Origin of the sequence: Cyclobacterium sp. (genome assembly GCF_014762705.1) — a bacterium.
Classification (GTDB): domain Bacteria; phylum Bacteroidota; class Bacteroidia; order Cytophagales; family Cyclobacteriaceae; genus Cyclobacterium.
This window is the reverse complement of record NZ_JABURL010000123.1, coordinates 1-83561: the sequence shown is the minus strand read 5'-3', so window position 1 is coordinate 83561 and position 83561 is coordinate 1. Positions and strand designations below refer to the sequence as shown.

The 83561-nt window shown below is 42.6% G+C and carries 75 protein-coding genes, 2 tRNA genes and 1 other RNA gene; 38 read left to right on the top strand and 40 right to left on the bottom strand.

The genetic code is table 11. From position 1 onward, the window contains the following. The first annotated feature begins 572 nt into the window (after positions 1-572). The 8 genes from lepA (at position 573) to HUJ21_RS24570 (ending at position 14889) form a co-directional block, all read left to right on the top strand. Entirely contained in the window at positions 573-2366 is a 1794-nt protein-coding gene (lepA, locus tag HUJ21_RS24605) for a translation elongation factor 4 (RefSeq protein ID WP_166151411.1), read from the top strand. Between the two features lie 109 nt (positions 2367-2475). Further along, a complete protein-coding gene (folD, locus tag HUJ21_RS24600) occupies positions 2476-3375 on the top strand; it encodes a bifunctional methylenetetrahydrofolate dehydrogenase/methenyltetrahydrofolate cyclohydrolase FolD (protein ID WP_291373686.1) in 900 nt (299 codons plus the stop codon). A gap of 56 nt (positions 3376-3431) precedes the next feature. After that, a complete protein-coding gene (locus HUJ21_RS24595; protein ID WP_291373684.1) occupies positions 3432-4061 on the top strand; it encodes a 7-carboxy-7-deazaguanine synthase QueE in 630 nt (209 codons plus the stop codon). Positions 4062-4067: 6 nt separating this feature from the next. Beyond that, on the top strand, positions 4068-5987 hold the full coding sequence (locus HUJ21_RS24590; RefSeq protein WP_291373682.1) for an OmpA family protein: 1920 nt from the start codon (positions 4068-4070) through the stop codon (positions 5985-5987). Positions 5988-6145: 158 nt separating this feature from the next. Beyond that, positions 6146-9121: a TonB-dependent receptor gene (locus HUJ21_RS24585; protein WP_291373681.1), complete on the top strand. Its 2976-nt coding sequence runs from the start codon at positions 6146-6148 to the stop codon at positions 9119-9121. A gap of 13 nt (positions 9122-9134) precedes the next feature. Then, on the top strand, positions 9135-10562 hold the full coding sequence (locus HUJ21_RS24580; RefSeq protein ID WP_291373679.1) for a RagB/SusD family nutrient uptake outer membrane protein: 1428 nt from the start codon (positions 9135-9137) through the stop codon (positions 10560-10562). After that, entirely contained in the window at positions 10562-11386 is an 825-nt protein-coding gene (locus HUJ21_RS24575; RefSeq protein ID WP_291373677.1) for a DUF4843 domain-containing protein, read from the top strand. Before HUJ21_RS24580 ends, HUJ21_RS24575 begins: the two co-directional genes overlap by 1 nt. Before the next feature lie 68 nt (positions 11387-11454). After that, positions 11455-14889 (top strand): S8 family serine peptidase, encoded by a 3435-nt coding sequence (locus HUJ21_RS24570; RefSeq protein WP_291373675.1) that lies wholly within the window; start codon positions 11455-11457, stop codon positions 14887-14889. A 381-nt stretch (positions 14890-15270) separates the two neighbouring features. Here HUJ21_RS24570 and HUJ21_RS24565 read toward each other — a convergent pair. Both HUJ21_RS24565 and HUJ21_RS24560 read right to left on the bottom strand, forming a co-directional pair. Further along, positions 15271-15346: transfer RNA gene (locus tag HUJ21_RS24565), tRNA-Lys, on the bottom strand. Positions 15347-15490: 144 nt separating this feature from the next. After that, positions 15491-15564, bottom strand: a tRNA-Arg gene (locus HUJ21_RS24560). A 162-nt stretch (positions 15565-15726) separates the two neighbouring features. Here HUJ21_RS24560 and HUJ21_RS24555 point away from each other — a divergent pair. Together HUJ21_RS24555 and HUJ21_RS24550 are read left to right on the top strand one after the other, a co-directional pair. Next, on the top strand, positions 15727-17181 hold the full coding sequence (locus tag HUJ21_RS24555) for a DUF294 nucleotidyltransferase-like domain-containing protein (protein WP_291373673.1): 1455 nt from the start codon (positions 15727-15729) through the stop codon (positions 17179-17181). A 100-nt stretch (positions 17182-17281) separates the two neighbouring features. After that, entirely contained in the window at positions 17282-18613 is a 1332-nt protein-coding gene (locus HUJ21_RS24550; RefSeq protein WP_291373671.1) for an MATE family efflux transporter, read from the top strand. 170 nt (positions 18614-18783) lie between these two features. On the opposite strand, the gene HUJ21_RS24545 is transcribed toward HUJ21_RS24550, so the two are convergent. The 4 genes from HUJ21_RS24545 to HUJ21_RS24530 all read right to left on the bottom strand — a co-directional run bounded on the left by HUJ21_RS24545 (position 18784) and on the right by HUJ21_RS24530 (position 22597). Continuing rightward, positions 18784-19230: an Hsp20/alpha crystallin family protein gene (locus HUJ21_RS24545; RefSeq protein ID WP_291373670.1), complete on the bottom strand. Its 447-nt coding sequence runs from the start codon at positions 19228-19230 to the stop codon at positions 18784-18786. A gap of 219 nt (positions 19231-19449) precedes the next feature. Further along, positions 19450-20133, bottom strand: coding sequence for an ABC transporter ATP-binding protein (locus tag HUJ21_RS24540; protein ID WP_291373668.1), 684 nt, complete (start codon positions 20131-20133; stop codon positions 19450-19452). Position 20134: 1 nt separating this feature from the next. Beyond that, entirely contained in the window at positions 20135-21394 is a 1260-nt protein-coding gene (locus HUJ21_RS24535) for an FtsX-like permease family protein (RefSeq protein WP_291373666.1), read from the bottom strand. A 120-nt stretch (positions 21395-21514) separates the two neighbouring features. Beyond that, positions 21515-22597: an efflux RND transporter periplasmic adaptor subunit gene (locus HUJ21_RS24530; protein WP_291373664.1), complete on the bottom strand. Its 1083-nt coding sequence runs from the start codon at positions 22595-22597 to the stop codon at positions 21515-21517. A gap of 197 nt (positions 22598-22794) precedes the next feature. On the opposite strand from HUJ21_RS24530, the gene HUJ21_RS24525 reads away from it, so the two are divergent. From HUJ21_RS24525 to HUJ21_RS24515, 3 genes are all read left to right on the top strand, one after another. Beyond that, positions 22795-23760 carry an ATP-binding protein gene (locus tag HUJ21_RS24525; RefSeq protein ID WP_291373662.1) on the top strand — a complete coding sequence of 322 codons (966 nt, stop codon included), beginning with the start codon at positions 22795-22797 and terminating at the stop codon, positions 23758-23760. A 432-nt stretch (positions 23761-24192) separates the two neighbouring features. Further along, positions 24193-24618, top strand: a complete 426-nt coding sequence (locus tag HUJ21_RS24520; protein WP_366483844.1) for a response regulator — start codon at positions 24193-24195, stop codon at positions 24616-24618. A 3-nt stretch (positions 24619-24621) separates the two neighbouring features. After that, the gene (locus tag HUJ21_RS24515) at positions 24622-25632 is read left to right on the top strand and encodes a PAS domain S-box protein (protein ID WP_291373659.1); all 1011 of its coding nucleotides are present in this window, start codon (positions 24622-24624) and stop codon (positions 25630-25632) included. A 13-nt stretch (positions 25633-25645) separates the two neighbouring features. On the opposite strand, the gene HUJ21_RS24510 is transcribed toward HUJ21_RS24515, so the two are convergent. Both HUJ21_RS24510 and HUJ21_RS24505 read right to left on the bottom strand, forming a co-directional pair. Continuing rightward, on the bottom strand, positions 25646-26146 hold the full coding sequence (locus HUJ21_RS24510; RefSeq protein ID WP_291373657.1) for a GNAT family N-acetyltransferase: 501 nt from the start codon (positions 26144-26146) through the stop codon (positions 25646-25648). Positions 26147-26208: 62 nt separating this feature from the next. Then, positions 26209-27015, bottom strand: coding sequence for a 3'-5' exonuclease (locus HUJ21_RS24505; protein WP_291373656.1), 807 nt, complete (start codon positions 27013-27015; stop codon positions 26209-26211). Between the two features lie 306 nt (positions 27016-27321). Here HUJ21_RS24505 and dnaB point away from each other — a divergent pair, with 306 nt between their 5' ends. Then, on the top strand, positions 27322-28902 hold the full coding sequence (gene dnaB, locus HUJ21_RS24500; RefSeq protein ID WP_291373655.1) for a replicative DNA helicase: 1581 nt from the start codon (positions 27322-27324) through the stop codon (positions 28900-28902). A 268-nt stretch (positions 28903-29170) separates the two neighbouring features. Further along, entirely contained in the window at positions 29171-30169 is a 999-nt protein-coding gene (locus HUJ21_RS24495; RefSeq protein ID WP_291373653.1) for a zinc-binding dehydrogenase, read from the top strand. 54 nt (positions 30170-30223) lie between these two features. Here the strand turns inward: HUJ21_RS24495 and HUJ21_RS24490 are convergent, their stop codons facing one another. Then, positions 30224-30550 carry a tetratricopeptide repeat protein gene (locus HUJ21_RS24490; protein WP_291373651.1) on the bottom strand — a complete coding sequence of 109 codons (327 nt, stop codon included), beginning with the start codon at positions 30548-30550 and terminating at the stop codon, positions 30224-30226. Positions 30551-30606: 56 nt separating this feature from the next. On the opposite strand from HUJ21_RS24490, the gene HUJ21_RS24485 reads away from it, so the two are divergent. From HUJ21_RS24485 to HUJ21_RS24470, 4 genes are all read left to right on the top strand, one after another. Next, on the top strand, positions 30607-31338 hold the full coding sequence (locus tag HUJ21_RS24485; protein WP_291373649.1) for an electron transfer flavoprotein subunit beta/FixA family protein: 732 nt from the start codon (positions 30607-30609) through the stop codon (positions 31336-31338). 13 nt (positions 31339-31351) lie between these two features. After that, entirely contained in the window at positions 31352-32320 is a 969-nt protein-coding gene (locus tag HUJ21_RS24480) for an electron transfer flavoprotein subunit alpha/FixB family protein (RefSeq protein WP_291373647.1), read from the top strand. A gap of 3 nt (positions 32321-32323) precedes the next feature. Continuing rightward, on the top strand, positions 32324-32935 hold the full coding sequence (locus HUJ21_RS24475; RefSeq protein ID WP_291373645.1) for a bifunctional nuclease family protein: 612 nt from the start codon (positions 32324-32326) through the stop codon (positions 32933-32935). A 119-nt stretch (positions 32936-33054) separates the two neighbouring features. Further along, positions 33055-34338, top strand: coding sequence for a nucleoside transporter C-terminal domain-containing protein (locus HUJ21_RS24470; RefSeq protein WP_291373644.1), 1284 nt, complete (start codon positions 33055-33057; stop codon positions 34336-34338). Positions 34339-34356: 18 nt separating this feature from the next. On the opposite strand, the gene HUJ21_RS24465 is transcribed toward HUJ21_RS24470, so the two are convergent. Continuing rightward, positions 34357-34791 (bottom strand): peptidylprolyl isomerase, encoded by a 435-nt coding sequence (locus tag HUJ21_RS24465; RefSeq protein WP_166151351.1) that lies wholly within the window; start codon positions 34789-34791, stop codon positions 34357-34359. A gap of 114 nt (positions 34792-34905) precedes the next feature. Between HUJ21_RS24465 and HUJ21_RS24460 the strand changes: the two genes are divergently transcribed. Next, positions 34906-36501, top strand: coding sequence for a peptide MFS transporter (locus HUJ21_RS24460; RefSeq protein WP_291373641.1), 1596 nt, complete (start codon positions 34906-34908; stop codon positions 36499-36501). Between the two features lie 68 nt (positions 36502-36569). On the opposite strand, the gene HUJ21_RS24455 is transcribed toward HUJ21_RS24460, so the two are convergent. From HUJ21_RS24455 to HUJ21_RS24440, 4 genes are all read right to left on the bottom strand, one after another. Next, positions 36570-36716, bottom strand: coding sequence for a hypothetical protein (locus tag HUJ21_RS24455; RefSeq protein WP_291373639.1), 147 nt, complete (start codon positions 36714-36716; stop codon positions 36570-36572). A gap of 135 nt (positions 36717-36851) precedes the next feature. After that, the gene (locus HUJ21_RS24450; protein ID WP_291373638.1) at positions 36852-37037 is read right to left on the bottom strand and encodes a hypothetical protein; all 186 of its coding nucleotides are present in this window, start codon (positions 37035-37037) and stop codon (positions 36852-36854) included. Positions 37038-37092: 55 nt separating this feature from the next. Beyond that, complete coding sequence (locus HUJ21_RS24445) at positions 37093-37578, bottom strand: hypothetical protein (RefSeq protein ID WP_291373637.1); 486 nt, start codon at positions 37576-37578, stop codon at positions 37093-37095. A 71-nt stretch (positions 37579-37649) separates the two neighbouring features. Beyond that, positions 37650-38027, bottom strand: coding sequence for a response regulator (locus HUJ21_RS24440; protein ID WP_291373635.1), 378 nt, complete (start codon positions 38025-38027; stop codon positions 37650-37652). Positions 38028-38251: 224 nt separating this feature from the next. Here HUJ21_RS24440 and HUJ21_RS24435 point away from each other — a divergent pair, with 224 nt between their 5' ends. Next, the gene (locus HUJ21_RS24435) at positions 38252-38734 is read left to right on the top strand and encodes a dCMP deaminase family protein (RefSeq protein WP_291373634.1); all 483 of its coding nucleotides are present in this window, start codon (positions 38252-38254) and stop codon (positions 38732-38734) included. Between the two features lie 220 nt (positions 38735-38954). On the opposite strand, the gene murB is transcribed toward HUJ21_RS24435, so the two are convergent. Continuing rightward, positions 38955-39998, bottom strand: coding sequence for a UDP-N-acetylmuramate dehydrogenase (murB, locus tag HUJ21_RS24430; RefSeq protein WP_366483840.1), 1044 nt, complete (start codon positions 39996-39998; stop codon positions 38955-38957). 115 nt (positions 39999-40113) lie between these two features. Here murB and HUJ21_RS24425 point away from each other — a divergent pair, with 115 nt between their 5' ends. Continuing rightward, complete coding sequence (locus HUJ21_RS24425; protein ID WP_291373632.1) at positions 40114-41079, top strand: succinylglutamate desuccinylase/aspartoacylase family protein; 966 nt, start codon at positions 40114-40116, stop codon at positions 41077-41079. On the opposite strand, the gene HUJ21_RS24420 is transcribed toward HUJ21_RS24425, so the two are convergent. After that, positions 41073-41675, bottom strand: a complete 603-nt coding sequence (locus HUJ21_RS24420) for a hypothetical protein (RefSeq protein ID WP_291373630.1) — start codon at positions 41673-41675, stop codon at positions 41073-41075. The two genes, HUJ21_RS24425 and HUJ21_RS24420, sit on opposite strands and share 7 nt — an antisense overlap. 158 nt (positions 41676-41833) lie before the next feature. On the opposite strand from HUJ21_RS24420, the gene HUJ21_RS24415 reads away from it, so the two are divergent. Then, a complete protein-coding gene (locus HUJ21_RS24415) occupies positions 41834-43930 on the top strand; it encodes a tetratricopeptide repeat protein (protein ID WP_291373628.1) in 2097 nt (698 codons plus the stop codon). After that, positions 43924-44670, top strand: a complete 747-nt coding sequence (locus HUJ21_RS24410; RefSeq protein ID WP_291373627.1) for a LytTR family DNA-binding domain-containing protein — start codon at positions 43924-43926, stop codon at positions 44668-44670. The genes HUJ21_RS24415 and HUJ21_RS24410 overlap by 7 nt, the downstream gene beginning before the upstream one ends. 8 nt (positions 44671-44678) lie before the next feature. On the opposite strand, the gene HUJ21_RS24405 is transcribed toward HUJ21_RS24410, so the two are convergent. After that, entirely contained in the window at positions 44679-45485 is an 807-nt protein-coding gene (locus HUJ21_RS24405) for a hypothetical protein (protein WP_291373625.1), read from the bottom strand. A 395-nt stretch (positions 45486-45880) separates the two neighbouring features. Between HUJ21_RS24405 and HUJ21_RS24400 the strand changes: the two genes are divergently transcribed. Then, positions 45881-46753 (top strand): SDR family oxidoreductase, encoded by an 873-nt coding sequence (locus tag HUJ21_RS24400; protein ID WP_291373623.1) that lies wholly within the window; start codon positions 45881-45883, stop codon positions 46751-46753. Positions 46754-46764: 11 nt separating this feature from the next. On the opposite strand, the gene HUJ21_RS24395 is transcribed toward HUJ21_RS24400, so the two are convergent. From HUJ21_RS24395 to ffs, 6 genes are all read right to left on the bottom strand, one after another. Beyond that, the gene (locus HUJ21_RS24395) at positions 46765-47289 is read right to left on the bottom strand and encodes a hypothetical protein (protein ID WP_291373621.1); all 525 of its coding nucleotides are present in this window, start codon (positions 47287-47289) and stop codon (positions 46765-46767) included. Between the two features lie 69 nt (positions 47290-47358). Continuing rightward, positions 47359-47544, bottom strand: coding sequence for a CPXCG motif-containing cysteine-rich protein (locus tag HUJ21_RS24390; protein ID WP_166151326.1), 186 nt, complete (start codon positions 47542-47544; stop codon positions 47359-47361). 175 nt (positions 47545-47719) lie between these two features. Beyond that, positions 47720-48433: an ATP-binding cassette domain-containing protein gene (locus HUJ21_RS24385; protein ID WP_166151324.1), complete on the bottom strand. Its 714-nt coding sequence runs from the start codon at positions 48431-48433 to the stop codon at positions 47720-47722. Between the two features lies 1 nt (position 48434). Then, the gene (locus tag HUJ21_RS24380; RefSeq protein WP_166151322.1) at positions 48435-48638 is read right to left on the bottom strand and encodes a fructose-6-phosphate aldolase; all 204 of its coding nucleotides are present in this window, start codon (positions 48636-48638) and stop codon (positions 48435-48437) included. An 87-nt stretch (positions 48639-48725) separates the two neighbouring features. Next, positions 48726-49382, bottom strand: a complete 657-nt coding sequence (gene fsa, locus HUJ21_RS24375) for a fructose-6-phosphate aldolase (protein ID WP_291373616.1) — start codon at positions 49380-49382, stop codon at positions 48726-48728. An 82-nt stretch (positions 49383-49464) separates the two neighbouring features. Beyond that, positions 49465-49557, bottom strand: an RNA gene (gene ffs, locus HUJ21_RS24370) — signal recognition particle sRNA small type. A gap of 157 nt (positions 49558-49714) precedes the next feature. On the opposite strand from ffs, the gene HUJ21_RS24365 reads away from it, so the two are divergent. The 6 genes from HUJ21_RS24365 to HUJ21_RS24340 all read left to right on the top strand — a co-directional run bounded on the left by HUJ21_RS24365 (position 49715) and on the right by HUJ21_RS24340 (position 55716). Continuing rightward, a complete protein-coding gene (locus tag HUJ21_RS24365) occupies positions 49715-50044 on the top strand; it encodes a hypothetical protein (RefSeq protein WP_291373615.1) in 330 nt (109 codons plus the stop codon). A 365-nt stretch (positions 50045-50409) separates the two neighbouring features. Then, positions 50410-51756: a Gfo/Idh/MocA family oxidoreductase gene (locus HUJ21_RS24360; RefSeq protein WP_291373614.1), complete on the top strand. Its 1347-nt coding sequence runs from the start codon at positions 50410-50412 to the stop codon at positions 51754-51756. Positions 51757-51787: 31 nt separating this feature from the next. Continuing rightward, entirely contained in the window at positions 51788-52399 is a 612-nt protein-coding gene (locus HUJ21_RS24355) for a DUF1080 domain-containing protein (RefSeq protein ID WP_291373613.1), read from the top strand. Between the two features lie 162 nt (positions 52400-52561). Further along, the gene (locus HUJ21_RS24350; protein ID WP_291373612.1) at positions 52562-53701 is read left to right on the top strand and encodes a 1-acyl-sn-glycerol-3-phosphate acyltransferase; all 1140 of its coding nucleotides are present in this window, start codon (positions 52562-52564) and stop codon (positions 53699-53701) included. A gap of 58 nt (positions 53702-53759) precedes the next feature. Further along, entirely contained in the window at positions 53760-54635 is an 876-nt protein-coding gene (locus HUJ21_RS24345; RefSeq protein WP_291373611.1) for a carbon-nitrogen hydrolase, read from the top strand. Beyond that, positions 54625-55716, top strand: a complete 1092-nt coding sequence (locus tag HUJ21_RS24340; RefSeq protein ID WP_291373690.1) for an agmatine/peptidylarginine deiminase — start codon at positions 54625-54627, stop codon at positions 55714-55716. The genes HUJ21_RS24345 and HUJ21_RS24340 overlap by 11 nt, the downstream gene beginning before the upstream one ends. A gap of 192 nt (positions 55717-55908) precedes the next feature. Here HUJ21_RS24340 and HUJ21_RS24335 read toward each other — a convergent pair whose 3' ends face one another. From HUJ21_RS24335 to HUJ21_RS24270, 14 genes are all read right to left on the bottom strand, one after another. Then, on the bottom strand, positions 55909-56277 hold the full coding sequence (locus HUJ21_RS24335; RefSeq protein ID WP_291373610.1) for a hypothetical protein: 369 nt from the start codon (positions 56275-56277) through the stop codon (positions 55909-55911). 3 nt (positions 56278-56280) lie between these two features. Continuing rightward, a complete protein-coding gene (locus tag HUJ21_RS24330; RefSeq protein ID WP_291373609.1) occupies positions 56281-56901 on the bottom strand; it encodes a hypothetical protein in 621 nt (206 codons plus the stop codon). A gap of 84 nt (positions 56902-56985) precedes the next feature. Then, positions 56986-57567 (bottom strand): Crp/Fnr family transcriptional regulator, encoded by a 582-nt coding sequence (locus HUJ21_RS24325; protein WP_291373607.1) that lies wholly within the window; start codon positions 57565-57567, stop codon positions 56986-56988. A 746-nt stretch (positions 57568-58313) separates the two neighbouring features. Next, positions 58314-58763, bottom strand: coding sequence for a hypothetical protein (locus tag HUJ21_RS24320; protein ID WP_291373605.1), 450 nt, complete (start codon positions 58761-58763; stop codon positions 58314-58316). Between the two features lie 81 nt (positions 58764-58844). After that, positions 58845-59342 carry a Crp/Fnr family transcriptional regulator gene (locus HUJ21_RS24315; protein ID WP_291373604.1) on the bottom strand — a complete coding sequence of 166 codons (498 nt, stop codon included), beginning with the start codon at positions 59340-59342 and terminating at the stop codon, positions 58845-58847. A 369-nt stretch (positions 59343-59711) separates the two neighbouring features. Then, positions 59712-61169, bottom strand: a complete 1458-nt coding sequence (locus HUJ21_RS24310) for a TolC family protein (protein WP_291373602.1) — start codon at positions 61167-61169, stop codon at positions 59712-59714. 17 nt (positions 61170-61186) lie between these two features. Further along, the gene (locus HUJ21_RS24305) at positions 61187-64354 is read right to left on the bottom strand and encodes an efflux RND transporter permease subunit (RefSeq protein WP_291373600.1); all 3168 of its coding nucleotides are present in this window, start codon (positions 64352-64354) and stop codon (positions 61187-61189) included. 21 nt (positions 64355-64375) lie between these two features. Further along, entirely contained in the window at positions 64376-65608 is a 1233-nt protein-coding gene (locus tag HUJ21_RS24300; RefSeq protein WP_291373598.1) for an efflux RND transporter periplasmic adaptor subunit, read from the bottom strand. 179 nt (positions 65609-65787) lie between these two features. Beyond that, complete coding sequence (locus tag HUJ21_RS24295) at positions 65788-66156, bottom strand: hypothetical protein (RefSeq protein WP_291373596.1); 369 nt, start codon at positions 66154-66156, stop codon at positions 65788-65790. 285 nt (positions 66157-66441) lie between these two features. Beyond that, positions 66442-68016 carry a solute:sodium symporter family transporter gene (locus HUJ21_RS24290; protein WP_291373594.1) on the bottom strand — a complete coding sequence of 525 codons (1575 nt, stop codon included), beginning with the start codon at positions 68014-68016 and terminating at the stop codon, positions 66442-66444. A gap of 71 nt (positions 68017-68087) precedes the next feature. After that, positions 68088-68969: an inositol oxygenase family protein gene (locus HUJ21_RS24285; protein ID WP_166151285.1), complete on the bottom strand. Its 882-nt coding sequence runs from the start codon at positions 68967-68969 to the stop codon at positions 68088-68090. Between the two features lie 81 nt (positions 68970-69050). Continuing rightward, the gene (gene menD / locus HUJ21_RS24280) at positions 69051-70754 is read right to left on the bottom strand and encodes a 2-succinyl-5-enolpyruvyl-6-hydroxy-3-cyclohexene-1-carboxylic-acid synthase (RefSeq protein WP_291373592.1); all 1704 of its coding nucleotides are present in this window, start codon (positions 70752-70754) and stop codon (positions 69051-69053) included. Further along, positions 70751-71953 carry a chorismate-binding protein gene (locus HUJ21_RS24275; RefSeq protein ID WP_291373590.1) on the bottom strand — a complete coding sequence of 401 codons (1203 nt, stop codon included), beginning with the start codon at positions 71951-71953 and terminating at the stop codon, positions 70751-70753. Before HUJ21_RS24275 ends, menD begins: the two co-directional genes overlap by 4 nt. 6 nt (positions 71954-71959) lie before the next feature. Continuing rightward, the gene (locus tag HUJ21_RS24270) at positions 71960-72379 is read right to left on the bottom strand and encodes a hotdog fold thioesterase (RefSeq protein WP_291373589.1); all 420 of its coding nucleotides are present in this window, start codon (positions 72377-72379) and stop codon (positions 71960-71962) included. Between the two features lie 53 nt (positions 72380-72432). Here HUJ21_RS24270 and HUJ21_RS24265 point away from each other — a divergent pair, with 53 nt between their 5' ends. Continuing rightward, positions 72433-73062: a histidine phosphatase family protein gene (locus HUJ21_RS24265; protein ID WP_291373588.1), complete on the top strand. Its 630-nt coding sequence runs from the start codon at positions 72433-72435 to the stop codon at positions 73060-73062. Here the strand turns inward: HUJ21_RS24265 and HUJ21_RS24260 are convergent. The 3 genes from HUJ21_RS24260 to HUJ21_RS24250 form a co-directional block, all read right to left on the bottom strand. After that, a complete protein-coding gene (locus tag HUJ21_RS24260; RefSeq protein ID WP_166151275.1) occupies positions 73052-73462 on the bottom strand; it encodes a hypothetical protein in 411 nt (136 codons plus the stop codon). The genes HUJ21_RS24265 and HUJ21_RS24260 overlap by 11 nt on opposite strands. A 91-nt stretch (positions 73463-73553) precedes the next feature. Then, a complete protein-coding gene (locus HUJ21_RS24255) occupies positions 73554-74321 on the bottom strand; it encodes a C4-type zinc ribbon domain-containing protein (protein WP_291373585.1) in 768 nt (255 codons plus the stop codon). 3 nt (positions 74322-74324) lie between these two features. After that, complete coding sequence (locus HUJ21_RS24250; RefSeq protein WP_291373583.1) at positions 74325-75425, bottom strand: Nif3-like dinuclear metal center hexameric protein; 1101 nt, start codon at positions 75423-75425, stop codon at positions 74325-74327. A gap of 44 nt (positions 75426-75469) precedes the next feature. Here HUJ21_RS24250 and lpxK point away from each other — a divergent pair, with 44 nt between their 5' ends. The 6 genes from lpxK to HUJ21_RS24220 form a co-directional block, all read left to right on the top strand. Further along, positions 75470-76537 (top strand): tetraacyldisaccharide 4'-kinase, encoded by a 1068-nt coding sequence (gene lpxK / locus HUJ21_RS24245; RefSeq protein WP_291373581.1) that lies wholly within the window; start codon positions 75470-75472, stop codon positions 76535-76537. Then, complete coding sequence (locus HUJ21_RS24240; RefSeq protein WP_366483836.1) at positions 76527-78449, top strand: putative porin; 1923 nt, start codon at positions 76527-76529, stop codon at positions 78447-78449. Before lpxK ends, HUJ21_RS24240 begins: the two co-directional genes overlap by 11 nt. Before the next feature lie 8 nt (positions 78450-78457). Beyond that, a complete protein-coding gene (locus HUJ21_RS24235; RefSeq protein ID WP_291373578.1) occupies positions 78458-79069 on the top strand; it encodes a tRNA-(ms[2]io[6]A)-hydroxylase in 612 nt (203 codons plus the stop codon). A gap of 112 nt (positions 79070-79181) precedes the next feature. After that, the gene (locus HUJ21_RS24230; RefSeq protein ID WP_291373577.1) at positions 79182-80426 is read left to right on the top strand and encodes an ABC transporter permease; all 1245 of its coding nucleotides are present in this window, start codon (positions 79182-79184) and stop codon (positions 80424-80426) included. 10 nt (positions 80427-80436) lie between these two features. Further along, positions 80437-82125, top strand: coding sequence for a GMC family oxidoreductase (locus HUJ21_RS24225; RefSeq protein WP_291373576.1), 1689 nt, complete (start codon positions 80437-80439; stop codon positions 82123-82125). Between the two features lie 512 nt (positions 82126-82637). Then, positions 82638-83561: hypothetical protein (locus HUJ21_RS24220; RefSeq protein ID WP_291373575.1), on the top strand; the 924-nt coding region annotated here is incomplete at its 3' end.

Here is an 83561-nt window from a genome sequence, read left to right as displayed (position 1 = left end):
GAATCCTTTGTGCCCACCACGGATTAGAACAGAGAAAATCAAAAACAGCTCCACTTCTATGTTCTTCTATTCCTTATATGGTTCCCTTTTTTAGAACCATATAAGACATATAAGGAAATATAAGGTTTAGGCTACAAAAAAAAATCTGTGGTAATCTGGGTTTATCTGTGGGGAATCCTTTGTGCCCACCACGGATTAGAACAGAGAAAATCAAAAACAGCTCCACTTCTATGTTCTTCTATTCCTTATATGGTTCCCTTTTTTAGAACCATATAAGACATATAAGGAAATATAAGGTTTGTAGAAAATAGCTCCTGGTGATTTGGTTTTTTATCCAAAAGAGCAATAATTAAAATGTTGCCTTCAATGAAGGTACCCCATCTATGGCCACCTTCTCCTAATAAGTTTTCTTTTTTGTTAAACTTTAAAAGACATTTATGGGACTTGGATGAGTACCTAAGAGGGAGTATGCTACTATTAAACCTATCCCTGATTGGAATGGGGTCTTATCTTCCAATTAATATCAGCAAATCATATTAAAACGCCGGGGATTTACTATTTTTGCACCTAGTATGAATATGCAAAAAATAAGAAATTTCTGTATAATTGCCCATATTGACCATGGCAAAAGCACATTGGCTGATCGGCTTTTACAATTCACCAATACAGTGACTGAAAGGGAAATGCAAGACCAGCTTCTGGATAGCATGGACCTGGAAAGAGAGCGGGGGATCACCATAAAATCCCATGCCATCCAGATGAAATACCCTTATAAAGGAGAAGAATTCACGCTGAACCTTATCGATACCCCGGGTCATGTGGATTTTTCCTATGAGGTGTCCCGGTCTATTGCTGCTTGTGAAGGCGCCCTATTGATTGTTGACGCTTCCCAAGGAATTGAAGCGCAAACCATTTCCAATCTTTACCTGGCCATAGGGCATGACCTGGAAATAATACCTGTATTGAATAAAATTGACTTGCCCGGAGCCCAGCCTGAAGTAGTTGCGGATGAAGTCATGGAAATGATTGGTTGTGAAAGGGAGGATATCATTCTGGCATCTGGAAAAGAAGGAATAGGCATCGAAGACATTCTCAATGCGGTGGTAGAAAAAATACCAGCGCCCAAGGGAGACGAAGAAGGTCCCCTTCAAGCCATGATATTTGACTCTGTTTATAATCCTTTCAGAGGTGTAGAAGTTTTGTTTCGGATATTTAATGGGACCATAAACAAAGGTGACCGAATCAAGTTTGTGAATACCGGAAAGGAATATAATGCCGATGAAATCGGGATTTTGGGTATTCAGCAAAAGCCCCAACAGCAATTGCAAGCTGGAAATGTAGGCTATCTCGTTTCTGGCATCAAAGTGGCTAAAGAAGTGAAAGTTGGTGATACCATTACGCATGTTAAGCGACCCTGTAGCAAAACTGTACAGGGCTTTGAGAATGTAAAACCAATGGTATTTGCAGGGATATATCCTGTGGAGACCACCGATTTTGAAGAGCTCCGTGCTTCCATGGAAAAACTGCAGCTCAATGATGCATCCTTGGTTTGGGAGCCGGAAACATCCGCTGCACTGGGCTTTGGTTTTAGATGCGGCTTTTTGGGTATGCTTCATATGGAAATCATCCAGGAACGCCTTGAAAGGGAATTTGACATGACTGTGATCACCACAGTACCTTCTGTTCAATTCCGAGCACTGATGAATAACGATGAATACCGTCTTGTAAATGCGCCATCTGACATGCCTGAGCCCAATTTGTTCAAGCACATAGAGGAGCCTTATGTAAAGGCAGCCATCATTACGGCAGCAGATTATATAGGTCCGGTAATCCAACTTTGTATGGATAAACGGGGACAGATTAAAAATCAGGTTTACCTAACATCTGATAGGGTGGAGCTTACCTTCGATATGCCTTTGGTGGAAATCGTATTTGACTTTTTTGATAAACTCAAAACCATTTCCAGAGGTTATGCTTCTTTAGATTACGAACTGATCGGATTCAGGCAATCGCATATGGTAAGGCTGGACGTGATGTTGAATGGAGAGCCGGTAGATGCGTTGTCAGCTATTGTTCACCGGGAAAAGGCCTACGAATGGGGAAAGCGCCTTTGCGAAAAGTTAAAAGAGCTGGTTCCGCGACAAATGTTTGAAATTGCCATACAGGCGGCCATTGGTACAAAAGTAATTGCCCGTGAGACAGTTAAGGCATTAAGAAAAAATGTGTTGGCCAAATGTTATGGTGGAGATATTTCCAGAAAAAGAAAGTTACTTGAAAAACAAAAGAAAGGGAAAAAGAGAATGAGACAGGTGGGTAATGTGGAAGTGCCCCAGGAAGCCTTTATGGCCGTGTTAAAATTGGATTAACAGCTCCGGTATCAGGGAAGGGAAGGGGGATTAACCAGCTTCCAATGTTTGACCGCCCTCGCACCCATTGCCTTAATGTCAATATTGAGCTCTTGGTAAAATAAAATCTATGGAAAAAAAAGAAGGATTTCTCAAAATCGATGGAAAAAAAGTTTCGGCTACTATTAAGGAAGAGATAGCAGAAGCAGTAAAAGAATTAAAAAAAGCAGGTGAGAATCCCCCTCATCTGGCTGCAATACTGGTAGGCGAGGATGGAGCCAGTCAGACCTATGTAGCTGCCAAAGTGAAAGCCTGTGAACAAGTAGGCTTCGAATCTACACTTGTCCGTCTGGATGAGCAGGTAAGCGAGGAAGAGCTGCTTAAAGAGATTCAGAAAATCAATGACAATCCCGAAATTCATGGATTAATTGTACAATTACCCCTTCCAAAGCATATTTCTGTAGAAAAAGTAACAGCACAAATCAGACCCGAAAAAGATGTGGATGGCTTTACCCCTGCGAATGTAGGTCGGATGACGCTGGGATGGCCTGCCTATATTTCTGCTACTCCTAACGGTATAGTGGAATTACTGAAACGGTATGAAATTGAAACTTCAGGAAAGCATTGTGTGGTGATTGGAAGAAGTCATATTGTAGGTTCACCAATGAGTATTTTAATGGCCAGGAATGATCATCCGGGAAATTGTACCGTAACGCTCACCCATAGCCGTACCCAAAATCTCAATGAAATAGCCAGAAGTGCTGATATTCTGATCGTGGCTATTGGCAAGGCTGGATTTGTCACTGCTGAAATGGTAAAACCAGGTGCTGTAGTGATAGATGTCGGCATACACCGCATCCCAGATGATAGCAAAAAAAATGGATACAGGCTTATTGGTGATGTGGTATTTGATGAGGTTTCAAAAATAGCATCTGCTATCACTCCGGTGCCGGGGGGAGTAGGTCCCATGACCATTGCTTCGCTTTTGCACAATACCCTATTGGCTGCACAAGAGAAAATTTATTCATAATTACAGCGTTTAACAAATGTTCATCAGCGGTTCAATAACCCGCTTAATCAAAAATTATGAAAGAACAACAGGAATTGATTCAAAAAGGGAAGCTTTTGCCCTTGATGGAGGCCTTTTATACCATACAGGGAGAAGGATTGTTTTCAGGTCAACCAGCGTATTTTATTCGGTTGGGAGGATGTGATGTAGGATGTGTTTGGTGCGATGTAAAAGCCTCCTGGGAAGCAGGTGATTGGCCACTGGTTCCTGTGAACCAGATTGTTGAAGAAGCCGCAGCATACCCTTCAAGGTTGGCTGTCATCACAGGAGGGGAACCCATGATGTACGATTTAAGCTTGCTCACCAGGCTTTTAAAAGAAAAAGGTTTCCAAATCAATCTGGAAACTTCCGGCGTATACCCCTTAACCGGAAGCATTGACTGGGTTTGTTTTTCACCCAAGAAGTTTAAAGCTCCTGACCCGGGTATTTATAAGCGGGCAAATGAAATGAAAGCGATTATTTACCATAAAAGTGATTTTGATTTTGCTTTGAAACATGCCAGTTTGGTCAACAAAAATTGCCATCTTCTCTTGCAGCCTGAATGGTCCAAGGCGGAGGAAATGACGCCATTAATTATTAATTTTGTTAAGGAAAACCCTTCCTGGAGGGTCTCATTGCAAACCCATAAATTCATGGAGATACCCTAAATCGATATGCTGAGGTTCCTGCTGTTTAGTTTGCTTTTGACGGCTGTCTTTTTTCAAGGGCGGGCTCAGGATTATTCAATAATTGACAAGCGGGCCATCAGGTATTTTGAAGAAGGTGAGGGTTACCTGCTACGAAGGCAGCTTCCTGAAGCCAAAGAAAAGTTTAAGGAAGCCTACCTAAGGAGTAAGGATTTTTATGAAGCTTATATCCGGCACGCACAGATCTTATTGAGTAGCGGGCAAGCATCAGAAGCTTTGGAGGTGTTGAAAATGGGTCAAAGCAGGCTTGCCATCAAAGAAAGTGATTTTTTCAAGGGAAAGATGGCCTGGCTGGAGGGGCAGATCTACCTTCAAATGGGAGATTTCCCCCAAGCCTTAAAGACAATCAGGGAAAATCAGGCTTTTTTCACCCCTGAATTTCTGGAATCCGAAGCCTATCAAAAGAAAAAACGTCAACTTGAAATCATAGCAGAAGGAATTAAAAATCCATTGCAGTTGAAAAAGGAAAAATTGCCCGCTCCCCTTAATCAATTCAGGTTACAATATTTCCCGGTGTTGACTGCAGACGGTCAGCGGATTTTTTTTACAAAAAGAGATGGTATATCCCCACGAGACCATGAAGATATATATTTTTCCAATTATGAAAATGGCCATTGGACTTCCCCCGAACCCATATCCGTTTTGATCAATACCCGATATAATGAGGGGACCTGTACCATTTCTGCAGATGGCAACCTCCTTATATTCACCTCTTGTGACACGCCTGATTCCTTTGGAAGTTGCGATCTATACCTAACGGAAAAAATTGATGGTACCTGGCAAAAGCCCGAAAACATGGGTAAGGAGGTTAATTCCAGGTTTTGGGATTCTCAGCCTTCACTTTCAGCTGATGGCAGCACCTTGTTTTTTTCATCCAATAGACCAAATGGAGAAGGGGAAAATGACATTTGGTATGCAGAAAGGCAAACAGATGGCAAGTGGTCTGAAGCAAAAAATATGGGAGAAAAGGTAAATACCTCCGGAAACGAGGTTTCTCCCTTTGTTTTTTTCAACAATACCATTCTCTTTTTTGCATCTGATGGACATGATGGGTTTGGGGGTAAAGATATTTTTTTGAGCAGGTTTGGTCCTAAGGGCTTTGAAAAACCTGAAAATCTTGGGTATCCCATTAATGATCAGAAAGACCAATTGGCCTTGTTTATTACTGCCGAAAAAGATTATGCATACTATACAGAAAATAATTATTCACTGGACAGGGTGGATAGTTCTTTTTTGTACCGGTTTGATTTCCCGCAGGAAATTGACCTCGGAGAAAAAATTATCGTGACTGAGGGAAGGGTAATCAATGAAGAAACAGGTGAACCAGTAGATGCCATGCTCTCCCTGGTAGACCTTGATAAGGACAGTACTTTATACAGATTTAAGGCAGAAGGCATAGATGGTACATTTACCATGATTTATCCGGATCAAGCTTTTTCAGGGCTTTATGTTGAGAAAAAGGGATTTATGCCAAAAATCTATAATGTTGATCGTGATAGTTTGAAGAACAGGAAAAACCTGGAAGTAAAGTTGGAACCTATAGCATCTGGTAATTACTTTGTCTTTGAAAATGTATTTTTTGATTTTGATGAAACCAGTCTTAAACCAGCCTCCGAAAGTTCACTCAATAGATTGGTGAAATTTTTAGAAGATCACCCCTCTGTGGCCATTTTGATTGCAGGCCATACGGACAATGTAGGCAATGACACCTATAACGTTACGCTTAGTAAAAAAAGGGCCGAAAAGGTAAGGGCCTTTCTGATCGATGCCGGAATTGCAGGAGAAAGAATAAATACCGTAGGGAAAGGGTCTTCAGTACCTCTCCGGCCAAATGATACAGAGGAAAATAGATCATATAATCGAAGAATAGAGGTTGAAATTCAATAGTTTCCTTCAGAAATAACCCTTTTAAAAAAACTGATTTGGATTTTAAGCGTTATTAATCTGTTGGAATTCCTTATTCATCCGCTTTACTTCCTGTCATTGATTGGAATATCCACGGAATTTGTATAAAATTGATTGATTGTTAACCTCAAATCAAATTTATGAATAAAGCCCTACCACTGGTTTTGATCTTATTTTCCTTCTCCACCTTGGCCATGGCACAAAGCAGGATGGTATCCGGAATCGTTACGGATGCAGAAGCTGGCCTTCCTATTCCCGGAGTTACGGTCCTGGTAAAGGGTACAAATACCGGAACAGTTACAGACATAGATGGGAACTACCAAATCGAGGTATTCGAAGGCGAAAACACATTGGTTTTCCGGTTTGTAGGTTTGCAGCCTCAGGAAGTGAATGTCGGAAACCGGAATAAAATAGACGTTGTATTAAGCCCCGAAATTACAGCCCTTGATGAATTTGTGGTTACTTCTTATGGTGACCAGACCCGAAGGGAAGTCACTGGGGCAATCGCTTCGGTAAAGGGAGAAATATTTCAGGACCTTCCCATGCAATCTTTTGACAGGGCCATGCAGGGAAGGGTCGCCGGGGTACAGGTGACTTCTGGTTCCGGTCAGCCAGGCGGCACACTAAATGTTCAAATCAGGGGAGTGGGTTCCATAAATGCAGGCACCCAGCCCTTATATATTGTGGATGGAGTGCAAGTGGCTTCCGGCGGATTATCCGGTCAGGGCCCTCAAAATGCACTTGCTTCAATAAATCCCAATGATATAGAATCCATAGAGGTGTTTAAAGATGCTGCAGCGGCGTCTATTTATGGGGCGCAGGCTGCAAATGGAGTGGTATTGATCACGACCAAAAGGGGAAAGCAGGGTCAGACCAAAGTAAGGGTCTCAGCTCAGGAAGGACTTGTGCAGCCTTTAGCATTCTATGATGTGATGAATTCCAATCAATTGGCTTCTATCAAAAGACAGGCCTATATTAATGCAGGATTGAATCCACAGGATGCAGAAAATATTTTTGGTAGTCCTTCTGATACCGGCCTGCAAAATTCAGACTGGTTGGGAGAATTATTCCGGGATGGAAGAATGAGTGTGTATGATGTTTCCTTATCCGGTGGAGATGCGGGAACACAGTTTTTTATTTCCGGATCACATACCTTTCACCAGGGACAGATTATCATGTCTGATTATACCCGGACAACGGGCAGAATGAATCTGACACATAAAGTCAATGATAAATTCAGTATCAATGCCAACCTTTCCCTTTCCAGGCAGATGACCAGTGGTTCAATTGACAGAGGTAATTTTGTCAACAGCCCTTTCGTTGCCGGATATGTCTCCAGGCCAAATGTACCTATTTATAATGAAGATGGAAGTTTCGCAGAATATCCCTCCGAACATTTATTCGGTTATAATATTGTTCAGGGCGTCAGGCAGGAATTAAGGAAAGGTATTAGTTATCAATCTGTTTCAAACATACAATTAAACTATAAATTCCTTCCCTGGCTTGGATTTACGACTTTTGGAGGGATAGATTTTTCTGACAACAGGGATGAAAACAACAGGCCTTCTACCATACCTGCATTTGCAAGCTATGGGGGATCATCCACATTTACAGACCGAAGGATTGTCAACTCCAATGCCAACGCCAATTTTAATGTAAACAAGGAATTTGACGAAATTCATACGGTTTCAGGAATTCTGGGGTATGAATATAAAATGGAAACCCAGGAAAATACTTCAGCTACGGGGAGGGGGTTTCCCAACCCCGTGTTAAGGTACCTTCAAAATGCTGCCCAGCCTTTTCAAGTGGGCGGTTTTTACACAGAATATATCAGGTCTGGATTTTTTGGTCAAGCCAAATATGATTACGATGACAAGTACACTTTCGATTTGACGGTCAGGCGTGATGGGTCTTCCAGGTTTGGAACAAATACCAGATGGGGGAATTTTGGAGCAGTTTCTGCAGGCTGGAGAATTTCCTCAGAGAGGTTTATGGAGAATGCACTTTGGGTGGATAACCTCAGACTAAGAGCTTCTTATGGAGTCACAGGAAATTCCAATATCGGGAATTTTGAGTCCAGGACCCTGGTAGGCTCTGCCGGACAGTATTTGGGCGGGGGAGCATTGCGTTTTGTGCAGTTGGGAAATGATCAGTTAACCTGGGAGGAGTCTGTTTCCCTTAATTTTGGGGTGGACGGGACTTTTTTTAATGGGCGTATCATTGCAACAGTGGATGTCTGGAGGAAGGATTCCCGCAAGTTGCTTTTTGAAACACAATTGCCCATAGATTCAGGCTTCGGATCCATTACCCGAAATACAGGAAAGGTTCGCAATCAGGGAATTGATTTTGACCTGCAGACCACCAATATTATTTATGGAAAGTTCCGCTGGACTACTGCTTTTAATACCTCCCTATTTTCCAACGAATTGTTGGAGCTTTATGAAGGATTGGATCGGCTGGGCAATGACCTGATCGTTGGAAAACCCATCGATTTTTACTATGCCTATGAATATGCTGGTGTTAACCCCGCTAATGGTGCTCCCATGTATTATGATGAAAATGGGGAATATACCTACCTGCTCAGTGACGATGATCAAAAATACATAGGAAGTGCCTTGCCCTGGACCTATGGAGGCCTTTCCAATACCCTTTCTTTCGGACCGGTAAGCTTGGAAGTTTTTTTTCAATATCAGTATGGCAACCTGGCATTTAATCAGGATTTGTACAATATGGCACAGGCTGGTTCAATCGGACAGGACAATCAAACAACAGATCAATTGTATTTCTGGAGAACTCCGGGTCAGATCACCAATGTGCCCAAGCCCTATGAAGGGGGAAGAATCCCGGGTCATTCAGGTTACCAACAGTTTTCCACCAAGCAGATTTCAGATGGTAGTTATATTCGGCTAAAACAAATCACCTTGAATTACAACCTACCCAGAACCCTGTTGTCCAAAGCAAGAATAGATGAAATGAATGTATTTGTCCAGGGATTGAATCTATGGACACTCACGAAATACAATGGTTTGGACCCTGAAGTAAATTCCATAGGAGATACCTATGGTACCTATCCTATAGCCAGACAGGTAACTGCAGGTATCAATCTTACCTTTTGATAAAGAAATGAAAATGATCAGAAAATATGTCCTTTATTTAGGTTTAGTATCCGTAATTTCTTGTACAGACCTGAATACTACGCCAAGGCAAAGTCTTACCCCGGAAGTAGCTTTTAATGATGTGTCTGGTTATCAATCTGTAGCCAACTCTATGTACAACAGGGCGACCAGTTTCAGCTACTATGGTCAAACCATGATGATCGCACCGGAAATATTAGCAGATAATTTAAGACTGGTGGCCAATACAGGAAGGTATCAGGGGGAAGAATCCAACGGAGACCGGGATCACATCGCCATTTGGAATGGTGTGGTTTATGGAGGAATCAACGATGCCAATCTCATCATAGAAAGCATTGACGATGAAAGCGTATCAGGAGATGAACAGGAAAAGGCCTTTATCAAGGGAGATGCCTACTTTATGCGCGCACTGTTTTATTTTGATCTGTGCCGGGTGTATGGTTATGAACCCGGTAGGGAAGTGAATGGGTTTAATTTAGGCCCCATTTTACGGCTAACACCTACATTGGTAGCCTCAGATGCGGATTTCAGATCCAGATCTACCGTTGAGGAGGTTTATCAACAGATTGAAAGTGATTTACTGGAAGCCATTCCACTAGTTGGTGCCGTACCTATAGGATCTGAAGGGGTATATTACGCCAACGCTGGAGCCGCCCTTACTCTGCTTGCCAGACTTTATCTGTATTGGAACCGCATGGAGGATGCCGAGGCTGCGGCAACCTCTGCCATGGATTTTCTGGGACTGAGAACCAATGGGGATGGGTTGTTGGAATCAGGTCAATACGTACAGGGATTTTCAAGGGCACCACATCCTGAATCCTTATTTGAGCTTGAACTCCGGCAGGTGGACTGGAGCAGCGTGGATGGGGTAAACAATTCCCTCAATTCTTTGGTGGCCGATAATGAGCCGGCGGCTCAATTTATTATAGGTGCATCCAATGAGTTGATGTCAGCCTATGAGCAGGGAGATGTGAGAAGAGATTGTTGGAGAGAAACGACAAGAGAGGGTATTGAAGGGCCCGTTTACGCCAGTAGAAAATGGACTGGATATAAAGGTGATTTCCTGGAAAATATACCCGTTATCAGGGCAGCGGAATTGTACCTGATCCGAGCAGAGGCAAGATATCAAAACAACCCCTCTGGAGCAAGAGAAGACATCAATGCCTTGCGTTCCAAAAGAGGTTTGGGTCCCATTGACAATGTCCTTTCAGGCGAGGCTTTGTTAAACAGAATTCTTTTGGAAAGAAGGCTCGAATTTGCCCTTGAAGGGCATCGTTTTTTTGATTTAAAAAGAAACGGAAGGGATATCAGCAAACATGGGGAATTTTTGGAGGTGCCTTATACAGATTACAGGGTATTAGGAAACCTGCCTTTGGCCCAGATTCAATTAAACGAAAACCTTGAGCAAAACCCAGGTTATTAATGCATATGAAAGCAGTGAAAAAGATATTTATTTTGACCATTATCCTGGGATCCTCCTTGTGGATTACAGCTTGTATGGAAGAATCCGGGTTCAATATTGTTTGGGAAGGGCTGGAAGTTGAGTTTGAGGACGCATCAAGACCCAATGGTACCATCAGAAAGATAATGACCAAAACCAACGATAATCAGGTGGATCAGGAAATGGTAAGAGTAAACCTGGTTGGCCGGCAATTATCAGAACCGGTTAATATTTTGGTGGGGGTAGACCCTGAATCAACAGCCATAGCTGGTGTACATTACCGTTTGGTTAACGATGAGGTCACCATTCCTGCCAACAGCAGCTTTGTGGATATACCCCTGGAGATATTGACCGGTAACCTTGGAGCAGAGGAAATGCCAGACCTTACCTTAACCATATTGGACGCCGGTAATACCAAAATCAGTACCAATTACAATCGATTGACCATAGAAATCAGGTTGTCCTGTCCTTCTGATTTGGCAGGGGAATACAGTACGGTAACGGTTGGTACCGGTGGAACGGTAAATTACCAGGTTGTCATCACCGAATTGGAACCTTTCACCTACAGGATATCAGATATTACAGGAGGCGTTTATTCTCAGGTATTTGGAGCAGAGGACAACCCCGCCGTCTTTACCGAGTTATGTGGTGAAATCACCATTACGGACCAGCCTGACCTTGTTTTTGGAGGTGATACTTTCAATGGTACCGGTAGGGTAAATGAAGATGGCACCATTAGGATCAACTGGAGGACCGAAGAGACGGAGGAAAGTGGAGTTACTACATTGACCCGGGTGATAGAATAAAGAAAATCCGAGGTGTATTCAAGGAATTTTCCCTACTTATCACCTCCTGAATAAATTGTAGAAATCGGATGAAAAAAACAGCTATTTTGGCCATCTTCCTTTTGGGTGCAAATCTGGGTTTTGCCCAGGTCCAGGGAGGACTGCAAAAAGTCAGATCAGAAGTCTTTCAGAGATTGCAGGATAACGTCAGGCAGTATAGTTTAAAACCTGAAGAAAAAGCAGTCATAGCGGAGGAATTGGGGATTCCACTCACCATGAATCTTCCCGGAGAAAGAGTGGCTGTATTTCAATATCTCGATGAGGTAAACCATCCGGTGTATTACACCACCCATAACCTGAATGCTGCTGCAGCTACCAGGACCAACGCTTTACAGGCAGGAGGTAATTTGAATTTGAATCTGACAGGAGCAGATATGGTCATTGGCATATATGACCAGACAAGACCTAAAGCCAATCATAATGAATTTGGCAACAGGGTCACTCAGATAGATGGGTCCACAGAAGAAATCAGTAACCATGCAACTCATGTCACGGGGACCATTTTAGCAGCAGGTAATAACAGGAATGCTGCGGGAATGGCAAGGGAAGCCATTGGTTGGGCTTTTAATTGGGATGCGGATATTTCTAAAATGACTCAAAACAGTTATGATCCTGATATAAATCCGGACGGACATCTCATTTCAAATCACTCGTATGGTTTTTTGATGGGTTGGTACAGGGATAGCAACAATAACTGGACCTGGGCAGGTAATGAGGGTATCAGCTCCAGCGAGGATTATAGGTTTGGCTTTTATACCAACAAATCCAGGCAAATAGATGAGCTGGCATTCGCCAAACCATTCTATACCATTATCTGGGCAGCCGGAAATGACCGCTCTGATGTGGGTGATGGATCAAGGGATGCAGATGGTCCGGAGGACTCGATCGGACCGGAAGGTGTGGCCAAGAACAGCCTTACGATAGGGGCTGTAAGTCTGTCAGGCCCTTATAATGACCCCTCAGATATTGCCATGAGCTCGTTTTCCAGTTGGGGTCCCGTGGACGACGGAAGAATCAAACCTGACCTTGTTGGGATGGGTGTAAATGTATTTAGTTCAGCAGTGCTAAGTGAAAATGGGGCCGACAGCTATGCCACGCTTAGCGGAACATCCATGGCCACCCCAAATGTTTCAGGTTCACTCTTGCTGCTTCAGGAATTGTACAATGACAGGAATGCAGGAAGGTACATGCATTCATCAACCCTTAAAGCCCTGTCCATCCAAACGGCAAAAGAAGCTGGAATGAATCCAGGCCCCGATTACATGTTTGGATGGGGTCTTTTGGATACAGAGGCTGCGGCAGAAATGATTATTGACGAAGATGGTAGTTCTAAAATCATCAGAGAACTAAATCTACGGGAAGGAGAAACCTATGAATTCGAATTTATTTCCAACGGAGTAGAGCCTATCAATGCGACTATTGCCTGGACAGATCCTGCGGGAACATCGCCCTCTCCCAGTGTAAATCCCACAGACTTAATGCTCGTTAATGACTTGGATTTGAGGATTTTTGATGAAAGTGGCAACACTTTTTTCCCCTGGAGCCTTAACCCCAGAGATGGTTCCAGTGCTATTGCCAGTAACAGTAGTGACAATTTCAGGGATAATGTGGAGCAGGTATCAATAGAAAACCCCAGCCCACAGAGGTACATCGTCCGTGTCAGTCACAAAAATAACCTGACCAATTCCCAACAGCCCTTTAGTTTGATTTTTTCTGCAGGGGTATCCGATGGACAATCAAACACTTTGTATTGGATTGGCAATGACGGAAATTGGGACAACCCCAATAACTGGTCTGAAAACAGCAATGGCCCAAGTGCAAACCTTATACCTGACGAAGGAACCAGAGTGGTGATTGACAGGCCTGTGGCTGGCCAGACGATCAGTCTATCTGGTGATACTGATGTTTTTAGCTTGAATATTTTCGGGCAAGAACCGCTGGTTTTGGATTTAAACCAAAATGAGTTATTGATAAGAAATGGGTTCAGATCCAGCAACAACCTGACGAATGTAAGAAACGGACTCATTCATTTTGAAGGTAGGGATCAAAACGAAAATATCCTCGACTTTGGTCAACTTGGTTTTTCGGGCATCAATGTTTTATTTGATGAAGGCAGGTGGAGAGTGCTATCCATGCCTGAAATTAATTTGCTGGAAATCAGTGGTGCTGATGTGGATTTTGGTATGGAGAGACTCATCGCAGATGAGGTGGAGTTGTCTTCGGGTGCCAGGCTCCGCGGTGAGTTGTCTATCCTGGAATTCAAAGATATTTTGAGATTTGATGAAGGGGCAATCATAGAAGAATCGCTAAATATATTATTTTCCGGGGAAAATGGAATTTATGAAAACCTATCATCCACCGAAATTCGAAGCCTGGTAAACGGAGGAGGACTATTGGCAATTAATGCCTCAAGTAACATCCAAAAACTGGTTTTAAATGGGGAAACGCAAGTTAACCAGGATATGACCCGTGTTGATTCTCTGGATATAGGAGCAGGAGCAGAATTGCTTCTGTCCGACGGATTTTCCTTTATCGTAAGTCAAAATATCAGTCACGCAGATGCTCCCGGAGCGCAGTCTGTTATTCGTTCACCTGGCAAGTCAGTTTTGATGCATGAGCCTTACCGGAAGTATTGTTTTGAGGGCTTAAGTGTGCTGAACGTTGATTTGCAGGGTGAGTCGGTCATTAACCTGGACCCCCTTTCTACAGCAATTAATTCAGCCAATTGGAGTAATATCTCCTGCGAAAATGTCTTGTTGGCCAATTTTGATGTAGCTTTCAATTGTGCCGGTGGATTGTCTGAGTTTGTGAACCTTTCCGAAGGGAACATCACTTCTTATGAATGGAACTTTGGAGGTTTTGGATCCTCCACTGCTACAAATCCCACCTTTGTTTTCAACAACCCCAGGACATACCTGGTTTCCCTGGAGGTTAACGGACCTGGAGGAACAAAACGCTTTGAAAAAAATATCACCGTTACTTCCAATTCCCTGAGAAGACCAGAAATTGTAGCCAATGGATCTCAATTAAGTTCTCAGATTCCAGCAAGCTCCTATCAGTGGTACAGAGACGGGCAAGTCATTGAAGGTGCTACAGGAAGAACTATCATGGTGGAAGATGGAGGTAGATATCAGGTAGCCATAATAGACGATCAGTGTAACAGGCTTTCGGCCGTGGTGGTGGTTTCCAGTTCGGGAGATGGTACTTTTGCAGGTAGGTCAGGCTATGCCATAGGCCCCAATCCTGTTACTGGAAAGCTTTCTTTATTCATCAATAATGGGTACCGTGGAGATCTATCGGTACGGGTTATTGATGGTTCGGGCCGGTTAAAACAGCAGACGCATTTCAATAAGGAAGTGCAGGGGGTGGAGTATGTAATGGATTTCGAATACCCAAAGGGTCTGTATTTGATTCAGGTTCAGGCAGGAAAGGAGATGCAGGCTTTTAAGGTGATGAAAGAATAAATTCCCTGGTATTGGAAAAATACTCGTTTCGGTGAGCGGTCAACCCTTCAGTTGTTTTCTGAATGAGTATTCCAGGGTATTTGGCTTCCCCGACTTGAGTTCCTTTTGTTGGCCACCGGAATGATAATCTGCGCTACCATGAAAGGCTTTTAAACAAAAAAACCTCGCTCCGAAGAACAGGGTTAAAAATAATTACGGACCTACCCTGCAGTCTGGCCCAAGCCTAAATATGTCCTAAGGGACATTTTATAAACAGCTTGTCCTCCTCGCTGGGGTTCCCCGAATCCTCCCACAAGCCAGCCCTGCTTTGGGATAAACTTCTCACCCAAGCAGGGTTTTTAAACAAAAAAACCTCGCTCCGAAGAACAAGGTTTTCAATCTTGGTGATCCCGCTGGGGTTCGAACCCAGGACCCTAACATTAAAAGTGTTATGCTCTACCAGCTGAGCTACGGAATCAATAATTGTATTTATTATCACCAAATGGCCTTAAACTGGTTACAAATGGCCATTGTTGTGATCCTGTCAGGACTCGAACCTGAAACCTTCCCGACTTTGGGTCGGGATGCTCTATTCAGTTTCGCTATTTAATCACTCCCAAAGTGATCCTGTCAGGACTCGAACCTGAAACCTACTGCTTAGAAGGCAGTTGCTCTATCCAGTTGAGCTACAGGACCTTTATATTACAAATAGAAACAGGCTTTTCAGCCTGTTTCTTGATGCTTTTTCAAAAGCTTGTGCAAATGTAAGGCGGTTTTTTTTAATTACAAACTGTAAATTGTAATTACTTATTTATTTACTCGAAATGATTGCTCATCTTTGCAAAAAAAACTGTTTTCATGCCTTCTGAGCCATTGACTGTTTTAGATGATTTTTATGTCAGGACCATTGGTGAAATCCCACTAAAGGAAATATTGTATTGTGTGCCGGAAACTTCCATAGCCATCGCTGCGCAAATCATGCGAAAGGAAATGTCCAGCTGTCTTTTTGTGGGTCGCGACAAGACTCATATCCATGGTGTAATCACTGATATTACCTTAAGAGATAATGTTTTGGCACAAGGTGTATCTCCTGAAAGACCCATAGCCGAAATCATGGATAAAACCCTGGTATCTATTCCTAAAGATGCATTCGTTTATGAGGCCCTGTTGCTGATGTTTCGCACCAAGACCAGGTACCTGCTGGTTTCTGAGGCAGGTAAATATATAGGAGTGACCAGCAGGAATAAGATTTTGACCATTCAGTCACAATCTCCCTTTGTATTTATACAGTCGGTAAAGCTTGCCCTGGATAAGGATGAATTAAAAGTTAAGTGGAAACAGGTACCAGGTATTGTGGATCAATTGATTCAGCGTGGGGTCAGGGCGGAAATTATCAATCAGATCATATCTACAATTGCCGATACCATCGCCCTGAGAGTGATTGAACAGGTGGTAAAAGAGCGTGGAAAACCGCCAGCCAATTTTGTGTTTTTTGTGTTGGGTAGTGAAGGAAGGAAAGAACAAACCCTGAAAACAGATCAGGACAATGCCATTATCTATGAGGATAAGGCCAATGAGCAGCGTGCCCTGGTAAGGGATTACTTTTTGGGTTTTGCCAAAGAAGTGTCCGATAGACTCCATGATATTGGATTCAATTATTGTAAAGGGGGATATATGGCAAGCAATCCCAAATGGACCCATTCTCTTTCCCATTGGAAGAGAAATTATGCTGCCTGGTTTCAGGAATCCTCTACCGAAACGGTAATGAGTTATGGGACTTTTTTCGATTGCAGACCCATATATGGGGATTTTTCTTTGCTAAATGACCTGAAAACATTTATGGATGGGCAGCTACAATATCCTTTGGAGCGGTTTTATTATAATATGGCACAGAATGCCTTGCAATACGATACCCAGCTTACCTGGTTGAGGAATATCAGGACTTTTAAAGTTGACAAGGAACAGGTTTTTGATATAAAGAAAGCCATGACACCTATGGTAGATGCGATCAGGCTTTACGCCCTGGCCAATAGGATTTTTGAAACCAATACGGGAAAAAGACTGAAAATCCTTACAGAGAGGGGCATTTTTACAACCATTGCATCTGACGAGCTGTATCAGGCATATTATTATTTGATGGGCTTGAGACTGGAAAAGCAGGCAGCCACTGTAATCAAAGAAAACAAAAAACCTGTCAACTATATAAAAATCAACACATTAACCAAAGTTCAAGTGGTGACTATCAGGGAAATTTTCAAGGTCATCCGGGATTTGCAGCTGAAAGTAAAGATTCAGTTTACCAAAACTTTTTGAGACCTTCCTGTAATATGGGTTTATCCATTGAAATAAAATGGGTACTTTGCCCCGATAAACCCAATGCTTAGTTTTCCTGAACATTGGGAATTTACATTATATGGAAAAAAACAACCATGCTTTTGGTCATTCCCCAATTGGTAAGTTGCTGGTCCAACAGGCGGTTCCGGCAGCGGTAGGGATTTTGGTTTTGTCCATTTATGGTATTGTGGATACGATATTTGTGGGTCGCTTCGTAGGCTCTCTTGGAATTGCCACAATCACCGTGGTTTTACCCATTACTTTTCTGATTTCCAGTATTGGCATGTCCATAGGTGTGGGTGGAGCATCCATCATTTCCAGGGCATTTGGAGACAACAATAATGTAAGGGCTTTTGCCACATTTGGGAATCAGATTGGCATGACCCTGACCCTGGCCTTGTTTTTTGTAGGCATGGGGTATGTGTTTTCAGAAGAAATCCTGAAGCTTTTTGGTGGGAAAGGGGATGTTTTACAACCCGCCAAGGATTATTTTACCATTATCCTGATAGGTATTCCTTTTTTGGCCTGGGCCATGATGAGTAATAATGTGATCAGGGCAGAAGGCTATCCAAAAGTGGCCATGTACACCTTGATTGTTCCAGCAGTATTTAATATTGTTCTGGATCCTATTTTTATTGTATGGCTGGATATGGGCCTAAAAGGAGCGGCATGGGCTACCACTATTTCATATATAGCGAGTGCAGGCTATACATTGTGGTTTTTCATGTTCGGAAAATCCATTATGAAAGTTAAAGCTTCCTGGTTCAAGCCCGATCTGGCTATTGCCAGGGAAATTTCAGCTTTGGGAGCGGTTACTTTGGCCAGACAGGGGACGGTGAGCATTTTGGCCATAGTCCTGAATAACGAACTCTTTACCTATGGAGGGGAGATGGCCTTGTCTGTTTTTGGGGTGATCAACCGGGTCATGATGTTTGCAAATTTCCCGGTACTGGGCATTACCCAGGGTTTTGTGCCCATAGCAGGGTACAACTACGGCGCAAGGTTCAAAGATAGGGTGCATTTGGCCATCAGGCTTGCCTTGAGGTCTTCCAGCTTGATAGCACTTGTCATTTTTATTTTGATCATGAGTTTTACAGGTTCTTTGGTCCAGGTTTTTACTGAAGATGAAACCTTGATTCTGGAAAGTATTCCGGCCATGCGAAAGGCATTTCTGGCTACCCCGCTACTGGCCTTTAGTTTGATAGGGAGTGCTTATTTTCAGGCCATAGGCAAACCCAAATCCGCTTTACTTTTGGCCTTGAGTAAACAGGGGATTTTTCTGATTCCTTTAGTCATCATTATGCCCCTGTTTTTTGGTTTGGAAGGAATCTGGTATGCATTTCCTCTCGCGGATACGGGTGCTGCTGCCATTTCTTATTTTTACCTCAAAAAAGGTACAGATGCGTTGTAAGGAAACCGTATTTGATGTTTATTTCCTATTGTCAAGGCGGTATCAGTATTTGGAATTCATTTGAGGAAATGTTTAATCGGTTAATCGCTTAACTGTTTAATCCCAATCAGTCCTGATAAATAGGAAATAAAAAAAGCCCCGATCAAGTGTTCGGAGCCTTTTTACTAGACCTAACCAACTTTAATTTCTTTTTTCGCAGGGGCAACAACCTGCTTGAGTTTTGGGATCTCAAGCATAAGGATGCCATTTTCATATTTGGCAGCAATCTTGTCGCTTTCTGCATTTTCAGGAAGGCTAAAGGATCTTTTAATGGAGGCATAGGAAAATTCCTGCCTTTTGATTTGTTCTTTATCCTCTTCCTTCTTTACTTCTTTTTCGGCTTGTATGGTTAGCACGCCTTCAGAAGACTCAATTTTAAAATCCTTCTTTTCAAATCCTGGTGCTGCCACCTCTACCTGAAATTCCTTTTCCGTTTCTTTGATATTTACGGATGGGATCTCGAATTTTTGTTCCCAATCATAAAACCGAGTGTCAAATTCCGGCCAGTTATCGGATCCCAGAAGATCTGAGATTGCCTTTGGCCAGAAACTTCCGTTTCTTTTTCCTAGTGTTAACATTGGCTATCTGAATTTTATAGGTTATGTTATTATTACACTACCAAGGTAATTTAATACCCTTAAAAAGGGTATGATCCCTATCATCCCAAAACATGATTTTTATCAAAACCAGCCCTGAAGGGTTGGATGCAGGCAAAAGCGTTCCATCCCTATTTATGCGGCGATGGGATGACAATAAATAAGCTGGAGTAGATCTATAAGTGGGTAAGGTGCTCGCCTTTATTGGGAAATGATCCTTCCGTCCTCCATTTCAATGATCCTGTCTGTACCTTCAGCGAATTCATGATCATGGGTTACGATCAACAAGGTTTGGTGATAGGTGGTGGCCAGTTCTTTAAAAATCCCAAAGACAATATCACTGTTTTTTTTGTCCAGGTTTCCGGAGGGTTCATCCCCCATGATAATTAAAGGATCATTGATCAATGCCCTCGCAATGGCTACCCTTTGTTTTTGTCCGCCGGACAATTGATTGGCTTTTTTAAGGGCATGGTCTTCCATACCAAAAATACGGAGTTTTTCCATGGCTTTGTATTCCAATTCCTTTCGGCCCATTTTTCCTAGTTTGAGCCCAGGAATCATTACATTTTCAAGTACAGAAAATTCCGCCAATAGGTAATGGAACTGAAAGACAAAACCGATTTTTTCATTCCTGATCCGGGAAAGAAAGGATTGAGATCGACCGGTTACAGGGCTTTCATCTATCAGCAACCTGCCCTGGTAACTGGTGTCCATAGTAGATAAAATATAAAGTAAAGTGGATTTTCCGCAGCCAGATTTCCCCATAACCGATACAAATTCCCCCCTTTTGATGGTGAAAGTGATATCTTTCAGCACTTGGGTTTCTACAAGATTATAGAAAAATTTATTGATGTTTCGGGCTTCCAATACAGGTATTTCCTTCATGTTATTTTCCTCTTATGATTTCTACCGGATCTACACTGCTCGCTTTTTTAGCCGGGAAATAACCGGCCATGTAAGTGGTCAACAAACTAAAAACACCACCAATAATGTAATACCGGGGATTAAAGTCTACAGGGAATGTCTTGATGGTGGGTAAGGCCTCAGTTTCAAAGGGGAGTTGATCAATGCCCATTCCTGCCAGATAACCTAAGATTAATCCTACCGCTCCACCCACTATTCCAATGATCAGAGCGATCAGGGTAAAAACGATGTTTACATCTCTTCCTGAAAACCCTGTAGCCTTTAATATAGCTATGGTATCCATTTTTTCATAAATCATCATGTTCAGAATATTGTAAATCCCAAATCCTGAAACGATAAGCAGGGTAATGCCAACCGCATAGCTGATTAGGTTTCTTATTTCTGTGCCGGTTTCAAACTGTGCATTGACGGTTTGTATGTCATCTGCTTTTATCTCAAATAAATTCCCATAATCGATGGCCATGGAAGGGGCCAGTTCCAGTGATTTCAACTTTACCTGTATGTCCGTAATAAATGAAGGAGGTTCGCCCAATATTTTTTGGGCCGTTTCCAGGGATGTATAACTTTGTACATTGTCCAGGTCACCTAAACCAGATTGATAATATCCCACCACCTTTAATCGTACGGTATTCCCTTGGGCCGTAGTGGCCTGAATCACATCCCCAATCTGGGCCAGCATGCGGTCGGCGGCACCTTTGCCCAATATGATGCTGTTATTGATGTTTTTCAGGTCATCGCTGTTTCCTGCAGTGACATAATCTTCAAAACTAAAAAGTGCATTTTCTGCATCTACATCGATTCCATTTATGGATCCCGTTATATCTATGTTTCCGATGTTGTAAAACACCTGGGTGTTTACTTTTGGGGCTACTCCCAAAACCCGCTCATCGTTTAGCAAGGTATGGATCATGGCAGTACTGTTATAGATACTTTTGCGGCTGCTGTTGGGTTTGATGGACCTGATGGTATTGTTATAGCTGCTATAGGTATCAGACATGTCAACAGGTTGGTTGGGGTTTGGCTTGATTTCATTGTAAAAGCGGATATGAGGTGTTCTGTTCAGTACCAATCCATCCAGCATCATGTTTAAACCATTCATAAAGCCTAAAAGTGCCACAAACATGGTAATACTAAAAGTTACTCCTACAGCGGCGACCAGTGTTTGTTTGAACCTGGCAAGCATGAGTTTTTGGGCTATTTCCAGTAATAAACCGAATTTCATGTGTTTATAATTTGTTTTCTAAGGCCATAACTTGTCCTGTACTGAAGGATTCCGACACTCGGAAAAATCTCGGATGATGAATAATTGCCCCTTGTTTTTACAGGATCTTTCTGCCAGATTTTAAGGTTTAATCAATTCAGTTGTTTCTTCAATTCCACTTAATATTTCTGTATTTTGGTAGTTTTTAATGCCGGTTTTGACTCCAACGGTGTCTCCTTCGATATTGATGACATACTGATCCTGAATCAGATAGGAAGACGGAATCAGAAGGGCATTTTCTTTTGTTTGAAGGATAATGTTAGCCTCCAAAGTCAAATTGGGGTACAACTGCGGGGGAGAGTTGGTGAACTCAGCTTCAACAACAAAACTTTTGGTTTTGTCATCCATAATGGGATGGATTTTGGTAACGGTAGCATCAAAGACTTCTCCACGGTAACTATCCATGTTGATTTTAATTTTCTGCCCCGCCTTGATTTGAGCAATGTCATATTCGTCTACCAAAAGCTCTAATATGAACTCCTCCCCATTACCCAACACGGCAAGTTTGCTTTGTTGGTTCACTAGTTCACCTGTCTCTTTCAAAAGGGAGTAAACCTTTCCATCTATTTTACTCTTAATTTCCAAATCATTCGCCAGGGAACTGGCTATTTCAAAGTTTTTTTGAGCATTTTCAGCATTGAATTCGATTTCCCTGATCAGGGTTTCCTGGTTAAGTTGCAGGGCTTTGAGTTCCGTTTCGGATTGGGAATACTGCAACAGCCGCTGTTCAAGGTCAAGATTTGTCCCAATTCCTTTGTCATGCAGTTTTTTTTGTCTTTCCCATAATAAGGAGTCATGGGTCATTTTTTCCTGAGCCAGTTTTATTTTTACCTCCAAATCTTTCAGCCTTGCGGTGTTGTTTTCCTTTTCCGCAAATGATTTGGAGAGGCTGGCCATGTCCTGGTTCAGTTCGGTGGCCTCATTGGACAAAGAAAACAAAATATCCCCCTTATTTACAATATCGCCCTCGCTGACAAAGATTTTTTGGATGTATCCACTACCATTTGGCTGTACCTCATATTGATTTTTGCTCAATACTTTTCCTGAAGCATAAACCGAAAGGCTGATATTTTGCCTGTTGGGAGTAATTTTTTCAGTGGAAGTAGAGCAGGAAATAAAGATGACCAGCAAGCTGAAAATAGTAATTTGAGAGATTTTAAACATGGTTAATTGTTTTTAACTATCAACTTTTTTCACTTCACCAATTTAAGGCATTTTGATGAATGGATTTGTACTTGAAAATAAAATTTAATTCGTTAAAATTAATTGGTGTTGAAATCTCCGCTAATCAATTTTGTTTCGTAATTTAATCATTTGATATGTAGCATTGAGAGATAGGGTAGGATGAAGAACCAGCATAAATGAAAACGAGTTTAAAAATAGCCATTCTTTATGTAGTTGTAGGGATACTATGGATTTTTGCAAGTGATACTTTGATACTTTATTTTTTCCAGAGTACAGATGTTTCAATATTAACAAATTATCAATCTTTTAAAGGGACAGCATTTATTTTTTTGACAGGGATTTTGTTGTACTATTTAATGGAAAAACATTACCTGTATTTGGATAGTAAGGTCAAAGAGCTTGAAAAAGCCAATTTAAAGATCGAAAAGGAACGGAAAAAATCCGATCATGCCAAAAATCAATTGGATCAGTTTATTTCCGTGGCATCCAATGAATTGGTTGAGCCAGTAAGACAGAGTCATGGTTTTTTGGAGCTATTTATCCGGAAAAACAAAAACAGTCTTCCAGAAAAATCTATTTCCTTTCTGGAATTGACATTAGATAATTTCTATAAAATTAAAGATGTGATTCAGGATTTGGTAGAGTTTTCACAATTGACAAAGGAAAGGGAAGCTTTGCAGATTGTAGATCTGAATGAAGTTTTGGAAAAGGCTATTCATTTGAATTCCAGGAAATTCGGGGTAGGAAAAATCGATTTGAAGAAAGAAGATTTGCCGAGTATCAAAGGTGATTACAAAAGGTTTTTGCAATTATTTGATCAGCTGTTAAATAACGCATTTAATTTCAGGGATTCATCAAGACCACTGAAGATTGAAATCAGTGTTTTCAAAGCTGATGGTTTTCAAACCATATCCGTAAAAGATAACGGTGTAGGCATAGCCTCTCAAAACCTGGACAGCATATTTTATATTTTACAGCAATATGATCAAGGCCTCATCAGGAGAGGTTCAGGTATGGGCCTGGCTATTTGTAAAAAAATCATAGAAGATGGAGGGGGTAAAATTTGGGCTACTTCTGTTTTAGGAGAAGGTAGTGCCATCCATTTTACCGTAAAAGATGCGGTTTCCAGAGAAAAAGTCTAGCCTGGAAAAAAGGTATCGGGAAGCCCGATTTTCGCTTTCATCTGATGTTTTCAAAAGGTCATAAAAGTTTATATATATTCCTTGGGATGCCTTAATTTAGCCTATCCTCCAGGGGCAGGTCAAAGGGAAGCAGTTTTCGCCTTTGAGCCATCACTTCCTGACAAAAAAAACCTTTTACAACTATTTCGTTCATTGAACTTTTGCCTGCTTCAAAATATACCCTAATTTAAGCTTTAACGTTATACAATTGGAATAGGATAATACAAATCATACCTTTCCAATAGAATAAATTTTACCCATTCCATACTTGTGAGGTGTGTAATTTCTCGTTCAATCTTTGGAATTAAATAATTTTTATACTTATTTCCTTACATGACCTGAGAAAAATTACGGGTTAAAGATTCTAACCAAGTTAAGTTGCTGATCATGAACATGTTGAATATATTTTTGATCGAAGATAATGAAGGAGATGTTTTATTGATTTCAGATGCTTTGGAGGAACTTAATATACCGCTACAAATCAGTTATGCAAAAGATGGTCATGAAGCAGTGGAGTTTTTGGAAAGTTGCTTGTGTGTAAACGACAACAATATTCCTGATCTGGTTTTGCTGGATATTAATTTACCTAAAAAGAACGGTCAGGAAGTGTTGCAATTTATCAAAAGCTCAAATGGGTTAAAGCAAATACCCGTAATCATGCTAACTACTTCCTCCAGTGAGACGGATATCCTGGAATCTTACAAAAATCATGCAAACAGTTACATTTCAAAGCCTATGGGGCCGGAAAGCTATCAGGATATCTTGCAAAAGATTGAAAGCTTTTGGTTCTCATTGGTAAAACTCCCTTCCAGGGTATAAGGTATGTCCTCAGAGGAAGATATTCAACGGATCCTCATTATCGAAGATAATGAAGGGGATTATATTTTGGTGGCAGAGGCCCTGGAAGAAAAATTCCCCACATCCAAAATTGATTGGGTGGCTACCTACAAAGATGCTGCTGCACAAAATTTTGCGGATTTTGACATCATACTTTTGGATCTTAGTCTCCCGGATAAAAGCGGAGAGCCATTGATCAAAGAAATTTTGGCCATGGCTGCCAGGATTCCCATTGTAGTTTTGACCGGTTATGCGGATAGGAATTTTGCTGTCAAATCTATCAGTTTGGGCATGTCTGATTACATGGTTAAGGATGAGCTTCACCCGGATATATTATTTCGGAGTATCATTTACAGTATAGAAAGAAAGAAAGTATTCAATAGGTTAGAAGAATCGGAACACCGGTACAAAGAACTTTTCCATCTCAGCCCTTTGCCCATGTGGGTATACGATCAGGTTTCATTTGAATTTTTGGATGTCAATGAAGCAGCCATTCAATCTTATGGTTTTCCGAGAGAAGAATTTCTTGGCATGACCATAGCGGATATACGGCCTGAGCAGGAAAGAAATAAGCTGCTAATCGCTGTAGAAGAGGGTAAAAAAAATCCTGGCTTTAAAAATGCAGGAACTTTCCTGCATTCAAAAAAAAACGGGGAGATCATTACGGTGGAAATCAGCTCTAATCCGATCAACTTCAGTGGTCGCCCTGCCAAGTTGGTACTGGCCAACGATGTCACTCTAAAAAAGGCTTACATTGAAACCATAGAAGAACAGAACAAAAGGCTCAAAGATATTGCATGGATTCAGTCTCATGTGGTTAGGGCTCCCCTTGCCCGTTTGATGGGCTTGGTAAGTCTGCTGGAAGTTGAACTAGAAGGTTTGTCAAAAGATAAAAAGGAATTGTTGGATCATGTTTTGGTTTCTGCTTCAGAATTGGATGATGTGATCAAGGATATTAATTCCAAAACCAGGAAAATTGATTTGCCCGATGAGTAATGTTTATTAGTAATTAAATTTTTTTATTCAGGGTAAAATCATCCATCACATAGCCATTTCCGATAGGGATAACCTCATCCCTTATCTTTGTAAATCCCCGCTTTTCATAAAATTGGATAGCTTTACTATTGTATTTGTTGACATTCAGCACCAGGTTCTTCATGCCGGTTTTTTCCCCTTCCGTTTCAAGGTAGGTTAGTATTTTCTTGCCGATGCCACTGCCTTGTGCTGTAGGCAGTATATACAATTTATGGATTTTAAGCTGAGGCAATCCAAGGTAATGAAGTTCATAGGAGGCAAAGCCCAAGGATTCCTTTCCCTTGGAAGCGATAAGGAATTTGTGGGCTTTTTTTCCCATTTGCTCTTGAAGGGAGCCTTTGCTGTACATCATGTCCATCATGTAGGCCAATTGCTCGGAACTAAGAATTTCCCCAAATGCAATGGGCCAAATGATTTTGGCCATATCCTGAATTAGTGGGATTTGTTGGCTGTCTGCCTGGTAAATTTTAATCATCGGTTCAATCTTATGACCGTCCACGCCGACCTTTTATAGGAAATACAGTGCCAAAAAAACCATTATCTCTGATTAAACCCCCGGAGTTTTACCTGAGTTAGTTTTCTTTTGGTGTCCAGCGGAAAGTCTCCCTTCATCATCCAGTCGTAATAACCGGGTTCTTCTTTTAAGACCTGCGTAACAGGTTTTCCTTTTTGTTTTCCAAAATTAAAGCATTCCTCCCCTTTGTCATTGAAAACAAATCTCCCTGCTAAATCCACCATTTTTTCATTGATCATGCTGTGGATTTTTTTCATATCATTTTCCATAACACCCACGATGTTTCCCTGGAGGTCTTCCATTTGCTCTCCCGCATACCTATCTATCTGGGCCTTGAACACCTCATAAGTAGCCAGCGTATCTGCCTCGGCACTATGGGCATTTTCCAGGACCTTTCCGCAATAAAATTTATAAGCAGATGCCAGGTTTCTTTTTTCCATCATGAAAAAGATCTTTTGGGCATCCAGCAGGTTTCTCTTTTCCAGATCAAAGTCAATGCCCGCTCTTAAAAATTCCTCGACCAATAAGGGGATATCATATTTCAATACGTTAAAGCCTGCCAGGTCCGCTCCCTCAAAAAACTGCTGCAGCTCCCGCGCCACATCCTTAAAAACAGGTTCATTGACCACGTCCTTGTCATAGATGCCATGAATAAGGGAGGATTCCAGCGGTATGGGTACCGTAGGATTGATTTTCATGGTTTTGATTTCCTCCTTGCCATCGGGATAAATTTTTAATACAGATATTTCTACAATTCTATCTGTAGATATGTTGACTCCTGTGGCTTCAAGATCAAAAAATGCAATCGGATTCTTTAAATTCAATTTCATTGGAATTTTTCTTTGTATATGAAAAAGGTTAGGTTCAAAATTGAGTGTACGACGTTTCCTGGCCCTTCCTCCTACCTGAACTTTTTTTGGAGTATTGTTAGTTAAACCAGGATTGCAAATATAGGAATTTTTACGGGTTTAATTAATCAACCGATTTTTGCTCTGGAGCTGGTAAAAAAATAATTTCACATCTCTGGAATAGATTTTGTCCCCAATGGGTTGTATAAGTAATGGTTACAGGCTTGTGGATAATAAAGTGTATAAATTGTTCAAAACCTTTGACCTTAAAGGGGTACTTTTGTTTGTATGGCAGATAAAAACAGCAATAAAACTGAACGATTAGGGACGTTAAGGAGGCGATCAGGTGATCCTGCAGCTGCATTGGGCAAATTGCCTCCCCAGGCCATTGACTTGGAAGAGGCCGTCCTGGGAGCATTGATGTTGGAAAAAGATGCCCTGACGGCGGTGGTTGATATTCTTTTGCCAGACAGTTTTTATAAAGATGCCCACAAGATGGTCTATGAGGCCATTCTGGATTTGTTCAATGCAGGGGAACCCATTGATTTGCTTACCGTTACAAATCAACTCAGAAAGAACGGGAAGTTGGAATTGGTAGGCGGAGCTTACTTTATCACAGAGCTTACCTCAAGGGTTTCATCAGCCTCAAATATTGAATATCATGCCAGAATCATCACTGAGCAGGCCATGAAACGGGACATGATCAGGATCGCTTCTGATATACAAAAGGAGGCTTTCGAGGATACCACCGATGTCTTTGAACTTTTGGATAAGATGGAGCAGTCCCTGTTTGAAATCTCCGAAAATAATATCAAGAAAAACTACGTGGACATGCGCTCTATCATGCGCGAGGCCATAATTGAGTTGGAGAGCAAAAAGGGGCAAAAGGATGGACTTACAGGTGTGCCCTCTGGTTTTACAGCCCTGGACAGAGTCACCTCTGGTTGGCAGAAATCAGATTTGGTGATCATTGCTGCACGTCCGGCAATGGGAAAAACTGCCTTTGTGCTATCGGTTTTGAGAAATGCTGCGGTAGACCATGATCGACCGGTTGCCATTTTTTCATTGGAAATGTCTTCCATTCAGCTGGTCAATCGATTGATCAGTTCAGAAGCAGAACTGGATTCTGAAAAAATTAAGAAAGGAAACCTGGCAGATTATGAATGGCAGCAGCTGATCCATAAAACCGGAAAACTTACTTCAGCACCCTTGTTTGTGGATGATACCCCGGCTTTATCTATTTTGGAATTAAGGGCCAAATGCCGTCGCCTCAAGGCCCAGAATGATGTTCAGTTGATCGTAGTGGATTACCTTCAGCTTATGTCCGGAGACAGTAAGGGAAATAATGGAGGCAATCGGGAACAAGAAATTTCAAGTATTTCCAGGGCCCTGAAAAAAATAGCCAAAGAACTTAGCGTTCCGGTAATAGCCTTGTCGCAGCTTTCCAGAGCCGTGGAGACAAGGGGAGGAGACAAAAGACCTCAATTATCCGACCTTAGGGAGTCTGGAGCCATTGAGCAGGATGCCGACATTGTCATGTTTTTATATCGTCCGGAATACTATGGGATTACTGAGGATGAAGATGGAAACAGTACCTCTGGCGTAGGTGAAGTCATTATTGCCAAGCATAGAAACGGCTCGCTGGAAAATGTGAAGCTCAGGTTTATTGGCAAGTACACCAAGTTTACCGATTTGGATTTGAATGTTCCCTACCAGGCCCAGGATGCGCTATATGGAAGTCGTTTTCCTAGTAGTGCAGGGGGTAAGGGTTTTGATGAAGGAGGAATGGTTAGGATGGGAAGCCGTGCCAATGGAGATGAGCAAGGGGAGAACCCCTTTCCTGGTGGAGAAGACAAAGCTCCATTTTAAATATTGGCAAAATATTTAAATCCCTGAAATTGAATCTTTAAAGCAATAGACAGCTTTCAGCCTTGCGCTGTTGTCTCTATGGAACGGGATGCACCAATCGACCTGAATTGAAAGAAAGTTCTTATATTAAGAAATCGAACGTGTTGAAGGGGACAAACAGCGAGATGATTATAATCACCTTCCTGCCGGAAGGTGCGAGATTCTCCCAAAGAACAGGAACCTTCGGTGCCAGTCCAGTTTCGACCTTAGAAAATCAAAATATAAACAGATGAAGTGTATCGTTTTAAATAGTAATCACCCCGAAGGGATTTCCCTGGTGGATTTAAAAGAACCAGTTCCGGGTCGGCAGGAAATTAAAATAAAAATAAAAGCTGCAGCCTTGAACCATAGAGATCAATGGTGCAGGCAAGGGAAATATCCCAATTTAAAGGACGGTATTATTTTGGGTTCGGATGGAAGCGGAACAGTTGTAGAAGCAGGAAAAGGGGTAGATCCGGATTGGATAGGAAAAGAAGTGTTAATAAACCCTGCCAATAATTGGGGGAATAATCCATCCGCCCAGGGAGCTGATTTCAGTATTCTGGGTATGCCCAATCATGGAACCCTGGCCGAATATATTTGTGTAAAAATGGACAGGGTTCACGAAAAACCCTCCCATTTGGATGATTTTCAGGCAGCGGCTTTACCATTGGCAGGACTAACAGCGTTCCGGGCCCTGGTCTACCAGGGACATTTGCATAAGGAAGACAAGGTATTGGTGACTGGTTTTGGAGGAGGGGTAGCCCAAATGGCCGTTCAGATTGCCCTGAGTTCCGGAGCAAAAGTCAGCGTGAGCAGTGGTGAGCACTGGAAACTTGAAAAAGCCCTCGAAATGGGCGTTGGAGCCGGATATAACTATAAAGCAGATTGGGTCAATGAAGCTAAAACTGCCGAAATGGGTTTTGACCTTATTATAGACAGTGCCATGGGAAACACATTGAATGATTTAATCGAAGTGGCCAGACCAGGAGGAAGGATTGTAGTCTATGGAGCCACTTTGGGAAATCCTGGTGAAATTGATGCCCGTAAAATATTCTGGAAACAGCTGAACATACAAGGCTCCACCATGGGGTCTGATTTAGATTTTAAAAAGATGCTGGAATGGGTAACGCTTCATAAAATCATTCCCCTTGTAGACGAAGTATTTTCTCTGAAAAATGCTGTGCCTGCCTTTGATAAAATGAAAAACAGCCAGCAGTTAGGAAAGTTGGTTTTGAAAATAGACTGATTTGTACCACTACAGTTTTGGAATTCAATAGGATCCCCGAAAGGGCACGCCGGTCTAATCTCCATCAACCTGAAAATTGAAATAAGCGTTTTGCAATTCCTTTTTGGCATGTGCATCGTTTTGGGTATTTGCCAGGGCAATGCCATCAAGGAATGTTTTTTCTGCTTTTTCAGGCTGATTAAGTTCCATAAACAGTAAGGCAGCATGATAATAGGTAGGAAGATAGCTTTTATGTTCTTCCAATAGTTTGTTAAAATAAAAAGAAGCCTTTTCTTTGTCTTGATTTTGGTATTCCAAAGCCAGGGCATAAATGTTAAAAGGATCATTAGGTTCTTTTTCAATGTATTGTAAAAGTTCCTTTATCCTGTCAGCATGTTTCATGGTAGGGGAATTGCATTTATTTTTAAGAATTGTGAACAAAGTTAATTAAAAATTACATGAATATATTGGTATGTATCACGCATGTGCCTGATACCACTTCAAAGATCAAATTCACAGCTGGAAATACACAGTTGGACAAAACCGGTGTTCAATTTATTATTGGGCCCTATGATGACTATGCGCTGGCAAGGGCGGTGGAACTTAAAGAAGAGACTGGCGGCAGCATTACTGTGCTCAATGTTGGCGAGGCGGAAACTGAACCTACCCTGAGGAAGGCGTTGGCCATTGGTGCAGATGAAGCCATACGTGTAAATGCATTTCCCAAGGATGCCTATTTTGTGGCGGAGCAAATTGCCCATCAGGCCAAAGAAAAGGATTACGACATGATCCTAATGGGAAGGGAATCGATTGATTTTAATGGAGGTATGGTACATGGCATGGTGGGTGAATTATTAGGTATCCCCTCCGTTTCCCCTGTAATGAAACTGGAATTAGAAGGTAAGACTGCCAGATTGGACCGGGAAATCGAAGGCGGGAAAGAATTTATTGAGGTAGCCTTGCCTTTCATAGCAGGATGCCAGGAACCCATAGCAGAATGGAAAATCCCGAATATGAGAGGGATCATGTCTGCCAGAACAAAGCCATTGAATGTGGTGGATGCTGTCTCAATGGAGCAAAGGACAGAGACCAGGATTTACGAACTTCCTGCGCCGAAGGGTGAGGTAAAGATTGTGGAAAATGTGGATCAGTTGGTGGAATTGCTGAAAAATGACGCCAAAATACTTTAAATAGCCAAAGAAAATGTCAATATTAGTATATATAGAACAAGATCAGGGAAAAATCAAGAACTCTTCTTTGGAAGCTGTTTCCTATGCATCCGCTCTGTCAGAAAGATCCGGAGGAAAAGTCAGTGTTTTGGGATTGGGTACGATTGCAGAAGAGGACTGGGAACTGTTGGGTCAGGCAGGGGCAGAGGCCATTTATCATGTGGCTGATGAGCGATTAAATTCCGGAGTCATTCAGGCTCATGCCCATATGATCGCTTTGGTTTATCAACAGGTTAACGCCAGTACTCTTGTCCTGGCAAAATCTGCTTTAGGTGATGCAGTAGCAGCAAGATTAGCTGTTAAATTGAATGCAGGTTTGGTTTCCAATGTAGTTGGTTTGCCTGAACTTTCGGATGGCTTTGTAGTAAAAAGAAGTATTTTCACGGGAAAAGCTTTTGTGGATACTGCCATTACAACAGAGAACAGGATATTGGCCATAAAAAAGAATACCCAGCCTATCAAAACGGATGGTACGGCTGTTACTGTTGAGAAGTTGACCTTAGAGTTGCCTGAGTCCGTTTTTGCCGCCAAAATAACCGGGAAGGAAAAGGCTAGCGGGGAGGTTTTGTTGCCCGAGGCAGATATCGTCGTATCAGGGGGGCGGGGCTTGAATGGTCCGGAAAACTGGGGGATGATAGAGGATTTGGCTGATTCCCTTCATGCAGCCAGGGGATGCTCCAAACCTGTTTCGGATTTGGGGTGGAGGCCCCACCATGAACATGTGGGTCAAACCGGAGTGAAGGTGGCTCCTTCTTTGTATATAGCTATAGCGATTTCAGGGGCGATTCAGCACCTGGCTGGAGTGAACGCCTCCAGACATATTGTGGTTATAAACAAGGATCCAGAGGCTCCTTTTTTTAAGGCAGCGGATTATGGTATAGTAGGGGACGCTTTTGAAATAGTCCCAAAGCTGACAGAAGCGATTAAAGCATTAAAACAATAAACTGTGGATAATACAATTGAGTTAGAAATCCTGGGCTTGTCTTCGAATAGCGCACAATCGGGTTCTTTTACCCTGATATTGGGTGAATCTGAAGGAAAAAGAAAGCTTCCTATCGTAATTGGTATGTTTGAAGCTCAGGCTATTGCCATAGAAATTGAGAAAATCATTCCCAATCGGCCTATGACACATGATTTATTTAAATCTTTTGCTTCGAATTTTCAATTTTCTGTGGATCATATTTTGATCTCAGACATGAGAGAGGGAGTGTTTTATGCCAAAATTATGTGCCACAGTTCTTTCAAAAAAGTAGAGATTGACGCAAGGCCATCCGACGCCATTGCGATAGCAGTAAGGTTTGATGCACCCATATTTTGTGCCAGTTCGGTAATGACGGAGGCAGCGATAGAGTTTACCGAGGAAGATGAAAAAAGAGAGCAGGAAGCATCGGCAAGTGGCGGAACTGGTAAGGGGGCTAAAGAAAAGAGCAAATCTCAGGAAGCCTCCTTGAAGGATTTCAGCCTGGATAAATTAAACCAGATGCTTGAAAAGGCCATCAGCAATGAGGATTATGAAAAGGCTGCCCGGTTGAGAGACGAGATCAATAGAAGAAATTAAAGCCAGCACGGACATGTTTTTCTTCCCTTTACACAAACCATTATTTTAATTTGAAAGGCTTACCATGGCAAATCCGGTATCAGTTCGGCAAGTGATGTTTGTGAAATGAAAGGACTGGTATGGATTATTTAAGAGGTGTATTTGGGATTTTGGTCCTGGTAGTTTTTGCTGCCCTATTTTCTTTAAATAGAAAAAAAATAGATTGGCGATTAGTGGGCATAGGTATAAGCCTACAGGTGATTTTTGGTATTTTGATTACAAAGGTTGATTTTGTTGCCGGGCTTTTTTCCAAAGTTAGTGCGGGTTTTGTAACTTTTTTAAGTTTTTCGGAAGAAGGGGCTGAGTTTTTATTTGGAGATCTGGCTACCAGTTCTTTTGGATTTATTTTTGCATTTCAGGTTTTGCCTACCATTATCTTTTTTTCTACTGTTTCTGCAGGGCTTTATTATTTAGGTATTCTTCAAAAGGTCGTTTTCGGTATTGCCTGGGTAATGGCAAGGACAATGCGGCTATCCGGTGCAGAGAGCTTGTCGGCTGCTGGAAATATATTTTTGGGTCAAACGGAGGCACCTCTATTGGTCAGGCCATTTATTCCTACCATGACCAGGTCTGAGCTGATGTGTTTGATGACGGGCGGAATGGCTACCATTGCCGGGGGGGTATTGGCTGGCTATGTTGCTTTTTTGGGGGGAGATGACCCTGTTGAAAAAACCCGGTTCGCCACTTACCTGCTTGGGGCAAGTATTATGAATGCCCCTGCTGCAATTGTAATCTCTAAAATAATCATCCCTGAAGAAAACAAGGATATCATCAATGATAATTTACAAATCAGTGATCAGATTCCTGATGTAAACCTCATAGACGCCATGTCAAGAGGAGCTGCTGAGGGATTGAAACTGGCCCTTAACGTTGGGGCCATGTTGTTGGCTTTCATTGCCGTGATCGCAGCCCTAAACTATTTACTTTCCGAAATTGTAGGCGATTTCTCGGGACTCAATGCATTGGTGGCATCAGGAACCGATGGAACATTTTCCGGTTTGTCGCTTGAATACCTTTTGGGGCAGGTTTTCAGGGTTTTTGCCTGGGTTATAGGTGTAGAATGGAAGGATACCCTGGAGGTAGGGTCTTTACTTGGGCAAAAAACCGTAATCAATGAATTTGTGGCTTATTTGGGACTGGCAGAAATGAAGGCTGCAGGTTCGCTGTCTCAAAAATCCATTGTGATAGCTACATATGCGCTTTGCGGTTTTTCAAATTTCAGTTCCATTGCCATTCAGGTAGGTGGGATTGGAAGTATAGCACCCGGACAACAGGGTAACCTTTCCAGGTTGGGTATGCGTGCTTTACTGGCCGCTACCATTGCCTGTCTGATGACTGCCACTGTTGCCGGGGCACTATTTTAGCTTTTGCCGGACCTATCCTTAATCATGGATAATGATTTTTGTGATTTTATCCCCTTGTTTTAGCTGGTCCAGGGTCTCTATTCCTTCAGTCACTTTTCCAAAGCAGGTATGGTTTCTGTCCAGATGTTGTGTGTTGTCCCGATTATGGCAAATGAAAAATTGGGAGCCTCCTGTATTCCTTCCTGCATGTGCCATGGAAAGCACCCCCCTGTCATGGTATTGTAGCTCCCCATCCAACTCACAGTCGATGTGGTAGCCTGGTCCACCTGTACCGTTTCCCTTGGGGCAGCCTCCCTGTACCATAAAATTAGGGATAACCCTATGGAAAGTTAGCCCATCATAAAACCCTTTTTGGGCAAGTTGGATAAAATTTTCTACAGTTTTGGGGGCATCTTCATCATAAAAATTAATTTTCATGGTACCCTTTTCGGTATGAATTTCACCTGTTTTCATATAACGATCATTTGTTTTTTTGCAATAATACTGAAATAATGGTAGTATCATGTTATAATTGTACTCAATCCATTACCCATTTTATAAAATACCACCACTTACACTGCATTTGATTTGAAAAAAGAAGACAAGTTTTTAGGAAAACACAATGCCCCGGAAGACATTCTGGAATACGAAGGCCCCCAATTATTTGGTCACCCCAAAGGCCTGATGACCCTTTTCTTTACAGAAATGTGGGAACGATTTAGCTATTATGGCATGCGGGCCCTGCTCATTTTGTTCATGACAGCACCTATTGCCACCGGAGGCCTGGGTTTTGATGATCAGACCTCTGGGGCCATTTACGGTTTGTATTCTATGGGGGTTTATCTGCTGGCTCTTCCGGGAGGCTGGATAGCAGACCGCCTTATCGGTCTCAAAAAATCCGTCTGGATCGGTGGAATCATCATCACCATAGGGCATTTTACCATGGCTTTGCCGGGTCTATTTCATTGGCTATCTGGAAAAGAAGGCACTTCCAATCAGCTTTCGGGCATAGACTTGCCTTCCTTCTTTTTGGGCCTTGTACTGATCGTTTTGGGTACAGGTTTGCTCAAACCGAATATCAGTTCAATTGTTGGGCAGTTGTATCCGGAAAACAGTTCAAAGAGAGATGCTGGATTTTCCATTTTCTACATGGGGATCAATTTGGGGGCATTTTTGGCTCCCATAGCCTGTAGTACCCTCGCTGTATACAACTGGCATCTTGGATTTGGACTTGCCGGATTCGGAATGTTGATGGGGCTGGTGCAGTACAAGCTCACAGGAGGATATTTAAAAGGAATAGGAGAAGCTGTTTTGCCACAGGATCCTGGGGAAAAGGCAGCACAAAAGCGTGCTTTTAAAGGGATGTGGCTCATATTGGGCCTGACTTTTGTTTTGATAGTACTGTTCTTTTTACAAATCATCCGACTGGATCCCGTGGCTATTGCAGAAGTTTCGAATACCGTAATCGCTATAGTGGCACTGTTGTATTTTGGTTATGTATTACTGTTTGGGGGATTGGACGCGGAGCAAAAAAAGAAGGTTTTGGTGATCATGATACTTTTTGTTTTTTCCGCGATATTTTGGTCCGGATTTGAGCAGGCCGGATCATCTCTGAATTTATTTGCAGAAAGGTTTACAGATAGGATGATGTTGGGCTGGGAAATTCCTGCGGGATATTTTCAGTCTGTAAACAGTATATTTATCATTATTTTCGCTCCTTTTTTTGGAGCCATGTGGGTGGGGCTGGCCAGGAAAAAAATGGAGCCTAGTTCCCCATTGAAATTTTCGTTTGGGCTTATCTTATTGGGGATAGGATTTTTGGTCATGTATTTTGCAGCCAAAATTGCCGCTTCAGGTGATCTGGCAGCTCCTACCTGGCTGGTGATTACTTACTTGTTTCATACCTTTGGTGAGCTAAGTCTTAGCCCGGTGGGATTGAGTTTGACCACCAAACTGGCGCCGAAGAAGTTTGCCGGCCAAATGATGGGCATGTGGTTTCTTTCCATCGCTATGGGTAACCTTGTTGCAGGGAGAATTGCCGGAAGCGCCAGTGGAGGTACCAGCGAAGCATTGGCTGAAATGCCCCAACAGTACCTTTTAATCGTCTACACTGTAGTAGGCGCAGGATTGGTGCTAATGGTTTTATCCGGCCCCATAAGAAAATTAATGGGCAAGGTCCGATGAAAAAAAATATCGTAACGGCAGAAAAACTAAAAGTAAAAAAAAAGCCGGTCAGTGTGACCGGCTTTTTTTTAATGATCTTTCTCTTCTTTTTTAAACACAGTGCTTCTAAAATCAATGGCAGACAAGCCTGCTCCCAAGCCAACCAGGATGGCCACAATCAACCAAAAAACCTGGGCTCCGGACGCTATCGGAGAACTGAATATTTCTAATAACATATACAAAATGGTTTTGATATCAAAATTGAACGCAATTTAGGAAGCAAAAAACGGATTACAAAGGATTTATCCAAACCAATACCGGTAAAGCCTCAATTTTATGAATCCACTAAATGAGTTTAATCCACAAGAGTATTATTCAAACTCATCGTCTTCTGAAAAGTCTTCCTCCAGTTCATCGAAATCATCTTCATCAAAATCCATGAAAACATCATCCTCCAGTCCATTGTCTTCTTCTTCATCGAAAACCAAATCGTTGAATTCCTCATCGAATTCATCATCAGGATCTTCTTCAAAATCGTTGTCAAAGTCTTCATTCATAAGCCCCAGGTTTTTTATCTACGTTAATTTTGGCTAATTAATGAAATTTTCGGAATTAACTCAAGGCCTCTGAATAATTTATTTTCCGGCCTACAGAAAGGACCTGTACGGGCTGAGCAGCAGCCCATTGTGTTTCCAGAATCTGAGTCCAGGTTTCCAGATAAAGAATTACATCCCCAATGTGATTTTTAACCATTTTATCCCTCCGCTCTTTTGGGATATGGGACAATATTTCAGGGTCTGACAACTTTTCCAGGTGAATCAGATCATCTCTTTCCAGCCCTGAATCCAACAGTTTTGAAATCATAAGGTCCATGGGCATGCCACTACTCGGACAATAGTCTACCAGCTGTTCGCTCCAATCTCCGGAACGCTGCATGGCCAGCCTATGAATTTCAGCCTTACTTATCTGAATGATTTCCTGTGCCAGGTTTCCACAATTACAGGCACCCATGTGCCCCCATTGGTAAGTTGCACCTTTCTTTAATTTTTCTACTGTTTTACGCAGTTTAAATATCAGGTTGGGATTCGCTTTTGCCATGGTTTTATTTTTTATGTATAAACCAATTTCAGCAAAAGTAGTTTCTGCTTAGCCTAAAAAAATTATTTTTTTCAGTGGGAATCCTGTCCGGATTTGCCAAAAATCAAATTGATATATTGCTTAATAAGTGGTTTGGAGAGGTATTTCTTTACTTTATCATATTGATTGGCCTTCATGATATCCCGTTCATCAACGGAACTGCTTAAAATATAAATCTCAGGATCTGCTTTGACAGGATTGAAAACTTCCAAAAAATCCCAGCCAGTCATTTCTGGCATATTCAGGTCAAGAAATAAATAATGGGGGTTGATGTGATAAATGTCTTTTAAGGCATCCATAGCATTGTCAAAAGAGAAAACCCTACAAGGCTCCATGATATTCCGTTGTATCAATTTTTCTGTAACAAAAATACTGATAGGATCATCGTCAATTAAAACTATTTTAACCATTGAAATACATAAACTTGTTTTTGAAAAGCAAATAAATTGATACAAAAGTAGAATTTTATTTTCAATAAATAAATTATGGTGAAGATTATTTTTTTTAAGCCAATTTTTTCACTAATCGAAAACGTTAAAAACACTAGATTTGTGAGTTAATGCCCGGGAAAATTTTCAAACATAGCCTTATCTGAAGGAAACCGGTTCATCTTTAAATAACAGAATTTTACATTATGGCCAAACCAGATTTTGATGATATTTTTATGGAATTGGCAGTCAGCCTTGCCCAACGGTCTCATTGTATCAAAAAACATGTTGGTGCTGTCCTGTCCAAAGAAACCCGTATTATTTCCATAGGTTATAATGGGCCTCCTTCAGGAACCCATAATTGTGACGAAGAATTTCCAGACGTGGGATGTAGCAGAGATAGTAAAGGAAGCTGTTCACTGGCATTGCACGCTGAACAAAACGCTATCCTGTATGCCGTTAAAAACAAGGCCTCTGTCGAAGGATCCACCCTTTATGTGACCCTGGCTCCTTGTCTCCCTTGTGCGCGAATCATCTATTCCATGGGTATTCAAAAGGTGGTTTATTTGTATTCCTATGCCAGCTACAAAGGAATCGGAATTGATGAAGGATTGGTGTTTCTCGAGAAGTTTGGAGTGAGGGTGGAACACTATCAAAAGACGCTTCAAATAAAGGATGATTTGATTTGATATGCCCTTTTAATAGGTTTTAATTCATAATTTCCTTGTCCTCAAACGGGTATTGGCAGGTCTTTTAAAGGATTCTTTGAAGGTACTATCCATAGGAGGATTTGATAACTGCCAGATAAGCGATTCTGCGTTATATCCAAAACCATCAAATACAAGAAGGCTCATCCCCGGACAATCAAATCAGTTTCGCGTACCATTCCTTTGGGCTTGAACTCGGGTTTCAAAGCTGGATCAAATTTTCCGAGCTGACGGTATTAACTTCCCTTTCAAGCTGTATGCCAAATTTGGCCACAATATCAGCCTGGATTTTCCCGCTCAATTCGAGTATGTCCGTTCCGGTACCTCCGCCGTAATTTACCAGAACAAGGGGTTGTTTTTCATGCACGCCTACAGCTCCCCACCGTTTTCCCTTCCAGCCGGCAGTGTCTATCAGCCATGCTGCCGGGATTTTCACCATGTTGTCTTCAATGGGATAGCCCGGAATTTCCGGGTATTGGTTCTTAAGCTGATTGAAGTCAACCTGGGGTATGGTTGGATTTTTGAAGAAACTTCCGGCATTCCCCAATTCTTTTGGATCAGGAAGTTTTTGTTGCCGGATTTTCACTACTGCTTCACTGATATTGGCAGGGCTTGGATAAGCATTTCCCATTTCCTTCAGGGTGAGTCGGATGTCTCCATAATTTATATTGGGTTCGTGGTTTTTGCTAAGCCTGAAGGCAACATGAGTGATGATATACTTCCCCTTTAATTTATTTTTGAAGATACTTTCCCTATAGCCAAACCTGCAATCCTGCCCGGTAAACACCCTGGATTGTCCGGATGCAATTTCCATGGCTTCCAGATGATCAAATACCGATTTGATTTCCACCCCGTAGGCACCAATATTTTGCATGGGAGCAGCTCCCACCGTACCGGGAATTAGGGAAAGGTTTTCCAAACCACTTAATCCCATTTCTATGGAATACTTCACCAAATCGTGCCATACCACACCTGCGCCTACTTTCAGTATCACCTGCTCACCATCTTCCCGGATGCTGTCAATTCCCTGAATGTTGATTTTCAGTACCACCGCATCCAGGTCCTCGAGCAATAAAATATTACTTCCTCCTCCAAGAACGAATAGGGGCTTGTTTAATTGACGGGACTGGTTAAAAGCGTAAAGTACGTCCTCCTTGCTTTCAGCTTCATATAAAAATCGGGCTTTTTTGTTTATTCCAAAAGTATTATAGGCACTTAAAGAAATATTTTCTTGTATCTTCATCATATAAAATATACCACGAATTAAAGGTTATTTGACCAAATAGAAAAAAAATCCAGCAATTTAGCCCTAAAAAGTAGCGGTTAAACATTATGGAAAAATAATTATAGTCTGCTTTTTTATGAAAGAAATGGTGATAAATGGTATCAGGGTAAGGCCCGGCCAAACCCTGAACATAGAGATAGCCATTGCAAGGCTTCCTACCCATACCCTTATCGATTTGCCGGTTTTTATCCGGAGTTCCAGTAATCCTGGCCCTACCGTTTTGATCAGTGGGGGAGTCCATGGAGATGAAATTAATGGTATTGTCACGGTAAAGAGAATGCTGGAAGAAAATATCTATGAGCCCAAAAAGGGTACCCTTATTTTTATTCCACTTGTAAATGTGTATGGGTTTTTAAGTAATTCCAGAACATTTCCCGATGGAAGAGATCTCAACAGGAGTTTTCCCGGAAGCAGTAAAGGGTCTCTGGCCTCTCAGATTGCCTATATCATGACACACGAGATCATCCCTCAAATAGATTTCGGTATAGACTTCCACACCGGGGGAAGGATGCTTTCCAATTATCCCCAGGTAAGGGTGGATTTCAGGGATAAGACTGGGTTAAAATTGGCAGAGATCTTTGGGGCTAATTTCACCGTAAATTCTCCCCATATCGACAAGTCCTTCCGTAAGGAAGCTTATAAAAACAAGAAACATATTTTGGTTTTCGAAGGGGGAGAATCCATGCGTTTGGATGAACAGGTGATTCAGGAGGGTATCATGGGTACCGGAAGACTCTTGAAACATCTGGACATGATAGCAGGCGATTTTCCACCGGTAAGAACATTGAAGATTCAGGAAAGTGGCTGGGTCAGGGCGAAAATTTCCGGAATTTTCAATGCTTCGGTATCATTGGGAGATGAAGTAAAGAGAGGTCAGGTATTGGCAAAAATATCTGACCCTTACGGACAGGTAAAAGTTCCTGTAAAGAGCTCTTCTTCGGGACATGTCATTGGCATCAATAATCAACCTGTAGTCAATGCCGGTGATGCCCTTGTCCATATAGGAAGGACAAGTTCCAATAAATTGGCCGAACACTATTGAAATCTAAGGGCCAATCCAAGGTTCAGGTAGGAAATACCGTAGCCTATTTCAGCAAAGCCAGCAGCCATAGGAGAGAAATAATAGCGCCCCCCAAGATACAAAGTCAGCCCTGTACTGTTGCCAAAATTTCCAGCCCCCTGACGATTACCCTGGGAATCAGTGTAAGAATAATTAAGTAAATTAGCAGCCAGCATCAAGCCCCCGTAAACATCCAGGTCCTCGTTGTCCAGCCCTTGATAATGATAGGCACTTCTGATGCCGATAATGGTGTATTTCCAGCTGGCTGAAGTGTTGAAGCCGGAGGTTTCTGTTTTCCAACCAAAGCTTTTGTACCCCACATAAGCCCCGAGGCTGACAACCCCATCTGCGCCCGCATCCCATACCCCTTGCTCATATTGAACACTTATGGCCGGGGTTTGGGAATTGTGGGAAAAACTTCCAAGGGAACTCCCGATTCCTATTCCGGCGCTGACTACTTTTGTGCCTTTATCAAAAGCCTGACCCTGAGCACCTGAATAAAACAGGAAAAGAAAACAAATGCTACATAATGTCAATAAACTATATGTATTCTGGTGTAAATAACTTGTAATTTTCATAGCCAAATTTTTTATATCGTTTTGGCTTCAATGTACCTCCCTTAGTTAATATCCAAAAGTCAGATTGATTAAGTGCTGGCATTCATTTATTTTTTGCCTGTCTTAATTTAGTAAATGATACAATAAAGAAGTATTTTGTAGTCGGATTAAGTTGAATCATGAGGTTAATTGTTGTTTGGATATGGGTAATAACTCCTTGCCTGACGGCCTTCGGTCAGCGAAATGAATTGGACAGTCTCCGGCAAATTGTACAGCGGACCGGTATTCCTGACACTACTAAAATCATGCTATGGAATGAAATGGCTTATGCTTTTTATAGCATTAAGCCTGATTCCGGAATCTACTATGCCCAAATGGCAAGGAATCTGGCAGAAAAACTGAAGCATCAACATTATCAGGCAGTTTCCTGGAACAACCTGGGCTCAAATTATTGGGCCAAAGGAGAGGATTCTTTGGCCTTAAAAGCCTACATGGAGGCCATGAAAATACACACCTCCTTGAAAAATGAATTGGGTGTGGCAAAAGCCCTGAGTAACATGGCCCTGATCCAATACAATCAGTCCGATTTTCTGGAGGCCATTCGAAGTCATGAGGAGGCGATTTCCCGTTTCCAAACCATGAGCCATGCACCGGGGATTTATTATAACTTATCCAATTTGGGTGTGGTATACCTTTCTTTGGCAGATTACCCGAAAGCATTGGCGGCTTTTTTTGAAGCTTTGAAATTGATGCCGGAAGAGGAGGAATTGTTACAGGCAAATCTTGCCACCAATATCGGTTTGGTCTATAAGAATACAGGAGAACTTGATACGGCCTTTAATTATCAGCAACGCGCCTATGAATGGTTTGAAAAAGCAGGAAACCAACAGGGCATGGCCAATGCTTTGGGTAATATGGGCGTTATTCTGGATCTAAACAAAGTGCATGAAGAGGCATTGATTCATTTTAATCATTCCCTTGCCATAAACAAAGAAATTGGCAATCTCAGAAGAATAGGAAGTGACCTGACCAATATGGGAAGGGTGCATTTAAATTTGAAGCAGTATGATTCAGCCTATTATTTCCATCTGCAGGCTATCAAGGCTTATGAACAAACCAACGATCTGGAAAACGGGGCGATGAATTACCACTTATTGGGTAAGCTGATCGCTGCTATGCCACCTGATTTATTGCCATTTGAGTCCATTACCCCCGAAAACAAAATCAGCAAATCACTGGAATGGCAGGAAAAGGGAAGGGTTATGGCTTTGCGTTCTGGAGCAAAATCTTTGCTCCAGGATGTGTATTTAGGTTTGAGCAATACCCATGCCTTAAAGGATGATTTTGAAAATGCCCTTTTCTGGCATAAAAAGCACCTGGAATTCAGGGATAGTATTTTTAATGATGAAAAACAAAAAGAATTGCTCCGCCAACAAGCCAGATTTGAATTCGATAAAAAGGAAATGCTTTTAAAGGCCTCCCATGAAAAGGCCCTGGCCATGGGCAAAACAGCGGTGGAAGAACAAGCTTATAAAAAGCAATTGATAGCAGGGGTCTTTGTGTTTTTTGTATTTTTCTTTCTGGTGGTCGCCGTTTTATACAAGAAAAAAAGAGATGCAAGAGAAAGGGAGCAGGAGGCAGCATTGAAACAAAAAATTGCAGAAACAGAAATGAAATGGCTCAAAGCTCAGCTCAATCCTCATTTTATTTTTAATTCCCTCAATGCGATCAGCGATTTTATTTTAAAGCATGACCCGATTACCGCTGACTATTACCTGGGTAAATTTGCAAAATTGATGCGCATGATCCTGGAAAAAAGTGGAGAACAAACCATTTCATTAAAGGAGGATTTGCAAATGTTGGAAATATACATGCAACTGGAGGCTTTTCGATTTAACGGTAAATTTTCCTACGTAATTGATCTTGAATCCGGAATTGATTCCGATAAAATCCAGGTGCCTCCCTTATTGCTCCAACCTTATGTAGAAAACAGCATTTGGCATGGTTTTTCAAAAAAGAACGAAATTCCGGGTGAAATAAGGGTAGTCATCAGGAAATCAGGTAATGGGATTACCTTAATCGTAGAGGACAATGGCAAAGGCCTTGATGGACCGGAGCCGCTTAAGAAAATCAAAAATGGGCACTCGATGGGGATGCGCCTTACTGAAGACAGGATATCGGTTTGGAACCAATCCAGAAAGGCAAAAGCCAGGGTTCAGCATGGGGCTATGGATACAGGATATCGGGTAGAATTGGAATTGCCGGAATTATGCTGAATGCGATAATCATAGACGACGAAGACCACTGCAGAAGCAGGTTGGAAAATTTGCTGGCGGTATATGCAAATGAAAAAGTAAAGGTTTTGGGATCATTTTCAGATACAGAATCTTTGGATGTCTTTTTGGAAAGCAATGTCCCGGATGTTGTTTTTCTGGATATTGAATTGGATGAGGAGCTTGTGTTTAATTGGTTAAATGGGAAAAAAGACCCGCCCTTTGCATTGGTATTCACAACAGCACATGAAAGGTATGCGATAGAAGCGATCAAAGCCAATGCCCTTGACTACCTGCTAAAACCCATTGATCCCGATGAATTGCTGCTAACATTAGAAAAAATTAAGTCAAAATCTGACCGGAAACCCGAAGCTTTGGTCAGAGCTGCAGAGGTTTTGCCTGCTTTCTACATGGCCAAAAAAAAGATTCCGATTCCTACACAAGAGGGACTTGTTTTTGTGGAGTTGGACGAAATAAGCCACTTGCAAGCCGACGTAAACTACACGGTCATACATTTTCAAAACAAACAAAAAATCACTGTGGCTAAAACCCTCAAAGAATTCGAGTCCATGTTACAGGTATTGGGATTTTTCAGGGTTCACAACAGCCATCTGGTTAATCTTTCCAAGGTAAAACAATTTAAAAAAGGGAAAGGTGGAACCCTGATTTTGGAAAATGGATCCGAAATAGACGTATCAACCAGAAAAAAAGAAGCGTTGCTAGCAGCTTTGCGGGCCATGTAGATCTACCTTCAGGGGCTTTTTTCCATCACCACTCCTTCAGATAAACGGATGGTGGTTTTGGTCTCGCAATCTCCGGTTTCGGAATAAACCAATTCATGGATGACATTGCCTCCGCCAGTTCTCAAAATGGTCCAGGTTTCAGATCCCGAAGTAGGTCTGAAAATAGAGCTGGACAGGCATTCAGATCCTGTTGTTTTGGATAGGTTAATCATGATTTCATTTCCACTCCAATTTCTACCTGTCATGTCGCCACTGCTGCTGATTTCTGTCAAGACACCCGATTGAAACTGGGCTTGATGCTCAAGCCGTGGTCTGATACGGGTGCTGGAGCCAAAGTTGTTAACCAATAACAGCGAATCAGTTTCCTCAATCAATAGTTTACTATCTGTACGTTTTCTGGCGATATAGAAAACCCTCGCGCCCTGTACCTTTGTGTTTTCTTTGTGGTAGTTTTGGAAATTCAGTTGAAGGGTGTCGTTGCTGCCCGGAGAAGGGAGGCTGTACTGAAGCTGGATGGAGCCCTCAAACTCTGAGTTGCCTGCATCTTCACAAGCGGCTTGATCATAATTAAGGGTAAGGCTTAGTGAATCGGTGGAAAATAATACCGAAGGACAGCCAGGCAGGCTATCGGTAAAAGCCTTCTTTTTGAATGCTTCCAAATCATAAAAAGCAAGGTGCAGGTGTTCGTCCATGGATTTAGAAACCCAATAGGCTTCTTCCCCCTCATAGGACTGATCAATCTGCAATTCCCTGTTATTGTCCAGGTTACAGGAAAGCAAAAAAAGGAAAAGAATGTATCTGAAAATAGATTTCATGAGAAACGTGACATTTTTCGGGTGTTTCCTAATCAGTTAATCGGCCAAAGATAAATAAACTTTAACCCAATCATTTGATTGATCATAAAATTACGTATTTTAAAAATAAGTTTGCCTAAATACCGCAAGCTTATGAAATCAGGGATGTCGCAAGGCACGAAGAGCCGGATGCCCCGATAGGGTTCGGGGCAAAATGCGAGAATCTCCCCGAAAGACAAGCATCCCGACCTACGGTGCGGGACAAGTTATGGCTATATAAAACAATTATAAACACATGAAATCGACACGATTAAAATCATCATTAAACACACCGGGCAAAGATTATTTTAATCGTCAAAGATTCCCTGTCTGTCTACAGGCAGGCATGCGGCCTATTAAAAACAAATTATAAACAGATGAAATATAATCAAGGGATGTTGGTGGCCGATGCGCTAAAGGATCAGGTAGTCCTGGTAACCGGTGGGGGCACGGGATTGGGAAAATCCATGGCCAGGTATTTTCTGACCCTCGGGGCGAGGCTGGTCATCAGTAGCCGGAAAATGGAAGTTCTGGAAAAGACAGCGGATAAATTGAGGGAACAAACCGGAGGGGACCTGTTGCCTTTGGCTTGTGACGTGAGGGATTATGATCAGGTGGAAGAAATGTATGGGAAAGCCAGGCAGCATTACGGTAAAGTTGATGTGGTGGTCAACAATGCTGCCGCTAATTTCATTTCTCCGACGGAGAGGCTTTCTGCTAATGCCTTTCATACCATCCTGGATATTGTTCTAAAAGGATCAGCAAATCTTACCCTGGTGGCAGGAAGAGAATGGATCAGGGAAAAGGAAGCAGGGACCTTCCTGAATATTGTGACCACCTATGCCTTTACCGGTTCTGCTTTTGTGGTGCCCAGTGCAGCGGCAAAAGCCGGTGTTTTGGCCATGACCCGCTCTTTGGCCGTAGAGTGGGCTCCTTATGGTATTCGGAGCAATGCCATTGCTCCCGGCCCCTTTCCAACCGAAGGAGCCTGGCAGCGACTATTGCCCGGGGAACTTGCAGATAAATTTAATCCTGCAAGAAGAGTTCCGCTGGAAAGGGTAGGGGAACATCAGGAATTGGCCAACCTGGCTGCTTATTTGATCTCTCCATATTCGGCTTTTATCAATGGCGAAATCATTACCATCGATGGTGGTGAATGGCTTCAGGGTGCAGGCCAGTTCAATGGCTTGAGTTCCATCAAAAATGAATGGTGGGATGCCATGGAAGAGAAAAGGAAGGGAAAGAAATGATGTGATAACGCTCAACGCTTGTCTTCCTTGAATACCGGCGCTTTTTTGAAAGGCAAAGTAAGGCTATGATCCCAATTGGGAAGCACCTTTTTGATGTTTCTTTCTTCCAGAGCGGTGGTCTCTATAAAGTACCAATTTTCCCGGTTTTCCGTACCAACGGCGATTAGGTTACTGCTGCTGGTGAGCGTGCCTCCCGGTACCTTGGTGACAAGTGTAATGGGCACAATGGCGTGAATTTCATCTTTGACACTGACCGATTGGATCTGGTCTCCAAACTCCACAGAGGTCAAATGCTGTCCTTTTTTGTGTTTGGTTTCCTGGATCTGCTTCAATATGTTTTTCATGGCATCTCTGCCCCCGGCTTTTTCAATCAGCGCGGGATAAGTAAAATCAAGCAGAATCTCATGGTCCCCATGAAGCTGCGCATAGGCATAAATCTGGCCAGCCGTTTTGATTTCTTCCACGACCTGTGCCTGGCCCTGAAATGCGCGAAAAAATACCAATAAAAAGAGTGAAAAACCTAAATATCTAACCATATCCCTATCTAATTTATCACCTAAAATAAGGGCTGTGGCAGGATTTTCAAGGTTAATTTGAATAAAATTTCACTGTTCTATACCAGATGCATTAAACCAGTGAAGTTCTCCATTTTCTATTCCATAAGCTACCTGGATCGGATTGCAACAAATTTCACAATCTTCAATATATTCCTGCTCCGTCACACTGGGGTCCAGAAGCATGGAAATTTCAGCCAGGCAATAAGGACACTGAAAATAATGTTCAATTTCCATGGGACTTTATTTAATGGTTTTACTTACTCTACTCTCACAGGGAAAATAAAGTTGCCCTTTTCAGCAAATTTTCCCCAATTAGGATTTTCGGGAGATGTGAAATTTATGGTGCTTTTATGGCTTGTTTTTTTAAATCGGGAAGTATAGTATGCAGAAAAAAGTTCTGCTTTAGCGGTCAAAGACCAGAGCCAGAAAGCGAAATTTCCGATGTTTTGCTATCCAAAACCTGCCCGTTTTCACATTTAAGGATGCGGTAGGGGTATTTTTTAAGCAATTCGTAGTTGTGGGTTGCCATCAGGATGGCTGTCCCTTTTTTATTGATTTCCTGGAAGAGTTTGAATATGCCGTCTGAAACATCCGGATCAAGATTACCGGTAGGCTCATCTGCCAACAGAATGGAAGGCTCATTGAGCAGGGCCCTGGCAATGACCACACGCTGTTGTTCCCCACCGGAAAGTTGGTGAGGCATTTTGGTGGCGGCACCGCCCAGCCCCACGCCCATCAACACCTCGATCATCCGGTTTTTCATTTTGATTTTGTCTTTCCAGCCAGTTGCTCGTAACACAAAATACAGGTTTTCCGCAACACTGCGGTCGGGGAACAATTGAAAATCCTGAAAAACAATGCCCAGCTTGCGGCGCAAAAAGGGTATTTCCTTCTTTTTGATATTGGCTATGGAATATCCTACCACCTGGGCCTCACCCATAATCAATGGCAAGTCAGCATACAAAGTTTTGAGCAGGGAACTCTTTCCGCTTCCGGTACGGCCAATTAAAAATACGAACTCGTCTTTTTCAATATTGAAATTTACATTTTTCAGGATGGTATTGATCCCTTGAAAAATACAGGCATTGGTTACTTTGACCACAGGCTCATTAGAGAAAATCATATCAGAGGCTGAGTTTTTTTAGTTTACCGAAAGGCAATTCTTTGATCAATTGTTCCAAAGCAGCTTCTTTGCCTTCCAGACCAAACTTCTCTATGTTCTTTAATGGACGATCCGCTCTGAAATAAGCTACCAAAACAAAATTTTCATCCCTGATCTGGATGTAATCCGGTATTTTGGCCTTTCCTTTCACTTTGATGATGTACATGACCAAGCGTTTTTTGAGAGGTTTGCTTTCTTTTAGGACAATATATAACCAAAAAAGGACAGATGGAATACCTGTCCTTTGCTTCTTTTATTTATTGGCTTTGGCATGATCTGCCAGAAATTGAGCCAGACCTTTATCTGTCAGGGGATGGTTCAATAAGCCTGTAATTACCTTTAATGGACAAGTGACCACGTCTGCTCCCAGCTCTGCACATTTTACCAGGTGCATGGTGTGGCGCACAGAAGCAGCCAATACTTCCGTTTCAAAGCCGTAATTTTGATAGATATGGACGATCTGTGCAATCAGATCCAAACCATCAAACGCGATGTCATCCAATCTTCCAATAAAAGGGGAAAGATAACTTGCCCCTGCCTTTGCTGCCAATATGGCCTGCCCCGCAGAAAAAACCAATGTACAATTGGTTCGGATACCCTCACTGGAAAAATACTTGATGGCCTTGATACCATCTTTGATCATAGGTATTTTGACTACTATTTTGTCATCAATTTTTGCCAGGGCTTTGCCTTCTTTTATCATCCCGTCAAAATCCGTGGCGATTACCTCAGCACTGACTTTGTCATCTACTATATCACAAATGGCCTTATAGTGGTCCCTGACCTTGTCTTCACCACTGATGCCTTCTTTGGCCATCAGAGAGGGATTGGTAGTTACTCCGTCCAGTACACCCAATTCATAGGCTTCTTTAATTTCTTCTAAATTCGCTGTATCAATAAAGAATTTCATTTTAATAAGTATGGTTTTTGATGTATGCTGGTAAATTTAAATCAAAATTAATAAAAAGCGGGAAGTGTTGGGGAAAAGGATAAAAAAATAAGCGGCATCGCACCGCTACAACCGCCTACCCTTGCTTCCTTCCGGACCTGGGGGATTTAGCAGGAGCTGGTCGTGCCGCTCATGACAAAGGTAAATAAAATTTTTGCATCGACAAAAAATTTTATTGCCCCAACAGCTAATGGCTTTAGGTTCAAACGGTAAACTTTTGGCAAAATTATTGTACTTGTATTGTATGAAATTGATAAAGACTGTCAATTTATTATTTAACGCAAATGCATGTAATGAAAAGAACACTGAGTATTTTGAGTTTGGTATTTTTAATGGGTTCCTGTGCTTTGTTTCAGCCTAGAATTCCCTATCAGTTAGGAATGTCTGAAAGTAAATTTCTGAGACAAAATAAAGATGCAGTAATCAGCCAGTTGACCAATGAAAAAAAAGTTTACCGGATCAACAAAGATGAACGATTCTATTTGCTAGCCACTTTTGAAAACGATGAATTGGTAAGTTTAGAGGAAAAGGAATTGGTCCCTCAATGGCCGCAACAGCGCATGATGGACCCCAACGATCCTAATTACGACAACAATAGAAACCAGAATCAACCCAATCAGTAAGGCCCCAATAAATAATCAGGATTGTATTTAAGTCACAAAACAAATTTTAGTTACTTCATCCCGTAATTCAACAACCCAATCCTAATATTCAACTGATTAAGCAGGGGTAAAACCTGTCAGGATTCACCTATTCAAAGATTATTGTAGTTTGAATATCAACAAAAACCTGACAGGTTTTCGGATTTTAGGTAATCAAAAAAATCCCTTCCAGATCTGGCAGGGATTTTTTTTGTGCATAGTTCAGGGCTTAACGGGGAATAAAAGGGGAGATAGCTTAAATTATTTATTAAGTTTATCTCATTGTGTAAAAATATGTTTTAAATATTTGGCTATATTTATTCTTTGTTTGGATCAAACTGATAATTATGGAAAATAACCGACGTCAATTTTTAAGAAGATTGAGCCTTGCCGGAGCAGCTTCGGCATTGGCACCAGCAGCCTTTGCCCATCAGGAGTCACCTGATTTCACCCATATGCGGAGACAGCAGCAGGATGCTGCAGCCGGTGAGCTTAAAATAGCGCTTATAGGTGCTGGGATTATGGGAACCCAGGACATGAACACCGCTCTTCAGCATGACAATGTTCAAATCACAGCAGTTTGTGACTTGTATGATGGCAGGTTGGAATCAGCCAAAGAAAAGTGGGGAGATCATTTGTTCCTGACCAAGGACCACAAAGAAATACTTAAAAGGAAGGATATTGATGCTGTGTTGATTGGGACACCAGATCACTGGCACAAACAGATCAGCATAGATGCCTTGAATGCCGGAAAGCATGTGTATTGCGAAAAACCCATGGTACACCATGTTTCCGAAGGAAAAGAAGTGATTGATGCCTGGAAAAAATCGGGAAAAGTTTTTATGGTTGGCAGTCAGGGTATTTCCAGTCTGGGAAATGAGAAGGCCCGGGAGTTGCTGGCATCAGGTGCCATAGGCGACATCAATTATGCAGAAGGATTCTGGGCCAGGCATTCCCCTGAAGGGGCATGGCAATACCTGGTTCCCAAAGATGCTTCTGAAAGTACGGTGGACTGGCAACGCTATATTTCCAATACCAAATCTAGGGAATTTGATCCGTTGCGGTTCTTCAGATGGAGAAATTACCTGGATTATGGCACCGGCATGTCAGGTGATCTCTTTGTACATTTATTTACCAGTCTTCATTTCATTACCAATTCCCTGGGTCCCGATAAAGTATCAGCTATGGGTGGATTGAGGTATTGGAAGGATGGCAGGGAAGTACCCGATGTGTTGCTGGGTATGTTTCAATATCCGGACAGTGAACAGCACCCTGGTTTCAACCTTTCATTAAGGTGTAACTTTGTAGACGGCACCAGCGGAACTACCTACCTTAGGATTGTGGGGAGCAAGGGGTCTATGGATGTGAAGTGGGATGAGGTCGTCGTGAAAACCAATCAGCAGACAGCCAGTGATGATCCTTTTATGGAAGCACAGGCAAAAATGAGAGGAGCCGCAGCCGACAGGAAAAGGATCCTTCCCCCGAATGAAATGGTATACAAAGTGGAGCCGGGGTATAAAGGGGCTCATTACGATCATTTTGGCAACTTCTTCCAGGCCATCCGTGAAGGCGGGAAGGTAGTAGAGGATCCGGTTTTTGCTTTTCGCGCCGCAGCACCTGCATTATTGTGCAATGACAGTTATTTTCAGGATCAGTTTATCCAATGGGATCCCGTAAATATGACTTTGGTATAAATTTCAAACAGATAAGTAAAACCTAGAACAAATGATGAAAACAATTGTAAAAAGTGGAAGCCTGGTATTGTCCCTGGTCTTCTTGTTGTCCTGTGCCTCATCTTCCGGAGAGAAAGAACTTTTTAATGGTGAAGACCTGTCCGGGTGGACCATATATGGGACGGAAAAGTGGTATGTGGAAGACGGGATTTTGGTTTCAGAAAGTGGGCCAGATGCAGAATATGGTTATTTGGGAACAGAGGAAAACTACAAGGATTTCGAGTTGACAGCGCAATTCAAGCAAGATCAGGACGGCAATAGTGGTATTTTCTTCCGATCCACATTTGAAGGCACCAAGGTGTCCGGATGGCAGGTTGAAGTGGCTCCTCCCGGCAATGATACAGGGGGGATTTATGAGTCCTATGGCAGGGGCTGGTTGATCAAGCCAGATCCTGAAAAGGACAAGAACCTAAAATTTGGAGAATGGAATGATATCAAAATCCGTGTAGAAGGGGATCATGTTACCACCTGGTTAAACGGGGTAGAAATGGTAGATTATACCGATGAAAAAATCGGAGAAGGAGAGGGGCAGATTGCCTTACAGATTCACAGTGGTGGAGGATTAAAAATTTCATGGAAAAATATCAAAGTGACCACTTTGTAATAAAAATTTATTTTCTGGTGCTGAAACCCCAATAAGGTGAAGCCAAACTTAAAAAAAAGCCCCATTCTACCCGGGGCTTTTTTGTTTCAGTACTATTGTTTGACAAAAGGAAGGAACCTTTGGGCCATTTTTTGTAATTTGCACCCTATTAATAGATAAAGTATGTCCAAATTTGATTCGATAAGACCTTTTTATGATAGTGAAGTCAACCGGGCTTTGATGGAAGTGGCAGCTCATCCCATGATGAAAGCAATGATGAATTTTACTTTTCCTGATAAGACGGATGAAGAATGGACAGAGCAGTTGCTAAAAACGCATTCAATACGAGACTTTCAGATCAACTTCATATACCATTCCGTTCAAAAGGTGCTGGCCATCAGTTCGAATGGGCTGACAACCTCGGGTTTTGAAAAGCTGCAACCCAATACGGCCTATTTGTTTATTTCCAACCACCGGGATATCATCCTCGATACTTCCCTCTTGAACACGACCCTGTACGAACACGGCATGTTAATGACCACTTCTGCTATTGGAGATAATCTGGTTAAGAAACCATTTTTAAAAACCCTATCCAGGCTTACGCGGAATTTCATCGTGCACAGGGGGCTGAGCCATAAGGCCATGTTGGAATATTCCCTGCTCAATGCTGAATTTATCCGTGAGGCCATTTTTTCCCAAAACAGGTCTGTTTGGATTGCCCAGAGAGAGGGAAGAACCAAGGATGGGATGGATTTGACACAGAAAGGGGTGTTGAAAATGCTGTCTAAAGCCTGCGGAGAGATGCCTTTAAAGGATTATTTTATCAAGCTTAAGATTGTGCCGGTATCCATTTCCTATGAAAATGATCCTACGGATATGCTTAAAATGCCCGAGCTTTTGGCAAAGTCCCGGGAAGAGGCTTATGTGAAGCAAAAAAATGAGGATTTTATTACCCTTATGAGTGGTATAATGGGGCAAAAAAAGCGGATTCACATCTCGGTAGGTGAGATACTGGAAAAAGAAATAGAGGTAATATTTGAAAAGGAAAAAACGGTAAATAAACAATTACAATTGTTGGTGGAGGAGCTGGATAAAGAAATTGTAAAAAATTACCGGCTATGGCCAACCAACTACATTGCCCTGGATTTGCTCAACCAATCAGAAGAACATAAAGATCAATATACCGTTCAGGAAAAAGATGAATTTGAGGAAAGAATGAGAGAGGGTGTGGAATTGGATAATCCGGTGGCTGTAAGAAATTTCCTTGCCATGTATGCCAATCCGGTCATCCATAAAGAGAAAATGCAACTATTGGCTACTTAGTATTTTTTTAAGTTTTTGGATTAAGTAACAGGTATTCATACAATTAAATAAAATTCCTTTGACAGAAAAGAATATTAATATTGGTTTGGTGCAACTCACTTGTGGGGGAGAACCTGAAGCGAATGTTGAAAAAACAGTTGCCGCCATCAAAAAGGCGGCCGGTCAGGGTGCCAGGATTGTTTGTCTGCAGGAGCTTTTCAGGTCGCTTTATTTCTGCGATGTAGAAGCTTATGAAAACTTCTCACTTGCTGAAAAAATTCCTGGTCCAAGTACCGAAATCTTTTCAAAGTTGGCTGCAGAGCTGGATATCGTCATCATTGCCTCTCTGTTTGAAAAGCGTGCGGAGGGCATATACCACAATACTACAGCAGTGCTGGATGCCGATGGCAGCTATTTGGGTAAATACCGCAAAATGCACATACCGGATGATCCCGGTTTTTATGAAAAATTTTATTTTACCCCCGGTGATCTGGGGTACAAAGTATTTTCCACAAGATATGGCAATTTGGGAATACTCATTTGTTGGGACCAGTGGTATCCCGAAGCAGCCAGGATCACCAGTCTTATGGGTGCTGATATGTTGTTTTACCCAACAGCCATTGGCTGGCATGAATCGCAGGATCCGGACACCAATGAAGAACAATACCAGGCCTGGCAAACCATACAAAAATCTCATGCAGTTGCCAACGGGGTTCCGGTAATAGCTGTAAACCGTACCGGAAAAGAGGGAGAATTGCAGTTTTGGGGAGGTTCTTTTGTGACCAACGCATTCGGAAAAGTCATTTATCAGGCCCCACATTTGGAGGAAGCAGTGCAGGTAGTTCCTGTCAGCCTGTCCGGATCTGACCGTTACAGGACCCATTGGCCTTTTCTTAGGGATAGAAGGATAGATAGTTATGACCCAATTCTCAAGCGCTACCTGGATGGAAATTGATCCTAAATTTAATTTTAAAGGCAATTCAGGCACTGACCCGGTATGCCCCTCAGCTTTGGGGTATTTCTTTCCTGCGGAATTTCACAGACACGATGCCACCTGGTTGAGCTGGCCTCATAAGGAAGCCTCCTGGCCGGGAAAAATCGAAACCATTTATCCCGCCTACAGTAAGTTTGTGGCTTATCTGACACAAGGTGAAAAAGTGAACATCATGGTAAGCGATTCAGCCATGCAAACTTTTGCCTGCGAGCAGCTTGACAGGGCAGAGGCAGACATGAATCAGGTGATTTTTCACCATTTTCCTACCAACGATGCCTGGTGCAGGGACCATGGCCCTTCTTTTTTGCTGAATAAGGATAAGGAAATGGGAAAAGCCATCGTGGATTGGGGATACAATGCCTGGGGGAATAAATACCCACCCTATGACCTGGACAATCAAATCCCGGAAAAAGTGGCCTTGATTTTGAATATTCCCTGCTTTAAACCCGGTATCATTATGGAAGGGGGATCGGTGGATTTTAACGGCAAAGGTACCCTGATCACTACCGAAGCCTGTTTGTTAAACCCCAACAGGAATCCCCAACATAGCCGGGAAGAGATCGAAAATATATTGAGGGACTATTATGGTATACAGCAGCTACTTTGGCTAAAAGATGGGATCATTGGGGATGATACAGATGGACATGTGGATGACCTTACCCGCTTTGTCAGCGAAAATAAAGTGGTGACCGTGGTCGAGTCCGAAAAAAAGGATGAGAATTTCCAGGTATTGAAAGAAAACCTGGAGATGTTACAGGCTTTCAGGCTTCCGGACGGGCAGTCCCTGGATATTGTTGAATTACCCATGCCTTCTCCTGTGATTTACGAAGATACCCGCTTACCGGCCAGTTATGCCAATTTTTACATCGCCAATAAACATGTGATTGTGCCCACCTTCAGGGATAAAAATGATGAAAAAGCACTGGATATACTCAGCGGCTGTTTTCCCGACAGGCAGGTGGTGGGTATAGATTCCTGGGATTTGATTTGGGGGCTGGGATCTTTCCATTGCCTGAGCCAGCAGGAACCGGCTTATCTATGATCCGGATTGAGAAAACTGAATCCCTTTCAGTGCTTAGTTGCAGATCCCTTTTTCTGAGCCGGCTAGCATACATATTCTCAAGTCCATCGACTTTTTCGAAGGTTTTAATTTTTATACCCTATCATTATTAATACAATTAATATTGGACCTATTAAACATTAAACTATTGATTATTTGGGGTAAATGATTGTATTAAAAAATACATTTTGAGTTTTCGTGTTTCCATAGCACATTTATTTCTGAAAGTCTATTATAAAGCTCCTCTGTATTTCCTAAATTATCGCCGGCACAGTTTCTAATGAATGATGCATAATTGATCAGTGGGTCGCAATTTCCATAGAAGAAGACCCTTTCACCTTGATACAAAGCCGTGGAATAATAGGAGTATTCATCACTACGCACTTCATCAATGGCATTTTTTAGCCATTCTACTTCCTGTACGGGGTTTTGTACTTCGCACAAATTTGTAGGTGAGAAATGGGGGTCTTCTTTTTCGCATGAAATTAGTGCGAATGAGAATACGAAAATGACTGATTTTGTTAGATTCAGGATAGTTTTCATCGATTAAAAATTAAACCCAAAATGCAGACCCGGTTCTCCGAAAAAGAATTTTGAATTTTTGTCATCAAGTTGTTTAAAGGAATCAGGCATTTTTGTGTGGTACGGACGATGCGTAATAGCTAAAGATGGTTCTATAAATATTCTGTTTCTAAATAGTTTAATGTGATAGCCCACTCTATAGGTGTTGAAAATCTGAAAGCCCTTACCAATTTTCTGGTTGTCCTCGTCAACAAAGCTTTGCCAGGCATTCATTACGTGAACTCCAGCATAAAGGCCCTTCCACAAGAATCGCTGATAAGCTACTGCAAAGCCATATTCTCTGATGTAGCCGGGAAACTTTTCTTCCGGTGCTTCATAAGAATCTCCATAGGGAATACCCAGGGACCAGGCGTATTTCCAGGTTTTTAGCTCTAGGGATACCACATTCTTTTCTGTGATGCGGTAGCCAAAATTAAGCTGAGCAAAATCAGGTTGGTTGCTCTCAACGAAATTTCCCAGGACGAAAAATGTACTTCCAATAAAATATCTTTTGGAATTGCTATCCTGCATAGAGTATTGTGCATTGACCTTAAAACTGCTTGTCAAAGCTAAAACAATTCCAATCCATAAAAATTTCTTTTGCATATCTGTTTAGTTAATGTAAAACGATATGACAAAAATAGGGGAGTGCGAAACCGATAATCGTTCACTTAAGTTAAGAAAGGGATTTTATCTCTTATTTTTTTCAAGTACTCTTGCACGTAACCTGCTCAAAGATTGCGGTTTAATACCCAAAAAACTTGCTAATTGATATTGCGGAACACGCTGAATCAAATCGGGGCGATTTTCTAAAAGTTTAAGGTAACGCTGCTCAGGGGATGAGGTTTTAAAGGTATCAAAATCAAGCTGTTGCTTTACCAGAAGCTCTTCCGATAAAACCCGGCACATTGTTTCAAATTTTGGAAATTTTTGGAAAATCTCTTCTTCCATACTAGGGTCAGAAATGGTAAGAATCGAGTCCTCGACACAGGAAACATAGAACTTCGATGGCTTTTTGTCCACCACACCTGGAGGGGTAAAACCTTCCATTTCGGTATAAAAAGCGGTTGTTTTCTCCTCTCCATCAATCATATAATAGATTCGAATGCAGCCTTTTAATACAAAATAACCATTGTTCGACTTTTGTCCCTCCGCTAACAGTAAAGTTCCTTTTTTAAAAGAACGAAAGATATTTAGGTCTATTAAAGCTTTTTCTTCATCCGCTGTGAGGGTGATATATTTTGAGATGAAATCAAAGAGTAATTTTTCCATTTGTTTTTATATTTTCCAAATTAATGGCAAGGTTCGGGCTTGGGTGCTGTGGGGGTTTTCGGAGCCCAATCCCCCGGCTTTCCCGAACTTCATTTAATATACTAAATTTATTTTATTCGCTTCCTTCCCGCTGTACTCAAGCCAATGTGTGTGCCTTGAATGGTGAATATAGGTCAAAAAGTTGACCGTTCCAACGGGTGAAAGCCTGTACTAATCCCCATCAGTAGCCTGTGCCGAATTTCTGTATCCCTTAGCTTGGGGATCGCCAGGAGGTGTTGGGGCAAGCTGTCTCGGAGTACTTACCAAGTTACGATTAGATGATAGGAGGGTTTTGATCCTGCCTCTTTGCCGGGAAAATTGAAATCCATGTAGCAGACACCGCAAAGCCTGCCAGGCAGACCGCTTTAGTCACAGCCTGTCAACGTCTTTCGCTGTCTACACGTCACGACATTTATCAGCAGTTCACGTATGTTGACCATACCCAATACTCCCCCGCACCTGACGTTGGTGCGCAACAGACATTCTTAGCAGAATCTCTTTACGGGCTATATTGTCCGGATAGCTTCGCACAATTCCGTTACCAGAAATGCACGTGTCCATAGGCTACTTGTGATGGAACACAAGGTTTAATCGTTCATGGAACGTTAAACAGTTATCAAAGCGACTTCTTGTCGCACCTTGGTGGTGTGAGAGCCTCAACCTGAGCCATTTGGCTCAGGTCAGGCTACTCGATTGTATGCCGTTTTTTATTCGGATGTATTTAGTTTCCTGCTTTTAGAATAAGCATAAAAGGATGTAATTATTGCTAAAGATGAAACTATAGTCATTACGGTTCCAGGCATAAAATTTACATATTCGCCTAAATCCATAAATAGGAAATAGCCTAAATCAGCTAAACCACCACAAATTGCAGCAAGAAAAATTGCATTTTTATTTCCTTTCCAAATAAAGAAAGCACTTATGAGTGTTACCAATCCAATCCAAAGTAAGTTAAATCCGTGTTGTCCGATTACTGCACCTGCTGCTTTTGGGTAGTTCATTTGCAACGATTCAGAGTCCACGGCATCAGCAATTCCTGCAACTGACGAAGCAATGTCATTGGTCAATATTCCTTTCATTGTCATTACTCCTGCCAAAACGTGTATAAGTCCCCAAATGATCCAAAGTACAGCTGATACTTTTAATAAATTTTTCATTTCTATTTTGATATTGTTTTACTGAAGTGCAAAGTTAATTCTAGGGTAAAACCTATCCATTATGATTTCATAAGAAATGAATTAACTGCTTTTCTTCAGGCGTTTTGCTTTGGCAGCGCTTAATGTTTCAGGATTCACACCAATATATGAAGCAATCATGTGTTGAGGAACACGCTGGACAATATTGGGATAGGTTTGAATGAAGTACTCATAACGTTCAATGGCGTTTGTGCTAATTAGCATCATGATTCGATTTTGCATTGCATTCAACCTTTTTGTGATCGCTCCAACATTCTGTTTTTCTCGTTCGAGGTCTTTTTTGAATTCAATAACAGTGGAATCTTCTAATGCATCTATAAAAAGAGTTGATTTTGATTCAGGTTCGCAAGTGTCTGCAATAACCCATCCTTCAGGTGCAAACATGAAAATATTTTCCTTGCCATTTTTATCAATAGAATAGCTGCGTAATAGTCCAGATTTTACATGATATACTTTTGTTCCAATCTCTCCACTTCGCTGTATTGTTTCACCCTTTTTAATTGTTATTTCTTTCACGGAAATTATTTTTTCTAATGGCATATAACATATTATAACCCTGACATAATCAGGGATAGCTTACAAAATCCAGTTGGATATCCCTCACAAAATCAACTTTTAGTCAGGGTTTAATATTATTAATTATTTCTTTAAAATCATCGGGAATGCTGGTATCAAAACTTTATTCAGTCAAAGGAAGTACTGCAATTGTCTGTTATCCACTAAAAAATTCAGCTTTATCTTCCCGGATTGCTTGGCGGAATTTAAATGATTGCATCCCCTTCCTGGGGAAAAGGACAAAAAAATCCTGCCGGCATTATCCGGCAGGATTTTTTCCTGCTATGTGTAGGAGTAATTTTTCGGTAACCATACTGCCTACCTGTTATTCATGTGCCTCTTCGCAGAGTAGGCTTATTGCTGCCAGCCCCCGCCCAGGGCCCTGTACAAACTGGTGATATTTTGTAGTTGTTGCACTTTTAGGTTGATATAGTCCAGCTCGGAAGAAAGGGCATTGGACTGGCTATTGATCACATCCAGGTAGTCTGCATATCCTACCTTAAACATGGTATTGGCATTGTCCACAGACCTCCGCTGCACCAATACCTCATTGGTTTTCAACTCGAGTTCTTCCTGATAGGTGGTGTAATTATTGACCAGCCCCAGCACTTCCAAATAACCATTGAGAACGGTTTGTTCATAGTCATACAAGGCTATCTTTTGCCGGGCCCTGGCGCTTTCATAAGCAGCCTTGATCCTGTTTCTGTTGAATACCGGTGCCACCAGGCCTCCCCCTAACTGGTGTACTGTTGAGGCCGGGTTCAGAAAGAGCTTGCTGAATTCAAAAGCATTGAATCCGGCCATGCCGTACAGGTTAAAAGTAGGGAAAAATGCCGTTCTGGCGATTCCCACTTCCAGGTTATTGGCTTTAAGGGTTTGTTCGGCTGCCCGGATATCCGGTCTCATCCTTAACAGATCCGATGGCAGACCCAGCTGAAGGGCATCCGGAAAAATGTCCACTTCTGACAAAGACTGCCGGGATATGGCTTCCGGATAGCCCCCGGTGAGGTAAGCCAGGTTCAATTCTGCCTGTCTCAGTTCCCTGCGTTTCCTGACCAAAAGGCCCTTGGAGTTGAGCATCAGGGCTTCAAACTGATCGATCGACAATTGGCTTTCCTGACCGGCATTTTTCAAGCTTTTTCCCAATTCGAATGCCTGTTCCTGGAAGGCGATATTGGAAAGCAGCGTTTCTATTTCTTCATCCAGGCCCACTACGGTGTAATAGGTATTGGCAATTTCCGCTATCAACCAGGTCTTTGTCAGGTTACTCATTTCTTCTGAAGCCAGATACCTGGACAAAGCCTGCTTTTTTTTCATATTGAGTTTTCCCCAGATATCCAGCTCCCAATTAAATGCCGCTCCCAGAATAAAATCCTTATAGGGCACCGGAATACGTTTGTCTTCCGGAACGGTGGGGGAACGGTTGGTGTCGTCGTTTCCGACCCCGTCCATGGTATAGTCGCCGAATTTCCGGATTCCTGCTCCGGCCTCAAGATTGATTTCAGGCAATTGGCCCATTTTTGCCCGGCTCATGGCCGCTCTGGCAATTCGGATCTGCATCAGTGTTTTGGCCAAATCCTGGTTGTTTTCCAAACCGTTTTTTATCAGGGCCTGTAGTTGCGGGTCACCAAAAAAGGCCTCCCACCGGGTCAGTGCCAGTTTGGTACTATCCGCTGGAGAAGCCAGGGATTCGGGATAGGATTCCGGCGGGCTGATGTGTTCATCTGTCACATGTTGCGGTATTTTGCAGGAATAGAGACCCATTCCAAGCAAAATAAAGAATAACAGGTATCTTGATTGTTTGGTATTCATAGAATAGGGAATTGACTTTAAGAAGTTTTGAGACTACCTGAAGGAACGCTTTGATCTTCAGCTACCGGTGCGGGTTGCTTTTTGAAATAGGCAGCCAGGGATTCAAACACGACGAATAGTCCGGGAATGAGGATAATTCCGACAAAAGTTCCAATAAACATTCCTCCTGCTGCTGCGGTGCCAATGGTTCGGTTGCCTATAGCTCCCGCTCCGCTGGCAAGCGCAAGTGGGATCAGGCCGCTGATAAATGCGAATGAAGTCATCAGGATGGGCCGTAGCCTTTCTACTGCCGCATGTTTTGCTGAAGCCAGGATCCCCATGCCTTTTTGCCGGGACTGAACGGCAATCTCAATGATAAGAATGGCGTTTTTACCCAGCAGACCGATCAGCATGATCAGGGAAACCTGCGCATAAATATTGTTTTCCAAGCCTGTGAGGTATAATAAAAGGAAGGAACCGAATACCCCGGCCGGTAAAGAGAGGATTACAGGCAAAGGAAGCAGATAGCTTTCGTATTGGGCTGCAAGGAGCAGGTAAACAAACAGGAGGCAAATAATAAATATGTACACTGCCTGATTGCCGGAGGCGATTTGTTCCCTGGTCATACCGGACCAATCGATGGAAAAGCCTCTCGGAAGAATGGAAACAGCGGTTTCTTCTACTGCCCGGATGGCATCTCCGCTGGAATAACCTGGAGCGGCATCACCATTGACCATGGCGGATATAAACATGTTGTACCGGGTCAGCTGCTCGGGACCGTACACCCGTTCCAGGGTCACAAAATTAGAGTAGGGGACCATTTCTCCCTGCTTGTTTTTGGTGTACATTTTCAGCAGGGATTCCGGATTGGTTCGGAATTCGGGTGAGGCCTGTAACATGACTTTGTACATCTGACCAAACTGTATAAAATTGGAGCTGTAATAACTTCCTATAAAACTCTGTAGCGTCTGCATGGAAGCACGGACGTCAACCCCCAGTTTGGCGGCCTTGTCATGGTCTACCCTGAGGATATACTGAGGGAATGAGGGGTCAAAATTGGTAAAGGCATCCTGTATTTCCGGCCTTTGTCTGATGGCTGTAAGGAAATCGTCTACTGTCTGGGCGGTAAATTCCAGGTCCCCTCCGGTTTTGTCCTGCATTTGCAATTCAAATCCAGATGCATTACCAAAACCTGGTACTGGAGGCGGACCAAAAAACTGGATAGAGGCACCTGTGATGTGGTCGGTTCTTTCCTGGTATTTTTGGATCAATTCATTGACATCCGCTTCCCGGTCATCCCATCCGACCAGGTTGATCATGCCCATGCCATAGGAAGCACCGGCAGTTTCGGTAAGCAGGCTATATCCTGCCAGCGTGGAGATGGTTTCCACCTCTTCAAAGGGTAGGATGGAGGCTTGCACATCATCCATTATCTGTTGGGTGCGGTCCATGGTTGAACCCGGAGGAGTGGTCACATTGACATAAATCATCCCCTGATCTTCGTTAGGGATAAAGCCCGTGGGCAAAACAAAGGTCATGCCATAGGTAAGGACAAAAAACAGGATTAAAATGCCAAAAGTAAGTGCTTTTCTTCCTGCGGTTTTTCCTATGAAATGGGCATATTTTCCCGAAAAAGCATCGTATTTTTCGTTGAAAGCCGTAAAGAAACGACTCATCAGCCCTTTTCCTTTTTCGTGATGTACAGGCTTCAAAAGCAAACTGCATAAGGCCGGGGAAAGGGTCAGGGCATTGATCCCGGAAATGACAATGGCGATGGCCAGCGTAAGAGAGAATTGCCGGTAAAAAATCCCTACAGGACCAGAAAGAAAACTTACCGGTATGAATACGGCGGACATGACCAGGGTAATGGCGATGATCGCACCTCCAATTTCCTTCATGGCTGCGAAGGTAGCCTCTTTGGCGTTCATTCCGTTTTGGTGCATCTTCACGTGAACGGCTTCCACGACGACAATGGCATTGTCCACCACTATGCCAATGGCCAGTACCATCGCAAACAAGGTCAGCATGTTGATGGAGAATCCGAGAAGGCCCATAAAAAAGAAGGTTCCAATAAGCGAGACAGGCACTGCTATGGCTGGGATAAGGGTGGACCTCCAATCTTGAAGGAAAATAAACACCACAAATGATACCAGCAAAAATGCCTCGATCAAGGTTTTCACCACTTCCGAAATGGAGGCATCCAAAAATCGGGAGACATCATAGGAGATATTATATTTCATGCCCGGTGGAAAGGAAGATCCCTGAAGTTCTTCCATCTTGTCCTTGATGTTTTGAATGACCTCCCGGGCATTGGATCCGGGGCGCTGTTTGATCATGATAGAGGCGGAAGGCCGCCCGTCAGTCATGGAAACCATATTGTAGTCTTCGGAATCGAATTCTACTTCTGCCACATCCCGAATTTTCAATAGTGAGCCATCGGGCAGGGATTTTAAGGTGATGTTTTCATAATCTTCCTGAGTATTAAATTTCCCGGTGTACTTGAGCACATATTGCAGGGCCTGGGGATCCCGGTCGGAACTGATTCCCGATTTCCCCGGAGCAGCTTCAACGTTTTGGCTTTGTATGGCCTCACTGACATCCTGAGGGGTTAGGTTATAAGCCACCATGCGGTCCGGGTTCAGCCAGATACGCATGGCATAATCCCTGTTTCCCATGATTTCAGCCCGGCCCACTCCGTCGATCCGCTTAAGCTCGGGCAGGATGTTGATGTCGGCAAAATTGTATACAAATTTTTCGTCCTGGGTACTGTCCGATGTCATGAGGTTAAGGTATAGCAACATCGAATTCACCTCTTTTTCTGTCATGACACCGGCCCGAATGACTTCTTCGGGCAATTCATCCACTACCGTGGCTACCCGGTTTTGTACGTTGACGGCTGCCTGGTCGGGATCAGTGCCCACATTGAAAAAGACCGTGATCACGGATACCCCGTCATTGGTGTTTACCGATGACATATAGGTCATTCCGGGAACACCGTTGATCGCCCTTTCTAGCGGGGTGGTGACGGCTTTGGTGACCACTTCAGCGTTGGCTCCCCGGTATTGGGAAGTGACGGTTACGGATGGGGGGACAATTTCAGGGAATTGGGTTACGGGCAAACCAAAAAGGGCCAATAATCCGATCAAAGTAATCAATATGGAGATTACTGTGGAGAGAATGGGTCGTTTAATAAATAAATCAAACATTTGTCAATGGGTTTTGGCCTGCTAAAGCGGTAGATTCAAGGAATGGTACACTTCTTCTTCACCTATTGGATTTGGCTTTACAGTAGCCTCATCTTTCAGGAGTTGTATGCCTTCAAGGACCACCTTGTCATTGGTGTTAAAGTCCTGGGCCACATAGAATAACCCATGCCTTCTCAATGGCCGGAAACTTCTCACATTTACCTTGTTTTCTTTATCTACCAGGTAGACATAATTGTATTCCTGAATTTCAAAAGTGGACTTTTGGGGTATCAGGAACACGTCTTTTAATTCATTGGTCATTTGGACCTTACCGCTGGCCCCATGTTTGATCAAGCCGTCAGGGTTTGGAAACCGGACCCGCAGCGCAATGGAACCGGTGCCTTGTTCAAAGTCCGCTTCCATGGTTTCCAGTTTACCCTTGTAAGGGTATTCCACCCCGTCCGAAAGGATCAGCGAAATCTCCTCTTGTTCGTCTTTAAGGGTTTCCCTCACCTGTTCATTCATTTGCTCTGAGTCTGCGTCCTTGTCCAATTCCCCGCGCATGTATTCCAGGTATTCGTTTTCCGTGATACGGTAGTAGGCAAAAATCTCACTGATATCCGTGATGTTGGTCAGCAGGTCTCCACTTTTTACCAAACTGCCCGTTTTGTAGGGTATCCGGTCCACTATGCCGTCAAAGGGGGCTTTAATGGTGGTATAAGAAAGCCCTACCTGGGCATTCTTTAGCATGGATTGGGCTTCCATGATCGCAGATTGGGCCATTTCTTTTCTCGATTGTGCCAACTCTAATTCAGAGGAAGAGTAAATCTTCTTGTCCACCAGCACTTTCAGCCTTTCCATTTCCAGGGTGGCGGCTTTCTCCTCTGCCCTGGCTTGCATGAGTTTGGCAGTAGCAGAATTGACCAATTCATTGTATTCTGCCGATGACAATTGGAAAAGGGGTTGCCCTTTTTTTACCTCCTGGCCTTCATCTACAAATATTTCTTCTACAAATCCTTCCAGCTTGGACCTGACTTCCACAAATTGTATCGCCTGAAGATCACAGACATAGGTCTGGGGGACCTCAATGTCTTTGGGCATTAGGGTAAAAACAGGGACTTCCAACACTTCTGCATTCTTCTTGTTTTTACCTCTTCCTTCACTACAGGAAAGAAAGGTAGCCCCAATGACCGTTATGACAAGTAATTTAGACAGGTGATTAAATCGGGCATTTTTAATACCGGAATACCGGAGCCCCAGAATTTTTTTATTCATTGCTGAAATGGGATTAAATAAACACTTGAACAAGCTCTATCCATCCAGTGAACAGCAAGAAAACAGGCAGTTTCAACCAATTTCCGCGCAATCCGGGATGGTGGCTATTTTGGGTTGTAAAGGATAATAGGATGTGCAAGAGAGTAATAGCTCTTCACCATTAAAAAAGGAGAAATGGATCAGGGGGCATTGCACCAAACTACCAGGGAGACGATTTGCCTGATTTGGCCTGGCGTGGAGAATGGAGTAAATATTTCTGGTAATGAGGCATGTAAAAACTGTAGCAGGCGGAAAGGATTGTTTTTTAAATAAAAAAGCGGGAGCATCATTTCCCTGGATTGTTGATTTCCAGACTGGCCTCTGCTCACTGAGGTGGGAAAATCCACAAAGTCTAGGTCCGACATGTCCCAATGTATACCTGCTGTAGGAAATTGATGAATAGCTTCTTTTCCCTCAGCCACGGAAAGACCCACCAAAAACAAAGCGAGTAAATTGGTGAGGATATACCTGGAAAAAAAAGTTGATATTTTTACTATTCTTAATTCCACAGTACAAAGTTAATAACAAAAGCACCAAAAATAGTACCGTTCAAACAAGGAAACAGGCCTTAAAAAGAAATAAAGGTGGGGGGATTTGACTGATTTGCTCTTTTTAGCTTGTATTCAATAAGGGAATTGCCTGAGCAAATAAACATGGTCTTACCCACAAGTTTATCCATCCAAATCAGGTTAATGGATTTCGGGTTTTACCTGAAAAGTTGAGGTTACAGCTAAAAGACACTGAAGTACACCAGGGAATTCAAATTAATGGGAAATGAGCAGATGGTTAAAAAATCAACTTCCCAGCCAGATATAGATCAATACAGTCACCAGGCAGAGGATAGCCGCTACAGGTCTGGCATATTTCCAGGGTTTCATTTCCAATACAGGAGGCCTGCTGACAAAGGTATTTGGTTTTCCGGGAAAATAATGGCTAACCAACAGCATCAAGGCCAGGTTTAGAATAAACTCAATGGCCCAAATATGGATGAAATGAATGCCAATATCCAGGAAAAAACTGGTGATCAGGTAAAAAGACAGGCCTGTGAATAAACCAATTTTGGCGGCTCTGGCAGTTACCTTTGGGATAAAGAAACCGGCAATTAATATGGAAGCTATGGGAATAAAAAAGATACCATTGAGCTGTTGCATCAGCTGGTAAAGGCCTTCCGGAGCATTTCCTACCAGAGGAGCAATTAAAATGGCCAGGACTGCCAATACCAATGAGCTTAGGCGTCCTACCCGCACCAAAGTTTTGTCAGAACAATCGGGTCGGAATATTTTTTTGTAGATGTCCAGGCTGAAAATGGTGGCTGCCGAATTCAATACACTGTTGAAGGTACTCAATATGGCTCCAAGGACCACAGCAGCGAAAAAACCCAACAATCCCAGTGGCATGACACGTGTCAGCAAAACGGGATAAATAAAATCCTGATTGTCATAATATTGGTCGCTGTAATAATAATAGGCAATAATGCCTGGCAAAACAATGATCAGGGGTATCAGGATTTTAAACAAGCCCGTAAGCAAAAGCCCTTTTTGTGCCTCAGCCATGTTTTTGGCTCCAAAAGCACGTTGAATAATGGTCTGGTTCATCCCCCAGAAATAAAGCTGATTGATCATCAGCCCGGTAAAAATGGTACTGAATGGCAAAACCGAGTCTGCCTTACCAATGACGTTGAATTTTTCAGGCGCATAATCATACACCTTGCTCATTCCGGTGAAAATGTTCCCGTCTCCTATATCCCAAAGTGCAAATACAGGTACCATTAAGCCTCCGATAATAAGTCCTATGGCATTGATGGAATCTGAAAGGGCCACGGCTTTTAAGCCTCCAAAGATAGCATAGATGGATCCGATTACACCAATAGTAATAACGGTAATCCAGATTCCCTCCGAAAGGCCGACGTTCAGCACTTCTGAAACATTGAAAATACTTTCCAGGTTGATGGCACCTGTGTAGAGAACAATGGGAAGCAAGGTGACCACAAACGAGACCATGAGCAGAAATGCCACGATGGTTTTGGTACTACTGTCAAACCTGTTTTCCAGGTATTGCGGAATGGTGGTTAAGCCCATTTTCAGGTAAATAGGGAGAAAATACAATGCCGCAATCACCAGGGCAATGGCACTGGTGACCTCCCAGGCAATGATGATCATGCCATTCTTATAGGCAGATCCATTAAGTCCGATCAGGTGTTCTGTGGAGATATTGGTCAATATCATGGACCCTGCAATGACACCACCTGTAAGTGATCGCCCTCCCAGGAAATAGCCGTCTCTGGAACTGATATCGTCTTTTCGTAATTTATACCAGGAAAGAAAAGCTACAAAAAGTGTAAAACCTATAAAGGTAAGGGCTGTAAGCATGGGTTAACATTAAATTGCTGCCCGATGGGCTACCGGGCAGCAATGAATTGGGGCATTTTCTGGTAAAATGATTAAAACTTCATGGTCGCCGGCAGGTATTTCGCTACCAGGTCCTCATAATATGGTCTTAAGGCTTTGGCATCTGGTGGCACCGGTACCTTGGAATACAAGTCATAGGGGTTAAATTTATCTACCCATTTAAACATTTCCTTGTCATGGTCGCTTAAAAGATGGTCGTATGCACCCTCCCTATGCTGGGCATAAAAAGAATGATACCGAATCATGTATAAGGCAGGTTCGGGCAAATAATCCTTTACCATTTGGTAAAGGTATTCATCATGTCCCCAGGACATTTTTACATTTTCCAGCCCTGTATTGGGTTCATAAACACCATACCTGGTATTGAATCGTTCATTATCCGTATCAGGGTTGGCTTTAAAATATTCCGGGTATACGATTTTATCAGAATGCCCGCAACCTACCGGAAAAGTATCCCCAACCACAGCCCACTGGGGTTCTCCAAAAAGGCACAACACTTTGCCCATATCGTGGATAAAGCCAGTCAAAACAAACCAATCAGGGTGCCCATCGGCCCTGATGGCTTCAGAAGTCTGCAACAGGTGCTGTAGCTGGTCCAGGCTGATGTCTGGGTCAGAGTCATCCACCAGGGTGTTGAGGTAAGCTATGGCATCCCAGAAAGGCATTTCCTTCTTGTCAAACTTCAGGAAATCCGCTTGTTTTTGGCAAACGAAGTCATAGGTCTGGTATTGGTGATTCAAACGGTAAAATTCCCTTACAGTATCTATGCGTTCAGAATCGTGATAATTCCGATAGTCCTCCTTGCTTTTTGCTTGTTCGGATTTAGGTTTGGGATAACGCACTTTTAAGTCCTCTTCCCATTCTTCAATATTGCCCAAAGGAGCATTTTCCTTTTCGTTGAATTGCTTTTGCATGATTCAAATGGTTAAATTCATTGGCTTAAATGTAGAAAAAACAAATCAGATTTTTTTTACAATGAAATACTTTTTCAAAAATTATTCCTGTTTGGAGATTCTTGCCTTGATTTTTCTCCGAAAGGACTTCAAAACCCGGGAGTTGAGCTCACTGCTGCTTTCAATTTCAATTATTTTAGGTTTTATGGAATCCTGAAAGAAATCGGTTAAGCCCTTTTTAAGCCCGGGCATGGATTTGACCAGTGTATATTCGAATCCCATCTCTTTGGCCAGCAGCCTGGCGTTAAGTCTCTGCCGCGTTTCAAAGTATTCTTCCAGTTCAGGCAAATTGGAAGGTCCATCTATCATGCGGAAAATTCCTCCTCCATGATTGTTGAACAAAATAATCCTGAGATTGCTCATGTTGTATTGATGCCAAAAAGCATTCCTGTCGTAAAAGAAAGCCAGGTCACCCGTAATCAGCGTAACAGGTTCTTTGGTGGTGAAAGTACAGCCCACCGCTGTACTGTTGCTGCCATCAATACCACTGGTGCCCCTGTTACAGATGATTTCGATTTTATCCTGGCTTAAGCCCAAAAAATTCACATTTCTGACAGCCATGCTGTTGGCCAGATGTACTTTTCCTGCTGCTGGTAAGGAATGCAAAATGCGTGACAATGCTTTCAATTCCCCGAATGAAGCCCCATTAAGCATTTGGGGAAGCTGAACTTTTACGATCTCATTTTTGTCTTTCCAGGCCTGGCCAAAAACCGGATCTATTTCAGGACCTTCCTTTAGCAGAAATTCAAGGAATGTTTCGGGTTGTAGCCGAATGATTTGATCCAGGTGTTGGAATGGATCCGGGACCCTGCCTTCAGGCTGTACATGCCAGTGAGACACGGGGCAATTCCTTAAAAACTGTTTTAACGACTTGGATAATATGGATTTGCCAAAACTAATCAGCAAGTCTGGGACCATTTCTTTATCCTTTGAAGCCTCGGCTGCAAAAAAATCATGATGAACGATGGCCAGCGGTTGGGCCATATTGCTGGTCACATCCGTTACCAGGAGTCCTTTTTGGTTTTGGACAATTTCTTCCAGCAGCCTTTTAATTTTCAGGTTGGGTTTTTGCTGACCTGGAAGGAGCAGTATCCTTTTAAAGCCTGACAACTGATTTTTTAATTTTTGTCTGACCTCTTCCCTGAGAGCATAGCTTCCCGTCTCCACATCCAAAACCGGCTCCATGTCTGTAATTTCGAAATTATAGTTTTCCCCCGGAGCAGGGTAAAAGGGTTCCCTTAGCGGGATATTGATGTGTACGGGGCCACAGGGAAAGGTTTTTGAAAGTACAATGGCTTCTTTGACGGTCCGTTTGGCATGCCACAGTTTGTCTGTTGGGCTTGCATCATCAGGGAAAGTAAAACTACCTTTGATATGGGGGGCATAGATATCTTGTTGCCGGATAGTTTGGCCATCCCACTGTTCTATCCATTCTGCCGGACGGTCTGCCGTGAGGATCAATAGGGGAATTTGCTGGTAAAAGGCTTCTGCAATGGCGGGTCCGTAATTTAAGGTAGCAGAACCACTTGTACAGACCAATACAACAGGCTTGTTGAGTTGCTGTGCCATGCCCAAAGCCATGAAGGCCGCTGATCTTTCATCAGATATGGTTCTGCAATGGATGTTAGGATGCCTGATGAAGGCCAGCGATAAAGGAGCACACCTGGACCCCGGAGAAAGAATGGCTTGTGTAACACCACTTTTTGCACAAATAGAAACCAGGTGGCTGATTTGAGGGAGTATCAACGGGATTGGTTGGTTTTGATGATTTTTCCTATGATGTTGCATTTCATTTCCGTTTCTTCCCATTCTTTTTCAGGGACAGAATCTTCCGTGACCCCCGCCCCAGCAAAAAGAAGGACTTCCTTGTTTTCCAATTTGGCACAACGGAGGTTGACATACAATGCGGTCTCCGCTTCAATATTGACAGGGCCAATAAAACCGGAAAAATAGGACCGGTCAAAATTCTCTTCAGTTTCAAGGAGTTCCAGGGCTTCCGCTTTTGGCATGCCACATACGGCAGAAGTAGGGTGTAGTAATTCTAGCATCACGCTGCCCAATTGTGGGAAATTGGTCGCTTTCATATCCACCAGAAACTCAGACTTTAGATGCAGCAGGCCACCTGCTATGGTGGTTTTAGGTCCTAATTCCAGGTATTCCCTTAGCCGGATTTTCTTGAAACAATCCACAATATATCGACTTACCAGGGCCTGTTCTTCAATTTCTTTTTGTGTCCATGCGGCATTTTTTAAGGGGTTATCCCCTTTTGCCTTCTGGGTTCCTGCCAATGCCATGGTATAAAAACTATCCCCCCTGGTCTTGATCAGGGTTTCCGGGCTGGCCCCGATCCAGAATCCCGTGGATTCACTGTAGAAACAATTGATAAAAGCATTGGGATAGGCATCACAAAGGGCCAGAAAGGTACCTGCCAAATCGAAATCCGAGGGAAGGGTCATTTTCTTCAGACGGGCAGGCACCACCTTATACAGCTTTCCGGATGCTATGGATTCAATGGCTTTATTGACTGTCTGGATAAAATCTGACTTTCGGGAGGCTTTTGCCTTTTTGCCTGCAGGAAAGGATTGGATGATATCACGGATCTTTACTGTCAGTTCTTTATTTGAATTTTCCCAAATTGGAAATTGATCATCCGACAAATCGTTCTCATCCAGGCTAAACCGGTAATAATTGGTGGCTTTGATAAAGAAAGGTTGGTGGTCTTTCGAATGAAGAAATGGATGGATCATAAATCCGGGAGGCAGTTGATCCAGGTCCATGCCAGGCTGTTTGATGCCCTCTTTGTCTTCGTCAATGATAACCTCAATTAGTGGCTGCTTGGGTTTTTTCCAAATGGCAATGGGTAAATTTTCATGCAGTGCCCTGAACAACAGATGCTCCAGCAATAGGGCTTTCGTAATTTCGGCTATCTTATTGGTTGTTTCCATAAAATCTTACTTTTCAAGAATGGCCAGGGTAATGCGGCTGATGCAAGATAGTCTGTCTTTGTTATCCTTTATTTTTATCTCCCAAACCTGGGTTTTCTTGCCCAAATGTATGGGCGTGGCCCTTCCTGTCACACTTCCTTCCTTTACGGGCCTCAGGTGATTCGCATTGATCTCCAATCCCACTGCATAGGCTTTGTCATTTTCCAAAGTCAGGGAGGCTGCTACCGAGCCGAGACTTTCGGCCAACACCACACTGGCTCCCCCATGTAACAATCCAAATGGTTGTTTGGTTTTTGGTCCCACAGGCATGGTGGCTTCCAGAAAATCATCCCCAATGGCTGTGTAAGTAATCTCAAGAAAACCGGTCATGCTTTCCTTTCCCATTTGATTTAAAAAATTTAGATCCGGTTTTTCAGTAAATATCATGTTTTATTCAATAAAATTTTTTTCTTTGATTTTGGAATCAAAAATAGAGAATCTTGAGCAGTAAAAAAATATATGTGGTACGGCATGGGCAAACGGATTATAACCTCAAAGGGGTGGTGCAGGGAAGTGGGATCGATGCCCCCATCAACGAAACAGGAATTAAACAAGCAAAAGCCTTTTATAAAAATTTCAGGCATATTCCTTTCGATCATATTTATTATTCTTCCCTTATCCGAACGAGACAATCCATTGAGAATTTTTTGAACGAGGAAGTATACCAGGAAAAGATGCCGGAATTGAACGAGATTTCCTGGGGTAATTATGAAGGATTACCTATGGACCACGATGAAAATCAGTATTATCTCAACATGTTGGATAAATGGTCTTCAGGAGAATTGGACAACAAAATCAATGGTGGAGAATCTCCGGTAGATGTGGCAAAACGCCTGAGCAGGGCCATGGATTATATTTTAAACCAGGGAGGGTCTCATATTTTAATTTGCATGCATGGCAGAGCAATTCGCATTTTAATGACCGTATTACTGGGATATGACCTCCGCTATATGGATGTCTTCAGGCATGAAAACCTATGTTGCTATGAATTGCACCAGGCTGAAAATGGTCAGATATATCTGGATAAATACCACCCTTCTCCGCTTAAAAAAATGGAGGCTATAAAGTAAGTTTGATGGTAGCGGTTTTTTTGCTTTGCCTTTGATCTTCTGAATCAGAAAGCAAGGCCTTGAAATTCTCCTGGCATTCATTCAGGTCTATGATCCGGAAAGCAATGTTATCCAAAGGGACTTCTTTATCTTCAGTTATTTTTACTAGGATATTTCCCATTTCACACACGGTCCAATCAGCAAAGGGGACTGTTACCATCAATGCCCTTTCTGAATTTCCACCATAGGCCTTGGTTTCAAAGGCACTTAAAAAATTCAATTCCACCTTTGCAGGACTTGACTGAATGCGTTTTAATTCCGCTTCATTAAAAATAATTAAAAAAGTCTTTTCAGGACCTTCTTTTGCAAAGGAAACCTGACTAAAGGCAATTAGGGTTAATGCTAAAATAACGGTTTTCATAGAATCGTAATATATGTAATTAATATATACGAAACAAAAAATAAATTGGATTCAAAAAAAAACCGGATTTATCCGGTTTATATAAATTGATTTAAGCTTTTGATCTTTTTCTTTTAGGCGTTGGCTCTTCCACGATTTCATCTTCTACACCTGCCAGTATCCTTCCGCAGTGTTCGCAGACAATGATTTTTTTCCTTTCCCTGATTTCAGCTTGCCGCTGAGGGGGTACTATATTGAAACATCCACCACAGGCTCCCCTCTTTACCAGGACCACTGCCAGACCGTTCTTTGCGTTGTTTCTGATTTTGTCATAAGACTTGATCAACCGGTCTTCTACTTTTTTGGCAGCTTTTTCCCTTTCGTTTCGGAGCTTTTTCTCTTCTGTTTCACTTTCTGAAACTATGGTATCCAATTCTCCTTTTTTCTGATCGAGGTCATTTTGCCTGTCTTTCAGGATTTCGTTCAGATCGGAAATGTCTTTTTGTTTTTCCTCGATTCTAATTTGTGCTTCAGCTATTTTCTTTTTGGAGACTTGAATTTCAAGATCCTGTAATTCCAATTCTTTGGTAATGGCATCGTATTCCCGGTTGTTTCTCACATTCATCTGCTGATCCTGATATTTTTTGATCAGTTTTTCAGACTCCTTGATGGCATCTTTGTGCTTTTTGATCTCATCCTCTGTTGCCGATATATCAGAATTGAATTTGCTCAACCGTGTTTCATAGCCGATGATTTCATCTTCCAAATCCTGGACTTCTTCGGGAAGGGCTCCCCTCACCTTAAAAATAGCATCTAAACGGGAATCAATATTTTGAAGATTAAGAATAGCTTCTAGTTTTTGTGCGACCGGACTTTCCATTTACTAAAGGTAACTTATTGGATTTGTAACTATATTTGTCAAATAGGTTGCAATATTACTAAATTTTTGCGACAATAAATCTTTTAAAAGTTCTTTTGTGTAAATTTCACTTTCATAATGCCCAATGTCAGTCAGTAAAATCTGCTGATCCGCTTCAAAGAAATCGTGATACTTAACATCTGCCGTAACAAACACATCGGCTCCTGATTTTATTGCCCTGCCCAATAGAAATATTCCAGCCCCTCCGCAAAGAGCTACCTTGCTTACTTTTTTGTCCAAAATAGCCGTATGTTTCAATACTTGTAGTCCCATGGATTTTTTAAGATGCTCCAGAAAATCCATTCCCGACAGGGGCTCCGGCAGTTGTCCGATCATGCCCGAACCTACATCCTGGTGCTCATTTTCCAGGGGATGCAGGTAATAAGCCACCTCCTCGTAGGGATGAGCCACTTTCAGTTCATGAATGATTTTTGATTGGAGGTGACTGGGAAACATCAATTCCACTCTTTTTTCTGTCACCATTTCTTCTTTTCCCTTGGATCCTATACTGGGCTGGGCATTTTCCATGGGAAGGAAGCTGCCCTGACCCTCAGTTTGAAAACTGCAATGCGCGTAGTTGCCAATAATGCCCGCACCGGCTTTATACAAGGCTTGAAGGACTTCGTCTGCATTTCCTTTCGGAATAAAGGTTGTCAATTTGGTCAATACACCTTTTTTCGGGGCCAGTATTTTTGTATCGGAAAGGCCGATTTTTTGAGCGATTTTTTGGTTAACCCCCTGATCTACCGCATCCAGGTTGGTGTGGATGGCATAGATGGCAATATCCTCTTTTATGGCTTTAATGACGGTCCTTTCTACATAATTTTTCCCTGTAAGGCTTTTGAGCCCTTTAAATAGGATGGGATGGTGGGCAATGATCAGGTTACACCCTTTGCTTTTGGCCTCTTCCACCACAGCTTCTGTGACATCGAGCGCACAGAGAATGCCTTCCACAGGGCTTTCAGGGTTACCCACCAGTAATTGGGAATTGTCATAGCTTTCCTGGTAAGCGGGTGGGGCAATGGATTCTAAATGAGAAATGATATCCTTAATCAAATAAACCATATATTTGCTTTTGTTTTTCAATCAAAACTACAAAAAAAACCACAATGCGCTTCCCTGACTTTTTGTTATTTCCTTTTGCTTTGCTTTACGGGGGAATCACTGCCTTTCGAAACCATTTGTTCGATGCGGGAATAAAAAGAAGTCAGCAATTTGAGGTGCCTACCATTGTGGCAGGAAACCTTGCCGTGGGAGGGACGGGCAAAACACCCTTCATAGAATTTTTGATCAAACACCTGTCTCCAAAGGTAAATCTTGCCGTATTGAGCAGGGGATACGGTCGCAAAACAAGGGGGTTTATTCTTGCTGATGATACGGTAGGCCCATCAGAAATTGGAGATGAGCCTTTTCAGATATTTTCTAAATTTAAAGACCATGTTCGGGTAGCAGTAGGAGAAGAAAGAATACTGGCCATCCCAATGATTTTGGCGGTAGAGGATGGGGTGCAGGGCATATTGCTGGATGACGCTTACCAACACCGCTACCTGAAAGCAGATTTGTATGTGTTATTGACTACTTACGAACAACCATTTTACGAAGATTTCCTTTTGCCTATGGGCAGGCTCCGCGAGGGAAGGAAAAATGCCAACAGGGCAGATGCAGTGGTCGTAACCAAATGCCCCGATATCCTTTCACCTGAGGAAAAAATAAAAATGACCGCAAAAATAAAAGCCTATACCCGAGAGGAAGTCCCTGTTTATTTTGCCGGGTTGCGTTACGGCAAACCATACCCTATTGAGGCCGGAGAAAAGAGTCTTCATAAAAACCTGGTCCTGCTCACAGGAATAGTGGATTACCGGCCCTTGTTAAATGAATTGAATAAAAATCACAGGGTGCTTGAAGTCATATCTTTTCCGGATCACCACCGGTATTCCGAAAGTGACATGCTTAAAATCAGAAATGTCTGTGATAAGTACAGGGAATCCCGGCCGGCAATTGTTACCACTGAGAAAGATGCCGTAAAGCTTAGAGATAAAAAGTTATTGAAAATACTACCGCACTTGCCCATTTTTGCGTTACCCGTAGAGGTTGATATGGAGAAAAACGATGAGCAGGATTTACTGCGTCGGGTGCATGAAGTGATTAAATCAAAAAATTCCGTCGTTGAAAATTAGGATGAGACTCTTTTTTATTGTGTTGGCTATTTTGTTGTCATGGAAGCTTCCTTTATTCGCCCAGCAAACAACTGTGGAGGAGGAGGATGAGAACAGTCCAAGAAGAGGCTTGTTGGACGATTCTACCAAGATGGTCTACGGTCCCAACACTTCTCTTTATTTTTATGAAAAATCGGTAAGGAACAACCGGTTTGAAAAAATGGAGTTGGACACTTCACTTACAGGCTTCCACAATTATGAAGCCGTGGCGGACACCTGGTACAAATACCAGGATCTTGCAAATTTGGGAACGGCAGCCAGGCCCATATTTTACGATGTGCCCGAACAGATAGGCAGCACCTCAGGTTTTGAGGTATATGACCTGTACCACAATACCACGGACAGCATCAGGTATTATGATACCAAATCTCCCCATACCCATATTGCGGCTTTTTTTGGTGGCGGAAACCGCAATAAGCTGGATGTGGAATTTGTCCGGAATATCAAACCCAATTGGAATGTAGGGATTGCCTACCGCACAATACGCGCAAGAAAGACCTTAAACCCTACGCGCAGGGACGATAACAATGTGGTCAATGATTCTTATGAAATGCATACCAATTACCATTCTGAAAATGGCAAGTACCGGCTCCTGGCCAGTTTTTCCAGGATGAAACACAATGTCAACGAGCAGGGAGGGATCATCCCGCCGGAGGTAGATACTACATCATTGTATTTTACCTATGAGGATTCCAAAGTCTGGCTTCGGAATTCCAAAGCCGTTGATTTGCGACAGGAATACCACCTCTATCACGAGTTCGAATTGTTGAAGGGCTGGCAGATATATCATGTTTTCGATAAGAAAAAGCAGGAAGTGACTTTTTTTAGCAACCTGGGTACGTCCGATGCGGCTTTTTTTAATGATAACCGGTTCAACTCTTCTGATACCAGCCTGGTGCATAGCAAAACAGATACCACCAACAACCACAATCATTTTTCTGAGTGGAGAAATGAAATGGGTTTTAAGGGGGATTTTGGTCCTGTCTATTACAATGCATACCTGAAATTTCGTTCCGGAAGAATGGCCAGCAGGTTTTTTTCATCCAACAATTCATTTACAGAGTTGTATCTGGGTGGGGCATTGAGGGGTGAGATCAATGAAAATTGGGTGTTTGAGGCAGAAGGTGAATACCTGATTCCCGATGGCTACAGGGTCAGCGGATTATTTATCTCCCCTTTTCTGGATATCAGTTACACCAAAGCTTTGTACAAGCCCACTCTGGCCCAGGAACGGTACCGGGGCAATCATTACCAATGGGACAACGACTTTTCCAATACGGGGGTAGATCAGATTAAAGGGACCATTAAAGCTGATTTCACCCATTTTAAAATAAGACCCAACCTTACCATTAACAGGATCAACAATTATGTGTATTACAATGAGGAGCAGGTGCCCGAACAAGCTTCCTCAGAAGCATTTATGGTGATCCCCGGACTGAATGCCCATTTTATCTTTGCCGGTAAATTTCACTGGCAGTCTGAGGCATATTACACCCTGATCACCGGTGGTGCAGCTGAAAAATTCAGGATTCCTGAAGTTTTTGTCAATTCCAGGGTGTTTTTTGACGGCCCCTTATTTGATGAAAACGTGTATGTGCAGTTGGGGCTGGAAGTAAGGTACCGCTCAGATAATTTCGCGCCCGCCTACATGCCCTCCACCCAGCAATTTTACCTGCAGAATGATTTCAATGTTTATGCTTATCCGGTGGTAGACGCTTTTTTAAACTTTAGGATCAACCGCACCAGGGTGCTTTTCAGGTACAATCACCTGAATGCAGGGTACCTGGAGAATGATGGCTACTTCGTAACACCCGGTTATACGGGTTTAAAAAATATGCTGGACCTGGGAATCAGTTGGTATTTCTTTGATTAAATTTGAATATGGATTGGCAGGAATCGACAAAGCAAAAAATGTTGCGGCTACAATTGCCCACCGATCCCCGCTGGGTGGATGTAGCGAAAATGAGCCTGGAAGAGATATTGGTGGATCATGCCTATTGCGAACAGAAAGCAGCTTCCTCCTGCATTTCCCTGATTATCAAATTCCCGGAATATGACCGGATGGTGGATGTTCTTGTTCCTGTAGTTGCTGAGGAGTGGGCGCATTTTGAATCAGTCATGGAGCAAATCCGAAAGCGGGGGTATAAATTTGGATTCCCCAGAAAGGATGAATATGTGCTGCAGTTGCAAAGTTTTGTGCGGAAGGGCGGTAGCAGGACAGACCAATTGACGGAGCATTTGCTGATGAATGCGCTGATTGAGGCCCGCTCCTGTGAGCGTTTCAAAATTCTTTGGAAAAATCTGGCCGATGAGGAGTTGAAACAGTTTTATCACGAATTGATGATTTCCGAAGCCGGTCATTACGTAAATTTCATACAACTGGCAAAATCCTATAATGATCCGGGCAAGGTGGATCAACGCTGGGCAGAATGGCTGGCCTTTGAAAAAGGAGTGATGGAGCATTTGGCTATCAGGGGAGACCGGATGCATTAAAAGGAGTTAAAAAGTTAAATTCTCTGAATTCCTTTGTGCAAAAACAATAAATGGTTAATATTATCGAAATAGTTGATCCATATTTATAAAAGCGGCCATTTACGGACAAAGCATGAATTTGATCGAAAATATACGTGAGGCCTTCCGGTCGGTAAAAACCAATCTATTACGGACAATTTTGACTGGTTTGATCATTGCTATAGGCATTACTTCCCTGGTAGGCATGTTGACGGCAATAGATGCCATGAAGGCCCAGATTGAGGAAAGTCTTTCCGGGTTTGGCGCAAATAATTTTGATGTGCGGGGCAAAAGATTCTCTGGAGGAAGGGCTACCACCTCCGGGGTTGCGCCAAAAAATTATCCAAATATATCATACAGGGATTCGGAGGCTTTTAAAGACAAATACAGCGAATGGGGTTTATCCACCATCACCACTTCTGTGACAGGCTCGGCTGAGGTAAAAAGAGGATCCAAAGAAACCAATCCCAATAGCCGGATCATTGGAGGGGATGAAAATTACTTTTTGATCAAAGGAATAAGTATTGAAGAAGGCAGGAATTTCAGTAACATAGAAATTCAATATGGGAACAATGTCTGTGTGATAGGTACAGAGATCCAAAGTACTTTGTTCGATAAGGGGGAAAATCCCATAGGAAATTACATCTCTTTTTTTGGCAGGCGCTACACGATTGTGGGCGTCATGGAAAAACAAGGAGGGGTAGGTGGAGATTCAGGTGCAGACAGGGCCATTGTCATTCCCATCCTCAATGCGAGAAACCTGGATCAAAGAGGCACCTTTCGGTATACCATCACGGTGGCAGGAAAAGACCCGTTGAAACTTGATTATGAAATGGGGCAGGCAACAGGCATCATGCGTTCCATCCGTGAGGATGCCATTGGTATGGAGGATTCCTTTGAAGTGGTAAAATCCCAAACCCTGGGAGAAAGTTTGGAGGAGATCGCAGGATTTCTCAGGATCGGGGGCTTTGGCATCGGGTTTATCACTTTGCTCGGGGCAGCCATTGGCCTGATGAATATCATGTTGGTATCCGTAACCGAAAGAACAAGGGAAATCGGGATCCGAAAGGCCCTGGGAGCGACGCCTCAGCGGATTAGACAGCAATTTCTGATAGAAGCCATAGTGATCTGTGTTCTTGGAGGAATTTTGGGAGTATTAATGGGGATCGGTATCGGAAATCTGGTAGGGAATTCAGTGGGTCCTGGAGGTTTTTTGATTCCATGGGTCTGGATAATTTTTGCCTTTGTCGTATGTGTTTTGGTGGGCTTGTTTTCCGGGATGTTACCCGCCTACAAAGCCAGCCGATTGGACCCCATAGAATCATTGCGTTATGAATAATTGAATTACCATGAATGATCATACTTATGATGCCATCGTTATTGGCTCGGGAATCAGTGGAGGCTGGGCTGCAAAGGAATTGTGCGAAAAAGGTTTAAAAACACTTGTTCTTGAGCGGGGAAGGAATGTGACGCACAAGGACGACTATCCAACCATGCATACCCCTCCCTGGGAATTTCCACTTAGGGGTCAATTGCCTCTGGAGCTTCGCCAGGAAAATCCGGTGGTTTCCCGTTGTTATGCTTTTAAAGACGATGCAGATCACTTTTTTGTCAAAGACAAGGAGCACCCCTATATTCAGGACAAGCCCTTTGACTGGATCAGGGGATATCAGGTTGGCGGCAAGTCCCTGCTATGGGCCCGGCAGGTGCAGCGCTGGAGTAAATATGATTTTGAAGGGCCAGAGAGGGATGGGTTTGCCGTAGATTGGCCCATTCGATACGAGGATATCGCCCCATGGTATAGCTATGTGGAAAGGTTTATTGGTGTTAGTGGGAATAAAGACGGCCTGGAAACTTTACCTGATGGAGAGTTTTTGCCCCCCTGGGAAATGAACAAGGTGGAAAGGCTGGTTCAGGAACGTATCTTAGGTGCGTATCCGGACCGGAAATTTGTGATTGGGCGCTGTGCCCACCTGACGGAACCACAGCCGCACCATACAACCCAGGGCAGGGGACAGTGTATGGCACGGAGCCTTTGCCAGCGAGGCTGTCCATTTGGGGCCTATTTCAGTTCCAATGCATCTACCTTGCCTGCTGCAGCTGCAACAGGGAATTTGACACTCAGGCCCCATTCTGTGGCACATTCCTTAATTTATGACAATGCCCAGGGAAAGGTGACGGGAGTCCGCATCGTTGATGCCCTTTCCAAAGAGACCACGGAATATTTTGCCAAAGTAATTTTCGTCAATGCCTCGGCAATGAATTCTAACCTGATATTGTTGAATTCCAGATCAGAGCGCTTTCCAAACGGTTTGGGGAATGACAATGGTCTGTTGGGTACCCATATTGCATTTCACAATTACCGCGGGTCATTATCTGCCCGCATGGACGGCCACCTGGATTCCTACTATTATGGAAGGAGGCCTACCGCTGTCATGTTGCCGAATTTCAGGAATGTCAAAAGGCAGGAGATGGATTTTTTGCGCGGATACATGAGTTTTTATTCCGCAGGACGCGGAGGCTGGGGAGCTGCCAGAAATGAAGATTTCGGCCCGGATTTTAAGGAGGCTAATTCGGAGGCCGGACCCTGGGGAGTATACATGATGATGCAGGGGGAGACCATTCCCAAATTAAACAATCGGGTTTACCTTGACCAAAGCCAAAAAGACGACTGGGGCATGCCTCAGCTACGTGTGGATGTGGGCTACGATGAAAATGATGAAAAATCCCTGCGTGACTTTTTAGACCAGGGAGCCGAAATGCTGGAGAGCGCCGGATGCAAAAACATCCGGCAAAATGACAGCAGGCAGGCACCAGGATTGGATATTCATGAAATGGGCGGAGTGCGCATGGGGAAAGACCCTGAAACCTCCCTGCTTGGAAAATTCCATCAGATGCATGCCTGCCCCAATGTATATGTGACAGATGGAGCATCCATGACCTCTACCGGCACCCAAAACCCCAGTCTGACCTACATGGCCTTTACCGCCAGAGCGGTAGACCATGCGGTGAAGGCATTGAAAAGAGGGGACATGTAGGCGTAAATTCCTCCAATGTGCGGATTCTTCCCATTTTTTCATCCTGCTGCCTCAATTCCAAAAGCAACTTTAATGGTCGTTACCAATGCGTTTAGTGATAGGGTAATTCCTTTTATGTAAAGGGGGTATGCTTGCCTGGCATTTTCAATTTTTCAACCACCGACAATGGGTTTATCTCCTTTTCCTTCTTTCAGACAAACGAATCTATTTATCGGTATTTGCGAGCTATATAGTTGAATAATTGATTGATAAAATATAATTATACACCTGCGATTATGATTGAAAATAGAATAATTGATAATATTCATGAATGGACTGAAATTTTTTTCATGGCTATTGGTTTATTTTAACAAGCCTTCAAAGCAATAGGTAGTTAAAATACACAAAAATGAATTTAAAGAACATAAAAATGTTGGTTAATTAATTTTTTTGCTTAAATTGCTTTAAATTGACAATGAGGTTTTATTCCAAATTTAAATTCCAGGTTAAGATCTAGTTATACCATAATTCTAATGAAAATGGGCTGTTTTGCGAAAAAAAAATCCTCATCTTTTTCCCTATTTTTTTTAGTTTTGATAGTAGGGTTACTATTGAACCACAGGGCGATAGGTCAAAGTGTTAGTTTTGACCAAACTGCATTAAAATTTAATAGCTTCAGTCCCATTTCAAATGGGACCTCGCTTAAATTTGGTCCGGATGAGCGGCTATACGTTTCTCAGATTGATGGGACCATAAAAATATATACCATTTTAAAAATTGGGACGAATCAATATGAGGTTATTGGTGCTGAGGTTTTAACAGCAGTAAAAGAAATTCCAAATTTTGACGACAACGGCAATCCTGCTTTTGATAATAGGAATAAACGCCAAATAACTGGGTTAACAGTAGCCGGTTCGGCCTCTAATCCTATAATTTATGTTTCTTCTAGTGATCCCAAGTGGGGCGGACCCAGTGGAGATAAGGGGCTTGATACCAACTCAGGCACCATCACCAGGCTAACCTGGACTGGTTCTGCCTGGGATGTAATCGATCTGGTAAGGGGACTGCCAAGGTCTGAGGAAAATCATTCCACAAATGGGCTTGAGCATACTTTGATTAATGGAAAGCCCTTTTTATTGGTGACCAGTGGAGGATTTACAAATGCAGGCGCACCTTCCAAAAACTTTACTTACATTACAGAATATGCTTTAGGAGCAGCTATATTGAGTGTAGACCTTGACGCAATAGAGGCATTAGCAACGAAGATTGATCCAATTTCAGGCAGGCAGGTGAAATATGATATTCCTACCCTTGACGATCCCAGCAGGCCAAATAAAAATTTTATTTATAACCCCAATCATCCCTCATATAATGGGATCGATGACAATGATCCCTTTGGAGGTAAAGATGAGCTGAACATGGCGATGCAGGTTGCTTGTGGTCCTGTACAAATTTTT

Excerpts from the sequence above, each read along its gene's own strand:
- HUJ21_RS24230 (WP_291373577.1), top strand. The coding sequence starts at position 79,182 with ATGAATTTGATCGAAAATATACGTGAGGCCTTCCGGTCGGTAAAAACC.
- HUJ21_RS24510 (WP_291373657.1), bottom strand. The coding sequence starts at position 26,146 with ATGATTAAAATTTACCAGGCAGACAGCCAACAAATCCCACTAATTCAG.
- HUJ21_RS24285 (WP_166151285.1), bottom strand. The coding sequence starts at position 68,969 with ATGCAAAAGCAATTCAACGAAAAGGAAAATGCTCCTTTGGGCAATATT.
- HUJ21_RS24360 (WP_291373614.1), top strand. The coding sequence starts at position 50,410 with ATGGAAAATAACCGACGTCAATTTTTAAGAAGATTGAGCCTTGCCGGA.
- HUJ21_RS24335 (WP_291373610.1), bottom strand. The coding sequence starts at position 56,277 with ATGAAAACTATCCTGAATCTAACAAAATCAGTCATTTTCGTATTCTCA.
- HUJ21_RS24485 (WP_291373649.1), top strand. The coding sequence starts at position 30,607 with ATGAATATATTGGTATGTATCACGCATGTGCCTGATACCACTTCAAAG.
- HUJ21_RS24270 (WP_291373589.1), bottom strand. The coding sequence starts at position 72,379 with ATGATATTTACTGAAAAACCGGATCTAAATTTTTTAAATCAAATGGGA.
- HUJ21_RS24545 (WP_291373670.1), bottom strand. The coding sequence starts at position 19,230 with ATGTTAACACTAGGAAAAAGAAACGGAAGTTTCTGGCCAAAGGCAATC.
- HUJ21_RS24450 (WP_291373638.1), bottom strand. The coding sequence starts at position 37,037 with ATGAATGAAGACTTTGACAACGATTTTGAAGAAGATCCTGATGATGAA.
- HUJ21_RS24380 (WP_166151322.1), bottom strand. The coding sequence starts at position 48,638 with ATGTACATCATCAAAGTGAAAGGAAAGGCCAAAATACCGGATTACATC.
- HUJ21_RS24260 (WP_166151275.1), bottom strand. The coding sequence starts at position 73,462 with ATGAAAACCGTTATTTTAGCATTAACCCTAATTGCCTTTAGTCAGGTT.
- HUJ21_RS24520 (WP_366483844.1), top strand. The coding sequence starts at position 24,193 with ATGTTGAATATATTTTTGATCGAAGATAATGAAGGAGATGTTTTATTG.
- fsa (WP_291373616.1), bottom strand. The coding sequence starts at position 49,382 with ATGAAATTCTTTATTGATACAGCGAATTTAGAAGAAATTAAAGAAGCC.
- HUJ21_RS24290 (WP_291373594.1), bottom strand. The coding sequence starts at position 68,016 with ATGCTTACAGCCCTTACCTTTATAGGTTTTACACTTTTTGTAGCTTTT.
- HUJ21_RS24410 (WP_291373627.1), top strand. The coding sequence starts at position 43,924 with ATGCTGAATGCGATAATCATAGACGACGAAGACCACTGCAGAAGCAGG.
- HUJ21_RS24305 (WP_291373600.1), bottom strand. The coding sequence starts at position 64,354 with ATGTTTGATTTATTTATTAAACGACCCATTCTCTCCACAGTAATCTCC.
- HUJ21_RS24385 (WP_166151324.1), bottom strand. The coding sequence starts at position 48,433 with ATGATTTTCTCTAATGAGCCTGTGGTCAAAGTAACCAATGCCTGTATT.
- murB (WP_366483840.1), bottom strand. The coding sequence starts at position 39,998 with ATGATGAAGATACAAGAAAATATTTCTTTAAGTGCCTATAATACTTTT.
- HUJ21_RS24225 (WP_291373576.1), top strand. The coding sequence starts at position 80,437 with ATGAATGATCATACTTATGATGCCATCGTTATTGGCTCGGGAATCAGT.
- HUJ21_RS24315 (WP_291373604.1), bottom strand. The coding sequence starts at position 59,342 with ATGCCATTAGAAAAAATAATTTCCGTGAAAGAAATAACAATTAAAAAG.
- HUJ21_RS24455 (WP_291373639.1), bottom strand. The coding sequence starts at position 36,716 with ATGTTATTAGAAATATTCAGTTCTCCGATAGCGTCCGGAGCCCAGGTT.
- HUJ21_RS24590 (WP_291373682.1), top strand. The coding sequence starts at position 4,068 with ATGCTGAGGTTCCTGCTGTTTAGTTTGCTTTTGACGGCTGTCTTTTTT.
- lpxK (WP_291373581.1), top strand. The coding sequence starts at position 75,470 with ATGCGCTTCCCTGACTTTTTGTTATTTCCTTTTGCTTTGCTTTACGGG.
- HUJ21_RS24530 (WP_291373664.1), bottom strand. The coding sequence starts at position 22,597 with ATGTTTAAAATCTCTCAAATTACTATTTTCAGCTTGCTGGTCATCTTT.
- HUJ21_RS24275 (WP_291373590.1), bottom strand. The coding sequence starts at position 71,953 with ATGGAAACAACCAATAAGATAGCCGAAATTACGAAAGCCCTATTGCTG.
- HUJ21_RS24495 (WP_291373653.1), top strand. The coding sequence starts at position 29,171 with ATGAAGTGTATCGTTTTAAATAGTAATCACCCCGAAGGGATTTCCCTG.
- HUJ21_RS24525 (WP_291373662.1), top strand. The coding sequence starts at position 22,795 with ATGAAAACGAGTTTAAAAATAGCCATTCTTTATGTAGTTGTAGGGATA.
- HUJ21_RS24300 (WP_291373598.1), bottom strand. The coding sequence starts at position 65,608 with ATGAATAAAAAAATTCTGGGGCTCCGGTATTCCGGTATTAAAAATGCC.
- HUJ21_RS24595 (WP_291373684.1), top strand. The coding sequence starts at position 3,432 with ATGAAAGAACAACAGGAATTGATTCAAAAAGGGAAGCTTTTGCCCTTG.
- HUJ21_RS24330 (WP_291373609.1), bottom strand. The coding sequence starts at position 56,901 with ATGCAAAAGAAATTTTTATGGATTGGAATTGTTTTAGCTTTGACAAGC.
- HUJ21_RS24480 (WP_291373647.1), top strand. The coding sequence starts at position 31,352 with ATGTCAATATTAGTATATATAGAACAAGATCAGGGAAAAATCAAGAAC.
- HUJ21_RS24490 (WP_291373651.1), bottom strand. The coding sequence starts at position 30,550 with ATGAAACATGCTGACAGGATAAAGGAACTTTTACAATACATTGAAAAA.
- HUJ21_RS24415 (WP_291373628.1), top strand. The coding sequence starts at position 41,834 with ATGAGGTTAATTGTTGTTTGGATATGGGTAATAACTCCTTGCCTGACG.
- HUJ21_RS24350 (WP_291373612.1), top strand. The coding sequence starts at position 52,562 with ATGTCCAAATTTGATTCGATAAGACCTTTTTATGATAGTGAAGTCAAC.
- HUJ21_RS24255 (WP_291373585.1), bottom strand. The coding sequence starts at position 74,321 with ATGGAAAGTCCGGTCGCACAAAAACTAGAAGCTATTCTTAATCTTCAA.
- lepA (WP_166151411.1), top strand. The coding sequence starts at position 573 with ATGAATATGCAAAAAATAAGAAATTTCTGTATAATTGCCCATATTGAC.
- HUJ21_RS24355 (WP_291373613.1), top strand. The coding sequence starts at position 51,788 with ATGATGAAAACAATTGTAAAAAGTGGAAGCCTGGTATTGTCCCTGGTC.
- HUJ21_RS24550 (WP_291373671.1), top strand. The coding sequence starts at position 17,282 with ATGGAAAAAAACAACCATGCTTTTGGTCATTCCCCAATTGGTAAGTTG.
- HUJ21_RS24555 (WP_291373673.1), top strand. The coding sequence starts at position 15,727 with ATGCCTTCTGAGCCATTGACTGTTTTAGATGATTTTTATGTCAGGACC.
- HUJ21_RS24465 (WP_166151351.1), bottom strand. The coding sequence starts at position 34,791 with ATGAAAACAGGTGAAATTCATACCGAAAAGGGTACCATGAAAATTAAT.
- HUJ21_RS24420 (WP_291373630.1), bottom strand. The coding sequence starts at position 41,675 with ATGAAAATTACAAGTTATTTACACCAGAATACATATAGTTTATTGACA.
- HUJ21_RS24365 (WP_291373615.1), top strand. The coding sequence starts at position 49,715 with ATGAAAAGAACACTGAGTATTTTGAGTTTGGTATTTTTAATGGGTTCC.
- HUJ21_RS24575 (WP_291373677.1), top strand. The coding sequence starts at position 10,562 with ATGCATATGAAAGCAGTGAAAAAGATATTTATTTTGACCATTATCCTG.
- HUJ21_RS24515 (WP_291373659.1), top strand. The coding sequence starts at position 24,622 with ATGTCCTCAGAGGAAGATATTCAACGGATCCTCATTATCGAAGATAAT.
- HUJ21_RS24580 (WP_291373679.1), top strand. The coding sequence starts at position 9,135 with ATGATCAGAAAATATGTCCTTTATTTAGGTTTAGTATCCGTAATTTCT.
- dnaB (WP_291373655.1), top strand. The coding sequence starts at position 27,322 with ATGGCAGATAAAAACAGCAATAAAACTGAACGATTAGGGACGTTAAGG.
- HUJ21_RS24445 (WP_291373637.1), bottom strand. The coding sequence starts at position 37,578 with ATGGCAAAAGCGAATCCCAACCTGATATTTAAACTGCGTAAAACAGTA.
- HUJ21_RS24425 (WP_291373632.1), top strand. The coding sequence starts at position 40,114 with ATGAAAGAAATGGTGATAAATGGTATCAGGGTAAGGCCCGGCCAAACC.
- HUJ21_RS24325 (WP_291373607.1), bottom strand. The coding sequence starts at position 57,567 with ATGGAAAAATTACTCTTTGATTTCATCTCAAAATATATCACCCTCACA.
- HUJ21_RS24470 (WP_291373644.1), top strand. The coding sequence starts at position 33,055 with ATGGATTATTTAAGAGGTGTATTTGGGATTTTGGTCCTGGTAGTTTTT.
- HUJ21_RS24320 (WP_291373605.1), bottom strand. The coding sequence starts at position 58,763 with ATGAAAAATTTATTAAAAGTATCAGCTGTACTTTGGATCATTTGGGGA.
- HUJ21_RS24540 (WP_291373668.1), bottom strand. The coding sequence starts at position 20,133 with ATGAAGGAAATACCTGTATTGGAAGCCCGAAACATCAATAAATTTTTC.
- HUJ21_RS24250 (WP_291373583.1), bottom strand. The coding sequence starts at position 75,425 with ATGGTTTATTTGATTAAGGATATCATTTCTCATTTAGAATCCATTGCC.
- HUJ21_RS24340 (WP_291373690.1), top strand. The coding sequence starts at position 54,625 with ATGGAAATTGATCCTAAATTTAATTTTAAAGGCAATTCAGGCACTGAC.
- HUJ21_RS24235 (WP_291373578.1), top strand. The coding sequence starts at position 78,458 with ATGGATTGGCAGGAATCGACAAAGCAAAAAATGTTGCGGCTACAATTG.
- HUJ21_RS24310 (WP_291373602.1), bottom strand. The coding sequence starts at position 61,169 with ATGAATACCAAACAATCAAGATACCTGTTATTCTTTATTTTGCTTGGA.
- HUJ21_RS24535 (WP_291373666.1), bottom strand. The coding sequence starts at position 21,394 with ATGAAATTCGGTTTATTACTGGAAATAGCCCAAAAACTCATGCTTGCC.
- HUJ21_RS24585 (WP_291373681.1), top strand. The coding sequence starts at position 6,146 with ATGAATAAAGCCCTACCACTGGTTTTGATCTTATTTTCCTTCTCCACC.
- HUJ21_RS24440 (WP_291373635.1), bottom strand. The coding sequence starts at position 38,027 with ATGGTTAAAATAGTTTTAATTGACGATGATCCTATCAGTATTTTTGTT.
- HUJ21_RS24505 (WP_291373656.1), bottom strand. The coding sequence starts at position 27,015 with ATGAAATTGAATTTAAAGAATCCGATTGCATTTTTTGATCTTGAAGCC.
- HUJ21_RS24390 (WP_166151326.1), bottom strand. The coding sequence starts at position 47,544 with ATGGAAATTGAACATTATTTTCAGTGTCCTTATTGCCTGGCTGAAATT.
- HUJ21_RS24570 (WP_291373675.1), top strand. The coding sequence starts at position 11,455 with ATGAAAAAAACAGCTATTTTGGCCATCTTCCTTTTGGGTGCAAATCTG.
- HUJ21_RS24400 (WP_291373623.1), top strand. The coding sequence starts at position 45,881 with ATGAAATATAATCAAGGGATGTTGGTGGCCGATGCGCTAAAGGATCAG.
- folD (WP_291373686.1), top strand. The coding sequence starts at position 2,476 with ATGGAAAAAAAAGAAGGATTTCTCAAAATCGATGGAAAAAAAGTTTCG.
- HUJ21_RS24405 (WP_291373625.1), bottom strand. The coding sequence starts at position 45,485 with ATGAAATCTATTTTCAGATACATTCTTTTCCTTTTTTTGCTTTCCTGT.
- HUJ21_RS24435 (WP_291373634.1), top strand. The coding sequence starts at position 38,252 with ATGGCCAAACCAGATTTTGATGATATTTTTATGGAATTGGCAGTCAGC.
- HUJ21_RS24395 (WP_291373621.1), bottom strand. The coding sequence starts at position 47,289 with ATGGTTAGATATTTAGGTTTTTCACTCTTTTTATTGGTATTTTTTCGC.